The sequence below is a fragment of the Isoptericola sp. NPDC056578 genome (genome assembly GCF_042793275.1).
Taxonomy (GTDB): domain Bacteria; phylum Actinomycetota; class Actinomycetes; order Actinomycetales; family Cellulomonadaceae; genus Isoptericola.
Genome location: NZ_JBHTVC010000016.1, coordinates 1 through 83,852 on the forward strand (window position 1 = coordinate 1; position 83,852 = coordinate 83,852).

Here is an 83,852-nt window from a genome sequence, read left to right on the forward strand (position 1 = left end):
GTCCAGACCCCGCCGAGGTAGTCCCGAGCTCGCGTCAGAACTACCTCGGCGGGATCTGGACTACCTCGCGGGACCTCGTGCTACCTCGCGGGACCTCGTGCTACCTCGCGGGACCGGGTGGGCCCGGCCGCGCCGTCGTACGCTCGAAGGCGTGCAACCCGTGCCCCGCCCGCTCGCCCCGACGTACCAGGACCGGCGGTGGGAGCTCCCGCCCGACGCCGTCGTGCACCACGGCACGATCGACGACGCGGTCCGCCTGCTCCAGGACAGCACGGTCACCGCGCTGACGGGCGCGGGCGTGTCCACCGACTCGGGCATCCCGGACTACCGCAGCCCGGACTCGCCGAAGCGCGCGCCGATGACCTACCAGCAGTTCGTCGCCGACGAGGCGTTCCGCCGCCACTACTGGGCCCGCAACCACGTGGGCTGGCAGGTGGTGCACCGCACGGAGCCGAACGCGGGGCACCGCGCCCTCGCGCGGCTGGAGGAGCGCGGGGTGGTGCGCGGCGTCATCACGCAGAACGTGGACCTGCTCCACGAGGACGCCGGCTCGCGGCACGTCATCGACCTGCACGGCCGCTACGACCGGGTGATCTGCCTGCAGTGCGGGCGCGTCATCAGCCGCGCGCACCTCGCGGAACGGCTGGACGCGCTCAACCCGGGCTTCGTCGAGTCGGTGCTCGACGACGGGGCGACCGTCGCGGACATCGAGACCGCGCCGGACGCGGACGCCGTCATCGAGCAGACGAGCCACTTCGTCCCGGCCGCGTGCGAGTTCTGCGGCGGGGTGCTCAAGCCGGAGATCGTGTACTTCGGCGAGAACGTGCCGCGCGAGCGGGTGCAGCGCGCGTACGCGCTGGTGGACGACGCCGACGCCCTGCTCGTGGCGGGCACGTCGCTCACCGTGATGAGCGGCCTGCGGTTCGTGCGGCACGCGGCCAAGGCCGACAAGCCGGTGGTCATCGTCAACCGCGGCGAGACGCGCGGCGACCCGCTCGCCACGCTCAAGGTGGACGACGGCGTCACCGAGACCCTCGTCGCGCTGGCCGACCGGCTCTGACGGCGACGGGCTGCGGCTACCGGGCCGCGACCAGCCGCGAGCCCTTGACGCCCTCGGCGTCGATCAGGCTGCCGTCGCCGCCCGGGACGACCGGCAGCGCACCACGCCCCAGCCCGCCGAGGTAGACGGCGGCCTCGGTTCCCGCCTCGGCCACGTCGGCCTTGCGGCGCCGCACGTCGATCCGCGTGACGGTCACGGCGTGCTCCCCCGTCGGCAGGTGCAGCACCGCGGCCTGGCCGGTGCGCACCCGCCCGGACGTCACGGTGCCGGTGAGCACGTGGCCCCGCGTCGGGACGGCGAAGACGGTGTCGACCAGCAGCTCGAACGGCTCGGCAGGGCCGGACGAGGCCGGCGTCCGGCGCGAGAAGATCCCCATGGCCGACGACGATATCCGCCGCGCGGCGACGCCGGGCCCACATCAGGGCCCGCATCAGGCCCGCGTCAGCGCACCAGGTAGGCGACGTCCCCGTTGGACGACCGGACCTCCACGGCGCGGTCGGCGTCCGGGTCCGTGGGCCCCTCGGTGGTCTGCTCCCCGTTCGACGTCTCGATCGTGAGCCGCACGGGCTCGCCGTCCCCGACGACGGTGACGTCGCCGTTGCTGGACTCGGCCCGGACGTCGCCGGTCACGCCGGAGACGTCGACCCGGCCGTTGCTGGTGTCCGCGTCGAGGCTGCCCTCGACCCCCGTCACCTCGATCGACCCGTTCGACGACGCCGCGACGACGTCACCTGCGGCCCGGTCGACGAGGACGTCGCCGTTGCTGGAGCCGGCGTCCAGGCGCCCGGTGGCGGACGCCGCGACGTCGCCGTTGCTCGACCGCAGCTCCGTGTCGCCCACCACGCCCGCGGCCACGACGTCCCCGTTGGACGTGCGCACCACCAGCGTCGTGTCGGCGGGGAGGGTGACGGCGAGCTCCCCCGCGCACCGGCCCGGGATCCACTGCCAGCGCCGGCACTCGTGGGTGACGACCAGCCGGTCGGCCCCGTCGTCGGCGCGGTACGTGGGGCTCGTGAGGCCCTGTCGTGCGATCCGGTCGACCTCGACCCTCCCGCCGGTGCCGCCGCCGTCGGCGGCCTTGACGGTCACGTCGCCGTCCGCGACCAGCTCGACCGTGCCGACCGCGGCGTACGTCTCGTGCTGCGTGGTCGTGGTCGCGACCGCCCGGTCCACGAGGAACAGCGCGCCCCAGGCCACGGCGAGCAGCCCGACGACGACGCCGGTGACGAGCAGCGCGCGCCCGACGGGGCCGCGGTGCGGCTCCTGCGGGGCCGGCGGGGCGGGCACGGGGGCTGGTCCGGTGGCTGGTCCGGGGGCTGGTCCGGTGGAGGTCATGGTCGTGCTCCGTTCTCGTCGAGCCACCGCAGCACGGCGAGCACGCGGCGGTTGTCGTCGGCGTCGGGCGGCAGCCCGAGCTTGGTGAGGATGCTGGTGACGTGCTTCTCGACGGCGGGCATCCCGACGACGAGGCGGTCCGCGATCGCTGTGTTGGAGCGGCCCTCGGCCATGAGCGCGAGCACCTCCCGCTCGCGGCGCGTGAGCCGGTCCAGGTCGGAGCGGCGGCTGCGGGCGATGACCTGCGTGACCACCTCGGGGTCGATGACGGTGCCGCCGCCGGCCACGCGGTCGACGGCGTCGAGGAACGCGTCGACGTCGGCCACCCGGTCCTTGAGGACGTACCCGAGGGCGTGCGCGCCGCGGGCCAGCAGCTCGGACGCGTACCGCTGCTCCACGTACTGCGACAGCACGAGGATCGGCAGGTCCGGGTGCAGGCTGCGCAGGTGCAGCGCGGCGCGCAGGCCCTCGTCGGTGTGCGACGGCGGCATCCGCACGTCGGTGACGAGCAGGTCGGGCAGCGCGGCGCCGGGTCGCGACAGGGCGGCGACGAGCTCGTCCGCCGTGCGGTGGCCGGTCACCGTGTGGCCCTCGGCGGCGAGCAGCCGGGTCAGCCCGTCCAGCAGGAGCACGGAGTCCTCGGCGATCACGATGCGCACGGCACCTCCACGGTCAGTCGGGTGCCCGCGCCGGGCGGGCTGTCGAGGTCGAAGACGCCGTCGAGCGCGGCGACCCGCCCGCGCAGCCCGGCGAGGCCGCTGCCGGGCGACGGCTCCGCGCCGCCCCGGCCGTCGTCCTCGACGACGACGCGCAGTCGGGCGCCGTCGCTCCACCCGTCGCCCGCACCGTCGTCCACGACGTCGGCGCGCACCCGGACGGAGCGCGCGTCGGCGTGCTTGGCCACGTTGGTCAGCGCCTCGGCGACGACGAAGTAGGCCGCGGCCTGCGCCGCGGAGCCGGCCCGCGCGACGTCGGGGGACGCCTCGACCCGCACGGGCACGGGGCTGCGCGCCGCCAGCGCGGACAGGGCGGCGTCGAGCCCCCGGTCGGACAGGACGGCGGGGTGGATGCCGCGCACGAGGTCGCGCAGCTCGGCGAGGGTCGCCTTCACCTCGCCGTGCGCGTGCTCGAGGGCCGCGGCGGACGCGGCCGGGTCGCGGTCGGCGAGCCGGCGGGCGACGCCGAGCTCCACCCCGAGCGCGACGAGCCGCTGCTGGGCGCCGTCGTGCAGGTCCCGCTCGATGCGCCGCCGCTCGGCGTCGGCGGCCGCGACGGCCTGGGACCGCGTCTCGGTGAGGACGGCGGCCCGCTCGGCCGCCGCCGTCGCCGCGTGCTCCGCGTCGCGTGCCCGGGCCCGGGCGAGGTCCGTCGCGGACGGGCCGAGGCACGCCCGCGCCAGCGCCAGGACGAGGGCCGTGCCCGCCTGGGCGACGGCCGCCCCGAGCCACAGCAGCAGCACGGCCCCGACGGCGCCGCCGACCAGCGCGACCGGCCACGCGATGCCGGGCTCGCCGCCGACGGCGCCGACCCCGCCGCGCGCCATCACGACGACGAGCGCGACCGCGCCCGCGACGAGGGCCACGACCGCGGCGAGGAAGGCCACGGACAGGAGCATCGCGACGAACGCGTACCCCGCGGCCGCCCACGCCCGCCCGTCGCGCAACGTGCCCCGCAGGGCGGCCCACGACCGCGGCAGCCCGGCCGCGCCGAGCGGCGGCCCCGGCACGACGACGCCGGTCTGGGCGGCGAGCCGCTCCCGCTCGAGCGCGGCGAACCAGCGGGCGGCGGGCAGCGTCACGCCGAGCGCGAGCAGCCCGAGACCGAGGACCGGCACGAGGGCCGACGACACCAGGACCAGCACCCACACGACCACGCCGGCGCTCGCCAGCCACACCGTCCCCACGGCGAGCTGCGCGACGGCGCGGCCCGTGGCCGGGTCGACCGGCGCACGCAGCAGCGCGGCCCGCGAGCTCAGGGCCGGGGCGGCGTCCACGCCGCCGGAGGCGGCGTCCGTGCTGGTCATGACCTCGAGACTAGGCTGCGAGGGATCGGCCGGACAGCCAGCGCACCCACGTCGTCACGGTGGGGAAACCCCACGCCGGAGGACGCGCGGCGGCGGCCGGAGGGAGGCAGCATGCTGGACGCGGTCGTGGTCGGTTCGGGCCCCAACGGCCTCGCCGCCGCCGTCACCCTCGCCCGGGCCGGGCTGTCGGTGACGGTCCTGGAGGCCAACACGACCGTCGGCGGCGGGGCACGCACCCTCGCGCCCGGTGACGAGCCCGGCGGCGAGCACGGCGACCTGTTCGCGGGGCTGCCCACCGGCGTCGTGCACGACGTGTGCTCGGCGGTGCACCCGATGGCGTGGGCGTCCCCGTTCTTCCGCGCGTTCGACCTGCGGGCGCACGGCGTCGAGCTCCTCACGCCCGAGGTGTCCTACGCGCAGCCGCTGCCCGGAGGCCGGGCCGCCGTGGCGTACCACGACCTGGAGCGCACGGCCGAGCGCCTGGGACCCGACGGCGCCGCCTGGCGCTCCCTGCTCGGCCCGCTGGCCGAGCAGTGGGAGGCCGTCGTCGCCGTCGCGATGGGCGACCACCGGTCCGTGCCGCCCGGCGTGCTCGACGGCGGCTCGCCCCTGCGGGCCACGGCCGGCGCCGTCCGGTTCGCCCTGGCGCTGCTCGAGCAGGGCACGGCGGCCTGGGACGGCCGGTTCTCCGGCGAGGCCGCGCCCGCGCTGCTCACCGGCGTGGCCGCGCACACCATCACCCGGCTGCCGTCGCTGTCCGCCGCCGGCACCTCGCTGCTGCTCGGCGCCCTCGCCCACGCCACCCCCGCGCGCCGAGGTCGAGGCAGGGCGCCCGAGGTCGATGCCCCGGACCTCGACCTCGGGCGCTCGCCTCGACCTCGCGGGTTCGACGGCGGCTGGCCCGTCCCGCGCGGCGGGTCCGGGGCGATCGTGGCGGCGCTCGTCGCCGACCTGGAGGCGCACGGGGGCACGGTCGTGACGGGTCACCGGGTACGCACCCCGGCGGACCTGCCCGCCGCCCGCGCCGTCCTGTTCGACACGACGCCGCGCACCCTGCTCGACGTGCTGGGCCCCGCCGTCCCGCCGGGCCTGCGCCGCGCGCTGGGAGGGTTCCGGTACGGCAACGCGGCCGCCAAGGTGGACTACGTGCTGTCCGGCCCGGTGCCCTGGGCGGACCCGGAGGTCGGCCGGGCCGGCACCGTGCACGTGGGCGGCACCCGGGCGGAGATGGCCGCGGCCGAGAACGCGGTCGCCGCCGGCCGGCACGCCGACCACCCGCTGTGCCTGGTCAGCGACCCGACGGTCGTCGACGCGTCCCGTCGCGTCGTGTCCGGCGACGGCGAGCTGCGCCCCCTGTGGGCGTACACGCACGTGCCCGCCGGGTCCGACGTCGACGTCACGGACACCGTCACCGCGCAGATCGAACGCTTCGCGCCGGGGTTCCGCGACGTCGTCGTCGGTGCGCGCGCGATCCCCGCCGCCGCGATGGCGGAGCACAACCAGAACTACGTCGGCGGGGACATCTCCGCCGGCGCCGCGACGATGTGGCAGATCCTGGCGCGCCCCACGCCCCGCGCGAACCCCTACCGCGTGGCCGGAGGCGTGTACGTCTGCTCGGCGTCGACCCCTCCGGGCCCCGGCGTGCACGGCATGGGCGGCTGGCACGCCGCGCGGCGCGCGCTGCGCGACGTCTTCGGCGTCCGCGTCCCGGCGCTGTAGCCCGCGTCCCGGTCGGGACCTCAGACGCGCACGTCCGGGCGCGGGTGCATGCCGCGGCGCGGGATCGTGGTCCCGTCGGCGAACCGCACGCAGTCCTCGAGCCGCGCCTCCACCGTGCCGCCGCCGAACTGCTCCGCGTAGAGCCGCGCGTACAGCCCGCCGCGCTCCAGCAGCTCGGCGTGCGTGCCGTGCTCGACGAGGCGGCCGTCGGCGATCCCGAAGATCACGTCGGCGTTCATGATCGTGCTCAGCCGGTGCGCGACAGCGAACGTGGTGCGGTCGGCCATCGCCCGCTCCAGCGCCCCCTGCACGAGGCGCTCGGTGGCGGTGTCGAGGGCCGACGTCGCCTCGTCGAGAATGAGGATCCGCGGGTCCTTGATGAGCACGCGGGCGATCGACAGCCGCTGCTTCTCCCCGCCCGACAGCCGGAAGCCCCGCTCCCCCGTCACCGTCTCGTACCCGTCGGCGAAGCTCATGATCCGGTCGTGGATGTTCGCCGCGCGGCACGCCTCCACGATCTCCGCGTCCGTGACGTCGGCGCGCGCGTAGCGCAGGTTCTCCGTGATCGTGCCGTGGAACAGGTACGGCTCCTGCGTCACCATCCCGACGACGTCGGCGAGGCTGCCGAGCGTCACGTCCCGCACGTCCGTGCCGTCGACCAGCACCGCGCCGCGCGTCACCTCGTGCAGCCGCGGCACCAGGTACGTGAGCGTCGTCTTGCCCGAGCCCGACGGCCCCACCAGCGCGGCGAGCTGGCCCGGCCGCACCCGCAGCGACACGCCCTGCAGGGCCCAGCCCTCGGCGTCGCCGCCCGTGCCCGCCGGGCGGTCGTGCGACGGCGGGTCGTCCTCGACGGGCACCGCCGCGGCCAGCCCGGGCGCCGACGCCGCGGACATCACGTAGGTGGCGGCGGGGTCGGTGAGCGTCGCGACGACGGGCACCTCGAGCGCGCGGTACCCCCGCCCGGAGCGCCGCCCGGCCGGGCGCGGTCCGCCGCCCGGCCGCGCCGGCGGCGCGGAGACGTCCCGCGCCTCGGGGTAGCGGAACCACACGTCGCGCAGCTCCACCTCGCCGCGCGTGGCGGCCTTGTCGAGCACCCGCGCGTCCGGCCGGTCGGTGATGGCGGGCTCGAGGTCCAGGTACTCGAACAGCCGCGAGAACAGCGCGAACGACGTCTGCACGTCGAGCGTGACGCGCATGAGGCCCACGAGCGGCTGCTGGAGCCGCGACTGCAGCGTCGTGAACGCGACGATCGTGCCGGCGGTGAGCACCTCCCCGCCGATGAGGGTGCCGCCGTTGATGAGCAGCCCCGCCACCAGGTACACGATCGCCGGCGTCAGGCCGAAGAACGTGGAGACGATCGAGAAGAACGTCTGCCCGGTCATCGCGTTCTTCACCTGGAGCCGCGTCTGGCGGCGGTTCTCCCGCCGGTAGCGCGCCACCTCGACGTCGGACCGGTTGAACACCTTCGCCAGCAGCACGCCCGAGACGCCGAGCGACTCCTCGGTGATGGCCGTCATCTCGCTCAGCGACTCCTGCGTGCGGCGCTGGAGCCGCTTGCGCCGCCGCCCCACCCGCACCTGGATCACCACGAACACGGGCATGAGCACCAGCGTGATGATCGTCAGCTGCCAGCTCAGCAGCAGCATCGACACGAACGCGGCGGCCACCGTGACGACGTTCTGCAGGATCGACGTCGCCGTCGAGGTGAGCACGTTGCGCACGCCGGAGACGTCGTTCGCGAGCCGCGACTGGATGTCGCCGGTGCGGGTGGAGGTGAAGAACGCGAGCTCCATCTTCTCCAGGTGCTCGAACAGCGCCACGCGCAGGTCCGCCATCGCGCCGTTGCCGATCCGGGTGGTGAGGTACGTCTGCCCGACGCCGATCAGCGCGCTCACCATCGGGATCGCCACCAGCCCGGCCACGAGCCAGGCCAGCAGCCTCAGGTCGGGCTCGCCCACCTGGCCCGCGGGGTCGGTCGGGAACAGCGCGTCGTCGAACACCGCGCGGGTGAGGAACGGCGCGACGCTCGTCAGCGCGGCGGCCGCCACCACCGCCACCGCGACCAGCACCAGCTGGGCCTTGTACGGCGCGAGCAGCGCGGCGATGCGGCGCAGCACGGGCTGGTCGGGCGTCCCGGCGATCGGGCCCGTGCGGGCCGGTGACGACGGGGCGGCGGACGCGGAGCTTCCGGGGTCGGCCATCTGCCCATGCTCACGCGCGACCCGCCGGGGCGCGCGGGGTGCTGGACGGGTCGGGTGGCGTCAGGAGGTCGCGGCCCACCGCGTGGTGCGGCTCGCCAGGTCCGTGATCCCGACTCTCCCGGTGGGCGAGAGCGTCGTGACCCGTCCGCGCGCGGCCCACCGGCCGGCGTAGCGGTCCGCGAGCGCCGCCTCCGCCGAGGTGTCCCCCGCGTCGGCCGCCACGAGCAGCGCGGCGACCTCGTCGGCCAGCGCGTCCAGCTCGTCGGACGTCGGCTCGGACGACGGCTCGGCGCCGTCCGCCCGCGCCTCGTGCGCCCAGAGCTCGGTGACGCCGGGGACGTCGTCGGGCGTCGCGCCCCACACGTCCCACAGCAGCACCTCGTCGCGCATCCGGTGCGCCAGCTCGAGCAGCACGTAGCCGCGCACGAAGTCCCGGCCGCCCAGCTCAGGGATCCCCGGCGCGACGCCGTACGACGCCGGGTCGACCTCCCCGGCGCGGATGGCCTGCCACACCTCCGCCGCGGTGGGGAACGGCGACGCCGGCCCGGTCGGCATGTCGCGCACGTCGAAGTCCCACGGCCCGTCCGGGGTCAGCTCCGGGTCCCAGCGCACCCACCGCCCCGCGCCGTCGTCCTCCCCCTCGGCCCAGTGCTCCACCACCACGTGGTCGTGGAAGAACGGCGGCTCGAAGTACCCCGCGAACCCGATCCGCGACCGGGCGGGCACGCCGTGCTGGCGCAGCACCCCGAGCGCGAACAGCGTGTGGTCGCGGCAGCAGCCGGCCACCTGCCGGGCGTGGTCGCGGGGCGCGGCCAGCGGACCGGCCTGCCGGGCGACGGCGCCGTCGAGGATCGAGGACAGCCAGCGGCGGTCGATGTCCGCGGACTGCTCGTCGGTGAGCTCCGGGTTCCCGGCGCGGTAGTGCACGATCGTCGCGCACGCCGCGGCGCCGGCGCTCGCCGGGTCCGGGCCGACTGCACGGAGCAGGTCGGCGTGCGGGCCCGGGTCGGAGAAGGCGCTGTGGCGGGCGTAGTCCGCGAGGGTCGGCGCCGTCGTCGAGCCCTCCGCCGCGTCCGAGAGGGGTGCCGTCGTGTCCATGCCCTGCTGACCTCCGTCGTCGTGGGGACTCATCGGCCCGCACGCGCGTCGTCGTCAGCGGCGGGACTCGAAGAAGTCTCGCAGGATTCCCCCGCACTCGTCCTCACGCACCCCGCCGACCACCTCGACCGCGTGGTTGGCGCGCTGGTCGCGCACGAGGTCCCAGACGGAGCCCGTGGCGCCGGCCTTCGGGTCCCAGGCGCCGAGGACGAGCCGCTGCACGCGCGCCGCGACGAGCGCGCCCGCGCACATGACGCACGGTTCGAGCGTGACGACGAGCGTGCAGCCCTCGAGCCGCCACTCGCCGCGCGTGGTGGCGGCCTGCCGCAGCGCGAGCACCTCGGCGTGCGCCGTCGGGTCCCCGGTCTCCTCGCGCCGGTTGCGCCCGAGCCCGACGAGCCGGCCGTCCGCGTCGACGACGAGCGCGCCCACCGGCACGTCGTCGCTGGCCAGCGCGTGCGACGCCTCGTGCAGCGCCAGCCCCATGAGCGCGTCCCACACCGCACGACGCCGGCTGACGGTGTGCGGCGGGAACTCGCCGTCCGCCCAGGGCAGCGCGAGGCCGGAGCCTGCGGGGCCGGGGACGGCGTCGGACGTCACAGGGCCCAGGCTAGCCGCGGGACGTGCCCCGGGCCCTCGCGCCGGTACCGTGGGGCCATGCGCCTGCACGTCGCCGACCACCCGCTGGTGGACCACAAGCTCACCGTCCTCCGCGACGAGAAGACCCCGTCGGCGACGTTCCGTCTCCTCGTCGACGAGCTCGTGACCCTGCTCGCCTACGAGGCGACGCGGCACGTGCGCACGGAGCCGAAGGAGATCCGCACCCCGGTCACCACGACCACGGGCGTGCGCCTCAGCGACCCGAGCCCCATCGTGGTGCCGATCCTGCGCGCCGGGCTGGGGATGCTCGAGGGCATGACGCGGATGATCCCGACGGCGGAGGTCGGCTTCCTCGGCCTCCAGCGCGACGAGTCCACGTACGAGGCCGTCACCTACGCGAACCGCCTGCCCGACGACCTCACCGACCGGCAGGTCTTCCTGCTCGACCCGATGCTCGCCACCGGCGGCACGCTCGTCGCGGCCATCGACTACGTGCTGGAGCGCGGCGCCCGCGACGTCACCGCCGTGTGCCTGCTGGCCACGCCCGAGGGGCTGAAGGTCCTCGAGGAGGCGATCGGCTCGCGGGTGGACGTCCAGATCGTCGTCGCCGCCGTCGACGAGCGGCTCAACGACCAGAAGTACATCGTGCCCGGCCTCGGCGACGCCGGGGACCGGCTGTACGGCATCGTCTGACGCGTCCCGGCCCGGGGCGTCCCGGGGACCGGCTCAGCGGTACTCGCAGTCCCCGACCCGCTCCCAGGCCCGGCCCCACCCGTGGCCCCGGCCGCGGTCCCCGTCCTGGCGCTTCTGGGCCTTCTCCTGGGCCTTCTCCTCGGCCTTCTCCTGGGCACCGCGCCCGACGTAGCGGTAGTTCGCGCCGTGCCACGAGGCGACGTCGCCCACCTCGTACCCGCCGCCCCAGCGGACCCGGGCGGCGCACCAGCCGGTCGTGCCCGTGAAGGGCTCGACGGCGAGCTCGACGGACCAGTCGCCGGCGCCCACGGTGTAGGTGGCACCGTCACGCCCCCGCACGGTGCCGCCGTCAGCGGTCAGGCTCTGCCGGGCGGGCACGGTCACGTCGACGGACGCGCCGTTCGACCCGCGCACCGCGAAGTCCTGCGGGACCGAGGAGCCGGTGTTGTCCAGCACCACCGACACCGCCCGGGTGGACGTCGAGCGCCCGCGCTCCTTCTCCACCTGCACGGCACCCGGGTCCAGCCGCGCCTGCGGGTCGACGACGACGCACGACACTGCGTCGTGCTCGAAGGGCCGCTCGACCGACCGCGTGCGCTGCTCGATCTCGCGGGAGAGCCGCACCGTGACGTGGCCGGCCTCCGCCGTCAGCCCTGCGGGAGCCGTCGTGAGCCTGGCGCCGGAGCCGGGCTCGACGGAGGTGTCGTCGCCGCCGCCCGCGAGGCGCGCCTTCCAGGGCACGCCGCCACCGTTGCGCACGTCGACCACCACCTGGGCCCGGTCCTCCACGCACCGCGTGCTGACGGCCACGTCCACCGACCCGGGCCAGGTCACGGTGGCGCAGCTCTCGAAGCCGGGCACGTCCACCGTGGCGAGGTCGCGCCCGTCGGCGGTGACCGCCAGGCTGCGGGTGCCCCACGGCACGGACACCGTGAGGGTGCCCGTGGCGCCGGCCGCGACCGTCGCGGCACGACCGTCGCCCGCCCCGTCGGCCACCGCGAACCGCACCGCGTGCGTGGAGGCGCTGTTGTCCACGGGGACGGTGACGGTGCGCCACGACGTGTCGGCGGACTCGTCGAACCGGCACTCGGTCGCGGCGAGCGTCACCGGCCCGCCGACGGCGGGCGCGAGCGTCGCAGCGGAGTACGACGCCGTCGGGGCGACGGCGGGCACCACGCCCTGCGCGGGCTCGTCGCCGTCGCGGTCGGCCACCCAGCGGTACAGCTGGAACTCGGCGGCGCCCGCGGAGAGCGACGAGCGGTCCGTGGCGGCGACGAAGGTGGCGCTCTCCCCCGGCGCGAGCCGCTTCTGCTCGGTGCTGACGCCGGCCGCGGTCATCCCGACCCGCATCGACTCGTCGCTGGTGTTGGTCAGCGTGCCGCGCACCTGCAGGCGGCCGTCGGCGTTCACGGTCTCGGCGGACTTCGACACGGCCCAGCTCGGGTCGTAGCACTCCGCGGAACCGTGCGTCCCGGCGGGCACGGTGGTGCGGTAGGTCTCGCCGCCGAGGGTCGTCGCGACCGTCCACGTGGCGGCCCCCGCGGGGACCCGGAGCCCGTCCGGCACCTGCACGGTGACCGACGCGCCGGGCGCGACCTCCTGCGCCGCCGCGGCGGTGTCGCCGGCGGCGTCGAGCCGCACCGCGAGGCTCTGGTCGGTGAGGTTGACGTACGTGCCCTCGACCACGGAGGAGGCCGTGCTCACGCCGCCGACGGCGGTGCAGCGGGCCTCGACCGCGCGCGCCCCCGAGGCCGCGCCCGCCCACGACTGCGCCACCGTCACCGCCGCGTTGCCGCCCACCGTGTGCGGGGATCCCGGCAGCTGGGGTGCGGCGGAGACCGTCATCGGGCCCGGCGCGGCGGAGCCGTCCGCCACGACGCGCAGCCGGACCGTCCGCTGCTCGCCCGGCGCCAGCGGCGCTGCGTCGGGCCGGGCCACGCAGGTCCAGACGGCGCCGGCCGCGGAGTCGCCCGTGCCGGGCACGCACACGAGGTCGCCGTCGGTCGTGACCGGCCGCAGCCCCGCGGGCACGCCCAGCTGCACCGACCAGGCGGCGGCCGGCTGGTCGCCGGTGTTCCGCACCGCGACGGGCACCCAGGCCGCGCCCGGGTTCGAGACCGGGACGGCGTCGCCGCTCGAGGCCGTGAGCTCCGCGCCGTAGGGCCGCACGGTGGTGGGAGGCAGGGCGATGTTCTCCCGCCCCACGCCGTCGGCCCAGACCGCGACACCGATCGCGTAGCTGCCGCCGGAGTGGGCGCGCACCGGCACCGAGACGTCGCGGGTCGCGCCCGGCTCGAGCGTGCCGACGGTGCAGCGCGCCGTCCTCCCGGTGGTGTCCCCCGGGGTGCACGACAGGGCGTCGGCGGCGAGCACGTCGCCGAGGGCCGCGCCCGCCGGCGCCTGCGGCGTCGCCAGGTCGACGCCATCCGGCAGCGCGACCTCGACGACCGTCGCGCTCGCCGCCGCCTTCCCCGTGTTGCCGACGGTGAGCACCAGGGACTGCGGCGCGCGGGGCTCGAGCGGCGCCGCGGCGGCCGTGACCGTGAGGTCCGCGACGGGGGCGAAGAGCGTGGTGCCGAGCAGGTTGACCGGGCTCGTCGGGTCGGCGGTGGGCTCCGGCGGGTCGGCGGCATCGTCCTCGGCGGGCTGCACCGCACCCTCGCCGGGCTGCTCCCCGGGCGGGGTCCACGGTGCGCCCTGGACGGTCACCGGCGCCGGCGGCACCGCCGGCGGCTCGTCGCCGCCGCCGAGCGCGTTGAGCACCGTGACGACCCCGACGGTCGCGACGGCGACCGCGCTCGCCGCCGCGGCGACGCTCGCCGTACCGACCGCGGCGGCCGTGCCCGCCGTCGCGGCGGCCGTCGTGCCCGCGGTGGCGGCGGTCGCCGTGGCGGCACCTGCTGCCGTGGTGCCGGCGGTCGCGCCTGCCGTCGTGCCCGCCGTCGCTGCCGCCGTCGTGCCGGCGGCACCTCCCGTGACGCCCGCGCCACCGGTGATGCCCGCGCTCCCGACCGTGGCGGTGCCGACGGTGCCCGACGCGGCCGTGCTGCTGCCCGCGACGGCCCCCACGCTCCCGGCGCTCCCGGCGCCCACGGCGCTGCCGGCCCCCACGCTCCCGGTCGCGACGGCCCCGCCCAGGGCGCCACCGATGGGTAGCGCTCCCACGACGGCGAGGCCCGCGATCCCGACGATCAGCGGCGCCACGACCGCCCGCATGCCGTGCGCGATGTCCCCGAGCTCGAGCACGAGGGACCGGCACTCCCCGCACGTCTCGAGGTGCGCGTCGACCTTCGCGACCTCGCGCCGGGCGAGGCCGCCGCGCACGTACGCGCCGAGCAGCGGGTTCACCACCCGGCAGCCGTCGGTGGGCGCGTGCGTGAGGTGCTCCTGCAGGTAGCCGACCCGCAGCCCCTCTCGGGCGCGGTAGGCGAGCGCGGACACGCCGTTGGGGGTCAGGCCGAGGATCGGGGCCACCTCCGCCGGCGCGCGCCCCTCGATCTCCGTGTACCAGAGCACGGCCTGCCAGCGCTCCGGCAGCGCCTGGTAGGCGTTCTTCACGACGGAGTGCTCGAAGCCCTCGAACGTCGCGACGTCGGTGGGGTCGACCAGGCCGAGCGCGGCCTCGAACGTGCCGTCGTCGGACGTCGGGCGGGTGCGCTTCACGCCCCGCGCGAGGTCGGCGGCGAGGCGCCGCACGACGGTGAGCAGGTAGGCCCGGAACGTCGCGTCCGGGCCGCCGCCGTGCTGGAGCACGTCGAGCACGCGGTGGAACGCCTCGGAGACCAGGTCGTCCGCGTCGGCCGCCGACCGGACGTACTGCCGGGCCACGGCCCGCGCCGCCGGGAGGTGCCGGGTGTAGAGGGCCCCGAACGCCTCGAGGTCCCCACCGCGCACGTCGAGGATCAGCTCGGCGTCACTGCGCGCCGAGTCGTCCGACCCCACGTAGACGTCCGTCATGGCCGACCTCGCTCTGCACCCGATGCTGCGCGAAGGCCACACGCAGACCCCCGTACTTTACGCGCCGGGAGCACCTGCTCGCGGGGTGAACTTTGGGCCGAGATCCGCGGGATTCCGTGCCTCAGGCAGCGGAGAGGGCTATCCCGGGGCACCTACCGATGAAAGTCGGCCACAACTGCGTCATGATGGCTGCCCATGGCGGTCCCTTCATCATGAACCGGTCCACGAGCGGGCCCCCCGACGCGCCCGAGCACGTCTCGGACGTGATCGACCGCTGGCGCGCGACGAGCCTCGCCGAGGTATGGCTGCGTCCGGACGACTGGTACCACCCCGCCGTGGACGCCCTCGTCGAGGCGTTCGACGACGGCCGGTCCCCCCACGCCGCCGCCCACCGGCTCGGCGCCGCGCGCGGACGGGCCGGCGTTGGCCTGGGCGAGACGCTGGACGACCTCGAGTGCCTGTACCGCTCCGCCCACCACCCGGCCGACCCCGACGCGGTCCGCGCCGTCGCCGTCGGGTGGGTGCGCGGCCGCGACGCCGAGCCGGCGCTCGGCGCCCTGCGCGACCCCAGCTCCGGGCTCCCCACCCGCGAGTACCTGGCCGAGCGGCTGCGGGAGACCTACGGCGCCGCCGTCGGCGCCGACCAGGACGTGCCGGACACGCACTGCCTCGTCGTCGTCGACGTCGCCGTCGACGGGCTCGCCCCGTGGGACCGCGCCGCACGCTCCGCGACAGTCGGCCGCGCCCTCGAGCAGGTCTACGGCGAGGGCCACCCGATGGCCGCCCTCACCGACGGCGTGTTCGTCGTGCTCGCGCGGCGCGACACGGGGGTGCCCGACCTGGCCAAGGCCACCCGCGGGGTGGTGGAGCGCAACGCCGCGCTCATGGGCCTCGGAGACGCGCTGAGGCGCCCCACCCGGGTGTGGGTGGAGCGCCTCCCGACGTCGCACGCCGCCGCCGTCGAGCTGCTGACGCAGCTGGCCCGCTAGCCGTACCGGCCCGGCACGGCCCCGGTCAGGTGCCGCGTCAGTGCTGGGCGTACGTGAGGCAGTCGGCGTGGCTCTCGTCGTCCGGGCCGGGGCCGACGCGGATGGCCGACGCCGCGCACTCGAGGTCGGTGTTGTGGACGCAGTCGCCGCGCTGGCACGCGCCCACGTGGGCCACGACCTTCTCGAGGCCGCCCTTCGCGCTCAGCGGGATGAAGGTGGCGCACGCCGCGTCGCCGCTGTGCCCCGCGATCGTCACCGCCCCGGCGTGGCAGCCGTGGTCGTGGTTGTAGCCGCAGCCCTCGACGGTGCACTCGGTGACCTCGGGCATCTCCATCAGCGTGCTCATGGTGCGCTCCTCGCCGCTCGACGCCGGCTCTCGCCGCCTTCGACCACGATATTCCTCTCGCACGGAAATGCACAGCGAATGCGGGATCGAATTCACGGCGTATCGAATAAGGAATACCTTACCTATTGCACCATGAATTAGCGAAGAATTGCGTTGCGAAAAGACGTCAGCCGCGGCGGTGCGGGCGCCACAGCACCAGCGCGCCCTCCTCGGCCTCGATGTCGGCCCGGAGGTCGGACCGCTCCGCGCGGCGCACGCGCTGGCCGCGGCGCACGACGACGACGTCGCCCGTCGAGCCCGCCGTGAACACCCGGCCGCCGGGCTGCATCGCGAGCGCCGCGAGCCGGCCCTCGAGCTGGGCGACGTGCTCCTGCAGGTCGAGGATCCGTCGGATCCCGGCGAGGTTGATGCCCTCCACCTGCGCGAGCCGCTGCACCTCGAGCAGGCGTGCCACGTCGCGCTGGGAGTAGCGGCGGCCGCGCCCGGGGGTCCGGCGCGGCGTGACCAGCCCGAGGCGGTCGTACTGCCGGAGCGTCTGCGGGTGCATGCCGGCGAGCCGGGCCGCCTGCGACACGGTCAGCACCGGCGCGTCCTCGGTGACCATCGCTACCTCCCTCGCTCGGTGCCTCCGGCCGGTCAGCCCGCGCCTCGCCGCGGCGTCACTCCGCCGCGCGCTGCGCGAGCCCCGCCCGCACGTCCTCGTGGTCGCTCTCGGCGGCGAACGCCTCGAGCGCCTCCTTCGCCTTCTTGCTGAGCTTCTGCGGCACGGCCACCTGGACCGTGACCAGCAGGTCGCCCTGCGTCTTCGTGGTCCTCACGCCGCGGCCCTTGACCCGCAGCACCCGCCCGGTGGGCGTGCCCGCCGGCACCTTGAGCCGCACGGTGTGCCCGTCGAGCGTCGGCACCTCGACCGTCGTGCCCAGCGCGGCCTCCGCGAAGGTCACGGGGACCGTCATGCGCAGGTTCGTGCCGTCGAGCGTGAAGACGGGGTGCGGCGCGACGTGCACGGTGACCACGAGGTCGCCGGCGTCGCCGCCGCCCGAGCCGGGACGCCCCTTGCCGCGGATGCGCAGCTTGCGGCCGTCGTTCACGCCGGCGGGGATCTTGGTCTTGACCTTGCGGCCGTCCACCGTGAACTCGACGGTGGCGCCCTCCACCGCCGTGCGGAACGGCAGCGTGGTCTCGGCCGCGACGTCCGGGCCCTTCTGCGGAGTCGTGAAGCCGGCGCGCTGCCGGCCGCCGCTGCGGAAGCCGCCCTGGCCGCCGAGCATGGAGCTGAGGATGTCCTCGAAGCCTCCGCCGCCCGCGCCGCCCTGGGGGTACTGCTGGTAGCGCACGTTCGGGCCGGCGCCGCCGCCGAACATCGAGCCGAAGACGTCCTCGAACCCGTTGCCGCCACCGCCGCCCGGGCCTGCCGCGAAGCGGGCACCGCCGCCGGCCATGGCGCGCACGGCGTCGTACTGCTGGCGCTGCTCGGAGTCGGACAGCACGGCGTACGCCTCGCCGATCTCCTTGAACTTCGCCTCCGCCGACGCGTCTCCCGGGTTCTGGTCCGGGTGGTACTGGCGCGCGAGCTTGCGGTACGCCTTCTTGATGGCCGCGTCGTCCGCGTCCTTGGGGACGCCGAGAGCGGAGTAGAAGTCCTTCTCGATCCAGTCCTGACCTGTCACGACGCCCTCCTTCCTGTCATTGTCCGCGAGATCGACCCGCCCGTCGTGAGAGCGGCCCTCGAAGGGTCGGTCTCACGACGGGCAGGTCGATCTCGCGGGTGGTGTCACTCGGGGCCGACGACGCCCACGCGGGCGGCTCGGACGACCCGCTCGCCGATGCGGTAACCGGGCTCGACCACCATCGCGACGGTCGTGCCCGTCGCCTCGGGGTCCACGTTGTGCATGAGCGCCTCGTGGACGTTCGGGTCGAACTCCTCCCCGACCGCGCCGAAGCGCTCGATGCCGAACCGCGCCAGCGACGCGTCGAGCTTCTCCGCGATGGCCGCCATGGGCCCGCTCAGCTCGGCGTGCTGCTTGGCGCGCTCGATGTCGTCGAGCACCGGCAGCAGCGCGGCGAGCACGTCCTGCGTGCCCTGGGTCCGCGCCGCCTCCTGGTCGCGCAGCGACCGGTTGCGGTAGTTCGTGAACGACGCCCGCTCGCGCTGCAGCGCGTCCAGGTGCTGGGCCGCCTCGGCCTTGGCCGCGAGGACCTCGGCGCTCTCGGCGGCCTCGCCCTCGGGCTCGAAGTCGAGGGCGGCGAGCGGGTCGTCGCCCTCCCCCGCGGCGGCGGGCTCGGCGGCACGCGCCTCGCCCGACTGCGGGTCGACCTTGCGCTTGTCGGTGAACTGGAAGGGGGTCTCCCCCGAGCCCTCGGAGTTCTCCGGGGGCTCGGGGACCGACCGCTGGTTCTCGTCCGTCACTTCTTGTCGTCCTCGTCGTCGACGATCTCGGCGTCGACCACGTCCTCGTCGGGAGCGGAGGTCGCGCCCGCGGCAGCGGCCGCGTCGTCCTCGGCCGCCTGGGTGTCACCCGCGGCCTGCTCCTGCTCGGCCGTGGCGTAGAGCGCCTGGCCGATCTTCTGCGAGGACGCGCCGAGCTTCTCGTACGCGGACTTCACGGCGTCGGCGTCCTCGCCCTCCAGGGCGGTCTTGACGCCGGCGATGTCGGCCTCGACCTCGGTCACGACCTCGGCGGGGAGCTTGTCGCGGTTGTCCGCGATCTGCTTCTCCATCGAGTACGCGAAGGCCTCGGCCTGGTTGCGGGTCTCCGCCTCCTCGCGACGCTTCTTGTCCTCGGCGGCGTGCTCCTCGGCGTCCTTCACCATGCGGTCGATGTCCTCCTTGGGGAGGGCCGACCCGCCGGTGATCTTCATCGACTGCTCGGTGCCCGTGCCGCGGTCCTTGGCGGACACGTGCACGATGCCGTTCGCGTCGATGTCGAAGGTGACCTCGATCTGCGGGACGCCGCGCGGCGCCGGGGCGATGCCGGTGAGCTCGAAGGTGCCCAGCGGCTTGTTGTCGCGGGTGAACTCGCGCTCGCCCTGGAAGACCTGGATCGCCACGGACGGCTGGTTGTCCTCCGCCGTGGAGAAGATCTCGCTGCGCTTGGTCGGGATGGCCGTGTTGCGCTCGATGAGCTTGGTCATCACGCCGCCCTTGGTCTCGATGCCGAGGGACAGCGGGGTGACGTCGATGAGCAGCACGTCCTTGCGCTCGCCGCCGATGACGCCGGCCTGCAGGGCCGCGCCCACGGCGACGACCTCGTCCGGGTTGACGCCCTTGTTGGGCTCGCGGCCGCCGGTGAGCTCCTTGACGACCTCGGTCACGGCGGGCATGCGGGTGGAACCACCCACGAGCACGACGTGGTCGATGTCGGAGACCGAGATGCCGGCGTCACGGATCACCGCGTGGAACGGCGCCTTGGTCCGGTCGATGAGGTCCTGCGTCATCTGCTGGAACTGCGCGCGCGTGAGCTTCTCGTCCAGGTGGACGGGGCCGTTCTCGCTCATCGACAGGTACTGCATCGAGATGGTGGTGCTCGTCGCGGACGAGAGCTCCTTCTTGGCCTGCTCGGCCGCCTCGCGCAGACGCTGCAGGGCGATCTTGTCCTTGGACAGGTCGACGCCCGCGCTGTTCTTCACCTGCTTGATGAGGTGGTCCACGATGCGCTGGTCCCAGTCGTCGCCGCCGAGGCGGTTGTCGCCGGACGTGGCGCGCACCTGGATGGTGGAGAAGTCGTCCTCGTCCTTGCCGACCTCGAGGAGCGAGACGTCGAACGTGCCGCCGCCCAGGTCGAAGACCAGGATGAGCTCGTCCTCCTTGCCCTTCTCCAGGCCGTAGGCGAGGGCCGCCGCGGTGGGCTCGTTGACGATGCGGGTCACGTTGAGGCCCGCGATCTGGCCGGCGTCCTTGGTCGCCTGGCGCTCGGCGTCGTTGAAGTACGCCGGGACGGTGATGACCGCGTCGGTGACGGGCTCGCCCAGGTACTCCTCGGCGTCGCGCTTGAGCTTGCCGAGCACGCGCGCCGAGATCTCCTGCGCGGTGTACTTCTTGTCGTCGATCTCGACCGACCAGTCGGTGCCCATGTGGCGCTTGACCGACGAGATGGTGCGGTCGACGTTGGTGACCGCCTGACGCTTGGCCACCTCACCGACGAGGACCTCGCCGGTCTTGGAGAACGCGACGACGGACGGCGTCGTGCGCGACCCCTCCGCGTTCGCGATGACGGTGGGCTCGCCGCCCTCCAGGACGGCGACCACCGAGTTGGTGGTACCCAGGTCGATACCGACTGCTCGAGCCATGTGTGCTGCCTCCATGCGTACGTCCGGACGCCTGTGCGCCCGAGGTTGAGTCAACTGCACTCAACGTAAATCTCGGCGTCCCCGCCTCGCAAACCGCGGGCGCCAAAGTTGAGTCTGTATGGCTCAACCTTGCTCGGGGCGCCGATATTCCCCCAGGTGGCCCCTGCTGTTCGCCGTGAGCGAACAGCAGGGTCGCCACCAGAACGGCGCGGCGCTCAGATCAGCTCGACGCGGTCGGCCTGCGGTCCGCGGTCGCTCTGGCGCACCTTGAACCGGACCCGGTCGCCCTCCTCCAGGTACTCGCCGCCCTGCACGACCGACACGTGCACGAACAGGTCCGCACCCCCGGCGTCGGGGGTGATGAAGCCGAAGCCGCGGTCCGCGTCGTAGCGCGCGACGGTGCCCTCACCTCCGCGCACGGGCCCGCCGGACGCCGCGGGACGGCCCGGCCGGCCCCGGTCACGGTCGCGGTCGCGGTCCCGGTCGCGGTCCCGGTCGCGGTCCCGGTCGCGCCCCGCGTGCGAGCCGGAGCCGCGCACGAGCCGCACGTCGCGGGCGTTCGGCCCCTTGTCGCCCTCGACGACGTCGTACGTCACACGCGCGCCCTCGGACAGCGAGGTCAGGCCCGGGCCGAGCGCGTTGACGTGGACGAAGAGGTCACCGCCGCCCGCGTCGGGAGCGATGAACCCGAAGCCCTTGGTGTCGTCGAACCAGGACACGGTGCCGTCCGCGCCGTCGGAGGCCGCCCGCGCCGCCTCCGCGGCGAGCGGGAGCAGGTGGTCCGCCTGCGGCCCCTTCTCCCCCTCGACGACCATGAACGCCACCCGCTGGCCCTCGGAGATCACCCCGCCCCCGACGATCGCCGAGCTGTGCACGAAGATCTCGCCACGACCGTCGTCGGGCGTGACGAAGCCGTACCCCTTGGCCGGCTCGTACCAGGCGACCGTGCCGAGCACGCCCACGGGCGCGTCGGCGGACCGCTCGCCCGTGACACGGACGCGGCGCGCCTGGGGGCCGCGGTCGCCCTCGCCCACCTCGAACTCGACGGCCTGACCCTCGCGGAGCTGCTTCGGCCCGTCCTCGCCGACGATCTCGGACGCGTGCACGAAGAGGTCCTCGGCCTCGTTCCCGAGGTCGATGAAGCCGAACCCTCGGTCGGCGTCGAACCATCGGACTGTTCCCTGGGGCACCTGGTACTCCTCGTCTTGGCAGATAGTGCTCCCCCCAGTGTCGCGCGGAGTACGGTCCCGACGAGAATCGCCAGGTGACCCGCGACAGGACGCCCCCGCCCACCGCCCGCCTGAGGTTCCGCGCGATGGGCGCGGACGACCTCGACGAGATGGCCGCGCTCCTCGGCGACCCCGACGTCATGGCGTACTACCCCGCCCCGAAGACCCGCGCCGAAGCGGCGGCGTGGATCGCCTGGAACGAGGAGAACTACTCCCGCCACGGGTACGGGCTCTGGTTGCTGGAGACCCTCGACGGCACCTTCGTCGGCGACTGCGGGCTCACGTGGCAGCGCGTCGGCGCCGAGGTCCGGCTCGAGGTCGGCTATCACGTCCGGGGCGACCTGCAGGGGCGCGGGTACGCGACCGAGGCCGCCGCCGCGTGCCGCGACTTCGCACGCGACACCCTGAGGGCGCGCGAGCTCGTGGCGATCGTCCACCCCGACAACGCGGCGTCCCGCCGGGTCGCCGAGAAGCTCGGCATGCAGCACGTCGCCGACGACACGACCGGGGCCGTCCCCGTCCGCACCGTGATGGGCATGGACCTGCGCCCGCACCTCTGAGCACCCACGTGCTCCCGGGCGCCCGCCTCAGAGCGACTTGCGCATCTGCTGCGTGACGACGGCGTACCCCGCGGAGTCGTAGAGCGACACGGCGGCGGCGTTGCGGCCGAAGACGTTCAGCTCCAGCGCGGTGGCGCCGGCCTGCCGGGCGGCCTCCTCCGTCGCGGCCAGCAGCGCACGCCCCAGGCCCTGACCGCGCCGGGACTCGACGACCTCGATGTCGTAGAGGAACGCGATCCCCGCCGTGGTGTGCGGCGGGTCCAGCGCCACCCAGCTGCGCCCGACCGGCTCCCCGTCGGCGTCGACGGCGAGGTTGACGAGCATCCCCTCCGTCGCGGGTCCCCGCGGCAGGAGCTGCGCCGACTCGTCGCGGGCCCGCCGCACCGCTCCCTCGTACGGCCAGCGGCCCGCCGCGACCTGCTCCGCCGCGTAGTCCGCCGCCAGGGCGTCCTGCCACTCGTCGAACTCGGCCGGGGTCATCGGGCGCAGCGTCACCGTCGTCATGCAGAGCATGCTGGCACCCCTCGTCCGCCGGCCGCGCAGGGTGCGGGCGACCGAGCCGGCCGCCAAATGCCGTACGGTCGGCGTCGATGACCGAGTTCTGGCACGACGCGGCGCTGCCGCAGCTGGAGGCGCGACGGTCCTGCCAGGACGCCGCGTGCTACCGCCTGCACTCGCACGACCGGTTCTCGGTCGGACTGATCGACGCCGGCACGACGACGTTCACCGGTGCGGACGGCGCTCCCCTGCCGCTCTCCGCCGGCGACGTGATCCTCGTGCCCGCCGGTCACGTGCACTCCTGCAACCCCGACCGGGGTCGCTGGGAGTACGGGATGATCCACGCCGACCAGGACTGGGTCGCGGGCCTGCTGCCGGCCGGGGCGGACGCCCTCCTGACCGGCATCACCGTCCTGCGCGCCCCCGGCGCCTACCACCGGGTACGCGCCGTGGAGGACCTGCTGTTCGCGCCCGGCGACGGGAGGAGGGTGGACGCCGCGGGGGTCGAGGAGGCGCTCCGCCAGGCCCTGCGCACGTGCGCGACGACGCCGCCCCACCGCCGGATCGCCCCCACCACGGACGACGCGCTGCTGGAACGCCTGCGACCGGTGCTGGCCCGGCTGCACGACGACGCGTCGAACCCGGCGCTCGACGAGCTGGCCGCCGTCGCGGGGATGGACCGGTACGCGCTGGTGCGGACGATGAAGCGGGCCACCGGGCTCACCCCGGTGGCGTGGCGCCACAACGACCGGGTGACCGCCGCGCGGGCGATGCTGCGCGCGGGCAGGCCGCTCGCCGAGACCGCGCACGCGCTCGGGTTCGCCGACCAGAGCCACTTCCACCGCGTGTTCCGCGCCCACGTGGCGGCCACCCCCGGCGCCTACCGGCGCTGACGCCGCGCCGGGCGGCTGCCCGCGGGCGGGCGGCGGCGCGCCGGTCCGTCCAGGTGCAATTTCGTCCAAGACCGCGACGGCGGGCTCGCCCGAGCATGCCCGCATGGAGCAGTTCCTCGCCGTCGCCGTCGCGCACTTCCTCGCCCTGCTGATCCCCGGGGCCGACTTCTTCCTGATCGCCCGCACCACGATGACCAGCGGCTGGCGCAGCGCCAGCGGCGCGTGCGTCGGGATCGCCTGCGCGAACGGCGTCTTCGTCGCGGTGGCGTTCGGCGGGCTGTCCGCGATCACGAACCCGGCGGCGCTCCTGGTGGTCCAGGGCGCCGGCGGCGTGTTCCTCGTCGTCATGGGGATCGCGTTCGTGCGCGCCCGGGTCGACGTCGAGCTCGCCGCACCGGCCAGGCTCGGCCGCGGCTCGTGGACGCGGAACCTCGGCCTCGGGCTCGCGTCCGGGCTGCTCAACCCGAAGAACGCGCTGTTCTACGTCAGCCTCGCCGCCACCCTCACCGCCGCGTCGCCCGGCACCCGCGCGCTCTACGGCGCCTGGATGGTCGCCGTCGTGCTGGCGTGGGACCTGTTCGTCGCCGTCGCGCTGGGCTCCGAGCGGGCGCTCGCGCGCCTGGCCCGCCTGCTGCCGTGGCTGACCAGGGCCGCCGGCGGCTTCCTCGTGCTGCTGGGGCTCGGGATGCTCGTCACGCTCGCCGCGGGCCTGGTGCGGTGAGGGGGACCCGTCAGTCGTCGACCGGCTCGCCGGTCGGGTCGTGCGCGACGACCGCGTCGAGCAGCGCGCCGCCGACGGGCTCGCGGTGCCAGTCCACCAGCCGCCAGCCCGACCCCGGGTCCCCCTCGACCTCGATGAGGCCGGTGTTCGCGAGCGGGGTGTGCGCCAGCTCCTCGACGTCCAGGCCGCGGACGCGCGCGCCGGACCACGAGCGGATGGCGGCGCCGTGGGAGACGGCGAGGACGACGTCGTGGTCGCGCGCCGCGAGCGCGGCGACCGAGTCGTCGAACCGGGCGAGGAACGCGTCGCCGTCGGGCCCGCCGGGCATGCGTCGCGACCGGTCGCCGCGGGACCAGGCGAACACGGTCTCGAGGTAGGTGTGGTGGTCGGCGAGGTCGGACGACATCTCGAGGGAGCCGGCCTCCACCTCGCGCAGGCCGTCGAGCACCGTGGGGCGCAGGTCGCGGGCTGCGGCCAGGGGGCCGACGGTGTCCGAGGTCCGCACCAGCGACGACACCGCGAGGGCGTCGATCCGCCGTTCCCGCAACGCGGTCGGGACGGCGGCCGCCTGCTGCTCGCCCAGCGGGGTCAGCCGGGGGCCGGGGGCACCGGTGTCGAGCAGCCCCGCCACGTTGGAGGGGGTCTGGCCGTGTCGCAGGAGGAGGAGACGCATGCCCCCAGGGTTTCATCCCGCGCCGCCACCGACGGCCTGGCGCGTCCGCGGCACCCGGCCGGCACCCGCCGACCCTCAGTCGAGCACGGCGTCGGCCTCGATCTCGACGAGCACGTCCGGCTCGAACAGGCTCTCCACGCCGACGAGCGTGGCGGGCGGCCACGGCTGCGGGATGCCGAGCTCCTCGACGACCTCCTCGATCCCTGCCACGAGGTCGCCGTACCTCTCCGGCCGCCAGCCGACGACGAGGAAGCGCAGGCGGACCACGTCGCCGAACCCCGCTCCGGCGCCGGCCAGCCCCCGGGCGGTGTGGCGCAGCGCCCGGGCGACCTGGCCGGAGAGGTCGCCGACGGCCGCCGGCGACCCGTCGGCGTCGCGGCCGACCTGCCCGGCGACGTGCACGTGCCGGGAGCCCACGCCGATCGCGACGTGGTGGTACGGGACGGGGTGGAGCATGCCGGGCGGGGTGCGCAGGTCGACGGTCACGGGACGTCCTTCCGGTGGGGCGGTCAGGTATCCCGTGTCTACCTGGTCTCCTCAGGCCACTTCAACGAGACTAGGTGTCGTGAACGAGACCGCCCCGGCCCTGGCCCCTGCCCACCGTGAGCTGCTCGACCAGGTGCTCGACAAGTGGTCGCTGCAGGTGCTCGAGTCGCTCTGCGAGCGGCCCCAGCGGTTCAACGAGCTGCGCCGCAGCATCCCCGCCGTGACCCAGAAGTCGCTCACCGCGACGCTGCGGCGGCTCGAGCGCAACGGCATGGTCGAGCGACGGCTCCTCAGCTCCCGCCCGGTCGCCGTCGAGTACCGCGTCTCGGGGCTCGGCAGCACGCTCCAGGACCTCGTGGACGCCCTGCTGGCCTGGTCCGCGTCCGTCCTGCCCGACGTCGAGGCGGCCCGGGAGGCCTTCGACGGCCCCGGGCCCGACGCGGCGCCGCTCAGCCGCTGACGGCGGCGGCCGGCGTGGCGGCCGGCGTCCGACCGCGGGCGCCGAGGTACCGGGCCGCCAGCAACCCGAGGCCGCCGGCGAGGACCTGCACCCCGCCGACGACGACGAGCACCGGACCCGCGCCCACCACGCCGATGACCGCGCCGCCCACGAGGAGCCCGAGCGAGGCGCCGCCCGAGTGCAGCACCGTCTCCGCCGTGAACGCCGCGCGCCGCTCCGCCCCGGAGGTGCGCTCGCTGATCAGCGCGTTGAGCGCGGCGATCCCGAACGGCGTCGCCAGCCCGCCGACGGCGGACACGAGGGCGACGCCCACCACGCTCGGCACCACCGCGGGAAGCGCCGCGAACGACAGGCCGAGCACGGCCCACGTGCCGACCGCCGTCGCGAGGCGCGGCAGTCGGTCGACGAGCAGCGGCGCCGCCAGAGACGCGGCGACCGACGTCGCCCCGTAGCCGCTCATCCCGGCCGCGATCAGCGCGCCGGGCATCCCGTGCTCCACGCCGAGGACCGCCAGCCCGAGGCTGAAGCCGAACCAGCACAGCCCGCCGACGCCCGCCGCGGCGATCCCCACCGCGACCTGCGGGTGCGCGCGCAGGACGGCGAGCACCGCCGTCGGCTCCTCCTCGCCCCGCGCCGGCGCGCGGCCGTCCGCCCGCGGAACCCTGAGCATCGCCGCCGCGGCCACCAGCACCACGGCGGCCTGGCACCACAGCAGCGGCTCCGCGCCCCACGCCACGACCAGCCACGCGCCGAGCGGCGGCGCGAAGATCATCGACACGCGATGGGCGAGGTCCTGCCACGCGAGCCAGCGGGCGGCGGACGCGCCCGCCCCTCCTGCCCCGCCACCGTGCCGTCCGACGTCCGCGAGGTCGGCGACGAGCGCGCGCTCGGCCGGCCCGAGCAGCGCGCCGGCGACGCCGGTCACGAGGCCGGACGCGCACAGGCTGACCGCGCCCACCTGGCCGACGAGCGCCGCGAGCGGCACGATCGCGAGCCCCGCGGCCTGCACGAGCATGACGAGGGCGAGCGCCCGGCCGGACACCAGCCGCTCGCGCAGGCCGCGGCCCCACCAGCCGACCGTCAGCAGCGGCAGCCCCGACATGCCGCCCACGAGGCCCGTGGCCCACGCCTCCCCCGTCTCGGCGAGCGCGACGAGCGGCAGCGCGACGGCGGTGATCCGCGCCCCCACCCAGGTGAGGAACGTGATCGCGGTGAGGATCAGCAGGGGACGTCGCATGCCTCGATCCTCCGCACCGGCGGCCGCCGCCGGTAGACGGCGGCGCGGGCGCCTCGCTCATACGCTGGAGGCATGACCTCCCGTCTGACGGTGGACGACCTGCTGCTCGCCGAGGCGGTCGCGCGGCACGGCTCCGTGGGCGCCGCGGCGCGCGAGCTGCTCGTCGCGCAGCCGTCCGCGAGCCGCCGCCTGTCCGCCCTGGAGCGCCGCCTCGGCACGCCGCTGTTCGACCGCGACACCACCGGCGCCCGGCCCACCCCGGCCGGACGCGAGCTCGCGCGCCTGGCCGCGCGGCTCCTGGCCGACCTGGACGACCTGCCCGACCAGGTGCTCGCCGCCGTCGCCGCGCCGACCCTGTCGGTCGGCACCATCCAGGCCCTCAGCCCGATGGTGCTCACCGCCGTCGAGCTCGAGCTGCCCGACGTCACGGTCCTGCCGGAGGTGGACCACGGCCCGACCCTGGTGCGGCAGGTGCACGAGGGCTCCCTGGACGCCGCGATCGTCACCGTCGCGGAGCAGATCGTGGTGCCGCGCGGCCTGCAGCGCACCCCGCTGGGCGAGTCGCCACGGGTGGTCGTGCTGCCCGCCGGCGTGGCGCCGCTCGCCGCGGGGCGCCGGCCGTTCGCGGGGCGCACGGTCGTGTACAGCCTCATCGACCTGGCCGGCGAGACCACGCACCGGCGGCTGTCGGCCCTGGGCGCCGTCCCGCGCCGCGGCCCCACCACGGAGGCCACGCTCCGCATCGCGCGCGAGCTGGGGTGCCCGGCCCTCGTGCCCGAGCTCACTGCCCGCTGGTACGCCGCGCCCGGCGACCGCGTCGTGCCGTCCCCGGTGCCGGGGGCCGTGCGGGTCACGCTCGTCACCCGGACGCCGCGGCCCGCCGTGCTGGCGGACGCGCTGCCCCGGATCACGGCGCGGGTGCTGGGCGCCGGCGGCGGGGACCGGTAGCGCCGCCCCGGCCGCCCTGCAACGCTCGGGCCGGACGTGGACATGTCCCGGTCGTCACCGTCCCCCGGTCGGAAGGACCGCCCATGCCCACCCGCGAACCGCCGGACCACGAGGCGCGCTTCACCGCGCTCTTCGAGGCCACGCACCGCCCGCTGCTCGCCTACGCGGTGCGACGCGTCGCCGACCCCGCGGACGCCGCCGACGTCGTCGCCGAGGCGTTCCTCGTCGCATGGCGGCGCATCGAGGACGTCCCCGCCGGCCCGGACGCGCGCCCGTGGATGTTCGGCGTGGCGCGCCGCGTCCTCGCGAACCACCACCGCGGGACCAGGCGCCGCACCGCCCTGGCGGACCGCCTGCGGGCCGAGGTCGTCGAGGCCGTGCCGCCTCCGTCCGACGACGACGTCAGCGACGTCGAGCAGGCCCTCGCGCGCCTCGGCGACGAGGACCGCGAGCTGCTGCGCCTCGTCGCGTGGGAGCAGCTCGCGCGGGACGAGATCGCGATGGTGCTCGGCGTCTCCCGCGCCGCGGTGCGCGTCCGGCTGCACCGCGCCCGACGGCGGCTGGCCGACCAGCTGGCCGCGCTCGCCGCGGCGGACGGCGTCCCCGGCGTGCGACGCACCGACCGGGCCGCGCAACGCACCGTCCCGGCCGGACAGGTGATCAGCGGGTGGGCACCTGCCCGCCCCGGAACCGAGGAGGCGTGATGAGCGACCTGATGAAGCGGCTGAGCGCCGCGGACCCGGCCCGCCGGGCCCGACTCGACGCCGTGGACGAGGCGGCGTTCGCCGCCCTGCGCGAGGAGATCACCATGACGAGCACCGACGGCGCGACCGCGCCCGCCCTGCCCACCGCCGGCGACCCGCTCCCCCGGCGACGCCGCCTCGGGCGCCGCGGCGCGGTGGCGCTCGGCCTGGCCGCCGTCCTCACCGGGGGCGGCGTGGCCTACGCGGCGATCCAGGCGTTCCAGGGCTCCAGCGGCGAGGGCGTCACCTGCGTCCACGCCTGGACCGCGGACACCGCCGAAGGGCTGGACGTCGACGCCGCCGGCTCGTGGATCACCGGCGACCCGTACGCCGACTGCACCACGCTGCTCGCCGAGGCCGGGCTGCCCCCGATCGAGGACCCCGTCGCCTTCGCGTGGGACGGCCAGACGGTCGTGGCCCCCGCCGGCCAGGTGCCCGAGGGCGTGCAGCGCCTGGAGGGGTCCCAGGCGGTGGGCACCGGCGTCGTCGAGCTGCAGCAGAGCGTCGTCGACCCGGTCGACGGCGGCTGGAGCGAGTGCCGCTCCGTCGCCGAGGGCGCCACCTGGGCCCAGGGGGAGATCGACCGGCTCGGCCTGCAGGACTGGACCGTCGCCTCGGAGGACCCGAGCGGGACCTCGCCGTCGTGCTCCCACCTCGAGGTCAACGTCGGGGAACGCACGCTCACCGTCAGCCCGTCGGAGGACCCGTACCAGAGGCTGTCCGCGCCGGACGTGGACGCGATGATCGGCGCGCTCCGGGACCGGGTGGTGGACGAGTGCCTCACCGCCGACGAGGCGCGGGCGGTCGCCGACGAGGCGGTCGCGTCGTTCGACTTCGAGGTCCCGACGAGGGAGGTGACCGACGAGTCGGCCGGGTGCTCCCGGGTGGACGTCTTCCTCGGCGGCACCATCGAGGTGACCGTGTACGGGCCGAGCGCGGCCGGCTGACCCGGCCCGACGTCCGTGTCCGCAGCGCCGCTGCCGGCTCAGCGCAGCCGGTAGCGGCGCTCGGGGCGCCCCGCGGTGCCGTAGTTGAGGCGCACCGCGGCGCGCCCCGTCGTCGCGAAGTGCTCCAGGTAGCGGCGGGCGCTGACCCGGCTGACGCCGACGGCGTCGGCGCACTCGGTCGCGCTGAGCTCGGCGCCGTCCGCGAGCACGGCCAGCACGGCGTCGGCGGTCTCCTGGCTGAGCCCCTTGGGCAGGGGCTCGCGCGGTGCGGCGGCCTGCGGCGGGCGGGCGAAGACGGCGTCGATGTCCGCCTGGATGTCCGCGCCGGCGTCGTCGTCGAGCCCTTCGAGCGCGACCCGTGCGCGGCGGAACTCCTGGAGGCGCGCCGTGAGGTCGTCGGACGCGAACGGCTTGACGAGGTAGTGCGCCGCCCCGCCCGCCGCCGCGGCGCGCACCGTGTCCGCCTCGCGGGCGGCGGTGATGACGACGACGCCCAGGTCGTGGCCGGCCGCGCGCAGGCGGCGCAGCACCTCGATGCCGCTCATGTCGGGCAGGTGCACGTCGAGCAGCACGAGATCCGGCCGCAGCGCCTCGACGGCGGCGATCGCGTCGGCGCCCGAGTGGGCCTCCCCGACCACGCGGAACCCCGGGACCCGCTCCACGAAGCGGCGGTGGATGGACGCGACCATGAAGTCGTCCTCCACCACCAGCACGTCGAGGCTCACGCCTGCTGCACCTCCTGGTCGGCCCGTCCGGTGCCCGCGACCGACTGCGGCAGCCGGGCGATGAACACGGCACCGCCCTCCCCGGCACGGGCGTCGCCATTGTGCACCGTCACCCTCCCGCCGCGGCGCTGCGCCAGCACGTGCACCAGGGCGAGGCCCACGCCCCGGCCGGTCGCGCCGTGCGGCTTCGTGCTCCACCCGCGCCGGAAGATCTCGTCCGCCTGCTCGGGCGGCACGCCCCGCCCGGTGTCCGCGACCTCGACGAGGACGTCGTGCGCGGGCCCGTCCAGCGCCAGGCGCACCCGGACCATGGCGGGCGCCGCGACGCCGTGCACGTCCGGGCCCGCGGCCCACGCCGCGGCGTCGACGGCGTTGTCCACGAGGTTGCCGAGCACGGTCCCCACGTCCGCGGACAGGTCCGGGTCCAGTCGGGGCAGCGCGCTGCCCGGGTCGACGACGAGCTCCACGTGCCGCTCGTCCGCGAGCGTCGCCTTCGCGATGAGCAGCGCCGCCACCGCCGGGTCGGCGACGCGCGCCGTCACGACGTCGCTCAGGTCGGCCCGGCGCCGCGTGAGGCGCTCGACGAACCGCCCCACCTCGTCGTACTCCCCCAGCTCGATGAGCCCCGAGACGGTGTGCAGCTGGTTGCTGAACTCGTGCGTCTGCGCGCGCAGCGTCTCGGTGACGCTCTCGCGCGCGTGCAGCTCGCTCTGCAGCGCCAGCAGCTCGGTGCGGTCGCGCAGCGTGGTCACCGTGCCGGCCGGGCGGCCGTCGTGCAGGACGCGGCGGCGGTTGAGCACCAGCACCGTGTCGCCCGCGACCAGGACCGCGTCGTGCACCTCGTCGGTGCCGCGCAGCAGGTCGAGGACGGCGGGGTCGAGGCCCAGGTCCTCCAGGCGGCGGCCCGTCGGGTCGGGCGCGTCGCCCGCTCCTGCGACCGGCCCGACGAGGCCGAGCAGCTCGCGGGCGCTGTCGCTCATGAGGCTCACGGCGCCGTCGTCCCCCACGACGACGACCCCCTCGCGGATCGAGCGCAGCACGCCCTCGCGGTGGTCCGCGAGCGCCGCGATCTGCGCCGGCTCCAGGCCGCGCGTGCGCCGCTTCACCAGGCGTGCCAGCAGCCACGACCCGGCGGCCGCGAGCGCGGTGCCGATGCCCAGCACCACGAGCACGTCGCCGCCGGCGTCCGAGAGCCGCTCCGTCAGCGGCGGGTACGGGTCGGCCAGCACGACGACGGCCACCGGCTCGGGCGCGCGCGGCTCCGGCACCGGGTCGCTGCCGCCGTAGACCGGCACCCACGCCGCGATCGAGCTCCCCGCCACGTCGGCGACGTCGCCGCTGCCGGCGCGCGTGGCGGCGTCGTCGGGCAGGTCGAGACGCTCGCCGGTGCGGGTCGGGTCCGTGGCGACGAGGATGCGCCCCTCGGGGTCGGTGAGGTAGGCGTTGCGGGCGTCGACGTAGGCCGCGCGAGTCTGCAGGTAGAACGCGAGCGCCTGCGTGTCGGGCGCGTCCGCGGCGAGCGACGCCTGCACCGCCGGGATGCCCGCCAGGCCTTCCGCCGCCACCTCGAGCCGGTCCGCGCGGTCGTCGCGGAACTCGGCGTCGGCCTGTCCCAGGAAGACGACGGCGGCCGCGGCGACGACGACGAGCAGCACGGCGAGCTGCAGCGCCAGCACCTGACCGCCGAGCGTCAGGTGGCGCCGGGAGCCCTGCGAGCGTCGTGACCGCAAGTTCCACAACCTCCTTTGGTTGCCCAATGATGACGCGCCCCACGCGTACCTGTGACGATCTCACCCGGGGCACAGCCGCCCCGCAGCACCGACAGTCTGGAGTACCCGGTGTCGACGACGACATCCCGCCGACGACGTGGCGTGCGCGCCGCCGTCGCCGCCGCCCTCGCCGCGACCCTCGTGGCGGTCTCCGCCGCGTGCGGAGTGACGCGCGGCGACGACTCGACCGACCTCGACATGTGGATCCCCAACAGCCCGGGCGGCGGCTACGACCAGACCGGCCGCGCCGCCGTCGGCGTCCTGGACCGCGACGGCATCACCGGCGGCGACATCCAGGTCACCAACATCCTCGGCGCCGGCGGCTCGGTCGCCATGTCGCGGCTCATGGGCGAGGCGGGCAACGAGCGGCTCCTGATGACGCTCGGGCTCGGCGTCGTGGGCTCCACCTACTCGTTCGGCGTGGACGCCCGGCCGCACGACGCGACCCCCATCGCCCAGCTCATCGAGGAGCAGGAGGGCGTGCTGGTCCCCGCGGACTCGCCGTTCGAGACCATCGACGACCTCGTCGCCGCGTGGAAGGACGACCCGGGCTCCGTGGTCGTGGGCGGCGGGTCGTCGCCCGGCGGCCCCGACCACCTGTTCCCCATGCAGCTCGCCAAGGCGACCGGCGTGGACCCGAAAGACCTGCGGTACGTGTCGTACGACGGCGGCGGCCCGCTGACCAGCGCCCTGCTGGGGCACAAGATCCAGGTCGGGTTCTCCGGCCTGGCCGAGTTCGAGGGGCAGATCGAGGCGGGCGAGCTGCGCGTGCTCGCCGTCTCCGGCGACGAGCGCGTCGCCGGGGACGTCCTCGCCGACGTCCCGACCCTCACCGAGTCCGGCATCGACCTCGTCTTCACGAACTGGCGCGGCGTCGTCGCCCCGCCCGGCATCAGCGACGAGGCCCGCGACCGGCTCGTCGACTACCTCACCCGCATGCACGACTCGCCCGAGTGGGACCAGGCCCTGGCCGACAACGGCTGGACCGACGCCTTCACCACCGGCGACGACTTCGAGCGGTTCCTGCGCGAGCAGGACGAGCGGGTGTCGACCACCCTGAAGGAGCTGAACCTGCTGTGAGCACCGAGGTGGAGACCCCCGACGCGGGGCCGGCCGGCGAGGATCCACGTGGCCCGGGCACCCCACGCGTCGACGCCGCCCAGTACGGGCTGTCGGCCGTGCTGCTCGTCGTCGGCGCCTACACCGTCTACGACGCCGCGACCCTCGAGGTCGGGTTCGCCGACCCCGTGGGCCCGCGCGTCTTCCCCTTCGTCATCGGCGCGGGGCTGGCGGTGACGAGCGTGCTGCTGGCCGTCGCGACGGCGCGCGGCTCGCGCCCCGAGCCGGAGGCGGGCGAGGACGTCGACGTCACGACCCCGGCCGACTGGCCCACGGTGCTGAAGCTGGTCGGAGTCATCCTGCTGACCGTCGCCACCGTGAGCTGGCTCGGGTGGGCGCTCGCGGGCGCCGTCCTCTTCGCCGGGTCGGCGTGGGCGCTCGGCAGCCGCACGGTGATCCGCGACGTGCTGGTGGGCCTCGTGCTCGCCGTGGCCAGCTGGTACAGCTTCGTCGTCGGGCTGGGCATCCCGCTCACGCCCGGCGTCCTCGACGGGATCCTGTGAGGGGGCGGGACTGATGGAGAACCTCGGACTGCTGTGGGACGGCCTCGGCGCCGCCCTCACCCCCATGAACCTCCTGTACGCCGCGGTGGGCGTGCTGCTCGGCACCTTCGTCGGCGTGCTGCCCGGCATCGGGCCGGCGATGGCGATCGCGCTGCTGCTCCCCGTGACGTTCGGGCTGGAGCCCACGCAGGCGTTCATCATGTTCGCCGGGCTGTACTACGGCGGCATGTACGGCGGGTCGACGACGTCGATCCTGCTCAACACGCCCGGCGAGTCCGCGTCCGTGATGACGGCGCTCGAGGGCAACCTCATGGCGCGGGCCGGGCGGGGCGCGCAGGCGTTGGCGACCGCCGCGGTCGGGTCGTTCGTCGCCGGCACGATCGGCACGCTCCTGGTCGCGATGTTCGCGCCGGCGCTGGCGGACGTCGCCGTGGAGATCGGCGCGCCGTCGTACTTCGCGCTCATGGTGCTGGCGCTCGTCATGACGGCGACGGTGCTGGGCGCGAGCCCGCTGCGCGGCCTCATGTCGCTGTTCGTGGGCCTGACGATCGGCCTCGTGGGCCTCGACCTCAACACCGGGCAGCCGCGCCTGACGTTCGGCGTCACGCAGCTCGTGGACCGGCTCGACATCGTGGTGGTGGCCGTCGGCATCTTCGCGCTCGGCGAGGCCCTGTGGGTCGCGGCGCACCTGCGTCGCAAGCCCGCGCGCGTCGTGCCGGTCGGGCAGCCGTGGCTGGGTCGTGAGGACCTGCGCCGGTCCTGGAAGCCCTGGCTGCGCGGCACGGCGTACGGGTTCCCGTTCGGCGCGCTGCCCGCGGGCGGCGCCGAGCTGCCGACCTTCCTGTCGTTCGTCACCGAGCGCAGCCTGGCGAAGCGCGGCGTCGCCCGCCGGAGGGCGGACGCCAAGGACGAGTTCGGCCGGGGCGCCATCGAGGGCGTCGCGGGGCCGGAGGCCGCGAACAACGCGTCGGCCGCGGGCATGCTCGTGCCGATGCTGGCGCTGGGCCTGCCCGTGACCGCGACGGCGTCGGTGATGCTGTCCGCGCTCCAGGGGTACGGCATCCAGCCCGGCCCGCAGCTCATGACCGAGCACGCGGACATGGTGTGGACGCTGCTCGCCAGCCTGCTGGTCGGCAACCTGCTGCTGCTCGTGCTCAACCTGCCGCTGGCACCGCTGTGGGCGCGGCTGCTGCGCATCCCGCGGCCCCAGCTGTACGCGGGCATCCTGTTCTTCGCCTGCCTGGGCGCCTACGCCACCAACCTCGACCCGTTCGACATCGCCCTGCTGCTGGTGTTCGGCCTGCTCGGCATGGCGATGCGCCGGTTCGGACTCCCCGTGCTGCCGCTCATCCTCGGCGTCATCCTCGGCCCGCTCATGGAGACCAAGCTGCGCGAGGCGCTCACCATCTCCGGCGGCGACCCCGCCATCCTGTGGAGCGAGCCGCTGGCGATCGCCATCTACGCGGTCCTGGCGCTGGTCCTGCTGACCCGGCCGCTGCTGTCGCGGTGGCGGTCGCGGACGGAGTCGCGGATCGTCGCGGAGGCGGAGCACACGCAGGAGGCGGACGACGAGACCGTGACCGAAGGGAGCGCCCGATGACCACGACCCCGGGGCAGGAGCAGACCCCGCCCCCCGCCGACGGCTGGGTGGTGGTGGCCTGGACGCCCGACGAGTTCGGTGCCGCCGCGCTGGAGCACGCGATCGCCTGGGCCGCCGAGGGCGGGCGCGGCGTGGCCGTCGTCAACGGCACCCGCGGCGACGCCCTGGTGGACGAGCGGTTCGCCGCCCCCGCCGGGCTCGCCGACCTCGCCGAACGGCTGCGGGGCACCGGGCTGCCGCACGTCGTGCGGCAGGAGATGGGGCGCGACGTCGCGGAGCAGGTGCTCGACGTCGCGGCCGAGCTGTCCGCACGGCTCGTCGTCGTGGGGCTGCGGCACCGCAGCCCCGTGGGCAAGCTGCTCATGGGCTCCGTCGCGCAGCGCATCCTGCTCACCGCCGAGTGCCCCGTGCTCGCCGTCAAGCCCGGGGAGCGCCCCGCCTGACGGCCCGAGATCGGTCAACCGGTGCGAGCTCGGTCCTCGTCCCGACCGATCTCGTACCGGATGACCGATCTCGCGTGTAAGGAGCGGCCGGCCCGGGACACTACGTCGTGTGAGCACCCCCGACGACGCCGCCGACCGGCGCGAACGACTGTCCGCGCTGTGGAGCGCGCACGCCGTCCGCGTCCAGGCGTACCTGTGGCGGCACACCGACCCGGACACCGCGCAGGACGTGCTCTCCGAGACGTTCCTCGTGGCGTGGCGCCGCCTCGACGACGTCCCCGACCCGGCGCTGCCGTGGCTGCTGGTCGTGGCCCGCAACCTCGTGCGCAACGCGCACCGCGCCGCGCGGCGCCGCCGCACGCTCGACGACGAGCTCGCCTCGCTCGCGGCCTCCGCGCCCCTGCCGGAGGCCGCGCCCGAGGCCCTCGCCGTCGAGCGCGACGCCCTGCTGCGCGGCCTCGCCCGCCTCGGCGAGCGCGAGCGGGAAGCGATCCTCCTCGTGGCGTGGGACGGCCTCGCCCCCGCCGACGCGGCCGACGTCGCCGGGTGCAGCACCGCGACGTTCCACGTCCGGCTGCACCGCGCCCGACGCCGGCTGGCCGCCGACGCCGACCACGCCGACGGTGCCCCCGGCGCGGCCCCCGCCGCCGCGACCACCGCCCTCCGCTCCGCCGCGTCCTCCAGGAGGTCCGCATGAGCACCGCAGGCAGCTCCACCGGTATCGACGAGCGGCTCGCCCGCCTCGCCCCCACCGCGTCCCTCGACCCCGAGCGGCTCGCCGCCGCCCGCGCGGTGCTCGACGACGTGCTCGACGAGACCCTCGACGGCGACCGCGACGGGTCCGGCCCCTCCCGCAGCCGACGCGTCGGGGGCGCGCACGTGCTCGACCTCGACGACGCCCGCGCCCGCCGCGACGCCGCGGACGGTGATGCCCCCCTCCCCCTGGTCGACGACGACCTCGTCGTGCCGCTCGACCGCGGCCGCACCGCGCGCGAGCGCCGCCGTCGGCGCGTGCAGCTCGGCGCCGCCGCGGCCGGCGTCGTCGGCGTCGTCGCCGTCGGGCTGGTGCTGGCACCGCGACCCGCTCCCGGGCCGGCGTCACCCGAGTCGTCGTGCGCCGAGCAGCTCACCGCGTCCCTGCCCGAGCGGTTCGACCTCCACCCGGCCTGGTCGTCGCTCGCCCACGACACCGTCGGCGGGGCGAGCCTGACGATGCTGCGGTCGCCCGAGAAGCTGACCGGATTCTGCGCGGACACGAGTGACGCGGCGGGCTCGACCAGGACGAACACCCTGTGGACCGATCCCGCGCCCACGGCGTCTGCCGGGGAGGTCACGCTCGGCGGGGTCATGGACGACGACTGGTACGTCGCCTGGGGAGATGTCGGCTCGGGGGCCAGGGACGTCCGGCTCCAGGTGGAACCGCCGCGCGACGCCGGAGCCCCGGGCTCCCTGCTCGTCGTCGACACTGTCCGGGACGGCGCCGGCTGGACCGTCATGATGCCCGGCGACCGCGTGCCGACCGACGCCCGCGTCTCGCTGCTCTGGCGGGAGGACGGCACCGCCCGGTCGCTGGCGCTCGACAGCGCCTGGCCCGAGGACGGGGAGCCGGCCACGGCGCTCACCGAGCAGCGTCGTCAGCGGTGCACGGACGGCCCCGACGTCACCGGCCTCCGGCCTCTGATCGAGCGACGCTACGACGACCTCGGGCTCACCGCGATGATGAACGACCGGCGCGAGCTCGTCATGTGCGTCCAGGACGCATACCCGCCGTACCAGGCCTGGACCGTGACGAACGGCAGGGCCGACGCCGCCCCGGCGCGCGACGTGGCGGCGGTGGAGATCGGCACCTCGACGGACGGCGCCCACGTGCTGACGGGCTTCGCAGGCGCGGACGTCGAGCGCGTCGAGCTGGAGACGGAGGACGGCACCGTCGTCCCCGCCGAGCTGTCCGACGGGTACTGGGTCGCATGGAGCACGACCTCTGGCGGCGACATCCTCGACGAGGCACAGCTGGTCTGGCATCTCGACGACGGCTCGCGGCACGAGGACTGAGCGCTAACCTGCCCGGATGTCTCGTGCGGTCCCTGACCTCCGCGCCCTGTCCGACCGGCAGCGCGAGCTGCTGAGCGCCTGGCTGCCGGACGTCGCGGTCAAGGAGGACATGAGCTGGGGACTGGTGGAGACGACCGTCCTCCGCGTGGCCGCGGGCGGGCGGACGCTCGTCGTCAAGGCCGGGGGCGAGCGGGATCACCACATCGCCCGCGAGGTCCGGGCGCACCGGGAGTGGACGGGGCCCTGGCTCGCGGACGCCCCCGACGCACGGGTGGACGCGGACCGGGTGGACGCGGACCGGGTCGGGCGCCTGGTGCGCGCCGACGTCGACGCCAAGCTGCTCGTCACGACGTACCAGCCGGGCCGGCTGGTCCAGGACGACGCGGCCGCCGCCGACCCGGACACCTACGAGCAGGCGGGGCGGCTGCTGGCGGCCCTGCACGGGCAGCTCGCCGTCGAGGACGTCGGCTACGAGGCGAGGGCGAACGCCCGGTCCGAGCGGTGGCTGGGCGGTCCGCACCGGATCGCCCCGGGGGACGTGGCGCGGTTGCGCACGCTGATCCGCTCCTGGCCCACGCCGCCCGCCGTCGTCGTCCCGACGCACGGCGACTGGCAGGCACGCAACTGGCTGGTGGACGACGGTGGCACTGTGCGCGTCATCGACCTCGGCCGCGCGGACCTGCGGCCGGCGATGAGCGACCTCGACCGGCTCGCGTCGCGGGAGTTCCGGCGGTACCCGGGCGCCGAGGAGGCGTTCCTCGTCGGGTACGGGCCCGACCCGCGCGAGCCGGGGGCGTGGTCCCGGTCGCGGGTGCGCGAGGCGATCGGTACCGCGTGCTGGGCGTACCAGGTGGGCGACGACGCGTTCGAGGCGCAGGGCCACCGCCTCGTCGCGGAGGCGCTGGCCGACGCCGGCGGCGCCCGCCCGACGAGCCCCTGATCAGGCCGGACGGGCGCCGCAGGCAGCTCATTGCGGTGCGGTGAGGTGCTCCTCCCACGGCAGCAGGGTGACCGGGTGCGGCGGGTGGTCGGACGCCCTCAGCGTCAGGTCCACGACCGCGGCGCGCACCCGTGCCCAGTCGCCGTCGCCGGGGCCGCCGGGCCCGTCCGACCCCTGCGCGACCTCGAGGATCTGTCGCAGCACCAGGACGGCGCGTGCCCGGTCGACCCGGTCGGCGGTGCCGGGCCGGGTGGCGGCGCGCACGACCTGGGCGGCGAGCGCCGCGCCGCGCGACCCTGGCTCGAGCGGGTCCGACGTCGCCAGGCGCACCGGCACCGGTGCCGCGCGCAGCGACCATCGCGCGCCGGACGGGTCGTGCGCCACGATGCGCGTCGGGCCGCGGAGCAGCGACGCCACCAGCAGCCCGACGGCGACCAGCACCGTCACGCCGCCGACGGTCAGCACCCAGCCGGCCGTCTGCGGCCCGGCGACGTCGGTGAGCATCAGCACGCCCAACCACACGACCCAGACGGTGGCGCAGCCGAGCGCCACGAGCGCGAAGATCAGGGGCGCGGAGGCGTCCCCGGGGCGTCGGCGTCGAGTGCTCATACCCCTCAGTTGCCGGCCGAGGCCCGATCACTACCTCCGACCTTCGAACCGACGTCTACGCTCAGCCCGTGACACGCCGCGCGCGACGGCTCCTGCCGCCCCTGTGGGTCCCGGTGCTCCTCCTCGTCGTCGCCCTGCCCTTGTCGGGTGCGCTGCCGGCCGCCGAGGCCCGCTCCCTCGCCGCCCTGACCGGGCCGGTGCTGGGCTTCGTCGTCCTGCTCACGGTGGTCGCCGAGCTCTGCGCCGGCGCGGGGCTGTTCGACGCCGTCGCGGACGGCGCCGCCCGGCTCGCCCGCGGGCGGGCGATGGCGCTCTGGCTCCTCGTGGCCGCAGTCGCGACCGTCTGCACCGTCGTCCTGTCGCTCGACACCACGGCCGTGCTGCTCACCCCGGCCGTCGTGGCCGTCGCCCGCCGCGCCGGCCGCGACCCGCTCCCCCTCGCGCTCACGGTGCTGGCGCTCGCCAACACGGCGTCGCTCCTGCTGCCGGTCTCCAACCTCACCAACCTCATGGCAGCGTCGTCGTTCGACGCCGGGTACCTCGGCGTCATGGTGGCGCCCGCCGTCGCGGTGGTCGTCGTCGTGGTCGCCGCGCTCGCCGTCCTGCACGCGCCCGCCCTGCGCGGCACGTACGCCGTCCCGGAGCCTCGCCGGGCCGCCGACCCGGTGCTGCTGTGGACGGCGGGCGCGGTCGTCGTCCTCATGGGGGCCGGCTTCGCCGCCGGGCTGCCGGTGCTGCCCGTGGCGCTGGGCGCCGCGGTCGCGCTCGGGGCCGCGACGGCGTGGCGCCGGGTGCCGCTCCTCGTCCCGGTGCGCGAGCTGGTGCCGTGGCGGACGGTCGTGGTCACCGCCGGCCTGTTCGCCGTCGTCGGGACGTGGCACGCGCACGGTCTCACCGACCTGCTCGCCCCGCTCGTGGGCACGGGCGACGACGCGGGCGCCCTCGCCCAGGTCGCCGCCGTCGGCGCGGCGTCCGCGAACGCGGTGAACAACCTGCCCGCCTACCTCGCCCTCGCCCCCACCGTGACGGGCGACGACGCCCGGCTGGCGGCCTTGCTCGTCGGCGTCAACGCCGGGCCGCTCGTCACGCCCTGGGCGTCGCTCGCCACGCTGCTGTGGCTCCAGCAGTACCGGCGGCACACGTTCTCCGCGCCGGTGGGCCTGGTGCGCCGCGTCGTCACCCAGGGCGCCGTCGTGGCGCCGCTCGCCGTCGCGGCCGGCGTGCTCGCCCTGGCTGTCGTGGGCTGACGTCCCGGCTGCCGGGGCGGGTACGGTGCCACCGTGCCGACCTCCCCACACCTGACCACCGCCCGCCCGGGCGACCGTCCTGACACGTCCGACGAGGGCCCGCACCGCCAGCTCACCCAACGCTCGACCCCTGCGCTGTGGGGCGAGCTGGTCGCCCGAGTGTTCGCGCTCGACGGCGTCGTGGAGGGCCACAGCCAGGTGTCGCCGAAGTCCTCGCGCGCGGTCTTCCTCGCCGGCCTCGAGCAGGAGCGGGAGCCGGCGACGAACCTGGCCCCGGGACGTCGCCTCGAGCCCGTGCACCTGCACGGCGTGACCGACACGAGCGTGCACCTGGTGCTGCCGCACGAGCGCGGCGAGGAGCTCGTCGCGCTCGGGTGGGCGGAGCCGCACCAGTACGAGGACTTCGGCACCGAGTACATGGTCTACGGCCCGCGCGACGCCGCGGAGGTCGACGCCGTCGTGTCCGTCGTGGCCGAGAGCCTCGCCTTCGCACGGGGCTGAGGCCTCACGCCGTGACGGGCGCGGCGTGTCCGTCGGGGTCCAGGGGTTGTCGTCGCGAGCTCGTCCGGCGCACCCGCCGGCTCAGGAGCGCCAGGCCCGCAGCACCTCGACGAGGAGCGCCTTCTCCGCAGCCTGCACCCGGGCACGCAGGGCGGGCACGTCGTCGCCGGGGACGACCGGCACCTCGGTCTGCGCGACGACGGGTCCCTCGTCGTAGTCCGCCGTCACCACGTGGACCGTCGCGCCGGAGACCGCGCGGCCCGAGGCCAGGACGGCCTCGTGCACATGGTCGCCGAACATGCCGGCGCCGCCGAACTCCGGCAGCAGCGCGGGGTGCGTGTTGAGGATCCGCCCCGCGTAGCGGGCGAGGACCCGCGGCCCGAGCTTCTTCATGTACCCGGCGAGCACCAGCACGTCGACCTCGGCACCGTCGAGCGCGGCGAGGACGGCGGCGTCGAGGTCGTCCGCGTCCGGGTGGGTGACACCGCTGAGGTGGGCGGTCGGGACGCCGTGCCGCCGGGCGACGTCGAAGATCCCCGACCGGCTGTTGTTCCCGAGCACGAGGCGCACATCGGCGGCGCCCGACCCCAGGACGTGGTCGGCGGTGCTCCCCGCGCCCGACCCGAGGAGGGCGACACGGAGCGGGACGGAGGGGCTCGCGGCGGCGGTCACGGCACGAGCCTGCCAGAGCCCGTCAGGCCGTCGCCCACACCCCGAGCTCGTTGCCGCTGGGGTCGAGGAAGTGGAAGCGGCGGCCGCCGGGGAACTCGTACGGGCCGTCGACCACCCGGCCGCCCGCGGCCGTCACGCCGGCCAGCGTCGCGTCGAGGTCGTCGGAGTACAGCAGGACGAACGGGCCGCCCCGGGAGACGTCGGCGGCCTCGGCGAGACGCAGCCCGCCCGCCTCCGCCGGCGCCCGCTCCGCGGCCGTGCGGATGCCCGCGTACTGCGGCCCGTAGGCGACGAACTCCCAGCCGAAGGCCGCGGCATAGAACTCCTGGGCCGCCGCGAGGTCGGTCACCGGCAGCTCGAGGTAGTCGATGGTGTGGTGGACGCCGTGCGCGTGCTCGCTCATCCAGGCAGCATGGCGCGGCCCTCCGACACCCGCTCCCCGTCCGCCGGCCGGTAGAGTCGCCCGATGCTCAGAACCCTGCGGCGGGCGCTCGCCGGCACCTACTGGCGGCTCAGCCGCTGGACCCTGCGCAGCGAGCCGGCCCCGGCGCAGGCGGGCGTGCTGGTGGGCGCGCCGCACACGTCCAACTGGGACTTCGTGCTCATGCTCGCCATCGCGTGGCGGCTCGGGCTGGACGTGCGCTGGCTGGGCAAGCACACCCTGTTCGCCGGCTGGCGCGGACCGCTCATGCGCGCGCTCGGCGGTATCCCCGTGGACCGTCGCGACCCCAGCCGGGTGGTGGACGACGTGCTCGCCCACGTCCGTGCCGGGGAGGTGTTCCACCTCGTCGTCACGCCCGAGGGCACGCGGTCGGGCGACGGGTGGAAGTCGGGCTTCTACCGCATCGCCCGGGCCGCGGACCTGCCCGTGACGCTCGGGTACGTCGACCGCACCACGATGACGACGGGCCTCGGCCCCACCCTCCGCCTCACCGGCGACGTGCGCGCCGACATGGACGACATCCGCGCGTTCTACGCGGACAAGGCGGGCCTGCGCCCGGCGCTGCGCACCGAGCCGCGGCTGGCCGACGAGGACCGGCAGGGCTGACGCCCTCTCGACGCGTCAGCCGCGCGCCGCGTGGTCGTACGCGCCGGCGGCAAGGTCCTCCAGCAGCGTCGGGCCGACCGGCTCCCAGCCCAGCAGCTCGCGCGTCAGGGCGCTCGACGCGACGGCGTCCATGCCCCAGAACCGGCTGAGCCAGCCGAAGTGCTCGGCCGCGTCCGCCGGGTCGACGGACACCGCCGGCACCCCCACGACCCTGCCGATCGCCTCGGCGATCTCGCGGGACGGGACGCCCTCCTCCGCCACGGCGTGCACCGCGGAGCCCGCGGGCGCCTTGTCGACGGCGAGGGCGACCGCGCGCCCGGCGTCGCCGACGTGCACCGCGGGCCACCGGGCCGAGCCGTCCCCGACGTACCCGGAGACGCCGCGCTCGCGCGCCGTCCGCACGAGCGTCGCGGTGAAGCCGTGGTCGCCGGTGCCGTGCACGGTCGCCGGGAACCGGAGCGCCACCGGTCGGATCCCTCGCTCCGCGGCGTCGAGCGCCACGCCCTCGGAGCCGCCGCGCGGCGCGTCCGGGCCGGTGAAGGCCGACGCGTCGCGCTCGGTGAGCACGACGCCCGGCCGCCCGACGACGCCGGACGCGACCAGCAGGCCGCGCCCGCTGTCCGCGAGCTCGTCGACGAACGCCTGGACGACGGCCCGTTCGGTACGGCCCGCGGCCTCGTAGTCGGCGAAGTCGTGCTTGAACGCCAGGTGGACGACCGCGTCGGCGTCGCGGGCGGCGGCCCGCAGCACCTCCAGGTCGTCGAGCCCGCCACGGACGGCGGTGGCGCCCAGCTCCTCGACCCGGCGGGCCGACGCGTCGGAGCGGGCGAGCCCGAGGACGTCGTGCCCGGCGGCGAGGAGGTGGGGGACGGTGGCGGAGCCGATCCAGCCGGAGGCTCCGGTGACGAAGACGCGCATGGGTTCTCCTCTCGTGGGCCGTGCCGCGGCCCGTGATGTCAGTTGCTGACATCACTCACGGTACACCTGATGTCAGGGACCGTCATCACTAGACTGTGCCGCATGGCCCGATGGGAACCCGACGCGCGCGGGCGCATGACGCGCGCCGCGCTCGACCTCTACGCCGAGCAGGGGTTCGAGCAGACGACGACCGCCCAGATCGCCGAGCGCGCCGGCGTCACCGAGCGCACGTACTTCCGGCACTTCGCCGACAAGCGCGAGGTGCTGTTCGACGGCTCCCACGAGCTCGAGGCGGCCGTCGAGGCCGCCATCGCCGCCGCGCCCGACGCCGACGAGCCGCTCGACGTCGTCGGCGAGGCCGTCGCCACCGCCGTCCAGGTCCTCGAGGAGCGCCGCGAGCTCGCCGCCCGCCGCGCCGCCGTCGTCGCCGCGACCCCGCGCCTGCAGGAGCGGGAGCTCCTCAAGCTCGCCGCGCTGCGCGACGCCACCGCGGCAGCACTGCGCGGCCGCGGCGTCCCCGAACCGGACGCCTCGATGGTCGCCGAGGCCGGGGTGGCGGCGTTCCGGGTCGGGTTCGAGGCCTGGATCGCCTCCGGGCAGTCCCGACCGGTCACCGACGAGGTGCGGTCCGCCCTCGCGGCCCTGCGCGCCCAGGCGCGGGGCTAGGCTCGCCGTCGTGCCCGCGACCGGAAACCCGCCCTCCGTCCCCTCCGGTGCGCTGCCCGACGGCGTCACCCTGCGCCTCCTGGACGACGACGACGGACCGGCGCTCGCGGCGGCGTACTCCCGCAACCGGGCTCACCTGGAGCCGTGGGAGCCGGTGCGTCCGCCGGAGTTCTACGACGCCGACCGGCAGGCCGGGCTCGTCGCGACGGAGCTGCGGTCGCACGAGGACGGCCGGTCGGTGCCGCTCGTCCTGGTGCGTGCCGGCGAGATCGTCGGCCGCGTGAACCTGTCCGACATCGTGCTCGGCGCGTTCCGCAACGCCCATCTGGGCTACTGGGTCGACGCCTCGCTCGCCGGGCGCGGCGTCATGACCGCGGCGGTCGACGCCGCGTGCGCGCACGCCCGCGACGACCTGGGCCTGCACCGCGTCCAGGCGGCGACCCTGCTGCACAACGCGGCGTCACAGAAGGTGCTCGCGCGCACCGGGTTCGACCGCATCGGCACCGCGCCGTCCTACCTCCGGATCGCCGGCCGTTGGCAGGACCACGCCCTCTTCCAGCGCATCCTCCACGACTGACCTCCGTCGACGACGCACCACGAGAGCGACGACGCCGCCCCCCGCGGCGAGGACCAGCACCACCACGCCGGCCCCGGCGGCCGTCGCGAGCCCTGCCCGGTCCGACGCCGCGGCCGCATGCTCGGCGGCGGCATCGAGGTCGCCGGCGGCGAGGTCGCCCCGCGCCCGCTCGGCCGCCCGGTCGACGCCGAGCACCAGCGCCCCCAGCTCCGTCACCGGGTCGCGGTCGGCGTCGGACGCCTCGACGGCCGCGCCGACGCTCGTCGTCACCTCGGCGGCCCGCGGCAGCAGGGTGGCGAGCTCCGCGTACGCGTCGGCGTCGGACGCCCCCTCGTACGCCGCGCGCACCGCCGCCGGCACGTCCAGCCCGGCCCGCTCGGCCGCTGACTGCACGGCCCCGGCGTCCTGCGCCGTGCCGTCGAGCGCGGACCGCACGTCCTTCGCCTCGTCGAACTCCCAGCGGGTCATGGCCGTGCGCAGCCCGAGCGGAGGCGCCCAGCCGCCGTCGGCCTCGTCCAGGGCCGCGTACGCCTTCCGCGCGGCGGCCCGGGGCTTCAGCGCGGCCTTCTGCTCGGCGTCGAGCACCCACGTGCGCAGCACCTTCGGCGCGCCGGAGACGCCGCCCCGTTCCTCCACCAGGTCGAGGAAGCGCCGCCAGTCGGTCCGGCCGCCGTTCTCCTCCATGGAGCCCGGGCGCTCGTACGCGCTCTCCCCCGCCTGGGCCGCCGAGACCACGGCCGTGAACGCGTCGTCGTCGAGCCCGCCCAGCAGCTTCCGCACCACGGTGTACGACGCCGCGTACCCGTACTGCTCGGCGTCCGCGTCCAGCTCGCCCGGGTGCGCGTCCCAGTCCGAGAGGGGCACGGCGACGTCGGCGTGGCGGTCGGGCGCCGACCACGGGTCGCTCGACGCGCCCGTCCGCTCCACGACGCGCTGCGCCACCACCTCCGTCACGCCCTCGGACAGCCACCGCTCCGTGAGGCGGTCCGGGTTCAGCCAGGCGTGCCCGAGCTCGTGGTAGAGCGTCGCGGGGTCGAGGTCCTCCGGGATGACGATCTCGTCCTTGTCCGGGTCGAACCAGGCGTACCCGAGCACCTTGGGCGACACGTCCTCGCGGATCGTGTCGAGCCCGCCCGGCCACGGCCGGCCGACGAGGTCCTCCAGCACGGGCAGGCCCTCGTGCAGCCGCTTCCCCACGAACGCCGTCCACCTCTCGTCGCCCGGGAAGCTCTGCAGCGTGAGGGTGGTGCCGCCCACCTCGACGACCTTCTCGTCCGCCTTCTTCGGGTCGCGCGCCGAGACGACCGCCCAGATCCCGTCCTTGTCCGTGTTCTCCGTGGCCGTGTACGTGGTGGTCTTCCCGGAGCGCTCCTGCGTGAACACGTCGGACGTCGCATCGAACGTCATCGACGCCGGCAGCACCACCTCGACCGTCGTCCGGCCGGCGTCCCCCACTCCCGACGCCGCGAACGTCGCGAAGCCGTCGCCCACCCGCGTGTAGTCCTTCGAGCGCACCAGCTCGCCCGGCACGACGAAGCTCCACTCGATGGTGCGCGTCTGCCCGTACCGCAGCGGTGCGAACGTCGTCACCGCGTACCGGGTGCTCGGGTCCTCGGTCGCCTCCAGCCGCACCGGCAGCGAGGCACCGCCGCTCGTCGCGCGCACGTCCTCCGCCCCCGCCGGCACGGCGATGGAGTACGACGTGAAGTAGTAGTACGTCAGCCCGCGGTCGGGCGTGACGTTGCCGATGGTGGTGGTCGACGTCGCCCGCACCTCGGTGTCCTTCGCCCGCAGCACGTACCGGCTGTGGGACTCCTCCGTGAGCCCTTCGTCGGCGACGGCGGTGGGGCCCGCCAGCAGCAGGGCGCCGGCCAGCCCGACGCCGAGCAGACCGGGCAGCAGGTGCGGCGCGGCACGTCGGCGAGGCGCGGGCGAGGGGATCATCGCGCGCATCCTTGCGCCTGCCGTCGGCACGCCGCAAGCCCGCCCGGGTGCGCGACGTCGCCCCGTGCGGTAAACCGGAACCCGTCGGGCCGCGGAGGGGGACGCCATGGGTACTGACAGCACAGGTGCCGGCGACGGTTCCGTCGGCACGGACGCCGGCTCGCTCACCATCGCCCTGCTCACGGCGTGCTCGGAACCCGACCTCGGCATCCGCTCCCGCATCGTGCAGGAGCTGCTCGACGAGGCGAGCACCGACCCCCGGCTCGCGCGCGAGGTGATCACCACCATGCTCACGGCGTCGGTGATGTCCCTGCGTGCCTACACGGACGCGACGCGGCGCGACCCGCACGACGTCCTGCGCGCCCTCGGCACCAGCTGGTCGCAGCGCTCACTGAGCGCCTGAGCCGCACGGGTTCCTGCCGCCGCGGCCCGCCGGGGGAGTCGACGGGCACGCGGCGGCAAGCTAGTCGTGCACCACCGTCACGGCGCACGGCGCGTGGCGCACGATCCGGTCGGGGCCGCCGCGCACGCGGCCGACCTGCAGGGAGGCGGCGCGGCCGCCGGTCACCACCAGGTCGTCCGACCGCAGCGCGGCGAGCAGCGCGCCCGGCGCGACACCGCCGCGCGTCTCGACCGTCCAGCCCACGGCGGGGTACTTCTCGCCCCACCGCGCGACCCGGGCCTCGAGGTCGGCCCGCGCCTCGGCGCGCAGCCGTTCCAGCCACCCGAGGTCGCCGTCGGTGGCGCCCGCGAACATCCCCTCGTCGGCGGAGTGCGCCGCCGTCAGGGACACACCGGCGCGGTCGGCCTCGTCGAACCCTGCCTCGAGCACGCGGTCGGAGGCCTCGCGAGGGTCGACGGCGACGACCACGCGGCGCGGCTCCTGGGCGCGGGCGGCCCGCGGCACGACGACCACCGTGCCGGGGGCCAGCGCCGCCACGGCGGACGAGATCGAGCCCATGGGCATGCGGTCGAACGTGCCGACGCCCCGGCGTCCCACCACGACGACGGCGCCGCGCCGGGCGTGGTGCACGAGGACGGCGCAGGCGTCGCCGCGCACGGCCACGAACTCGACCGCGCCGGGCGACGTGCCGAGCGTCCGTGCCGCCGTCGTGCGCTCGAACCTGACCCGGGACCGCGCGACCAGCGCCTCCGCCTCCGCCCGCGGTTCCGGCCCGCGGGACCCCGCGGTCACCGCCCCGAGACCGACCGGCTGGGCGTAGGCGTGCACGACGACGAGGCGCGCCGCCAGGCGCAGTGCCTCGCCCGCCGCCCACGCCATCGCGTGGTAGCCGCCCTCCGAGCCGTCGACACCCACGACGACGTCCCGGACCGGGCCTTCCACGCTGCTGATCGCCATGTCGTCCTCCTCCGACCGCACCAGTGGGCCACGCGCGCCGGGCCGCGCGGCAGTGCCGAACGCCCCGTCGGACGGGCCGAAGGTCCCGATCGGGACGACCGGGACAACGGGCGGGCATCCGTCGGTGCTTCTAGCGTGTGTGACGTGAGTCCGCGGCAGGGTCGCCGGGAGCGGGACATGGACGTCCTCCTGGACGCCGTCGTGTCCGTGGGCCGGGGCCTCGAGCTGGAGACGACCCTGCACCGGGTGGTGCAGGCCGCCGCCGCGGTCGTCGACGCCCGCTTCGCCGCCCTCGGCGTGCTCGGGGACGACCGGCGCATCACCCGGTTCCTCACCGTGGGCATGTCCGAGGACGAGATCCGCGCCATCGGCCCGTACCCGACGGGGCACGGGATCCTCGGCGAGCTCATCCGCGACCCCCGTCCGCTCCGCCTCCCGGACATCGCCGCGGACGCGCGCTCGGTCGGGTTCCCGCCGCACCACCCGCCGATGCGCAGCTTCCTCGGCGTGCCGTTGCAGGTGCACGGACAGCCGTTCGGCAACCTCTACCTCACCGAGAAGCGCGGCGGAGGCGAGTTCACCGCGGACGACCAGCGGCTGCTGGAAGGGTTCGCGACCGCCGCGAGCTTCGCCGTCGAGAACGCGCGCCTCTACGAGGAGACGCGGCTGCGGGAGCGGTGGCTGCGGGCCGACGACGAGATCGCGCGGCGCCTGCTGTCCGGCGAGGACCCGGACAGCGTGCTCGACCTGGTCGCGGCGGAGGCGATCAGCGTGGCCGCGGCCGACACGGCCGGGATCGCCGTGCCCGTCGACGACGACCCGGACCGGGAGCTCCCCACCCTCGTCGTCCGCTCGGCGGTCGGGATCCGGGCGGAGAGCCTGCGCGGGCAGGTGCTGACCCCGCCGCGCTCGTTCAGCGCGATGGCGTTCGTGGACGGGCGGCCCGTCGTCACCGCCGACGCCACCACCGACGACCGCGCCGACGTAGCCCTGCACCCGGACGGCACGCTCGGCCCCGTCGCCGCCTTCCCGCTCGTGGGCCGCGGGCGGCGGGCGCGCGGGGTCCTCGTCGTCGGGCGGGTGCGCGGCGCCGACCCCTTCCCGACCGTCGTCGTCGAGGCGCTGGGGGCGTTCGCGAACCAGGCCGCCGTCGCGCTCGAGCTGGCCGAACGGCGCGCGGACGCGGCCCGGCTCGCCGTGGTGCGCGACCGCGACCGCATCGCGCGCGACCTGCACGACCTGGCGGTGCAGCGCCTGTACGCCACGGGGCTCTCCCTGCAGACGGTGGACCGCCGCCTCGCCGCACCGGGCCCCCTGGCCCCCGAGGAGACCCGTGAGACGGCGGGGCGGGTCGGTGCGGCGATCGACCAGATCGACGAGACGATCGACCTGATCCGCACCACCATCCGCGGGCTGCGCGACCCGGGCGGCGACCTCCCGCACCGCGTCGGCACGCGCTCGCTGCTCCTCGCGGAGGCCGACGCCGCGACCCATGCGCTCGGCTTCGCCCCGACCGTCCGGTTCGAGGGCCCGATCGACGCCCAGGTGCCCTCCACCGTCGCGGCGCACCTCGTGGCCGTGCTGCGGGAGAGCCTGTCGAACGCGGCCCGGCACGCGCGCGCCACACGGGTGCGGGTCGGCCTGCGCGCCGACGGCGACCTCGTGCTGACCGTCGTCGACGACGGCGTCGGGATCGCCACGGACGCGCCCCGCAGCGGGCTCGCGAACCTCTCGCGGCGGGCGGCAGAGCTGGGCGGCTCGTTCGAGGCCCGGCCGGGCCGGGCCGGCGGCACGGCGCTGCGCTGGCGGGTGCCGCTCGTGCCCGGCGGCAGCGGTCTCGCCGGCGTGGTTCAGGAGGCGGCGGACGGCGTGTCGGGGTCGTCGGGCCGGCCGAGCTGATCGAGCCGCACCGCGAGGACCGCCGCCTGCACCCGGCGCTCGAGGCCCAGCTTCGCCAGGAGGCTCGACACGTAGTTCTTCACGGTCTTCTCGGCGACGAACAGCTCGGCGCCGATCTGCCGGTTCGTCAGGCCCTCGCCCACGAGCACGAGGATGCGCCGCTCCTGGGGGGTGAGGTCGGCGAGCGGGTCGTCGGCCGCGGTCTTCTCGCGCAGGCGTGCCATCACGCGGCCCGTGGCCCGCGGGTCCAGCATGGAGCCGCCCGCCGCCACCGTCCGGATGCCCGCGACCAGGTCCGTGCCGCGCACCTGCTTGAGCACGTAGCCGGACGCGCCGGCGAGGATCGCGTCGAACAGGGACTGGTCGTCGTCGAACGACGTGAGCATGAGGACCGCCACGTCGGTGCGCGAGCGCAGCTCCCGGCAGACGCTGACCCCGTCGCCGTCGGGCAGCCGGACGTCGAGGACGACGACGTCGGGCCGCAGGGCCGGGACCCGCGCGAGGGCCTCCGCCGCCGTCCCGGCGGTCCCGACGACCTCGAGGTCGGTCTCCATGCCGAGCAGGTCGGCGACGCCGCGGCGCACCACCTCGTGGTCGTCGACGAGGAACACCCGCACGGGCGCACCGGTCATGGGCTCACGCTAGCCCTCCGGCGCACCCTCGGCCGGGCGGCCGTCGCGGGCAACCGTCAGACGCCGCCGTCGAGGTCCTCGAGGCGCGCGACGCTGGGCTCCCGCTCGGCCCGCAGCCGGGCGGCGACGTCCTCCGCGCCGCGCAGCGCGCGCAGCACGTTGCCGCTGGTCAGACCCGCCAGGTCGGCGTCCGACCAGCCGCGGTCGGCCAGCGCCGCCAGCAGTGCCGGGTAGCCGGAGACGTCGCGCAGCTCGTCGGCGAACCCTCCCGCGCCGTCGTAGTCGCCGCCCAGGCCGACGTGCGCCGCCCCCGCGACCTCGCGCACGTGCTCGACGTGCGCGACGACGTCGTCGAGCGTCGTCGGCGGCTTGGGGTGCGTCTCGGCCCAGGCGGTGGCGAACCGGTCGAACTCGGCGATGTCGTTCGGTGCGATCCCCGCGGCACTCGCGGCCTCCCCCGCCTGCGCCCGCCACTCGCCGATGGCCGGGGTGACGAAGCTCGGCACGAACGTCACCATGCACACGCCGCCGTTCTCGGCGAGGCGCGCCAGGACGTCGTCGGGCACGTTGCGCGGCACGTCGGCGACGGCGCGCGCGGAGCTGTGCGAGAAGATCACCGGCGCCTCGGAGACGTCGAGGGCGGCGCGCATCGTGCCCGCGGAGACGTGCGAGAGGTCGACGAGCATGCCCAGCCGGTTCATCTCGCGCACCACCTCCCGCCCGAAGGCGGTGAGGCCGCCCTGCGCGAAGCGCCCGTCGGCGGGGGGCTCGTCGGTCGCGGACTCGGCCCAGGGGTTGTGGTGGTTGTGCGTGAGCGTCATGTACCGCACGCCCAGCTCGTACAGCATGCGCAGGGCGCCCATCGACGAGTCGATCGACTGCCCGCCCTCCGCGCCCATGAGCGACGCGACCCGGCCCTCCGCCCACGCGGCCACGACGTCGTCGGCGCTCGTCGCGAGGCGGAAGTGCTCGGGCCAGCGCGCCACCATGCGGCGCACGGCGTCGACCTGCTCGAGCGTCGCCGTGACCGCGGCGCTGCCGGGCAGGTTGGACGGCACGTACACCGACCAGAACTGCGCGCCCACGCCCCCCGCGCGCAGCCGCGGCACGTCGGTGTGCGTACGGCCGTCGGTACCGGCCTCCAGGTCCAGCCGCGACCAGTCGTACGCGACCTGGTCGCGCGCCTCCCACGGCAGGTCGTTGTGCCCGTCCCAGACGGGGTGCTCGCGCAGGAGCGCGGCGATGCGGTCGGTGTGGTCCGCTGAGCTGGTCATCCCCCGACCCTAGCGACGGCCGCCGCGCAGCCGGTCGATCTCGCGCCGCTCGCGCTTGGTGGGGCGGCCGGCGCCGCGGTCGCGCACGCCGACGGCCTCCCGCTCCTGGCGGGTGGGCACCGGCGGGCTCTCGTCGCGGTACGCCTTGACGGCCAGCGGTGCGCCGACCCGGTTGGGCAACAGCTCGACGACGACGACCTTGCGGTCGCGCAGCGGGTCGCGCCAGGTGACGGCGTCGCCCACGGTGACGGACGTCGACGGCTTGGCCACCGTGCCGTTCACCCGCACCCGCCCCGACCGGAGCAGGGCGGCCGACGACGACCGGCTCTTGAAGAGCCGCACCGCCCACAGCCACACGTCCACGCGCACGACGTCAGCCTCTCACGACGACCGCCCGGCCAGGCCGCTCTCGTACGCCGCGATGACGAGCTGCACGCGGTCGCGGCACCCGAGCTTGCGCAGCACCTCCGACACGTACGACTTCACGGTCTGCTCCCCGATGAACAGGGCGTCGGCGATCTCCGCGTTCGACAGCCCGCGCGCGACGGCGAGCAGGACGTCCGTCTCCCGCGGCGTGAGCGTGCCCAGCTCCGGCGCCGGACGCCGTGCGGCCGCCCGGGCCGCGAAGTCGTCCACCAGCCGCCGCGTGACCTGGGGGCCGAGCAGCATCGACCCGTCCGCGACGAGGCGGACGCCCTCGATCAGCCGCTCCCCCGTCACGTCCTTGAGCAGGAACCCGCTCGCCCCGGACCGCAGGGCGTCGTACACGTACTCGTCGAGGTCGAACGTCGTGAGGATCAGCACGCGCGTGTCGGGGTGGTCGGCAGCGATCCGGGCGGTCGCGGCGATGCCGTCGAGCACCGGCATGCGGACGTCGACCACGGCCACGTCCGGCTCCGTGCGGGCGACGAGGTCGAGCAGGTCCCGGCCGTCCCCGGCGGTCCCGACCACCTCCAGGTCCGGCGCCGAGCCGAGGATCGCGGTGAACCCGTGCAGCACGACCGGCTGGTCGTCGGCGACGACGACCCGTGTCACGCGACGCCCGCGGCGTCGCGCCGGACGTCGCGTCCGACGGCGGGCACCGCCTCGCGCGGGCCGACCGGCAGGCTGACGACGAGCACGAACTCCGGCCCCTCCCGCTCTGCCGTCACGACGCCGCCGAGCGCCTCGACCCGCTCCCGCATGCCGATCAGCCCGCCCCCGGGCACGACGTCGCCCGCACCGGCCGGGTGGTCGACCGGGTTCGTGACCCGCAGCCCGGCGACGTCCGACACGTGCGCCAGCGTGATCGTCGTCGGCGCACCGGGCGCGTGCCGCCGGGCGTTCGTCAGCGCCTCCTGCGCGGCCCGGTAGAGCACGTAGCCCTGCGCGGCCGGCACGTCCTCGCAGTCCCCGGTGAGCGTGACGTCCTGGCCCGCGGCCCGCGCCTGCTCGACGAGGCCGGCGATGTCGCAGGCCGTCGGCTGCGGCGCCCGGGCGCTCCCGTCCGTGCGCTGCAGCACGGCGAGCACCTGACGCAGCTCGCCCAGCGCCTCGCGCGCGTCCCCGGCGATGTCGGCGAGCACGCGGCGGGCGTCGTCGCCCAGGTCCGGGTACGTGTACGGGGCGGACTCCGCGCGGACGGCCACGAGGGACACGTGGTGCGCGACGACGTCGTGCAGGTCGCGCGCGAGGCGCGCCCGCTCGACGGCGACGGACTCGACCTCCAGCGCGTGGCGCTCCGTGGCGGCGGCCGCCAGCGAGCGCCGCGACGACGCGCGCGCCGTGCGGACGACGGCGGCGACCCCGACGACGAGCGCCACGGCCACCGTGTAGATCAGGCCCGCCTCGACTGGGCGCTCGCCGTCATAGCTCCCGGCGTGCACCGGGCCGATCGGGAGCGCCGCGGGCACGTTGGTGAGCGCGTAGAGCCACGCGCCCGCGAGGGTGACCACGAGCGGCACGACGGCGCGGCGCCACGAGTCCTGGACCACCAGGCACGTGATCATCAGCAGGGCCAGCCACCAGCCCCACACGAACGTCCCGAGCAGCGGGACCGTGAGGAACGGCCAGGCCGCCAGGAGCGTCGCGAGGACGGGACGACGGCGGGCGACGAGCACGGCGGTGACGCAGCTCAGCCCCGCCGCCCAGGTGACGAACCACAGGAAGTACCCGGAGTCGAGCCACGAGGTCTCGACCAGGTAGGGCGTGCCCGCGGGGGTGTCCCAGGTGCCGTCCGGCTGCTCGACGGCGAGCGGTGCCTCCTCGACCCGCAGGGGCGACGCCAGGAGGAAGAGGCCGAGCACCGCGGCCATCGCCGCGGGCGCGACCCAGGCGCGGGCGGGCCGGAGGGGGTTCGGCGCGGCGACGGTCGAGGTCATGGCGACGATCATGGCCGCTCGGCCGCACCGCCCACCACCGCCGAGCGGGGGAGATCCGGTCCCCCCGCGCGGGGGGACTACTTGGTCGACGCCGGGTCGCTGTCGCCGATGTGCCCGGGCGCGGTGACGGCGAGCACGCGCTGCACGAACGCGCAGTACTCGTCCATGTAGTGCCGCAGGAAGCCGGCGGTGCTCTCGTTCGACACCTCGCCGTCCGGTCCGAAGTCGTCGGCGACGAAGGTGATGTAGGCCTCCGGGGCGTTGAGCTGCGGCGCGTCGAGGAAGCTGAGGACGGCGCGCATCGACGACTGCATGACGGCGGTGCCGATGCCGCCCGGGGACGCGCCGATGATGCCGACGGGCTTGCGCGCGAAGGAGTTCTGGCCCCACGGGCGCGAGCCCCAGTCGATGGCGTTCTTCAGGGCGCCCGGGATCGACCGGTTGTACTCCGGCGACACGACGAGCAGGCCGTCCGACGCCTCGACCGCCGTCTTGAAGGCCCTCCCCTCGGGCGGGTAGTCGGCGTCGTAGTCCCAGCTGTAGAGCGGGAGGTCACCGATGGGGATCTCCGTGAACTCGAGGTCCTCCGGCGCCAGCCGGACGAGCGCCCGCGACAGCGTGCGGTTGATGGAGCCCTTCGCGAGGCTCCCGACGATGTAGCCGATCTGGTACGTCATGACGTCTCCCTGTTCCTCCCGTGCCGCGGCAGCTGCGCCAGGAGCGCCTCCGCGGCGGCCAGGTCACGGCCGTACACCGCCGGGACGCGGCGCTCCCCGGGCAGCGTGCCGCCGACGGCTTCCTCGACGACCATCCGTCGGGTGACGGCGGCGCCACCGGGGCCGTCGTCGTCCCGGAGCTCCACCGCGCCCACGACCCGCAGCAGCGGGATGCGCAGGAGCCGCGCGAGCAGGTGCACCCGGATGATCACGGCCACGGGTCACCCGCCGAGCCTGATGTCCCCGTACGGGTCCGCCCCCGCGCGCGACGACCCGGACCGGCGGCGCGCCTCGCCGTCGCGACCGCCGTCGTCGTCGACGCTCCCGCCGTCGTCCTCGCCGTCGAGGCGGGCGCGCAGGCCCGCGACGAGCGCTCGGGTGCCGGCCTCGATCTGTGCGTACCGCTCCCGCCCGGCCCGGGTGCCCACGACGTACCCGAGCCCGAAGAACAGGGCGCGGCCGAGCGTCCTCCGACCGATCATCCTGACCCCTCCTGGCCCTGCCGCGTGCGGATCGCCGACGCGACCGCGCTCGCGGCCGTCACGCCGACGACCGACCCGAGCGCGATCAGCCCCGACCGCACCGCCGTGCCGCCCGACCGCCGCGACCTGCGCCCCAGCGCCTCCGCGACCCGGTCGGCGAACGTCTTCTTGCGCCACCACGTCATCGTCGTGCTCCCGTCCCTATCGGTCGTGCTCGTCCTTGTGCCTGCGGATCCTCGTGACGATCTGCTCCTTGCGCAGGGACGTCGGCAGGTCGAGGCCCATCTCCACCCCGAGCGCGCGCAGCTCGTCCTTCGTCATCGCCTTGAGGTCCAGCGGGCCGGTGTCGGCGTCCGCCCCGAGCTGCCGTCCCTCGGACGCCACCTCCCGACGGCGCGCGTCGGCCTCCTCGACCCGCCGTCGGGCCTGCTCCGCCTCCTCCTCGGCCTCCCCCGCGAGCCGGTCGGCCCGGGCCCTGGCCTCGTCGGCCGCGCGCCGGGCGTCCTCCGCTGCGGCCTCGGCCAGCTCCCGGGCTCGCGTCATCTGCTGGCGGGCGCGCTCGACCGCCTCCTCGGCCTTCGCGCGAGCCCGGTCGGCCTCCGCCCTGACCTGCTCCACGTGCTTGCCGACGTCGGCCTCCGTCTCCTCCACCCGTCGGGCGGCGAGCTCGGTGGCCCGCCCGCGCTTCGCCGCGACGTACTCGTCCGCCTCGCGCTGCGCCTCCGCGGTGACCCGCTTCACCTCGCGGTCGCCCTCCGCGCGGGCCTCGGCCACCCGGCGGTCGCCCTCGGCCTCGGCCTCGGCCACGGCGTCGGCCTGCTCCTTCGCATGGCGGGCCTCGTCGTGCGCCCGCACCTCGAGCTCGTGCGCCCGCTCCATCGCGGCGTCCACCCGGCTCAGACGGCGCTGGTCGCCGTCGCCCGGGAAGGGGTTGGCGTCGGCCAGGGCGGCGACCGCCTGCTGCCCGGCCGACTGCGCGGTGCGGCCGGCGGACTGCACGGTGCGGCCGGCCGTGCGGGCCGGGCTCTTGACGCCCGCGTCCAGCATCCACAGGACGTTGCGCGGCAGGTCCGTCACGCCGCGCCGGGCCTGCCTGCCCAGCCACGTCATCGGGTTGGTCCTCGTCATGGGCTCCTCCTCGACTCGGGCAGCCGAACGACCACCGATGGCGCCCCCTGACGACTTCGTGCCCCTCCAGCACACGCCGGACCCCGCATGCACGCACGCCCACCTCTCGTCGGGTGCCCGGCCGGTGGCGTTGCTAGCGTCTGCCCCATGGCTGAACCCACGGCTGACGTGCGCGTCGAGGAAGACCTGCTCGGACCGAAAGAGGTCCCTGCGCAGGCGTACTACGGGATCCACACCGTCCGGGCGATCGAGAACTTCCCGATCTCCGGGACGACCATCAACGACGTGCCGGAGATGATCCGCGGCATGGTGATGGTGAAGAAGGCGGCGGCGCTCGCGAACCGGGAGCTGCGCGCCATCCAGCGGGACGTCGCGGACGCCATCATCGGCGCGTGCGACGAGGTGCTGGTCAAGGGGCGCTGCCTCGACCAGTTCCCGATCGACGTGTTCCAGGGCGGCGCGGGCACCAGCGTCAACATGAACACCAACGAGGTGGTGGCGAACCTCGCGCTGGAGCTGTCCGGCTTCCCCAAGGGCCGCTACGACGTCATCAACCCGAACGACCACGTCAACAAGTCCCAGTCCACGAACGACGCCTACCCCACGGGCTTCCGCCTGGCCGTCCATGCCCTGACCGAGTCGCTCGTGGTGGCGGTCCGACGCCTGTCGCGGGCGTTCGACGAGAAGGCGTCGGAGTTCGCCGACCTGCCGAAGATGGGCCGCACCCAGCTGCAGGACGCGGTGCCGATGAGCCTGGGGCAGGAGTTCGCCGGCTTCTCCGTCAACGTCGCGGAGGAGGTCAAGCGCCTGCGGAACGCGGCCGACCTGCTGCTCGAGGTGAACCTGGGCGCGACGGCGATCGGCACCGGGCTCAACACCCCGCCGGGCTACCCGAAGGTCGCGGCGCGGCGGCTCGCGGAGGTGTCCGGGCTCGGCACGGTGCCGGCGGAGAACCTCGTCGAGGCCACCTACGACAACGGCGCCTACCTGGCCGTGCACTCCGCGGTGAAGCGGCTCGCGGCCAAGCTGTCGAAGATCTGCAACGACCTGCGCCTGCTGTCCTCCGGGCCGCGCGCGGGGCTCAACGAGATCAACCTGCCCGAGCTGCAGGCCGGCTCCTCGATCATGCCCGCCAAGGTGAACCCGGTGATCCCCGAGGTCGTCAACCAGGTCTGCTTCAAGGTCATGGGCAACGACGTGACCATCACGCACGCCGCCGAGGCCGGGCAGCTCCAGCTCAACGTCATGGAGCCCGTGCTGGCGGAGTCGATGTTCGAGTCGATCCGGCTGCTGACCAACGCGTGCGACGCGCTGCGCACCAAGTGCGTCGTCGGGATCACCGCGAACGCCGACGTCATGCGGCAGCACGTGCTCGGCTCCATCGGCATCGTCACCTACCTCAACGAGGTGATCGGGCACCACAACGGCGACCTCGTGGGCAAGGAGGCGGCCCGCACCGGCGCCTCGGTGCGCGACGTCGTCGTCGCGCGCGGCCTGCTCACCGCCGAGGCGGTGGACAAGATCCTCACCACCGAGAACTTCCTGCACCCGCGCTACAGCGGCCGCTTCTACGCGCCCGACGAACGCGGCATCCCGCCGCTGGGCGAGGAGGGCGAGTCCTCGCGCGTCGTGGAGTCCGACGACGCGACGGGCGCGCCGTCCGACCCCGGGCACGAGCACGACGAGGCCTCCGACGAGACGGGTGAGGCCGCCCGGTGATCGTCGTCCAGTTCGCCGTCCTCCTCCTCTTCGTCTTCATCGGCGCGCGCCTCGGCGGGATCGGGATCGGGCTGGCGGGCGGCGCCGGCGTCATCGTCCTCGGGCTGCTGGGCCTCGAGGTCGACCCGGCGACGGGCGTCCCCTGGGACGTGCTGGGCATCATCATGTGCGTCATCGCGGCCATCGCCGCGATGCAGGCCGCCGGCGGGCTGGACTACCTCGTGGCGAAGACGGAGGTGCTGCTGCGCGCCCGCCCGCGCAGCATCACCTTCCTCGCGCCGCTCGTCACGTACGTCATGACGGTGTTCTCCGGCACCGGGCAGGTCGCCTTCTCGACGCTGCCGGTGATCGCGGAGGTGGCGAAGGAGTCGAACGTGCGGCCGTCGCGGCCGCTGTCCATCGCGGTGGTGGCGTCGCAGATGGCGATCGCCGCCTCGCCCATCTCCGCGGCGGTGGTGGCGATGGCCGCCGTCGTGGAGCCGCTGGGCGTCGACTACATCACGCTGCTCACGGTGGCCGGCGTCTCGACGCTGGTCGGCTGCATGGTCGGCGCCGTCGTCGCGTCCCGGCAGGGGGTGGAGCTGCAGGACGACCCCGTCTACCAGGAGCGGCTCGCCAAGGGGCTGGTGAAGCGCCGCGAGCGCACCGAGTTCGTCGCCAAGCCGCGGGCGCTGCTGTCGCTGATCATCTTCGCGGCGGCGCTGCTGGTCGTCGTGCTCTACTCGACGGCGGTGTCCGACTCGGTGGGCCTCATCGAGAACCCCACCATCACGCGCAGCGGCGCCATCATGACGTTCATGCTGCTGGCGGGGCTGCTCATCGCCCTGCTGTGCAAGATCGACGTGGGCACGGTCATCACGCAGCAGACGTTCCGCAGCGGCATGAGCGCCGCCGTCTGCATCATCGGCGTCGCGTGGCTGGGCAACACGTTCGTGCAGGGGCACACGGCCGAGATCGAGGAGCTGGGCGGCGACATCATCGAGCGCTACCCGTGGATGCTCGCGGTCGTGCTGCTGCTCGCGTCGGCGCTGCTGTACTCGCAGGCGGCGACGACGATCGCCCTCATGCCGGTGGCCGCCGGGATGGGCGTGGCGGCCACGACGATGGTCGCGTCGTTCCCCGCCGTCACCGGCCTCTTCCTGCTGCCGACGTACACCACCGTGGTCGCCGCCATCGAGCTCGACGACACCGGCACCACCCGGATCGGGAAGTACCTGTTCAACCACTCGTTCATGGTGCCGGGGCTGGTGGCCGTCGCGTCCGCCGTCGCCATCGGCTTCGGGCTGGCGCCGCTGCTGATCTGACCGCCGTCAGACGTCGAGCCAGGGCGCGCGGGCGTACTCCTCGTCCGTGACGTGCTCCAGCCAGGTGGTCGTGGCGGCCGGGTCGTCGGCGTTCTCGAGCATCGCCAGGTGCTCCATGAAGTCGTCCGGCGACGCCCCGTGCCAGTGCTCCTCCCCCGGCGGGCAGTAGACCGTCTCGCCCGGCCGGGCCTCGACGACCACGCCGTCGCGCGTGCCGACCAGCGCGACGCCCGACACGACGTGCAGCGTCTGCCCGCGGGCGTGCGAGTGCCACGCGGTGCGGGCCGCGGGCGCGAACCGCACGAGCGCCACGACCATCCGCTGGTCGCCCTCCTGCGGCGTGACGATCGGGTCGAGCCACACGTCGCCGCGGAACTGCTCGGGCGGGTTCTTCGTGGTCGCGGGGCGGGGAAGCTTCTTCATCGGTCGGTGGCTCCTTCTCGGGCGGAGGCGGCGGGCGCCGTGAGCGTGGTGGCCGCCCACGACGCCAGCAGCTTGAGCCCGTCCTCGGACGGCGAGCCGGGCTGCGCGGTGTAGACGTTCATCTGGAGCCCCGGGTCGGCGGGCAGCACGAGGGCCTCGTAGTCGAGCTCGAGCAGCCCGACCGCCGGGTGGTGAAACACCTTCGTGCCCGTGCGGTGCAGGCGCACGTCGTGCGACGCCCACAGCCGGCGGAAGTCCTCGCTGCGCGTGGACAGCTCGCCCACCAGGGCGGTGAGGGCCTTGTCGTACGGGTTCTTGCCCGCCTCGGCGCGCAGGATCGCGACGGCGTCGTGGGCCATCCGCGGCGACTTCTCGCCGAAGAACGCCGCGGCGGCGTCGGGGTCGAGGAAGTGGAAGCGGGCGCTGTTGACCGGCTTGCCCGCGACCTGCTCCGGCGAGTCGTACAGCGGGGCGTACAGGGCGCGGCCCAGGACGTTCGTGCCGAGGACGTCGAGCCGTCCGTTGCGGACGAAGGCGGGGACGTCGCCCATGGCGTCGAGGATCCGCTGCACGGCCGGGCGCACGGAGCCGGGCGGGGTGCGGCGCGCCCGCGACCGGGCCGCGCCGGACGCGTTGGCGGCCCGCGCGAGGTCGAACAGGTGCAGCCGCTCCGCCTCGTCGAGCTGGAGCGCCTCCGCGAGGGCCTCCAGCACCTCCTCGGACACCCCGCCGAGGTTCCCGCGCTCCAGCCGGGTGTAGTAGTCGACGCTCACGCCCGCGAGCATCGCCACCTCCTCACGCCGCAACCCCGGCACGCGCCGGTTGCCGCCGTACGCGGGCAACCCGGCCCTGTCCGGGGTGATCCGCGCCCGGCGGGTGGCCAGGAACTCGCGCGTCTCCGCCTTCAGGTCCATGCCTCGACGGTACGTCGGCGACCCCGGCCCCGGGAGGTACTGGCGTTACCGGGGACGCCCGGGACTCCCCCGCCCGCGCGGGCCGCCGTCTGATGGACGGCATGACCAGCGCACCCCCCGCTCCCACCGGCGTCCTGACCAGGACCACCGCAGAGCCCCCGACCCGTCGCGGCACCACCGCGGTCCTGGCGATCATCCTCGTCGGCTACTTCATGGTGATCCTGGACAACTCGATCGTGATCACCGGGCTGCCGCACCTCCAGGACGAGCTCGGCATGTCCGCGACGGCTCTCGCCTGGGTGCAGGACGCCTACCTGCTGACCTTCGGCGGCCTGCTGCTGCTCGGCGCCCGCGCGGGCGACATCCTCGGGCGACGGCGCATGTTCGTGGTCGGGCTGGCGCTGTTCACGCTCGCGTCCGTCGCGGTCGGGCTCGCGCCGACGGGCGGCTGGCTCGTCGCGGCGCGCGCCGTGCAGGGCGTCGGCGCCGCGGTGCTCGCGCCGTCGACCCTCGCGCTGCTCACGGCGAGCTTCCCCGAGGGGCCCGAGCGGACCCGCGCGACGGCGGCCTACGGCGCGGTGGCAGGCATCGGCGCGAGCGTCGGGCTCGTCGTCGGCGGCCTGCTCGCCGACCTCGTCTCCTGGCGCGCGGGCTTCCTCGTGAACCTGCCTGTCGGCGTCGTCATGCTGGTCGCCGGGCTGCGGGTGCTGCCGGAGACGCCCCGGTCCCCCGGCCGCTTCGACGTCCCGGGGGCGCTGCTGGCCACGCTCGGCCCGTCGTCGCTCGTCTACGGGTTCGTCCGCGCCGGGGACGACGGTTGGGCCGATGCCGGGACCCTCGCGACGCTCGGGCTCGGCGTCGCGCTCCTGGTCGCCCTGGTGGTCGTCGAGCGCAGCGCCGCGCAGCCGGTGCTGCCGCTCGGGCTGTTCGCCAGCCGCGAGCGCGTGGGCGCCTACGCGGCCCGGCTGCTCTTCATCGGCGCGATGATGGGCTTCTTCCTCTTCACCAGCCAGTACCTGCAGGACGAACGCGGCTTCTCGGCGCTCGCGGCAGGCTTCGCCTACTTCCCGATGACGGCGGTCAACTTCGCCGTCGCGCTCGCCGTGCCGCGCCTGCAACGACGGACGAGCGGCCCGGTGCTGCTCGTGGCCGGGCTGGTGCTCGCCGTCGCGGGCATGGCGTGGCTGGGCGCGGTCGACGCCGGCACCTCGTACGCCGTCGGCATCGCGCTGCCGATGACGCTCGTCGGCGCCGGGCAGGGCCTCGCGTTCGGGCCGCTCACGGCGTCGGGCATCGCGGGCGTCGACCGATCGCAGGCCGGCGCCGCGTCGGGGGTCGTGAACGCGGTGCACCAACTCGGCGGCGCGCTCGGCATGAGCCTCGTGCTGGCCCTGACCAGCACGTACGCCGCGGCCATGACCGCCGGCGCGGTGCTGCTGCTGGCCGCGCTCGTCGCCGCCGTCCTGCTCGTGCTCCCCTCGGCACGTCGAAGCCCAGGTGCGTGAGCCGCTCGTCGCCAGCACGTACATTGCGAAGCCTGCTCGTGGACCCGCGACCTGTTGCTCGTGGATTCGCGGCGTCCTGCTCGTGGATTCGCGGCGGCTCTGCGGGAGGTTCCCCCGGGCGGGGTACCAGCAGGACCTCCCGCACCTGGCGACCCGCTCGTAGCGTGAAGGACATGACGAATCCCGTCCCCACCCTCACCCTGAACAACGGCGTCGAGCTGCCCGCCCTCGGGTACGGCGTCTTCCAGACCCCGCCGGACGAGACCGTCGCGGCGACCGCCGAGGCGCTGCGCGTCGGCTACCGGCACATCGACACCGCGGCCGCGTACGGCAACGAGCGCGAGGTCGGCGAGGCGCTGCGCCGCTCCGGCGTCGACCGCGACGACGTCTTCCTCGAGACGAAGGTCTGGATCAGCGACTACGGGTACGACGCGACGCTGCACGCGTTCGACAAGAGCGCCGGCAAGCTCGGCGTCGAGACGATCGACCTGCTGATCCTGCACCAGGCGCTGCCCAGCCGCTTCGACCTCACCATCGAGGCGTACAAGGCCCTCGAGCAGCTCTTCGCCGACGGGAAGGTCCGCGCGATCGGCGTCAGCAACTTCATGCCCGAGCACCTGGACCGGCTGCTGGCCGAGACGTCCGTGGTGCCGGCCGTCAACCAGGTCGAGGTGCACCCGTACTTCCGCCAGCCCGACGTGCTGGCCGCCGACGCGGCGCACGGCATCCTCACCCAGGCGTGGTCGCCCATCGGCGGCATCACGTTCTACCGCGACTCCGGCCACACCAGCACGCTGCAGGACCCGACGATCCTGCGTCTCGCCGAGGCGCACGGCGCGACGCCCGCGCAGGTGATGCTGCGCTGGCACCTGCAGCAGGGCCGCTCCGCCATCCCCAAGTCCGTCACCCCGCACCGCATCGCGGAGAACTTCGACGTGCTCGACTTCGAGCTCACCGCCCCCGAGCTCGCCGCCATCGACGCCCTGGACACCGGCCGCCGCGGCGGCCCCGATCCCGCCGACGTCACGCTGGAGACGTTCGGCCGCGAGATCCCGGAGGCCTGACCGATGCCCCTCGCCGACACCTCGCTCGCCGCCACCGACCCGGAGCTGGTCGCGATCGCGGACCGGTTCGCCGACGACGTCGAGCGCGACGCCCCGCTCGCCCCGCGACTGCGGGGCCTGCTGCGGGTCGCCGCCGTCGTCGCGACCGGCGGCACCGCCGTCCTGCGGGTCGAGCTCGACGACGCCCTCGCCGCCGGCGTCACGCCGGTCGAGCTCAAGGAGGTGCTGTACCAGGCGGTCCCGTACGCGGGGCTCGGCCGGGCGGTCGACGCGCTGGTGGTGGCGAACGAGCTGCTCGCCGACCACGACGTCGAGCTCCCGCTGCCCGGGCAGGCCACGGTGACGCCCGCGACGCGCGCCGCCGACGGCCTCGCCGTGCAGAAGCGGATCGTCGGCGCCGACGCGGTCAACGCCATGCACGCGAACGCCCCCGCCGACGAGCAGCACGTGCAGCGCGCCCTGGCCGCGCACTGCTTCGGCGACCACTACACGCGCGGCGGCCTCGACGTTCCGACCCGCGAGCTGGTCACGCTGGCGCTGCTCGTCGCGCTCGGCGGGACCGACCCGCAGGTGGCCGGGCACGTGCGCGCGAACCTCCACGTCGGCAACGACCGCGCCACGCTGGTCGCGGTCGTCACCCAGCTGCTGCCCGTCGTCGGCTACCCGCGCACGCTCAACGCCCTGCGCGCCGTCGACGACATCGCCCCGTTCCCCGCCGAGGAGGAGTCATGACCGACTGGAACCCCGCCGACCTGGCGGCGATCGACGGCGACGGCGAGCTCCGCGTCGCAGCGCACCGCCCCGACGGCACGCTGCGCACGCCCCGCATCGTGTGGCACGTCGTCGTGGACGGCGCGCTCTACCTGCGCTCCGTGCGCGGCGTCGAGGGCGCCTGGTACCGCGGCGTGCAGCGCACCGGCACCGGGGAGATCGACGCCGGCGGCGTCCGCGCCGAGGTGACGTTCACCCGCGACGACGCCCACGACGACGCGATCGACGCCGCCTACCACGCCAAGTACGGCGACGGCTCGGCGGTGCGGTCGGTCACCAGCCCGACCGCGCGCTCGACCACCCTGCGCGTGGAACCGCGCTGACCTCCCCCGCACCCTTTGCCGGACCGCCCGGGTGCGACGGTCGGCGGCGGGGCCGACGATCGGACGAGGCATCGGAGGTGGCCCATGAGCACCCGTGACGACGTGGCCCAGGAGCTCCCGCCGCCGCACGACTTCGCGCGCCGCGCCGAGCACGGCAGGAGCGTCCGCCGCCGCACCCCGAGGGCGTCCCACGCGGGATGGACTCCCCCGCCCGACCGCCCCGACCCGGTCGCCCTCCTCGAGGAGCAGGAGGCCACCCGGGTGCCGGAGCTCCTGCCGATCCGGCACCGGCGGATGATGGTCTCGCCGTTCACCTTCTACCGGGGCGCCGCGCTGCTCATGGCGACGGACCTCGCCCGGACGCCCGCGTCGGGGATCGTCACGCAGGTCTGCGGCGACGCGCACCTGTCGAACTTCGGCGTCTTCGGCACCCCCGAGCGGGCGATGGTGTTCGACATCAACGACTTCGACGAGACGCTCCCCGGCCCGTGGGAGTGGGACGTCAAGCGGCTGGCCGCCAGCGTCGAGGTCGCGGGCCGGCACCGCGGCTTCGACGCCGGCCGGCGCCGCGACCTCGACCTCGCCGTCGTGCGGGCCTACCGCGAGCGCATGCTGCGGCTGGCGGGGTCGGGCGTGCTCGAGGGGTGGTACGACCGGCTCGACACGGACCGTGTCGTGGCCTGGGTCGAGGCCGAGCACCGCGCGAAGCGGGTCGGCCGCAAGCAGGTCGACCGGCTGGAGGCCGACCTCGCGAAGGCCCGGACGAAGGACAGCACGCGCGCGACCGCCAAGCTCGTCGAGGTGGTCGACGGCGAGCCGCGGATCGCGGCCAGCCCGCCGCTCGTCGTCCCCGTCGAGGACCTCGTGCCCCTCGCGCGCGACCGGGAGCGGGCGGAGGAGTGGATGCGGGGCCTGATCGCCTCGTACCTGCCGACGCTCCAGCCGGAGCACCACCCGATGGCGGAGTACTCGTACGTGCACCTGGCGCGCAAGGTCGTCGGCGTCGGCAGCGTCGGCACGCGGGCCTGGGTCGTGCTGCTGCGCGGCCGCGACGAGGGGGACACCCTCGTGCTCCAGGCCAAGCAGGCGGAGCGCTCGGTGCTGGAGCGCTTCCTGCCGCCGAGCCGGTACGACAACCACGGCGAGCGGGTGGTGCGCGGGCAGCGGCTCATGCAGGCGGCCGGCGACGTCTTCCTCGGCTGGCAGCGCGTCGCGGGCGTGGACGGCGTCGTCCGCGACTACTACCTGCGCCAGCTCTACGACTGGAAGGGCGGGGTGGACGTCGAGGCGATGGACGCCCCGGGCGCGCGCGCCTACGCCCAGCTCTGCGGCGAGGCGCTCGCGCGGGCGCACGCCCGCTCCGGCGACCGCGTCGCGATCGCCGCCTACCTCGGCCACGGCGACGTCTTCGACCGGGCGGTCGCGGACTTCGCCGCGGACTACGCGGACCAGAACGACCGCGACTACGCCGCCTTCCTGGACGCCGTCGCGTCGGGCCGGCTCGAGGCCGCGGAGGCGTGACGGGCGCGCCCCCGCACGGGCATGGAGGTCTCGGCGAACCGGCCCCACGGTCCCGTCCCGGCTCTACCCGCGGTAGCGCTCCACGACCTCCGCGGGGCGGACGGTCGCCTGGTCCGGGTCGCCGCCGAACTCCCGTGCCGCGTGCCGCTGCCGCAGCAGGTCCCAGCACTGATCGAGCCGGGTCTCCGTCGCGGCGAGCTCGTCGTGCTCGGTGCTCGCGTCGATCTCACCCTTCGCGAGCCGCTCGCGCAGCTCCCGTTCCCGGGCGATGAGGTCGCTGATGGTCTGCTGGATGTCGCGGTCGGTCGCCATCGTCCGATGGTCTCGCGCCGGGGCGTGCGCGGCAGCCCGGAGCCTCAGGGCCGGGACGCCAGGACCATCCCGAGACTGTGCGGCGCGGACTCGACGAAGCCCATGCTGCGGTACAGGGGCCGGCCCGGCGCGTCCGCCATGAGGGTGACGTACGGGTCGGCGGGCGCGCGCTCGGCGATCTGGTCGAGCAGCCACCCGAGCACCCGCCGCCCCAGGCCCTGGCGCTGGTGGGCGGGCAGGGTCGCCATGTCGGCGACGTGGAAGTACCAGCCGCCGTCGCCGAGCACGCGCCCCATCGCGACGGCCTCCCCCGTCGGCCGGTGCCGCACGTGGACGAACGCCCAGCTGTTCGCGACGGCGTACCCCGCCTGCTCGGGAGTCTTCGGGCTCAGGCCCGCGTCGCGACGCAGCCGCACGTAGGCCTCGACGTCCGGTGCGGTGGGGACGAGCTCGTACGGGTCCGCGGCGTCGGTCATGCCGCCGACCCTAGGCGGCGCCGGCGACGTCCGGGTCCCCGGGCTCGCCGAGGATGACGGCGGTGCACTCGCGCTGCAGGTCGGCGTCGAGCCACATGGCGTGCTGCGGTGCGGCGTTGGAGCACACGACGGAGCCCCAGGCGCCGACGGCGTCCGCGTGCCGCACGGCGTCCCGGCAGATCTGCGCCCCGACCGGACCCTCCTCGAACCGGGTGTCGCGCGGGGTGTAGCCCACCCAGCCCTCCCCCAGGACGAGCGGGACGCCGAGGCGCGCCGCGTGGTCGGCGGCGACGCCGATCCACTCCCGCAGCCGCTCGGCCATCGCGATGCGGTGCGCGCCGTACCGCTCGTACAGCCACCGGTCCACGGCCTGCGGGTCGCACCAGTCGTGCACGTAGATCTCCGCGTGCCCGACGATCGACGCGCGCCGCTTCCACTCCTCGTCCGGCGGCGGCGCCCACTCGCCGAGCCGCGGCGCACCCGGCCGGAGCAGCTCGGCGTCGGCCCGCGCCTGCGGGAAGTCGGCGGGGTCGCCGCGCAGCGCGAACTCCCGCACCAGGTCGTCCAGGACGCCGTACACGTACGGGTGGACCCCGAGCACCTGGGCGTTGCGCGGCAGCCCCCGCATCGCGGTGACGGGCACGGCGGCGTAGTTCGGCCCGCACAGCACGTCGGGGTGGCGCGCGGAGAAGGCGGCGATGCCGCGCTCGAGCCGGTCGCGCAGCTCGACGACCGGGTCCTCGACGCCGGGCAGCCCGGCGGTGAGGTGCCCGGCCTGCACCTCGTTGTGCGGCTCGACGAACGCCAGGGCGTGGTCGAGCCCCTCGTCGCGCAGCAGGTCCACGAGGTCGGCCATCGCCTCGCCGAGCACGGTCAGCCTGTCCTCGGGGGGCACGGCCTGGAGGGCGTCGTACCAGGCCCGGTCCGCGGCGAACGCCGGGCTCTGCTGGTACTCCCACGACGAGGCGATCACCGTCATGCCGTGCCGGTCGGCGCCGCGGAACAGCTCCAGCAGGTGCGCGCGGGCGTCGACCGTCGTCGGCTCGCGCACGTCGTACCAGCGCACCCGCGACGCGTACCCGCCGCCGATCGGCCCCAGCCGCAGCGCTGTCGTGTCGAGGCCGGAGCGGAACAGCAGGAACGGCATCGCGCAGACCCGCACGGCGTTGTACCCGAGCTCCGCGGCGCGGGCGAACGCCGCGTCCAGGTCCTCGAAGGGCTCCCCCGGCCCGGTGCGCACGTACCAGGAGAAGTCCCACAGCGTGATCGCCAGGCGGCGGGGCAGGTGCGCGGGGACCCCCGCGGCGGTGCCTCCCGGCGTCGCGCCCGTCTGCCTCCGGTCCGGCGTCGACCGGTCCGTCACCATCTTGGGGTCCGTCATCTCGCTCATCCCTTCACCGCCCCTGCGGTCAGGCCGTTGACGAGCTGCTTGCGCAGCACGAAGAACACGATCAGCGCGGGGACGGCCGCGAGCACCGACCCCGCCATCACCAGGTCGTACTGCCGTCCCTCGGCGCCGAACAGCGCCTGCAGCCCCAGCGGCAGCGTGTAGAACTCGGGCTCGGCGATGATCACCAGCGGCCACAGCAGCGTGTTGTACGAGTTGAGGAAGCTCCACACCGCGAGCGCCCCGATCGCGGGCCGCAGCAGCGGCATGACGACCGACAGGAACGTGCGCAGCTCGGAGCACCCGTCGATGCGGGCCGCGTCGAGGAGCTCGTCGGGGACCGACTGCTCGGTGTACTGGCGCATCATGAAGATCCCGAACGCCGGCGCCACCCAGGGCACGACCAGCGCGAAGAACGGGTTCGCCAGCCCCAGCTTCGCGACGAGGACGAACAGCGGCACGACGATCACCGCGAACGGGATGGCGAGCGACGAGAACATCACGTCGAACAGCACCCGCTTGCCGCGGAACTCGTACTTGGCGAACCCGAAGCCGGCCAGGGAGCACAGGAAGACGGTGGCGACGGTGCTGACGGTGGCCACGACGGTGCTCATCAGCATCCACTGCCAGAACGGCTGCGTGGCGAGGAGGTTCGCGTAGCTGTCCAGCGTGGCCGGGTCCGGGATCAGCGCGGGCGGGAACGCGAAGATGTCGCCGCGGTCCTTGAACGACGAGGACAGCGCCCACAGCAGCGGCGCGACGTAGACCACGGTCAGCAGACCGAGCACCGCGTACAGCGCGGCACGGCCCGGGCGGACGCGCCGCGGGGCGCGGGGCGCCCGCCCCGCCACGGGGGTCCCGGCGCGGGGTGCCCGCGCGAGGGTCGGAGTGCTCATCGGTTCCTCCCGACGCCGAACGCGCGGGTGCCGAGCCGGCCCAGCACGAACACGATGACGAACATGACGACGCCGGCGGCCGCGGCGTAGCCGAGCTCCTGACGCTGGAACCCGGCCCGGTAGACGAACATCGAGACCGACAGCGTGGCCTCGCCGGGACCGCCCTGCGTGAGCAGGAACGGCTCCTCGAAGATCTGCGCGGTGCTCACCAGCATCGTCACGGCGATGAAGGCCGTGACCGGCTTGAGCTGCGGCAGCGTGACGGCGAAGAACCGGCGCACGACGCCCGCGCCATCGAGCTCGGCCGCCTCGTGCAGCTCGCGCGGGATGTTCTGCAGGCCGGCGAGGAAGAAGATCGTGAGGTACCCGGTCCAGCGCCACAGCACCAGCACGACCACGACGACGCGCGCCCACCACGGGTCGGTGAGCCAGGAGACGCCGCCGAAGCCGAAGAGGGCCTCGAGCGTGGCGTTGAGCAGCCCGTACTCGCCGTCGAAGACCAGCCCGAAGATCAGGGCGATGACGATCGGCGACAGCACCACCGGCATGAAGTACGTGAGGCGGAAGAAGTCCCGCAGCCGCAGCCCTTTGGCGTCGAGGGCCAGCGCGATCAGCAGCGCCAGGGGCAGCACCACCACCATCGCGAAGACGGTGTAGAAGGCGGTGTTCGCCAGGGCGGCGCCGAAGCTCGCGTCGCGCAGCAGCCGGGAGTAGTTCGCCAGTCCCACGAACTCCGGGCTGCCCAGCCCGGCCCAGTCGGTGAGGCTCAGGTAGATCCCCGCCCCGACCGGCACCACCATGAAGACCGTGAACAGCAGGAAGAACGGGGAGATGAAGAGGTAGGGCGCCCACTGCCGCCCGCTCCCGCGTCGGGGGGCGCGCGCGGCGTCCCGGGTGGCCGTCGCCGTCGGCGGCCTGGTCAGGGTGCTCACTGCTGCACCTGCCTCTCGTACGTGCGCACCCCGGCCCGCAGCGCCTCCTCGGCACCGACCTGACCGTTGATGGCGCGGAGGATGGGGCCGCCGAGGCTGTCGCGCAGCACCGAGGCGCCCGCGGACTGGTAGAAGAGCGGCATGTCGGCCGCGGCGGCGGAGAAGACCTCGAAGACGCGCTGGCCGCCGAGGTACGGGTCGGTGATCTCCTGGAACTCGGGCGCGTCGTAGAGGTCGACCAGGGTGGGCATGTAGGCGCCCGCGAAGTACCGGGCGAGCTGGCCCTCCTCGGACAGGTAGGCCCGCTGCAGGAAGTCGGTCGCGGCGTCGGTCAGGGGCTGGTCCTTGAGCACCGCGAACGCGGTGCCGCCCATCGTGGAGGCGACGTGCCCACCGCCACCGAACCGCGGGATCGTGCGCGCCCGCCACAGCCCGGACTGGTCGGGCGCGTTCGCCTGGAGGCCGTACACCTCGTACCAGTTCGGCATGACGGTCGCGACGAGCCGGCTCCCCTTGAGCGCCGCCGCGGCGGCGCCGCCGTACGGGTCCGCGAGGGCGACGAACGCCCCCGTCCGGACGCCCTCGGCCATGAGCTCGAGCACCTCGACGGCCTCGTCCGAGAGCACGGCGAGGTTCCCGTCGGCGTCGTAGAGGTTCCCGCCGCGCTGCAGGAGCAGCTGCGTGAACCCGTTGACGATGGAGCCGTTGTCGCCGTTGGCCACCATCCCGATCGCCTGGCCGGTGTCCGCGGCGACCTCGGCCCCGACCTCGAGCAGCTCCTCCCAGGTGTCGACGTCCGCCGGGATCCCCAGCTCCTCGAAGAGGTCGGCCCGGTAGAACATCACCGAGATGGAGTTGTCCGACTCCAGCGCGTACACCTTGCCGTCCACGGTGTACGGCTGGGTCTTCAGCAGCCGGTCGCCCAGGGGCGCCGTCAGCGAGGTCAGGTCGACGAACAGGTTCTCCGCGATGCCGGCCCGCATGACGCGGGGGAACTGGTCGATCACCAGCCCGGCCAGGTCCGGCAGCGGCCGCTGCGCGACCGCCTGCGTCACCAGGCGCGAGACGATGTCGGCCGGCGCGACGGACGTGACGTCCACGCCGAAGGTCCACGCGCTGCCGCCGACGACGGCCGAGTCCGTGGCCGCCTGCGTGAAGTAGCTCGCGTAGCCGGGGTCGTGCGTCCACAGCCCGAGGGACGCCGCTCCCGAAGGAACCGGCGCGGCCGCGGTCGTGGACGAACATCCCGCGAGCACCCCGCCCCCCGCGACGCCGAGGCCGGCGACGCCGAGCAGCCGCAGCACCTCGCGCCGGTTCAGGTCCACGACCGCTCCTCCCCCACGGCGAGCACCACCCGCGCCACCCGCACGACGTCGACCGCGGCGACGGCGATCCCGTCGGGCACGTCGCGCACGGACGGGTCCACCCAGACGCCGGTCTCGGCGCGCCACGGCAGCAGCTCCAGCGTCAGGCCGTCGCGGGCGACGTCGTCGCGCCACGGCGTGAGGTCGACGTCCCACTCGCGGCCGTGCCAGAAGTGGTCGCTCACGACCTCCCCTCCCACCAGCGCCCTTCCGACATCGCCCGTCCACGCGACGCGCAGCAGCGCGCGGTCGACGCCGTCCAGCGCGTCGGCGGGCACGTCCAGGTCCACGCGGGCGGCGCCGGAGAAGTCGACCGGCGCGCTGAGCCGGTCCATCGGACCGCCGTGCGCCGGCTCCGGCGGCGCGGGCGCGACCGGGCGCAGGTCCGACGCGACCCGGCGGCGCCCGGCGCCGGGGACGGACAGCGTCCACGTGGACCAGAGCGCGCCGGCCGGCTGGTCGGGGGCGACGTCGGCGGCGATGTCGGCGGCGACGTCGGCGCCCGTGGTCGTCGACGTCAGCGACGCCGGCGCTGGCAGCATCGACACCGTCACCGCCGGTTCCTCCGTGTGCACGACGAGCGCGCCGTCGAGCGCGTACACCGGGGCGTCGGAGAGCACCAGGCGCTCACGGCCGCCGACGTCGAGGCGGTACAGCCGGTCCGCCGTCGCCTCGTCGAGCACCAGCACGTCGACCCCGCCCGACGGGCCGCCCAGCCGGACCAGGGTGTCGGGACCCGGGCGCCCGGTGAGGTCGAGGACCGTCGCGCCGTCCCCGGCGCGCGCCTCCACCGGACCCGTCGCCGTGACGTCGCCGTCGACGACGAGCTCGACGGGCACGCCGTCGGTCGCGACGAGCACGACGAGGTCCCGCCCAATCCCGCCGTCCGGCCCGGCGTCGATCCGGGTGAGCACCTGCGCCGTCGCGCTGCGCAGCACGAGCCCGTCGCCCAGCGGGAGGCGGAGCGGCCACGCGACCGAGACGCCCGCCGGCAGGTCCGCCGGACGCGTGGGCACCGTCACGGTCGCGTCGTCGAGCTCGACGGCGACCTGGACGCCCGGCTGCGCCGGCAGCGGGCGGCGCGCCGGCTGGTACGTGGTGAGGAAGACGTACCCGCGGCGGCCGTCCGACCGCACCGACCAGCGCAGGTCCTCCGGGTCGTCGCTCCCCCCGCCCACGGTGGTCGTCATGGCCGCGATCTCGGCGCCGTCGGCCTGGAGCCACAGGTGCTGGCGGCGCAGCAGGTGGTGGTGGCGGCGCACCTGGCCGTGCTCGCCGACGGGGGCGCCGAAGTCGTAGGTGCGGGTGGGCACGTCGTTCGGGTACCCGGTGGCGTGCGACTCCTGCTCCGTGCCGTGCGGCCCGACGCGCTGGGTGCCGCCGGCGTACATGTAGTACCCCTGCCAGACGGAGCCGCTGCCGACCTTCGCGAGCGCGAGGGCGGCCACGTCGTCGGGCGTCACGAGCGGCCGCCGGTGGTAGGCGACGTGCATCCCGCCGCCGAGCTCGCAGGTCGCGTACGGCAGGAAGTCGTCGTCCTTGAGCGCCACCGCGTCGGGTGCCACGACGATGCCGTCGAGGGCCTCGCGCAGGTCGGCGCCCACCGAGAGGTCGTCGCGCACCGTGCTGTACCGGAAGTGCACGGGCGAGAACGCCGGCCACTCGGTCTCGGCGTCCTCCCAGAACCCGTCGGCGTACGCGCTGTACAGGGGCAGCAGGGTGGCGGGCACCTGCGCGCCGCCCCACCCGGTCGCGGTCCAGACCGGCACCCGCAGGCCCAGCTCCTCCGCGGTGGTGCGCAGGGTGGCGAGGTGCTCGGGCTGGTCGTAGAGCTCGTTGTCCACCTGGGCCCCGACGACCGGCCCGCCCTCGGCGTGCGTGAGGCCGTCGAGCTGCGCGACCGCCTGCGCGTAGTAGGCCCGCACCAGGTCGAGGTAGGCGGGGTCGTTCGTGCGCGTCGCCAGCCCGCGCTCGACGAGCCAGTCGGGGAAGCCGCCGTACCGCGCCTCCCCGTGCGCCCACGGGCCCAGGCGGACGACGACGTCGAGCCCGTGCCGGCCGGCCGTCTCGACGAACGCGCGCAGGTCGAGGTTCCCGTCCCAGCGGAAGTCGCCCGGTGCGGGCTCGTGCGCCTGCCAGAAGACGTACGTCGCCACGGAGTCCAGCCCGCCCGCCTTCGCGTGCCCCAGCACCTCCGACCAGCGGTCGCGCGGGACGCGCGAGTAGTGCACCTCGCCCGTCACGGGGAACCAGGGCAGCCCCGCCCGCTCGAGGTACCGGCTGGTCACGGCCACCGCGTCCGACGCGCCGGGCGGGTCGCCCAGCTCGAGGTGGTCGCGGCGCGGTGGGGACGGGCGGCGGGCCCGCACGCGGTGCGTGACGGACCGTCGGCTGTCGAGGGCGTCGGGCATGGGCTCTCTCCTTCGAGAAGCGGGGTCAGGGCGGGCGGGTCAGGCCGACGCGGTGGCGGCGACGTGCCGGTCGAGGGCGGCGAGCTGGTCGCGCATGGCGCGGACCCTGTCGTCGTGGTCCTGCTGGACGTCGTGGGCGAACAGCAGCATGGCGGGCAGCGACGTCGCGAAGTAGTCGACGGTCGCCCGGCGGCCGTCCTCGGCCTCGACGTACCGCGCGAGGCCGTCCCGCAGGTGCCGTGCGTCGTCGGCGCGCCCCAGCCGGCGCAGCGCGAGCACCGAGGCCGCCGTGCGCTCCGAGAACTCCTGCACGGCCATGCCCTCGAAGTCGCCCTGCTGGTCGGCGGCGGTGCGCCAGGCGTCCCGGGCCTCGTCGGCGCGGCCTGCGGCGTCGAGCGCGTCGCCGAGCAGCAGGTGCAGGTCGGCGGTGTTGGCGAGCGGGTGGCGCGCCTCCCCGAGCGACTGCGGCGGAATGAGGGCCGCGGTGGCGTGCGCCAGCGCGGCCGAGGCGTCGCCGTCGTCCAGGGCCCGCCGGCCGAGGGCGAGGTGCGCGGCGTCCCAGGCGGCCAGCACCCGGCCCTCGCCTCCCTCCCACGGCTGGAAGGACCGGCCGGCCAGGGTGTCGAGCGCCTCGGCCGCGCGGCCGAGCGCGGTGAGCAGCTCCGCGAGCTGCACGGACAGGTCGTCGCGGGCGTCGACCAGGTCGGGCCGGTCGAGCAGCGTCGCCAGGCGGCGCTCCGGGTCGGTGCCGCGCCGCGCCTCGAGCTGGTCCGCCTCGTACAGCAGGCGGGCGTCGCCGGGGGCGAGGGCCCGCGCGCGGGCGTACCAGGCGGCCGCCGCCGCGGCGTCGCCGCGCACGTTGTAGGCCGCGACGCCGAGGTTCCGCAGCACGACGGCGTCGGTCCCGTCGCCCGCGGCCGCGACCTCCCAGGCCGCGACCGCGTCCTCGCGCCGGCCCGCCGCGTACAGGCGGTGCCCGGCCAGGCCCGCGACGAGCGGGTCCTGCGGCCACGCCCGGCGCAGCCGCGCGAGGGCGTCGTCGTCCGTGGCGGCCGGGAACGCCCAGTCGCGCGGGGCGCGCCAGGCCCGCTCGAGCGCGTCCGCCGCGGCCGCCCGGTCGCCCCGGGCCTGCTCCAGGTCGGCGCGGTGCAGCAGCGCGAGCGCGCGGACGTCCCGCTGCCCGCGCCGGGACGGGCGCGTCGCGACGTCCTCCAGCAGCTCGACGGCGTCCGCGACCTCCCCCGCCGACGCGTGCTCCAGCGCGACGTCGAGCGCGATGGTCGGGTCGGGCGTCGGTCCCGTCGGGACGGCGAGCGCGAGTCGCGCCGCGAGGTCGCGCGCCCACGCGTCGAGGGGGTCGACGGCGAGCGTGCCGCGCACCAGGTCGCGGGCGCGGTCCGCGTCCCCCAGGCGTCGCGCGGCGACCGCCGCGAGGTTGCGGCCCTGCACGTGCTCCGGGCTGCGGCGCAGCAGCGCGTCGAGCTCCTCCGCGGCCTCGGCGTCGCGCCCCTCGGCGAGGTCGAGGCGCGCGGTCGCGACGGCCGCGGCGTCGCGCCACGCCTGGTCCCACGACGCCGTGCCCAGCGCCTCGCGCGCCTCGGCCGTCCGGCCCTGCCGCGCGAGGACGATCCCCAGCCGGTAGTGCGCCTCGCCGTCGCGCGGGTTGGGGTTGCGCACCGTGAGGCGCGCGACCGCGGTGCGCAGCAGCCGCTCGGCCTCCTCCAGGCGGCCCGCGCGCGCCCGCCGGGCCGCGAGCGCCGTCGCGCAGCGCGCGTCCCCGGGGTCGCGGCGCAGCGCCTCGGCCCAGTACGGCTCCGGCGAGCGGGTCGCGTGCCGGTACTGGTCCAGGTGCAGGCCGGTGACGTACAGCTCGTCGGCGGACGCGAGGTCCTCCGGCGCGGGCGGCTCGGTGGCGGGCTCCGGCGCGGGGGCGTCGGGGTCCGCCGCGGGCCGCGGGCGCCAGGCGACGAGCGTCGCGCCGTCGTGCTCGACGACGAGCTCGTAGGCGGTCGGGTCGACGCCGGCGGGCACGGCCACCTCGCGCACGAGCGGCGCCCCGGGCACGACGTCGGCCCGCTCGTCCAGCAGCACCTCGTCGCCGACGCGCAGCACCACCCGCGCCCCCGGCCGCGGGGAGGTGACCGCGACGCCGACGCGGACGGCCGCGCCCTCGACGTCGAGCCGCACCGCCGCGTCCCGGGTCGCCTGGTGCACGGGCCCGACGTCCTGGATCGGGTACCAGTACTGCGAGAACGTCGTCGTCTCCCCCGGGCGCAGGAACGCGAAGTCCGGCTGGTTGTCGGTGAAGACCCCCGCCATGAGCTCCACGTACGGGCCGTTCGTGTCCGTGAGGTGCCGGTCCCACGCCCAGCCGAACGGCGCGTTCCCCCACGTCCACATCTTCTTGCCGGGCGAGACCCGATGGTCCGCCCAGTGCACGAACCCGGCACGGGCGGTGTGGTCGTAGCCCCCGAAGAAGTCGTCCTGCGAGCCCAGGCACATGTACGACGTCGGCACGGGGATGTTGCGGTACCGGTCCAGGCGGTCGCCGTCCGGCCGCTCGGGCGTGCGCTGCGCCGGGTAGTCCACGCCGTAGTAGCGGCCCGACGCCGCGGGGAAGGTCGTCACGGCGCGCTTGGCGTGGTCGGCCACGACCGTGACGTCCGTGGGGAAGAACGCCTGGTAGTCGTCGTGCACCGCGGCGGCCACGTTGGCCCACCACAGGAACGTCTGCACGTCGTCGGTCCGGTTGACGAGGCGGACGCGCAGCTCGACGAGCGCGCTGTCCGGGCTCAGCCGCACGCCGTGCATCCCCTGCATGCGCGCGAACGGGTCGTGGTCGGAGCACCACACCGTCACCGCGCCGTCCGGCTCGTGCTCGATCCACGCCTCCGTCGGCAGGAACGTCGCGGGCCGGTGGTGCTGCGGCCAGTTGAGCTCTACGCCCCCCGAGAGCCACGGCCCGAGCAGCCCGACCAGCGCCGGCTTGATGACGTCGTTGCGGTAGAAGAAGTCGTAGCCGCGCGTGCGGTCGAGGCCCACGTGGATGCGCCCGCCCAGCTCCGGCAGCACCATGAGCCGCACGTACGCGTTCTCCAGGTGGATCGCGTCCCACTCGCGGGGCGCCTTGGTCTGCTCGACGCGGTCGACGAACGGCATCGGGTACACCGCCCCCGACGACCCCTGGTACACCCGCTGGTCCAGGTACGCCGGGTACCGGTCCGGCTCGCCGATGTCGTAGGTGTCGATGGACACCGGCTCGCGCCACCCGCGCACGGGCCGGTCGGCGAGGCTGTCCGGGGCGGGCGGCAGGACGATCCGCGACTCTTCTCCTGGCATGCGACGAACGTAGGCCGCTTGACCGCGCGGCACGATGGGCGATTCCCTGGGACGCATGGACGAAACGACGGCCGAACGCGGCGTCGCGACCGAGGTCGGGGGCGAGGGCGCGCTCCGCGACGGCTTCGCCGGTCAGCGCATGGTCGTCGTGCCGCGCCCGGCGGTCCGCGCGGCCCTCGCACGCCCGGTGACGGCCCGGTTCGTCGTGACGGACGCCGGGTTCTTCCCGCACGCCGCCCGCCACGGGCGGTCGCGACCCGACGGCGCCCGGGAGCACGTCCTGCTGGTCTGCACCGACGGCGCCGGTTGGTGCCGCACGCCGGACGGCCGGTTCGACGTCCGACCCGGGGACGTGGTGCTGGTGCCGGCCGGGTCGTCGCACGAGTACGCCGCCGCCGAGCACGACCCGTGGACCCTCTGGTGGCTGCACGCCACCGGCCGGGACGCCGACGAGCTCGCCACCGCCGCCCGCGCCGCCGCCGGCGGGCCGATCTCCCACCTGCGCGACGCCGCGCCCGTCGCCAGCCTCGTCTCGCAGGTCATCGACGGGCTCGACGACGGCACCGCGGGCGGTCTGGTCCGGGCCGCGGGAGCGGCGTGGCACGCGCTCGCGCACGTCGTGGCGACAGGGCGACGGTCCCCCGGCCCGTCCCCGGACCCGGTCGAGCGGGTCGTCGAGCACCTCCGGTCGACGACGCCGCACCGCACGTCGGTCGGGTCGCTCGCAGCGATGGTCGGCCTCAGCCCGTCCCAGCTCGGGGCGCGCTTCCGCGCCCGGGTGGGCACGTCGCCCCTGCAGTACCAGACCGGGCTGCGGCTCGCGCGGGCCCGCGAGCTGCTCGACTCCACCGACCTGCCCGTCGCCGCCGTCGCGCAGGCGTGCGGCTACGACGACGCGCTGTACTTCTCGCGCCGGTTCGCCCGCACGCACGGGGTGTCGCCCACCGCGTACCGGGCGCGGGGCGTCTGACCGTCAGCCGCCCGCCCGCTCGAGCACGAACAGCCGCACCACGCGGCCGGACTCCCGCTCGTAGGCGCGGTACCCCGGCCACTGCGCCTCGATGCGCGCCCACAGCGCGTCCCGCTCGCCGTCGTCGGTGACGGGGGTCGCGCGGACGTCGAAGCGCCGTCCGCGGACGCTGACGGCGGCGTCCGGGTGCGCGAGCAGGTTGTACGTCCACGCGGGGTGGCGGTCGCGCGCGAACGACGTGCCCGCGACCACGAGGCGTCCGGCGCCCACGGGCGTGTACATGAGGTAGGTGTCGCGCGGCTCCCCGGACCGGGCCCCGGTGGTGTGCAGCACCAACGAGGGCACCAGCACGGCGGAGAGCTGGAACCGGCCGCGCGTGAGCCGCGCCAGCGCGCGCTCCACGGGCGGCAGCGCCACGGGGGCGACGGCCCGGAACGCGCGCGTCCGGGTGATCGGCGCGACGACGGACCGGACGACGTGCAGCACGCTGGCCATGCCCCATTCTGGGGTGGTGCCCTCGCCACGGTCGTCCGCACGCGCCCTGGGCGTGGTGCGCCTGCTCTGGGTGGCCGGGTTCCTCGTGGGGACGACGACCCACGTGGTCGACCTGGTGCTGGGCGGCGCCGCCGTCTACGCCGGGTATCCCGCGGGCGTCCGCGCGTTCTGGGTGGCGCTGACCGTCGTCGACCCGCTGGTCGTGACGCTGGTCCTGCTGCGGCGGCGGGCCGGGGTGGCACTGGGCGTGGTGGTGATGGTCGCCGACGTCGCGGTGAACGGGAGCATGCTCGCGGCCACGGGCGACGGCCTGGCCGGACTCGTCCCGCAGTCGCTGTTCGCCGTGTTCGTGCTGGTGACGGCGCGGCCGCTCGCCGCACGGTTCCGTGCGACGAGCGGCCGGGTGCCCGAGACGGGATGACCCGCCCCGGGCGTCACGCCACGGTGGACGTCACCACCCGCGGGTCGGCGACGGTCACCTCGTAGGTGTCGCCGGTGACGACGAGCGTCGCGCGGGGCGTCGCCGTCCCCGGCAGGTCGCGCTTCTCCGACCGCCGGGCGCTGGTGATCGCTCCGCCGGTGGCGTGCTGCACGTCCTCGGCCTCGGCGTCGGGCGTGGCGGCCACGTGCGACCCGACCCACACCTCGGCGTCGCCCGGCTCGACGACGCGCACGAGGCGGCGGTCGGCGAACGCGAGCCGGGTCGTCGGCACGGCGAACGTCACGACGACGGACTCCCCCGGCTCGAGCGCGACGCGGCGGTACGCGAGCAGCTGCGCCACGGGCCGGGTCACCGACCCGACCACGTCGCGCCCGTAGAGCTGCACGACGTCCGACCCGGCGACGGTCCCGGTGTTGGTCACCCGGACGGCCGCGGCGAACGTGCCGCCCGCGGCGACCTCGCCGTCGACGGCCAGGTCGGTGTACGCGAACGTGGTGTACGACAGGCCGAAGCCGAACGGTCGCAGCGGCGTCGAGTCGGTGGACGTGACGTCGGACGGCCCGCCCAGCACAGGGTGCAGGTACGAGTACGGCTGCGCCCCGGCCGACCGGGGCAGCGACACCGGCAGGCGGCCCGACGGGTTCATCGCGCCGGCGATCGCCGCGGCGACCGCGGTGCCGCCCTCCTCGCCGGGGAAGAACGCCTGCAGCACCGCGCCCGGGCGCCGGTCGTCGGAGTCGCCCGCGACGTCGAGCGCCCAGTCGATCGCGTACGGCCGACCGCTGAGCACCACCATGACGACGGGGGTGCCGGTGGCGAGCACGGCCTCGACGAGCCCGCGCTGCACGCCGGGCAGCTCCAGCGACTCCGCGTCGTTGCCCTCGCCCACGGTGCCGCGGCCGAAGAGGCCCGCGTGGTCGCCCACGACGACGACGGCCACGTCGGCCGACGACGCGGCGGCGACCGCCTCCGCGAAGCCGGACGTGTCCTCGCCCTCGACGTCGCAGCCCGCGGCGTGCACCAGCTCGGGCTGCGGCAGCCCCGCGGAGCGGAACGCGCCGCCCAGCGACTCGAACACGGTGGGGATGTGGAAGCCCTTCGGCACCTCGGGGTGGTGCGCCAGCACGTGGTTGGCGAACGAGTAGCAGCCCATGAGGGCGTCGCTGCGGTGCGCGTTGGGGCCGACGACGGCGACGCGCACCGGCGCGGCGCTCCACCGCGTGAGCGGCAGCACGCCGTCGTTGCTGAGGAGCACGAGCGACTCCTCCGCCAGACGACGCGCCACGTCCCGGTGGGCGGGCGAGTCCAGGTCGACGACCGCGGGCGGCTCGCCGGCGAAGGCGTCGTCGTCGAGCAGCCCGAGCTCCTCCTTCTGCGCGAGGGCGCGCAGCACGGCGCGGTCCACGTACCGCTCGTCGAGCCCGCCCGCGCGGACGACCTTCGCGAGCGGCTCGAGGTAGGCGTCGCCCGACGGCAGCTCGACGTCGAGGCCCGCCGCGAGCGCCTGCGCGGCCGCCTGCCCGCGGTCCGCGGCCACCCGGTGCATCACCTCGAGGAACGCGACGCCGAAGTAGTCCGCGACGACGGTGCCCTCGAAGCCCCACTCGTCGCGCAGGATCCCGGTGAGGTGCTCCGCGCTGGCGTGCATCGGCACGCCGTCGACGTCGACGTACGACGCCATGACCGACCGCACGCCGCCGTCGCGCACCGCCATCTCGAACGGCGGGAGGAAGACGTCGGCCATCTCCCGCGGGCCCGCCGAGACGGGCGCGTGGTTGCGACCGGCGCGCGACGCCGAGTACCCGACGAAGTGCTTGAGCGTGGCGTGCACGCCGGCGTCCTGCAGCCCCCGCACGTACGCGGTGCCGACCGTGCCGACGAGGTAGGGGTCCTCGCCGATGCACTCGTCGACGCGGCCCCAGCGGGGGTCGCGCACGACGTCGAGCACGGGCGCGAGGCCCTGGTGGATGCCGAGCTCCCGCATGGACCTGCCGATGACGGCGCCCATCTCGGCCACGAGGTCCGGGTCGAACGACGCGCCCCAGGCGAGCGGCGTGGGGAACGTCGCCGCCTTCCACGCGGACAGGCCCGTGAGGCACTCCTCGTGCACGAGGGCGGGGATGCCGAGGCGCGTCTCGCGCCGCAGCCGCTGCTGCTCCGCCCACAGCCAGGCGGCGCGCTCCGCCGGGTCGACCGGCCGCGTGCCGTACACGCGGGTGTAGTGGCCGATGCCGTGCCGGGTGACCTCCTCGAGGCGGCCGCCGTCACCGGCGGCCATCTCGCCCTGCATGGGGGCGACGACCTCGCCGCCCTTGTCGAGCCAGTAGCCGACCAGCTGCGCGAGCTTCTCCTCCAGGGTCATGCGGGCGTGCAGCGCGGTCACGCGCTCGGACACCACGGGCAGCGCCGGCAGCTCCGGCACCGTGGGGACAGGGTGGGTCACGTGCTCTCCTTGGGTCATCCCTTCACGGCTCCCTGCAGGCCGTTCACGATGCGCTTCTGCATCGCGAGGAAGAACACCAGCGCAGGGATCATCGCCAGCGTCGTGAAGGCGAACACGCCCGCGGTGTCGGCCGAGTGCTCCGAGGAGAAGTCGGCGACGCCGAGGGGCAGCGTCCGCATGTCGCCCTGCAGCAGCAGCAGGGGCAGGAGGTAGGCGTTCCAGGAGCCGACGAACGCGAGCACGCCCACGGTCACCATCCCCGGCCCGGACAGGGGCAGCAGGATCCGCCAGAAGAACCCGATGCGGCTGGCGCCGTCGAGCTGCGCCGCCTCCTCGAGCTCGGTGGGCAGCGCCTGGAGGAACGGGCGCAGGATGACGACCGTCATCGGCAGCGCGAACGCCGCCTGCGGCAGCGCCACGCCCCACCACGTGTTGCCCATCTGGTAGTTCTGCGTGATGAGGATGAACAGCGGGATGATCGCCACCGTGGCGGGGAACAGCAGCCCGATCACGAACACCATGAACAGCGCCTCGCGACCCTTGAAGCGGTACCGCGCGAGGGGGTAGGCGGCCATGATGCCGAACACCACGACGACGGCGGTCGTGACGACGGCGATGATCGTGGAGTTGAGGAAGTACCCCCAGAACGGCGAGTCCGCCGCGAGCACGCCGGCGTAGTTGTCCCACACCCACGGGCTGGGCAGGCCGGCCGGGTCCTCCGCGAGCTGGGCGTTGGAGCGGAACCCGCCGAGCACGCCGTACAGCACGGGCCCGAGGGTCACCGCCACCACGACGAGGGCGATCGCGTAGACCAGCGGGCTCCCGCCGGAGAACGTCTTCTTCCGCGCCCCGCCGGACGACGCACGGGCGGGGTTGCGGCCAGAGGTGCGGGCGGGGGTCGTCACGGCGCTCATCGGCCGCCCTCCTTGCTGTCGCGGCTCAGGATGAACTTCTGGTACGCGAGCGCGAGCACCAGCGCGATGACGAACAGCACCACGGAGGCGGCGCCGGCGATGCCGAAGTTCTGCCGCTTGGTGCCCTCGTTGACGAGGAACGTCGCCATCGTCGTCGTGGCGTTCGCGGGTCCGCCGCCGGTGAGGATCCACACCATGTCGAAGAGCTGGAGCGAGCCGATCATCGACAGGAAGCCCCAGGTGCGCATGGTCGGGCCGAGCAGGGGGATGGTGATGCGGCGCTGCACCTGCCACCAGGAGGCGCCGTCGAGCTGTGCGGCCTCGTACAGCTCGTCGGGCACGCCCTGCAGGCCGGCGAGGAAGAGGATCACGGCGAGGCCGAGGTACTTCCAGGTGAGCACCACGAGCACGGTCCACAGCGCGTACTCGGGCGTGCCGAGGAAGCCCTGCTCCGGCCCGTGCAGGCCCACGGCGGCGAGCAGCGTGTCGATGACGCCGTACTGCGGCTGCAGCAGCTGGAACCACACGACGCCGGCGATGACCTCCGCCAGCACGTACGGCACGAAGATGATCGTGCGCAGCAGGCCCTGGCCCCACATCTTGCGGTTGAGCAGCAGGGCGATCGCGAGCCCGAGCGGCAGCTGCAGCAGGATCGAGCCCACCACGATGATGAGGTTGTGCACGACGGCGTCGGTGAACACCTCGTTGGTCAGCACCGACACGTAGTTGCGCAGGCCGACGAAGTCGACCATCGGGCCGAAGCCCTTCCACTTGTACAGCGACATCTGCACGGCCGTGGCGATCGGGACCACCACGAAGGCCACGAGGAGCGCGAGCGCCGGCGTCACGAACAGGGCGATCTCCGCCCGCTTGCGCCAGGCGGCGGCACGGCCGCGGCGCTCCGGACGGCGGTGCCGCGCCCCCGGGGGGGGGCCGGGGGGGGGCGGGCCCGCTGCGTCCCGGGGCGGGGTCGGGTGTGGCGCGCCCCCGCGTACGGCCCCGCCCCGCCCGCGGCCCAGCCGAAGACCTGCCGC

Annotated in this window: 83 protein-coding genes and 1 pseudogene; 34 read left to right on the forward strand and 50 right to left on the reverse strand. The window is 75.3% G+C overall.

Annotation, left to right across the window (positions count from 1 at the left end; translation table 11 throughout):
- The first annotated feature begins 151 nt into the window (after nt 1-151).
- Nucleotides 152-1,060, forward strand: a complete 909-nt coding sequence (locus ACFQ80_RS08505; RefSeq protein WP_430563334.1) for an NAD-dependent protein deacetylase — start codon at nt 152-154, stop codon at nt 1,058-1,060.
- Nucleotides 1,061-1,076: 16 nt separating this feature from the next.
- Here the strand turns inward: ACFQ80_RS08505 and ACFQ80_RS08510 are convergent, their stop codons facing one another.
- The 4 genes from ACFQ80_RS08510 to ACFQ80_RS08525 form a co-directional block, all read right to left on the reverse strand.
- Complete coding sequence (locus tag ACFQ80_RS08510; protein WP_430563335.1) at nt 1,077-1,436, reverse strand: hypothetical protein; 360 nt, start codon at nt 1,434-1,436, stop codon at nt 1,077-1,079.
- Nucleotides 1,437-1,501: 65 nt separating this feature from the next.
- The gene (locus ACFQ80_RS08515) at nt 1,502-2,395 is read right to left on the reverse strand and encodes a DUF4097 domain-containing protein (protein WP_430563336.1); all 894 of its coding nucleotides are present in this window, start codon (nt 2,393-2,395) and stop codon (nt 1,502-1,504) included.
- The gene (locus ACFQ80_RS08520) at nt 2,392-3,054 is read right to left on the reverse strand and encodes a response regulator (RefSeq protein ID WP_430563337.1); all 663 of its coding nucleotides are present in this window, start codon (nt 3,052-3,054) and stop codon (nt 2,392-2,394) included. Before ACFQ80_RS08520 ends, ACFQ80_RS08515 begins: the two co-directional genes overlap by 4 nt.
- Nucleotides 3,042-4,418: a sensor histidine kinase gene (locus tag ACFQ80_RS08525; RefSeq protein WP_430563338.1), complete on the reverse strand. Its 1,377-nt coding sequence runs from the start codon at nt 4,416-4,418 to the stop codon at nt 3,042-3,044. Before ACFQ80_RS08525 ends, ACFQ80_RS08520 begins: the two co-directional genes overlap by 13 nt.
- A 111-nt stretch (nt 4,419-4,529) precedes the next feature.
- Between ACFQ80_RS08525 and ACFQ80_RS08530 the strand changes: the two genes are divergently transcribed.
- Complete coding sequence (locus ACFQ80_RS08530) at nt 4,530-6,137, forward strand: phytoene desaturase family protein (RefSeq protein ID WP_430563339.1); 1,608 nt, start codon at nt 4,530-4,532, stop codon at nt 6,135-6,137.
- Nucleotides 6,138-6,157: 20 nt separating this feature from the next.
- On the opposite strand, the gene ACFQ80_RS08535 is transcribed toward ACFQ80_RS08530, so the two are convergent.
- The 3 genes from ACFQ80_RS08535 to ACFQ80_RS08545 are packed head-to-tail and all read right to left on the reverse strand — an operon-like array spanning nt 6,158 to nt 10,039.
- Nucleotides 6,158-8,341 (reverse strand): ABC transporter ATP-binding protein, encoded by a 2,184-nt coding sequence (locus tag ACFQ80_RS08535; RefSeq protein ID WP_430563340.1) that lies wholly within the window; start codon nt 8,339-8,341, stop codon nt 6,158-6,160.
- Between the two features lie 60 nt (nt 8,342-8,401).
- Entirely contained in the window at nt 8,402-9,439 is a 1,038-nt protein-coding gene (locus ACFQ80_RS08540; RefSeq protein ID WP_430563341.1) for a hypothetical protein, read from the reverse strand.
- 54 nt (nt 9,440-9,493) lie between these two features.
- A complete protein-coding gene (locus ACFQ80_RS08545) occupies nt 9,494-10,039 on the reverse strand; it encodes a nucleoside deaminase (RefSeq protein ID WP_430563342.1) in 546 nt (181 codons plus the stop codon).
- 57 nt (nt 10,040-10,096) lie between these two features.
- Between ACFQ80_RS08545 and upp the strand changes: the two genes are divergently transcribed.
- Nucleotides 10,097-10,732: a uracil phosphoribosyltransferase gene (gene upp, locus ACFQ80_RS08550; RefSeq protein ID WP_430551411.1), complete on the forward strand. Its 636-nt coding sequence runs from the start codon at nt 10,097-10,099 to the stop codon at nt 10,730-10,732.
- Nucleotides 10,733-10,765: 33 nt separating this feature from the next.
- Here upp and ACFQ80_RS08555 read toward each other — a convergent pair whose 3' ends face one another.
- Nucleotides 10,766-14,689: a sigma-70 family RNA polymerase sigma factor gene (locus tag ACFQ80_RS08555; protein WP_430563343.1), complete on the reverse strand. Its 3,924-nt coding sequence runs from the start codon at nt 14,687-14,689 to the stop codon at nt 10,766-10,768.
- A 212-nt stretch (nt 14,690-14,901) separates the two neighbouring features.
- Between ACFQ80_RS08555 and ACFQ80_RS08560 the strand changes: the two genes are divergently transcribed.
- On the forward strand, nt 14,902-15,678 hold the full coding sequence (locus ACFQ80_RS08560; protein WP_430563344.1) for a hypothetical protein: 777 nt from the start codon (nt 14,902-14,904) through the stop codon (nt 15,676-15,678).
- A 37-nt stretch (nt 15,679-15,715) separates the two neighbouring features.
- Here ACFQ80_RS08560 and ACFQ80_RS08565 read toward each other — a convergent pair whose 3' ends face one another.
- The 6 genes from ACFQ80_RS08565 to ACFQ80_RS08590 all read right to left on the reverse strand — a co-directional run bounded on the left by ACFQ80_RS08565 (nt 15,716) and on the right by ACFQ80_RS08590 (nt 21,504).
- Complete coding sequence (locus ACFQ80_RS08565) at nt 15,716-16,024, reverse strand: DUF1540 domain-containing protein (protein WP_430551414.1); 309 nt, start codon at nt 16,022-16,024, stop codon at nt 15,716-15,718.
- 166 nt (nt 16,025-16,190) lie between these two features.
- On the reverse strand, nt 16,191-16,628 hold the full coding sequence (locus ACFQ80_RS08570; RefSeq protein ID WP_430551415.1) for a heat shock protein transcriptional repressor HspR: 438 nt from the start codon (nt 16,626-16,628) through the stop codon (nt 16,191-16,193).
- A gap of 55 nt (nt 16,629-16,683) precedes the next feature.
- Complete coding sequence (locus ACFQ80_RS08575; RefSeq protein WP_430551416.1) at nt 16,684-17,694, reverse strand: DnaJ C-terminal domain-containing protein; 1,011 nt, start codon at nt 17,692-17,694, stop codon at nt 16,684-16,686.
- Between the two features lie 104 nt (nt 17,695-17,798).
- A complete protein-coding gene (gene grpE, locus ACFQ80_RS08580) occupies nt 17,799-18,434 on the reverse strand; it encodes a nucleotide exchange factor GrpE (RefSeq protein WP_430551417.1) in 636 nt (211 codons plus the stop codon).
- Nucleotides 18,431-20,314, reverse strand: coding sequence for a molecular chaperone DnaK (dnaK, locus tag ACFQ80_RS08585; protein WP_430551418.1), 1,884 nt, complete (start codon nt 20,312-20,314; stop codon nt 18,431-18,433). Before dnaK ends, grpE begins: the two co-directional genes overlap by 4 nt.
- A gap of 215 nt (nt 20,315-20,529) precedes the next feature.
- Nucleotides 20,530-21,504, reverse strand: a complete 975-nt coding sequence (locus ACFQ80_RS08590) for a cold-shock protein (RefSeq protein ID WP_430551419.1) — start codon at nt 21,502-21,504, stop codon at nt 20,530-20,532.
- A gap of 125 nt (nt 21,505-21,629) precedes the next feature.
- Between ACFQ80_RS08590 and ACFQ80_RS08595 the strand changes: the two genes are divergently transcribed.
- Nucleotides 21,630-22,103: a GNAT family N-acetyltransferase gene (locus tag ACFQ80_RS08595; RefSeq protein ID WP_430551511.1), complete on the forward strand. Its 474-nt coding sequence runs from the start codon at nt 21,630-21,632 to the stop codon at nt 22,101-22,103.
- A gap of 27 nt (nt 22,104-22,130) precedes the next feature.
- Here ACFQ80_RS08595 and ACFQ80_RS08600 read toward each other — a convergent pair whose 3' ends face one another.
- Entirely contained in the window at nt 22,131-22,607 is a 477-nt protein-coding gene (locus ACFQ80_RS08600; protein WP_430563345.1) for a GNAT family N-acetyltransferase, read from the reverse strand.
- Between the two features lie 86 nt (nt 22,608-22,693).
- On the opposite strand from ACFQ80_RS08600, the gene ACFQ80_RS08605 reads away from it, so the two are divergent.
- Nucleotides 22,694-23,494, forward strand: coding sequence for an AraC family transcriptional regulator (locus ACFQ80_RS08605; protein ID WP_430563346.1), 801 nt, complete (start codon nt 22,694-22,696; stop codon nt 23,492-23,494).
- 103 nt (nt 23,495-23,597) lie between these two features.
- A complete protein-coding gene (locus ACFQ80_RS08610) occupies nt 23,598-24,215 on the forward strand; it encodes a LysE family translocator (protein ID WP_430551422.1) in 618 nt (205 codons plus the stop codon).
- A 10-nt stretch (nt 24,216-24,225) separates the two neighbouring features.
- On the opposite strand, the gene ACFQ80_RS08615 is transcribed toward ACFQ80_RS08610, so the two are convergent.
- Entirely contained in the window at nt 24,226-24,888 is a 663-nt protein-coding gene (locus ACFQ80_RS08615) for a histidine phosphatase family protein (protein ID WP_430563347.1), read from the reverse strand.
- Between the two features lie 75 nt (nt 24,889-24,963).
- Nucleotides 24,964-25,374 (reverse strand): RidA family protein, encoded by a 411-nt coding sequence (locus ACFQ80_RS08620; RefSeq protein ID WP_430563348.1) that lies wholly within the window; start codon nt 25,372-25,374, stop codon nt 24,964-24,966.
- Nucleotides 25,375-25,453: 79 nt separating this feature from the next.
- On the opposite strand from ACFQ80_RS08620, the gene ACFQ80_RS08625 reads away from it, so the two are divergent.
- On the forward strand, nt 25,454-25,834 hold the full coding sequence (locus ACFQ80_RS08625) for a winged helix-turn-helix transcriptional regulator (protein WP_430563349.1): 381 nt from the start codon (nt 25,454-25,456) through the stop codon (nt 25,832-25,834).
- Here the strand turns inward: ACFQ80_RS08625 and ACFQ80_RS08630 are convergent.
- Nucleotides 25,824-27,071, reverse strand: coding sequence for an MFS transporter (locus ACFQ80_RS08630; protein ID WP_430563350.1), 1,248 nt, complete (start codon nt 27,069-27,071; stop codon nt 25,824-25,826). The two genes, ACFQ80_RS08625 and ACFQ80_RS08630, sit on opposite strands and share 11 nt — an antisense overlap.
- A 72-nt stretch (nt 27,072-27,143) precedes the next feature.
- Between ACFQ80_RS08630 and ACFQ80_RS08635 the strand changes: the two genes are divergently transcribed.
- The 3 genes from ACFQ80_RS08635 (at nt 27,144) to ACFQ80_RS08645 (ending at nt 29,709) form a co-directional block, all read left to right on the forward strand.
- On the forward strand, nt 27,144-28,019 hold the full coding sequence (locus ACFQ80_RS08635; RefSeq protein WP_430563351.1) for a LysR family transcriptional regulator: 876 nt from the start codon (nt 27,144-27,146) through the stop codon (nt 28,017-28,019).
- A gap of 83 nt (nt 28,020-28,102) precedes the next feature.
- Nucleotides 28,103-28,723 (forward strand): RNA polymerase sigma factor, encoded by a 621-nt coding sequence (locus ACFQ80_RS08640; protein ID WP_430563352.1) that lies wholly within the window; start codon nt 28,103-28,105, stop codon nt 28,721-28,723.
- The gene (locus ACFQ80_RS08645; RefSeq protein ID WP_430563353.1) at nt 28,723-29,709 is read left to right on the forward strand and encodes a hypothetical protein; all 987 of its coding nucleotides are present in this window, start codon (nt 28,723-28,725) and stop codon (nt 29,707-29,709) included. The genes ACFQ80_RS08640 and ACFQ80_RS08645 overlap by 1 nt, the downstream gene beginning before the upstream one ends.
- Before the next feature lie 38 nt (nt 29,710-29,747).
- Here the strand turns inward: ACFQ80_RS08645 and ACFQ80_RS08650 are convergent, their stop codons facing one another.
- Both ACFQ80_RS08650 and ACFQ80_RS08655 read right to left on the reverse strand, forming a co-directional pair.
- Nucleotides 29,748-30,434, reverse strand: coding sequence for a response regulator (locus ACFQ80_RS08650; RefSeq protein WP_430551430.1), 687 nt, complete (start codon nt 30,432-30,434; stop codon nt 29,748-29,750).
- On the reverse strand, nt 30,431-32,164 hold the full coding sequence (locus tag ACFQ80_RS08655; protein WP_430563354.1) for a sensor histidine kinase: 1,734 nt from the start codon (nt 32,162-32,164) through the stop codon (nt 30,431-30,433). Before ACFQ80_RS08655 ends, ACFQ80_RS08650 begins: the two co-directional genes overlap by 4 nt.
- A 108-nt stretch (nt 32,165-32,272) precedes the next feature.
- On the opposite strand from ACFQ80_RS08655, the gene ACFQ80_RS08660 reads away from it, so the two are divergent.
- The 7 genes from ACFQ80_RS08660 (at nt 32,273) to ACFQ80_RS08690 (ending at nt 38,860) form a co-directional block, all read left to right on the forward strand.
- On the forward strand, nt 32,273-33,283 hold the full coding sequence (locus ACFQ80_RS08660) for a Bug family tripartite tricarboxylate transporter substrate binding protein (protein WP_430563355.1): 1,011 nt from the start codon (nt 32,273-32,275) through the stop codon (nt 33,281-33,283).
- The gene (locus ACFQ80_RS08665; protein ID WP_430563356.1) at nt 33,280-33,825 is read left to right on the forward strand and encodes a tripartite tricarboxylate transporter TctB family protein; all 546 of its coding nucleotides are present in this window, start codon (nt 33,280-33,282) and stop codon (nt 33,823-33,825) included. The genes ACFQ80_RS08660 and ACFQ80_RS08665 overlap by 4 nt, the downstream gene beginning before the upstream one ends.
- Nucleotides 33,826-33,838: 13 nt before the next feature.
- Nucleotides 33,839-35,425, forward strand: a complete 1,587-nt coding sequence (locus ACFQ80_RS08670; protein WP_430563357.1) for a tripartite tricarboxylate transporter permease — start codon at nt 33,839-33,841, stop codon at nt 35,423-35,425.
- On the forward strand, nt 35,422-35,868 hold the full coding sequence (locus ACFQ80_RS08675) for a universal stress protein (RefSeq protein ID WP_430563358.1): 447 nt from the start codon (nt 35,422-35,424) through the stop codon (nt 35,866-35,868). Before ACFQ80_RS08670 ends, ACFQ80_RS08675 begins: the two co-directional genes overlap by 4 nt.
- Nucleotides 35,869-35,977: 109 nt before the next feature.
- The gene (locus tag ACFQ80_RS08680; RefSeq protein WP_430551436.1) at nt 35,978-36,565 is read left to right on the forward strand and encodes an RNA polymerase sigma factor; all 588 of its coding nucleotides are present in this window, start codon (nt 35,978-35,980) and stop codon (nt 36,563-36,565) included.
- The gene (locus ACFQ80_RS08685) at nt 36,562-37,920 is read left to right on the forward strand and encodes a hypothetical protein (protein ID WP_430563359.1); all 1,359 of its coding nucleotides are present in this window, start codon (nt 36,562-36,564) and stop codon (nt 37,918-37,920) included. The genes ACFQ80_RS08680 and ACFQ80_RS08685 overlap by 4 nt, the downstream gene beginning before the upstream one ends.
- 16 nt (nt 37,921-37,936) lie before the next feature.
- A complete protein-coding gene (locus tag ACFQ80_RS08690) occupies nt 37,937-38,860 on the forward strand; it encodes a phosphotransferase family protein (RefSeq protein WP_430563360.1) in 924 nt (307 codons plus the stop codon).
- Between the two features lie 27 nt (nt 38,861-38,887).
- Here the strand turns inward: ACFQ80_RS08690 and ACFQ80_RS08695 are convergent, their stop codons facing one another.
- Entirely contained in the window at nt 38,888-39,469 is a 582-nt protein-coding gene (locus tag ACFQ80_RS08695) for a hypothetical protein (protein WP_430551439.1), read from the reverse strand.
- Between the two features lie 68 nt (nt 39,470-39,537).
- Between ACFQ80_RS08695 and ACFQ80_RS08700 the strand changes: the two genes are divergently transcribed.
- Together ACFQ80_RS08700 and ACFQ80_RS08705 are read left to right on the forward strand one after the other, a co-directional pair.
- A complete protein-coding gene (locus tag ACFQ80_RS08700) occupies nt 39,538-40,716 on the forward strand; it encodes an SLC13 family permease (protein WP_430563361.1) in 1,179 nt (392 codons plus the stop codon).
- A 33-nt stretch (nt 40,717-40,749) separates the two neighbouring features.
- Entirely contained in the window at nt 40,750-41,217 is a 468-nt protein-coding gene (locus ACFQ80_RS08705) for a luciferase family protein (RefSeq protein ID WP_430563362.1), read from the forward strand.
- 81 nt (nt 41,218-41,298) lie between these two features.
- Here ACFQ80_RS08705 and ACFQ80_RS08710 read toward each other — a convergent pair whose 3' ends face one another.
- Entirely contained in the window at nt 41,299-41,889 is a 591-nt protein-coding gene (locus tag ACFQ80_RS08710) for a phosphoribosylglycinamide formyltransferase (RefSeq protein WP_430563363.1), read from the reverse strand.
- Nucleotides 41,890-41,911: 22 nt separating this feature from the next.
- On the reverse strand, nt 41,912-42,292 hold the full coding sequence (locus ACFQ80_RS08715; protein WP_430551443.1) for a VOC family protein: 381 nt from the start codon (nt 42,290-42,292) through the stop codon (nt 41,912-41,914).
- A 63-nt stretch (nt 42,293-42,355) separates the two neighbouring features.
- Between ACFQ80_RS08715 and ACFQ80_RS08720 the strand changes: the two genes are divergently transcribed.
- Complete coding sequence (locus ACFQ80_RS08720; RefSeq protein WP_430545958.1) at nt 42,356-42,937, forward strand: 1-acyl-sn-glycerol-3-phosphate acyltransferase; 582 nt, start codon at nt 42,356-42,358, stop codon at nt 42,935-42,937.
- A gap of 15 nt (nt 42,938-42,952) precedes the next feature.
- Here ACFQ80_RS08720 and ACFQ80_RS08725 read toward each other — a convergent pair whose 3' ends face one another.
- On the reverse strand, nt 42,953-43,855 hold the full coding sequence (locus ACFQ80_RS08725; protein WP_430563364.1) for an SDR family oxidoreductase: 903 nt from the start codon (nt 43,853-43,855) through the stop codon (nt 42,953-42,955).
- 102 nt (nt 43,856-43,957) lie between these two features.
- On the opposite strand from ACFQ80_RS08725, the gene ACFQ80_RS08730 reads away from it, so the two are divergent.
- Entirely contained in the window at nt 43,958-44,521 is a 564-nt protein-coding gene (locus tag ACFQ80_RS08730; RefSeq protein WP_430563365.1) for a TetR/AcrR family transcriptional regulator, read from the forward strand.
- Between the two features lie 10 nt (nt 44,522-44,531).
- Complete coding sequence (locus ACFQ80_RS08735; protein ID WP_430563366.1) at nt 44,532-45,098, forward strand: GNAT family N-acetyltransferase; 567 nt, start codon at nt 44,532-44,534, stop codon at nt 45,096-45,098.
- Here ACFQ80_RS08735 and ACFQ80_RS08740 read toward each other — a convergent pair.
- Nucleotides 44,982-47,042, reverse strand: coding sequence for a hypothetical protein (locus ACFQ80_RS08740; RefSeq protein WP_430563367.1), 2,061 nt, complete (start codon nt 47,040-47,042; stop codon nt 44,982-44,984). The genes ACFQ80_RS08735 and ACFQ80_RS08740 overlap by 117 nt on opposite strands.
- Before the next feature lie 106 nt (nt 47,043-47,148).
- On the opposite strand from ACFQ80_RS08740, the gene ACFQ80_RS08745 reads away from it, so the two are divergent.
- Complete coding sequence (locus tag ACFQ80_RS08745) at nt 47,149-47,445, forward strand: hypothetical protein (protein WP_430563368.1); 297 nt, start codon at nt 47,149-47,151, stop codon at nt 47,443-47,445.
- Between the two features lie 60 nt (nt 47,446-47,505).
- On the opposite strand, the gene ACFQ80_RS08750 is transcribed toward ACFQ80_RS08745, so the two are convergent.
- Nucleotides 47,506-48,402: a universal stress protein gene (locus ACFQ80_RS08750; RefSeq protein ID WP_430563369.1), complete on the reverse strand. Its 897-nt coding sequence runs from the start codon at nt 48,400-48,402 to the stop codon at nt 47,506-47,508.
- A gap of 144 nt (nt 48,403-48,546) precedes the next feature.
- On the opposite strand from ACFQ80_RS08750, the gene ACFQ80_RS08755 reads away from it, so the two are divergent.
- Entirely contained in the window at nt 48,547-50,301 is a 1,755-nt protein-coding gene (locus ACFQ80_RS08755) for a GAF domain-containing protein (protein WP_430563370.1), read from the forward strand.
- Here ACFQ80_RS08755 and ACFQ80_RS08760 read toward each other — a convergent pair.
- From ACFQ80_RS08760 to ACFQ80_RS08805, 10 genes are all read right to left on the reverse strand, one after another.
- Entirely contained in the window at nt 50,253-50,933 is a 681-nt protein-coding gene (locus ACFQ80_RS08760; RefSeq protein WP_430563371.1) for a response regulator, read from the reverse strand. The genes ACFQ80_RS08755 and ACFQ80_RS08760 overlap by 49 nt on opposite strands.
- 56 nt (nt 50,934-50,989) lie before the next feature.
- Nucleotides 50,990-52,207 (reverse strand): dipeptidase, encoded by a 1,218-nt coding sequence (locus ACFQ80_RS08765; protein WP_430563372.1) that lies wholly within the window; start codon nt 52,205-52,207, stop codon nt 50,990-50,992.
- Between the two features lie 9 nt (nt 52,208-52,216).
- The gene (locus ACFQ80_RS08770) at nt 52,217-52,576 is read right to left on the reverse strand and encodes an RNA-binding S4 domain-containing protein (protein WP_430563373.1); all 360 of its coding nucleotides are present in this window, start codon (nt 52,574-52,576) and stop codon (nt 52,217-52,219) included.
- Between the two features lie 12 nt (nt 52,577-52,588).
- A complete protein-coding gene (locus ACFQ80_RS08775) occupies nt 52,589-53,242 on the reverse strand; it encodes a response regulator (RefSeq protein WP_430563374.1) in 654 nt (217 codons plus the stop codon).
- Complete coding sequence (locus tag ACFQ80_RS08780; protein ID WP_430563375.1) at nt 53,239-54,567, reverse strand: sensor histidine kinase; 1,329 nt, start codon at nt 54,565-54,567, stop codon at nt 53,239-53,241. The genes ACFQ80_RS08775 and ACFQ80_RS08780 overlap by 4 nt, the downstream gene beginning before the upstream one ends.
- A 77-nt stretch (nt 54,568-54,644) precedes the next feature.
- Nucleotides 54,645-55,244 carry an NADPH-dependent FMN reductase gene (locus ACFQ80_RS08785; protein ID WP_430551455.1) on the reverse strand — a complete coding sequence of 200 codons (600 nt, stop codon included), beginning with the start codon at nt 55,242-55,244 and terminating at the stop codon, nt 54,645-54,647.
- Nucleotides 55,241-55,501 carry a hypothetical protein gene (locus ACFQ80_RS08790; protein WP_430551456.1) on the reverse strand — a complete coding sequence of 87 codons (261 nt, stop codon included), beginning with the start codon at nt 55,499-55,501 and terminating at the stop codon, nt 55,241-55,243. The genes ACFQ80_RS08785 and ACFQ80_RS08790 overlap by 4 nt, the downstream gene beginning before the upstream one ends.
- A gap of 3 nt (nt 55,502-55,504) precedes the next feature.
- The gene (locus ACFQ80_RS08795) at nt 55,505-55,765 is read right to left on the reverse strand and encodes a hypothetical protein (RefSeq protein WP_430563376.1); all 261 of its coding nucleotides are present in this window, start codon (nt 55,763-55,765) and stop codon (nt 55,505-55,507) included.
- On the reverse strand, nt 55,762-55,950 hold the full coding sequence (locus tag ACFQ80_RS08800) for a hypothetical protein (protein WP_430551458.1): 189 nt from the start codon (nt 55,948-55,950) through the stop codon (nt 55,762-55,764). The genes ACFQ80_RS08795 and ACFQ80_RS08800 overlap by 4 nt, the downstream gene beginning before the upstream one ends.
- A gap of 16 nt (nt 55,951-55,966) precedes the next feature.
- Complete coding sequence (locus ACFQ80_RS08805; protein WP_430551459.1) at nt 55,967-56,893, reverse strand: hypothetical protein; 927 nt, start codon at nt 56,891-56,893, stop codon at nt 55,967-55,969.
- Nucleotides 56,894-57,040: 147 nt separating this feature from the next.
- Here ACFQ80_RS08805 and aspA point away from each other — a divergent pair.
- Both aspA and ACFQ80_RS08815 read left to right on the forward strand, forming a co-directional pair.
- A pseudogene (gene aspA, locus ACFQ80_RS08810) lies at nt 57,041-58,474 on the forward strand (aspartate ammonia-lyase); the annotation flags it as partial.
- Nucleotides 58,475-58,608: 134 nt separating this feature from the next.
- Nucleotides 58,609-59,916 (forward strand): anaerobic C4-dicarboxylate transporter, encoded by a 1,308-nt coding sequence (locus ACFQ80_RS08815; protein WP_430551460.1) that lies wholly within the window; start codon nt 58,609-58,611, stop codon nt 59,914-59,916.
- A 6-nt stretch (nt 59,917-59,922) separates the two neighbouring features.
- Here ACFQ80_RS08815 and ACFQ80_RS08820 read toward each other — a convergent pair whose 3' ends face one another.
- Both ACFQ80_RS08820 and ACFQ80_RS08825 read right to left on the reverse strand, forming a co-directional pair.
- Nucleotides 59,923-60,339 carry a cupin domain-containing protein gene (locus ACFQ80_RS08820; RefSeq protein WP_430563377.1) on the reverse strand — a complete coding sequence of 139 codons (417 nt, stop codon included), beginning with the start codon at nt 60,337-60,339 and terminating at the stop codon, nt 59,923-59,925.
- Nucleotides 60,336-61,253 carry a helix-turn-helix transcriptional regulator gene (locus ACFQ80_RS08825; RefSeq protein WP_430563378.1) on the reverse strand — a complete coding sequence of 306 codons (918 nt, stop codon included), beginning with the start codon at nt 61,251-61,253 and terminating at the stop codon, nt 60,336-60,338. The genes ACFQ80_RS08820 and ACFQ80_RS08825 overlap by 4 nt, the downstream gene beginning before the upstream one ends.
- 101 nt (nt 61,254-61,354) lie before the next feature.
- Between ACFQ80_RS08825 and ACFQ80_RS08830 the strand changes: the two genes are divergently transcribed.
- From ACFQ80_RS08830 to ACFQ80_RS08850, 5 genes are all read left to right on the forward strand, one after another.
- The gene (locus ACFQ80_RS08830; protein ID WP_430563379.1) at nt 61,355-62,758 is read left to right on the forward strand and encodes an MFS transporter; all 1,404 of its coding nucleotides are present in this window, start codon (nt 61,355-61,357) and stop codon (nt 62,756-62,758) included.
- A gap of 173 nt (nt 62,759-62,931) precedes the next feature.
- Nucleotides 62,932-63,822 (forward strand): aldo/keto reductase, encoded by an 891-nt coding sequence (locus ACFQ80_RS08835; RefSeq protein WP_430563380.1) that lies wholly within the window; start codon nt 62,932-62,934, stop codon nt 63,820-63,822.
- 3 nt (nt 63,823-63,825) lie between these two features.
- Entirely contained in the window at nt 63,826-64,554 is a 729-nt protein-coding gene (locus ACFQ80_RS08840) for a carboxymuconolactone decarboxylase family protein (protein ID WP_430563381.1), read from the forward strand.
- Nucleotides 64,551-64,916 carry a DUF2255 family protein gene (locus tag ACFQ80_RS08845; protein WP_430551466.1) on the forward strand — a complete coding sequence of 122 codons (366 nt, stop codon included), beginning with the start codon at nt 64,551-64,553 and terminating at the stop codon, nt 64,914-64,916. Before ACFQ80_RS08840 ends, ACFQ80_RS08845 begins: the two co-directional genes overlap by 4 nt.
- 84 nt (nt 64,917-65,000) lie before the next feature.
- Nucleotides 65,001-66,437, forward strand: coding sequence for a DUF2252 domain-containing protein (locus ACFQ80_RS08850; protein WP_430563382.1), 1,437 nt, complete (start codon nt 65,001-65,003; stop codon nt 66,435-66,437).
- Nucleotides 66,438-66,500: 63 nt separating this feature from the next.
- On the opposite strand, the gene ACFQ80_RS08855 is transcribed toward ACFQ80_RS08850, so the two are convergent.
- Genes ACFQ80_RS08855 through ACFQ80_RS08890 form a run of 8 tightly spaced genes read right to left on the reverse strand, consistent with a single transcriptional unit; the run spans nt 66,501 to nt 77,554 of the window.
- The gene (locus ACFQ80_RS08855; RefSeq protein ID WP_430551468.1) at nt 66,501-66,749 is read right to left on the reverse strand and encodes a DUF2630 family protein; all 249 of its coding nucleotides are present in this window, start codon (nt 66,747-66,749) and stop codon (nt 66,501-66,503) included.
- Between the two features lie 44 nt (nt 66,750-66,793).
- Nucleotides 66,794-67,225 (reverse strand): GNAT family N-acetyltransferase, encoded by a 432-nt coding sequence (locus ACFQ80_RS08860; protein WP_430551469.1) that lies wholly within the window; start codon nt 67,223-67,225, stop codon nt 66,794-66,796.
- Nucleotides 67,226-67,235: 10 nt separating this feature from the next.
- The gene (locus tag ACFQ80_RS08865) at nt 67,236-68,606 is read right to left on the reverse strand and encodes a cellulase-like family protein (protein WP_430563383.1); all 1,371 of its coding nucleotides are present in this window, start codon (nt 68,604-68,606) and stop codon (nt 67,236-67,238) included.
- Between the two features lie 5 nt (nt 68,607-68,611).
- Complete coding sequence (locus tag ACFQ80_RS08870; RefSeq protein ID WP_430563384.1) at nt 68,612-69,508, reverse strand: carbohydrate ABC transporter permease; 897 nt, start codon at nt 69,506-69,508, stop codon at nt 68,612-68,614.
- Entirely contained in the window at nt 69,505-70,440 is a 936-nt protein-coding gene (locus tag ACFQ80_RS08875; protein ID WP_430551472.1) for a carbohydrate ABC transporter permease, read from the reverse strand. The genes ACFQ80_RS08870 and ACFQ80_RS08875 overlap by 4 nt, the downstream gene beginning before the upstream one ends.
- Nucleotides 70,437-71,765, reverse strand: a complete 1,329-nt coding sequence (locus ACFQ80_RS08880; RefSeq protein WP_430563385.1) for an ABC transporter substrate-binding protein — start codon at nt 71,763-71,765, stop codon at nt 70,437-70,439. The genes ACFQ80_RS08875 and ACFQ80_RS08880 overlap by 4 nt, the downstream gene beginning before the upstream one ends.
- Nucleotides 71,756-74,215: a beta-galactosidase gene (locus tag ACFQ80_RS08885; protein ID WP_430563386.1), complete on the reverse strand. Its 2,460-nt coding sequence runs from the start codon at nt 74,213-74,215 to the stop codon at nt 71,756-71,758. Before ACFQ80_RS08885 ends, ACFQ80_RS08880 begins: the two co-directional genes overlap by 10 nt.
- 39 nt (nt 74,216-74,254) lie before the next feature.
- On the reverse strand, nt 74,255-77,554 hold the full coding sequence (locus ACFQ80_RS08890) for a DUF5107 domain-containing protein (RefSeq protein WP_430563387.1): 3,300 nt from the start codon (nt 77,552-77,554) through the stop codon (nt 74,255-74,257).
- A gap of 55 nt (nt 77,555-77,609) precedes the next feature.
- On the opposite strand from ACFQ80_RS08890, the gene ACFQ80_RS08895 reads away from it, so the two are divergent.
- On the forward strand, nt 77,610-78,524 hold the full coding sequence (locus tag ACFQ80_RS08895) for a helix-turn-helix domain-containing protein (RefSeq protein ID WP_430563388.1): 915 nt from the start codon (nt 77,610-77,612) through the stop codon (nt 78,522-78,524).
- Between the two features lie 3 nt (nt 78,525-78,527).
- Here the strand turns inward: ACFQ80_RS08895 and ACFQ80_RS08900 are convergent, their stop codons facing one another.
- Nucleotides 78,528-79,019 carry a nitroreductase family deazaflavin-dependent oxidoreductase gene (locus tag ACFQ80_RS08900; protein WP_430563389.1) on the reverse strand — a complete coding sequence of 164 codons (492 nt, stop codon included), beginning with the start codon at nt 79,017-79,019 and terminating at the stop codon, nt 78,528-78,530.
- A gap of 16 nt (nt 79,020-79,035) precedes the next feature.
- Here ACFQ80_RS08900 and ACFQ80_RS08905 point away from each other — a divergent pair, with 16 nt between their 5' ends.
- Entirely contained in the window at nt 79,036-79,440 is a 405-nt protein-coding gene (locus tag ACFQ80_RS08905; protein ID WP_430563390.1) for a hypothetical protein, read from the forward strand.
- 13 nt (nt 79,441-79,453) lie between these two features.
- Here ACFQ80_RS08905 and ACFQ80_RS08910 read toward each other — a convergent pair whose 3' ends face one another.
- From ACFQ80_RS08910 to ACFQ80_RS08920, 3 genes are read right to left on the reverse strand one after another with little or no spacing between them, the layout of a single operon-like run.
- Nucleotides 79,454-81,922 carry a beta-glucosidase gene (locus ACFQ80_RS08910; RefSeq protein WP_430563391.1) on the reverse strand — a complete coding sequence of 823 codons (2,469 nt, stop codon included), beginning with the start codon at nt 81,920-81,922 and terminating at the stop codon, nt 79,454-79,456.
- A complete protein-coding gene (locus ACFQ80_RS08915) occupies nt 81,919-82,818 on the reverse strand; it encodes a carbohydrate ABC transporter permease (RefSeq protein ID WP_430563392.1) in 900 nt (299 codons plus the stop codon). The genes ACFQ80_RS08910 and ACFQ80_RS08915 overlap by 4 nt, the downstream gene beginning before the upstream one ends.
- Nucleotides 82,815-83,837: a carbohydrate ABC transporter permease gene (locus ACFQ80_RS08920; protein ID WP_430563393.1), complete on the reverse strand. Its 1,023-nt coding sequence runs from the start codon at nt 83,835-83,837 to the stop codon at nt 82,815-82,817. Before ACFQ80_RS08920 ends, ACFQ80_RS08915 begins: the two co-directional genes overlap by 4 nt.
- Nucleotides 83,838-83,852 lie beyond the last annotated feature (15 nt).

Coding starts and splice junctions, on each gene's coding strand:
- ACFQ80_RS08605 (WP_430563346.1), top strand. CDS start 22,694: ATGACCGAGTTCTGGCACGACGCGGCGCTGCCGCAGCTGGAGGCGCGA.
- ACFQ80_RS08765 (WP_430563372.1), bottom strand. CDS start 52,207: ATGACCAGCTCAGCGGACCACACCGACCGCATCGCCGCGCTCCTGCGC.
- ACFQ80_RS08825 (WP_430563378.1), bottom strand. CDS start 61,253: ATGGACCTGAAGGCGGAGACGCGCGAGTTCCTGGCCACCCGCCGGGCG.
- ACFQ80_RS08685 (WP_430563359.1), top strand. CDS start 36,562: ATGAGCACCGCAGGCAGCTCCACCGGTATCGACGAGCGGCTCGCCCGC.
- upp (WP_430551411.1), top strand. CDS start 10,097: ATGCGCCTGCACGTCGCCGACCACCCGCTGGTGGACCACAAGCTCACC.
- ACFQ80_RS08535 (WP_430563340.1), bottom strand. CDS start 8,341: ATGGCCGACCCCGGAAGCTCCGCGTCCGCCGCCCCGTCGTCACCGGCC.
- ACFQ80_RS08820 (WP_430563377.1), bottom strand. CDS start 60,339: ATGAAGAAGCTTCCCCGCCCCGCGACCACGAAGAACCCGCCCGAGCAG.
- ACFQ80_RS08850 (WP_430563382.1), top strand. CDS start 65,001: ATGAGCACCCGTGACGACGTGGCCCAGGAGCTCCCGCCGCCGCACGAC.
- ACFQ80_RS08595 (WP_430551511.1), top strand. CDS start 21,630: ATGGGCGCGGACGACCTCGACGAGATGGCCGCGCTCCTCGGCGACCCC.
- ACFQ80_RS08780 (WP_430563375.1), bottom strand. CDS start 54,567: ATGACCTCGACCGTCGCCGCGCCGAACCCCCTCCGGCCCGCCCGCGCC.
- ACFQ80_RS08720 (WP_430545958.1), top strand. CDS start 42,356: ATGCTCAGAACCCTGCGGCGGGCGCTCGCCGGCACCTACTGGCGGCTC.
- ACFQ80_RS08845 (WP_430551466.1), top strand. CDS start 64,551: ATGACCGACTGGAACCCCGCCGACCTGGCGGCGATCGACGGCGACGGC.
- ACFQ80_RS08690 (WP_430563360.1), top strand. CDS start 37,937: ATGTCTCGTGCGGTCCCTGACCTCCGCGCCCTGTCCGACCGGCAGCGC.
- ACFQ80_RS08900 (WP_430563389.1), bottom strand. CDS start 79,019: ATGGCCAGCGTGCTGCACGTCGTCCGGTCCGTCGTCGCGCCGATCACC.
- ACFQ80_RS08635 (WP_430563351.1), top strand. CDS start 27,144: ATGACCTCCCGTCTGACGGTGGACGACCTGCTGCTCGCCGAGGCGGTC.
- ACFQ80_RS08910 (WP_430563391.1), bottom strand. CDS start 81,922: ATGACCCAAGGAGAGCACGTGACCCACCCTGTCCCCACGGTGCCGGAG.
- ACFQ80_RS08860 (WP_430551469.1), bottom strand. CDS start 67,225: ATGACCGACGCCGCGGACCCGTACGAGCTCGTCCCCACCGCACCGGAC.
- ACFQ80_RS08885 (WP_430563386.1), bottom strand. CDS start 74,215: ATGCCCGACGCCCTCGACAGCCGACGGTCCGTCACGCACCGCGTGCGG.
- ACFQ80_RS08865 (WP_430563383.1), bottom strand. CDS start 68,606: ATGACGGACCCCAAGATGGTGACGGACCGGTCGACGCCGGACCGGAGG.
- ACFQ80_RS08785 (WP_430551455.1), bottom strand. CDS start 55,244: ATGACGTACCAGATCGGCTACATCGTCGGGAGCCTCGCGAAGGGCTCC.
- ACFQ80_RS08610 (WP_430551422.1), top strand. CDS start 23,598: ATGGAGCAGTTCCTCGCCGTCGCCGTCGCGCACTTCCTCGCCCTGCTG.
- ACFQ80_RS08600 (WP_430563345.1), bottom strand. CDS start 22,607: ATGACGACGGTGACGCTGCGCCCGATGACCCCGGCCGAGTTCGACGAG.
- ACFQ80_RS08890 (WP_430563387.1), bottom strand. CDS start 77,554: ATGCCAGGAGAAGAGTCGCGGATCGTCCTGCCGCCCGCCCCGGACAGC.
- ACFQ80_RS08675 (WP_430563358.1), top strand. CDS start 35,422: ATGACCACGACCCCGGGGCAGGAGCAGACCCCGCCCCCCGCCGACGGC.
- ACFQ80_RS08750 (WP_430563369.1), bottom strand. CDS start 48,402: ATGGCGATCAGCAGCGTGGAAGGCCCGGTCCGGGACGTCGTCGTGGGT.
- ACFQ80_RS08835 (WP_430563380.1), top strand. CDS start 62,932: ATGACGAATCCCGTCCCCACCCTCACCCTGAACAACGGCGTCGAGCTG.
- ACFQ80_RS08715 (WP_430551443.1), bottom strand. CDS start 42,292: ATGAGCGAGCACGCGCACGGCGTCCACCACACCATCGACTACCTCGAG.
- ACFQ80_RS08510 (WP_430563335.1), bottom strand. CDS start 1,436: ATGGGGATCTTCTCGCGCCGGACGCCGGCCTCGTCCGGCCCTGCCGAG.
- ACFQ80_RS08695 (WP_430551439.1), bottom strand. CDS start 39,469: ATGAGCACTCGACGCCGACGCCCCGGGGACGCCTCCGCGCCCCTGATC.
- ACFQ80_RS08740 (WP_430563367.1), bottom strand. CDS start 47,042: ATGATCCCCTCGCCCGCGCCTCGCCGACGTGCCGCGCCGCACCTGCTG.
- ACFQ80_RS08525 (WP_430563338.1), bottom strand. CDS start 4,418: ATGACCAGCACGGACGCCGCCTCCGGCGGCGTGGACGCCGCCCCGGCC.
- ACFQ80_RS08800 (WP_430551458.1), bottom strand. CDS start 55,950: ATGACGTGGTGGCGCAAGAAGACGTTCGCCGACCGGGTCGCGGAGGCG.
- ACFQ80_RS08725 (WP_430563364.1), bottom strand. CDS start 43,855: ATGCGCGTCTTCGTCACCGGAGCCTCCGGCTGGATCGGCTCCGCCACC.
- ACFQ80_RS08555 (WP_430563343.1), bottom strand. CDS start 14,689: ATGACGGACGTCTACGTGGGGTCGGACGACTCGGCGCGCAGTGACGCC.
- ACFQ80_RS08570 (WP_430551415.1), bottom strand. CDS start 16,628: ATGGTCACCGAGGACGCGCCGGTGCTGACCGTGTCGCAGGCGGCCCGG.
- dnaK (WP_430551418.1), bottom strand. CDS start 20,314: ATGGCTCGAGCAGTCGGTATCGACCTGGGTACCACCAACTCGGTGGTC.
- ACFQ80_RS08745 (WP_430563368.1), top strand. CDS start 47,149: ATGGGTACTGACAGCACAGGTGCCGGCGACGGTTCCGTCGGCACGGAC.
- ACFQ80_RS08855 (WP_430551468.1), bottom strand. CDS start 66,749: ATGGCGACCGACCGCGACATCCAGCAGACCATCAGCGACCTCATCGCC.
- ACFQ80_RS08670 (WP_430563357.1), top strand. CDS start 33,839: ATGGAGAACCTCGGACTGCTGTGGGACGGCCTCGGCGCCGCCCTCACC.
- ACFQ80_RS08540 (WP_430563341.1), bottom strand. CDS start 9,439: ATGGACACGACGGCACCCCTCTCGGACGCGGCGGAGGGCTCGACGACG.
- ACFQ80_RS08530 (WP_430563339.1), top strand. CDS start 4,530: ATGCTGGACGCGGTCGTGGTCGGTTCGGGCCCCAACGGCCTCGCCGCC.
- ACFQ80_RS08795 (WP_430563376.1), bottom strand. CDS start 55,765: ATGATCGGTCGGAGGACGCTCGGCCGCGCCCTGTTCTTCGGGCTCGGG.
- ACFQ80_RS08630 (WP_430563350.1), bottom strand. CDS start 27,071: ATGCGACGTCCCCTGCTGATCCTCACCGCGATCACGTTCCTCACCTGG.
- ACFQ80_RS08805 (WP_430551459.1), bottom strand. CDS start 56,893: ATGACGAGGACCAACCCGATGACGTGGCTGGGCAGGCAGGCCCGGCGC.
- ACFQ80_RS08830 (WP_430563379.1), top strand. CDS start 61,355: ATGACCAGCGCACCCCCCGCTCCCACCGGCGTCCTGACCAGGACCACC.
- ACFQ80_RS08760 (WP_430563371.1), bottom strand. CDS start 50,933: ATGACCGGTGCGCCCGTGCGGGTGTTCCTCGTCGACGACCACGAGGTG.
- ACFQ80_RS08515 (WP_430563336.1), bottom strand. CDS start 2,395: ATGACCTCCACCGGACCAGCCCCCGGACCAGCCACCGGACCAGCCCCC.
- ACFQ80_RS08560 (WP_430563344.1), top strand. CDS start 14,902: ATGAACCGGTCCACGAGCGGGCCCCCCGACGCGCCCGAGCACGTCTCG.
- ACFQ80_RS08645 (WP_430563353.1), top strand. CDS start 28,723: ATGAGCGACCTGATGAAGCGGCTGAGCGCCGCGGACCCGGCCCGCCGG.
- ACFQ80_RS08730 (WP_430563365.1), top strand. CDS start 43,958: ATGGCCCGATGGGAACCCGACGCGCGCGGGCGCATGACGCGCGCCGCG.
- ACFQ80_RS08640 (WP_430563352.1), top strand. CDS start 28,103: ATGCCCACCCGCGAACCGCCGGACCACGAGGCGCGCTTCACCGCGCTC.
- ACFQ80_RS08615 (WP_430563347.1), bottom strand. CDS start 24,888: ATGCGTCTCCTCCTCCTGCGACACGGCCAGACCCCCTCCAACGTGGCG.
- ACFQ80_RS08915 (WP_430563392.1), bottom strand. CDS start 82,818: ATGAGCGCCGTGACGACCCCCGCCCGCACCTCTGGCCGCAACCCCGCC.
- ACFQ80_RS08840 (WP_430563381.1), top strand. CDS start 63,826: ATGCCCCTCGCCGACACCTCGCTCGCCGCCACCGACCCGGAGCTGGTC.
- ACFQ80_RS08565 (WP_430551414.1), bottom strand. CDS start 16,024: ATGAGCACGCTGATGGAGATGCCCGAGGTCACCGAGTGCACCGTCGAG.
- ACFQ80_RS08870 (WP_430563384.1), bottom strand. CDS start 69,508: ATGAGCACTCCGACCCTCGCGCGGGCACCCCGCGCCGGGACCCCCGTG.
- ACFQ80_RS08895 (WP_430563388.1), top strand. CDS start 77,610: ATGGACGAAACGACGGCCGAACGCGGCGTCGCGACCGAGGTCGGGGGC.